Annotated in this window: 94 protein-coding genes (2 of these 94 cut by a window edge); 42 read left to right on the plus strand and 52 right to left on the minus strand. The window is 61.4% G+C overall.

Translation table 11 applies throughout. The features are described from left to right. The 10 genes from E4T63_RS03085 to cbiE form a co-directional block, all read right to left on the minus strand. On the minus strand, positions 1-228 hold the beginning of the coding sequence (locus E4T63_RS03085) for a TonB-dependent receptor (RefSeq protein ID WP_135294860.1). It extends 1,896 nt beyond the left edge of the window; 228 of the gene's 2,124 nt are visible here — the first part of the coding sequence; it begins with the start codon at positions 226-228; the stop codon falls past the left edge of the window. A gap of 219 nt (positions 229-447) precedes the next feature. Continuing rightward, complete coding sequence (locus E4T63_RS03095; protein ID WP_135294862.1) at positions 448-1,827, minus strand: PepSY-associated TM helix domain-containing protein; 1,380 nt, start codon at positions 1,825-1,827, stop codon at positions 448-450. 177 nt (positions 1,828-2,004) lie between these two features. Beyond that, complete coding sequence (locus E4T63_RS03105; protein ID WP_135294863.1) at positions 2,005-4,125, minus strand: TonB-dependent copper receptor; 2,121 nt, start codon at positions 4,123-4,125, stop codon at positions 2,005-2,007. Between the two features lie 85 nt (positions 4,126-4,210). Next, entirely contained in the window at positions 4,211-4,657 is a 447-nt protein-coding gene (locus E4T63_RS03110) for a DUF2946 domain-containing protein (protein WP_098967007.1), read from the minus strand. A gap of 21 nt (positions 4,658-4,678) precedes the next feature. Next, the gene (locus tag E4T63_RS03115) at positions 4,679-5,158 is read right to left on the minus strand and encodes a copper chaperone PCu(A)C (protein WP_098967008.1); all 480 of its coding nucleotides are present in this window, start codon (positions 5,156-5,158) and stop codon (positions 4,679-4,681) included. Positions 5,159-5,206: 48 nt separating this feature from the next. Further along, on the minus strand, positions 5,207-5,605 hold the full coding sequence (locus tag E4T63_RS03120) for a DUF2946 domain-containing protein (protein ID WP_098967010.1): 399 nt from the start codon (positions 5,603-5,605) through the stop codon (positions 5,207-5,209). A gap of 98 nt (positions 5,606-5,703) precedes the next feature. Continuing rightward, on the minus strand, positions 5,704-5,994 hold the full coding sequence (locus E4T63_RS03125) for an addiction module antidote protein (RefSeq protein WP_003221244.1): 291 nt from the start codon (positions 5,992-5,994) through the stop codon (positions 5,704-5,706). Positions 5,995-6,249: 255 nt separating this feature from the next. Next, complete coding sequence (locus E4T63_RS03130) at positions 6,250-6,978, minus strand: cobalt-precorrin-6A reductase (protein ID WP_135294864.1); 729 nt, start codon at positions 6,976-6,978, stop codon at positions 6,250-6,252. Next, positions 6,975-8,072, minus strand: coding sequence for a cobalt-precorrin-5B (C(1))-methyltransferase (locus tag E4T63_RS03135; protein ID WP_135294865.1), 1,098 nt, complete (start codon positions 8,070-8,072; stop codon positions 6,975-6,977). The genes E4T63_RS03130 and E4T63_RS03135 overlap by 4 nt, the downstream gene beginning before the upstream one ends. Continuing rightward, positions 8,065-9,276 carry a precorrin-6y C5,15-methyltransferase (decarboxylating) subunit CbiE gene (gene cbiE, locus E4T63_RS03140; RefSeq protein WP_135294866.1) on the minus strand — a complete coding sequence of 404 codons (1,212 nt, stop codon included), beginning with the start codon at positions 9,274-9,276 and terminating at the stop codon, positions 8,065-8,067. Before cbiE ends, E4T63_RS03135 begins: the two co-directional genes overlap by 8 nt. A 232-nt stretch (positions 9,277-9,508) precedes the next feature. On the opposite strand from cbiE, the gene E4T63_RS03145 reads away from it, so the two are divergent. The 7 genes from E4T63_RS03145 to E4T63_RS03175 all read left to right on the plus strand — a co-directional run bounded on the left by E4T63_RS03145 (position 9,509) and on the right by E4T63_RS03175 (position 29,168). Then, complete coding sequence (locus tag E4T63_RS03145; RefSeq protein ID WP_134785335.1) at positions 9,509-10,165, plus strand: hypothetical protein; 657 nt, start codon at positions 9,509-9,511, stop codon at positions 10,163-10,165. Positions 10,166-10,284: 119 nt separating this feature from the next. Then, complete coding sequence (gene cobG, locus E4T63_RS03150; RefSeq protein WP_280818688.1) at positions 10,285-11,583, plus strand: precorrin-3B synthase; 1,299 nt, start codon at positions 10,285-10,287, stop codon at positions 11,581-11,583. Continuing rightward, positions 11,576-12,202 carry a precorrin-8X methylmutase gene (locus E4T63_RS03155; protein WP_135294868.1) on the plus strand — a complete coding sequence of 209 codons (627 nt, stop codon included), beginning with the start codon at positions 11,576-11,578 and terminating at the stop codon, positions 12,200-12,202. Before cobG ends, E4T63_RS03155 begins: the two co-directional genes overlap by 8 nt. Then, the gene (locus E4T63_RS03160; RefSeq protein WP_372241200.1) at positions 12,199-12,933 is read left to right on the plus strand and encodes a precorrin-2 C(20)-methyltransferase; all 735 of its coding nucleotides are present in this window, start codon (positions 12,199-12,201) and stop codon (positions 12,931-12,933) included. Before E4T63_RS03155 ends, E4T63_RS03160 begins: the two co-directional genes overlap by 4 nt. Continuing rightward, positions 12,933-14,633, plus strand: coding sequence for a precorrin-3B C(17)-methyltransferase (gene cobJ, locus E4T63_RS03165; protein WP_135294869.1), 1,701 nt, complete (start codon positions 12,933-12,935; stop codon positions 14,631-14,633). Before E4T63_RS03160 ends, cobJ begins: the two co-directional genes overlap by 1 nt. A gap of 409 nt (positions 14,634-15,042) precedes the next feature. Then, positions 15,043-22,098 (plus strand): TcdA/TcdB pore-forming domain-containing protein, encoded by a 7,056-nt coding sequence (locus E4T63_RS03170; protein ID WP_135294870.1) that lies wholly within the window; start codon positions 15,043-15,045, stop codon positions 22,096-22,098. Between the two features lie 110 nt (positions 22,099-22,208). Then, positions 22,209-29,168 (plus strand): TcdA/TcdB pore-forming domain-containing protein, encoded by a 6,960-nt coding sequence (locus E4T63_RS03175; RefSeq protein ID WP_245223450.1) that lies wholly within the window; start codon positions 22,209-22,211, stop codon positions 29,166-29,168. 62 nt (positions 29,169-29,230) lie between these two features. On the opposite strand, the gene E4T63_RS03180 is transcribed toward E4T63_RS03175, so the two are convergent. After that, the gene (locus E4T63_RS03180) at positions 29,231-29,827 is read right to left on the minus strand and encodes a MarC family protein (RefSeq protein WP_027613585.1); all 597 of its coding nucleotides are present in this window, start codon (positions 29,825-29,827) and stop codon (positions 29,231-29,233) included. A gap of 256 nt (positions 29,828-30,083) precedes the next feature. Between E4T63_RS03180 and E4T63_RS03185 the strand changes: the two genes are divergently transcribed. Further along, positions 30,084-30,869, plus strand: coding sequence for a hypothetical protein (locus tag E4T63_RS03185; protein ID WP_098967026.1), 786 nt, complete (start codon positions 30,084-30,086; stop codon positions 30,867-30,869). Then, positions 30,850-31,644, plus strand: a complete 795-nt coding sequence (locus E4T63_RS03190; protein WP_240795623.1) for a hypothetical protein — start codon at positions 30,850-30,852, stop codon at positions 31,642-31,644. Before E4T63_RS03185 ends, E4T63_RS03190 begins: the two co-directional genes overlap by 20 nt. A 30-nt stretch (positions 31,645-31,674) precedes the next feature. Here E4T63_RS03190 and E4T63_RS03195 read toward each other — a convergent pair whose 3' ends face one another. From E4T63_RS03195 to gcbA, 12 genes are all read right to left on the minus strand, one after another. Beyond that, on the minus strand, positions 31,675-34,449 hold the full coding sequence (locus tag E4T63_RS03195) for a hybrid sensor histidine kinase/response regulator (protein WP_135294872.1): 2,775 nt from the start codon (positions 34,447-34,449) through the stop codon (positions 31,675-31,677). 99 nt (positions 34,450-34,548) lie between these two features. Next, the gene (purD, locus tag E4T63_RS03200) at positions 34,549-35,844 is read right to left on the minus strand and encodes a phosphoribosylamine--glycine ligase (protein ID WP_027613589.1); all 1,296 of its coding nucleotides are present in this window, start codon (positions 35,842-35,844) and stop codon (positions 34,549-34,551) included. 149 nt (positions 35,845-35,993) lie between these two features. After that, entirely contained in the window at positions 35,994-37,601 is a 1,608-nt protein-coding gene (gene purH, locus E4T63_RS03205) for a bifunctional phosphoribosylaminoimidazolecarboxamide formyltransferase/IMP cyclohydrolase (protein WP_134785341.1), read from the minus strand. 82 nt (positions 37,602-37,683) lie between these two features. Further along, on the minus strand, positions 37,684-38,004 hold the full coding sequence (gene fis / locus E4T63_RS03210; protein ID WP_003221275.1) for a DNA-binding transcriptional regulator Fis: 321 nt from the start codon (positions 38,002-38,004) through the stop codon (positions 37,684-37,686). Next, positions 38,001-39,011 carry a tRNA dihydrouridine synthase DusB gene (dusB, locus tag E4T63_RS03215; RefSeq protein ID WP_007961945.1) on the minus strand — a complete coding sequence of 337 codons (1,011 nt, stop codon included), beginning with the start codon at positions 39,009-39,011 and terminating at the stop codon, positions 38,001-38,003. Before dusB ends, fis begins: the two co-directional genes overlap by 4 nt. A 185-nt stretch (positions 39,012-39,196) precedes the next feature. Beyond that, the gene (locus E4T63_RS03220) at positions 39,197-40,471 is read right to left on the minus strand and encodes a DUF3426 domain-containing protein (protein WP_134785343.1); all 1,275 of its coding nucleotides are present in this window, start codon (positions 40,469-40,471) and stop codon (positions 39,197-39,199) included. Positions 40,472-40,501: 30 nt separating this feature from the next. Next, on the minus strand, positions 40,502-41,380 hold the full coding sequence (gene prmA / locus E4T63_RS03225) for a 50S ribosomal protein L11 methyltransferase (protein ID WP_027613592.1): 879 nt from the start codon (positions 41,378-41,380) through the stop codon (positions 40,502-40,504). A 266-nt stretch (positions 41,381-41,646) separates the two neighbouring features. Beyond that, entirely contained in the window at positions 41,647-43,005 is a 1,359-nt protein-coding gene (gene accC, locus E4T63_RS03230; RefSeq protein WP_045122275.1) for an acetyl-CoA carboxylase biotin carboxylase subunit, read from the minus strand. Positions 43,006-43,022: 17 nt separating this feature from the next. Continuing rightward, positions 43,023-43,481 carry an acetyl-CoA carboxylase biotin carboxyl carrier protein gene (accB, locus tag E4T63_RS03235; protein WP_135294873.1) on the minus strand — a complete coding sequence of 153 codons (459 nt, stop codon included), beginning with the start codon at positions 43,479-43,481 and terminating at the stop codon, positions 43,023-43,025. A 48-nt stretch (positions 43,482-43,529) separates the two neighbouring features. Continuing rightward, positions 43,530-43,982: a type II 3-dehydroquinate dehydratase gene (gene aroQ, locus E4T63_RS03240; RefSeq protein ID WP_135294874.1), complete on the minus strand. Its 453-nt coding sequence runs from the start codon at positions 43,980-43,982 to the stop codon at positions 43,530-43,532. A 252-nt stretch (positions 43,983-44,234) separates the two neighbouring features. Continuing rightward, positions 44,235-46,181, minus strand: coding sequence for a methyl-accepting chemotaxis protein (locus tag E4T63_RS03245; RefSeq protein WP_135294875.1), 1,947 nt, complete (start codon positions 46,179-46,181; stop codon positions 44,235-44,237). A 51-nt stretch (positions 46,182-46,232) separates the two neighbouring features. After that, positions 46,233-47,903, minus strand: a complete 1,671-nt coding sequence (gene gcbA / locus E4T63_RS03250) for a diguanylate cyclase GcbA (RefSeq protein ID WP_027613596.1) — start codon at positions 47,901-47,903, stop codon at positions 46,233-46,235. A 426-nt stretch (positions 47,904-48,329) separates the two neighbouring features. Here gcbA and E4T63_RS03255 point away from each other — a divergent pair, with 426 nt between their 5' ends. From E4T63_RS03255 to E4T63_RS03285, 7 genes are all read left to right on the plus strand, one after another. Then, positions 48,330-49,397, plus strand: a complete 1,068-nt coding sequence (locus E4T63_RS03255) for a DUF2333 family protein (RefSeq protein ID WP_007963034.1) — start codon at positions 48,330-48,332, stop codon at positions 49,395-49,397. A 3-nt stretch (positions 49,398-49,400) separates the two neighbouring features. After that, the gene (locus tag E4T63_RS03260) at positions 49,401-49,958 is read left to right on the plus strand and encodes an NUDIX hydrolase (protein WP_135294876.1); all 558 of its coding nucleotides are present in this window, start codon (positions 49,401-49,403) and stop codon (positions 49,956-49,958) included. 188 nt (positions 49,959-50,146) lie between these two features. Then, a complete protein-coding gene (locus E4T63_RS03265) occupies positions 50,147-50,518 on the plus strand; it encodes a translation initiation factor Sui1 (protein WP_007914613.1) in 372 nt (123 codons plus the stop codon). 219 nt (positions 50,519-50,737) lie between these two features. Then, positions 50,738-52,651: an arginine decarboxylase gene (gene speA, locus E4T63_RS03270; protein ID WP_003221289.1), complete on the plus strand. Its 1,914-nt coding sequence runs from the start codon at positions 50,738-50,740 to the stop codon at positions 52,649-52,651. 230 nt (positions 52,652-52,881) lie between these two features. Beyond that, positions 52,882-54,219 (plus strand): contractile injection system protein, VgrG/Pvc8 family, encoded by a 1,338-nt coding sequence (locus E4T63_RS03275; protein ID WP_135294877.1) that lies wholly within the window; start codon positions 52,882-52,884, stop codon positions 54,217-54,219. Beyond that, positions 54,216-55,010, plus strand: a complete 795-nt coding sequence (locus E4T63_RS03280; protein WP_135294878.1) for a DUF4123 domain-containing protein — start codon at positions 54,216-54,218, stop codon at positions 55,008-55,010. Before E4T63_RS03275 ends, E4T63_RS03280 begins: the two co-directional genes overlap by 4 nt. 12 nt (positions 55,011-55,022) lie before the next feature. Further along, positions 55,023-55,898, plus strand: a complete 876-nt coding sequence (locus E4T63_RS03285) for an alpha/beta hydrolase (RefSeq protein ID WP_135294879.1) — start codon at positions 55,023-55,025, stop codon at positions 55,896-55,898. Here the strand turns inward: E4T63_RS03285 and E4T63_RS03290 are convergent. Next, positions 55,892-57,241: an MATE family efflux transporter gene (locus E4T63_RS03290; protein WP_135294880.1), complete on the minus strand. Its 1,350-nt coding sequence runs from the start codon at positions 57,239-57,241 to the stop codon at positions 55,892-55,894. The genes E4T63_RS03285 and E4T63_RS03290 overlap by 7 nt on opposite strands. Before the next feature lie 150 nt (positions 57,242-57,391). Beyond that, positions 57,392-57,685 (minus strand): hypothetical protein, encoded by a 294-nt coding sequence (locus E4T63_RS03295; protein ID WP_007963021.1) that lies wholly within the window; start codon positions 57,683-57,685, stop codon positions 57,392-57,394. 160 nt (positions 57,686-57,845) lie between these two features. Here E4T63_RS03295 and E4T63_RS03300 point away from each other — a divergent pair, with 160 nt between their 5' ends. From E4T63_RS03300 to E4T63_RS03320, 5 genes are all read left to right on the plus strand, one after another. After that, entirely contained in the window at positions 57,846-58,148 is a 303-nt protein-coding gene (locus E4T63_RS03300; protein WP_135294881.1) for a MazG-like family protein, read from the plus strand. Continuing rightward, the gene (locus E4T63_RS03305) at positions 58,148-58,897 is read left to right on the plus strand and encodes a methyltransferase (RefSeq protein WP_135294882.1); all 750 of its coding nucleotides are present in this window, start codon (positions 58,148-58,150) and stop codon (positions 58,895-58,897) included. Before E4T63_RS03300 ends, E4T63_RS03305 begins: the two co-directional genes overlap by 1 nt. 12 nt (positions 58,898-58,909) lie before the next feature. Then, positions 58,910-59,518 (plus strand): DUF4136 domain-containing protein, encoded by a 609-nt coding sequence (locus E4T63_RS03310; protein WP_135294883.1) that lies wholly within the window; start codon positions 58,910-58,912, stop codon positions 59,516-59,518. Between the two features lie 51 nt (positions 59,519-59,569). Next, complete coding sequence (locus E4T63_RS03315; protein ID WP_007963018.1) at positions 59,570-60,127, plus strand: DUF4136 domain-containing protein; 558 nt, start codon at positions 59,570-59,572, stop codon at positions 60,125-60,127. 253 nt (positions 60,128-60,380) lie between these two features. Continuing rightward, positions 60,381-62,384, plus strand: coding sequence for a pilus assembly protein TadG-related protein (locus E4T63_RS03320; protein ID WP_135294884.1), 2,004 nt, complete (start codon positions 60,381-60,383; stop codon positions 62,382-62,384). Here E4T63_RS03320 and E4T63_RS03325 read toward each other — a convergent pair. Both E4T63_RS03325 and E4T63_RS03330 read right to left on the minus strand, forming a co-directional pair. Beyond that, a complete protein-coding gene (locus E4T63_RS03325) occupies positions 62,381-65,128 on the minus strand; it encodes a PAS domain-containing sensor histidine kinase (RefSeq protein WP_135294885.1) in 2,748 nt (915 codons plus the stop codon). The two genes, E4T63_RS03320 and E4T63_RS03325, sit on opposite strands and share 4 nt — an antisense overlap. Next, a complete protein-coding gene (locus tag E4T63_RS03330) occupies positions 65,125-65,571 on the minus strand; it encodes a TadE/TadG family type IV pilus assembly protein (RefSeq protein WP_007963015.1) in 447 nt (148 codons plus the stop codon). Before E4T63_RS03330 ends, E4T63_RS03325 begins: the two co-directional genes overlap by 4 nt. 75 nt (positions 65,572-65,646) lie before the next feature. On the opposite strand from E4T63_RS03330, the gene E4T63_RS03335 reads away from it, so the two are divergent. Together E4T63_RS03335 and E4T63_RS03340 are read left to right on the plus strand one after the other, a co-directional pair. Then, on the plus strand, positions 65,647-66,117 hold the full coding sequence (locus E4T63_RS03335; protein ID WP_097089922.1) for a prepilin peptidase: 471 nt from the start codon (positions 65,647-65,649) through the stop codon (positions 66,115-66,117). A gap of 118 nt (positions 66,118-66,235) precedes the next feature. Further along, positions 66,236-67,021 carry a response regulator transcription factor gene (locus E4T63_RS03340; RefSeq protein WP_096794830.1) on the plus strand — a complete coding sequence of 262 codons (786 nt, stop codon included), beginning with the start codon at positions 66,236-66,238 and terminating at the stop codon, positions 67,019-67,021. 59 nt (positions 67,022-67,080) lie between these two features. Here E4T63_RS03340 and E4T63_RS03345 read toward each other — a convergent pair whose 3' ends face one another. From E4T63_RS03345 to E4T63_RS03355, 3 genes are all read right to left on the minus strand, one after another. After that, on the minus strand, positions 67,081-67,488 hold the full coding sequence (locus E4T63_RS03345; protein ID WP_025111740.1) for a response regulator: 408 nt from the start codon (positions 67,486-67,488) through the stop codon (positions 67,081-67,083). Positions 67,489-67,554: 66 nt separating this feature from the next. Further along, on the minus strand, positions 67,555-67,767 hold the full coding sequence (locus tag E4T63_RS03350; protein WP_096794831.1) for a Flp family type IVb pilin: 213 nt from the start codon (positions 67,765-67,767) through the stop codon (positions 67,555-67,557). A 117-nt stretch (positions 67,768-67,884) separates the two neighbouring features. Then, positions 67,885-68,091, minus strand: a complete 207-nt coding sequence (locus E4T63_RS03355) for a Flp family type IVb pilin (RefSeq protein WP_095138203.1) — start codon at positions 68,089-68,091, stop codon at positions 67,885-67,887. A gap of 336 nt (positions 68,092-68,427) precedes the next feature. Between E4T63_RS03355 and cpaB the strand changes: the two genes are divergently transcribed. From cpaB to E4T63_RS03400, 9 genes are all read left to right on the plus strand, one after another. Next, positions 68,428-69,363 carry a Flp pilus assembly protein CpaB gene (cpaB, locus tag E4T63_RS03360; protein ID WP_098967050.1) on the plus strand — a complete coding sequence of 312 codons (936 nt, stop codon included), beginning with the start codon at positions 68,428-68,430 and terminating at the stop codon, positions 69,361-69,363. Between the two features lie 20 nt (positions 69,364-69,383). Beyond that, complete coding sequence (locus tag E4T63_RS03365) at positions 69,384-70,607, plus strand: type II and III secretion system protein family protein (protein ID WP_098967052.1); 1,224 nt, start codon at positions 69,384-69,386, stop codon at positions 70,605-70,607. Beyond that, positions 70,604-71,794, plus strand: coding sequence for a pilus assembly protein (locus E4T63_RS03370; RefSeq protein WP_098967053.1), 1,191 nt, complete (start codon positions 70,604-70,606; stop codon positions 71,792-71,794). Before E4T63_RS03365 ends, E4T63_RS03370 begins: the two co-directional genes overlap by 4 nt. Next, positions 71,791-73,059, plus strand: coding sequence for a CpaF family protein (locus E4T63_RS03375; protein ID WP_098967055.1), 1,269 nt, complete (start codon positions 71,791-71,793; stop codon positions 73,057-73,059). Before E4T63_RS03370 ends, E4T63_RS03375 begins: the two co-directional genes overlap by 4 nt. Before the next feature lie 18 nt (positions 73,060-73,077). Continuing rightward, a complete protein-coding gene (locus E4T63_RS03380) occupies positions 73,078-73,962 on the plus strand; it encodes a type II secretion system F family protein (protein WP_097089927.1) in 885 nt (294 codons plus the stop codon). A 1-nt stretch (position 73,963) separates the two neighbouring features. Beyond that, the gene (locus tag E4T63_RS03385) at positions 73,964-74,848 is read left to right on the plus strand and encodes a type II secretion system F family protein (protein ID WP_007962993.1); all 885 of its coding nucleotides are present in this window, start codon (positions 73,964-73,966) and stop codon (positions 74,846-74,848) included. Positions 74,849-74,871: 23 nt separating this feature from the next. Further along, complete coding sequence (locus tag E4T63_RS03390; RefSeq protein ID WP_135294886.1) at positions 74,872-75,594, plus strand: tetratricopeptide repeat protein; 723 nt, start codon at positions 74,872-74,874, stop codon at positions 75,592-75,594. A 17-nt stretch (positions 75,595-75,611) separates the two neighbouring features. Beyond that, complete coding sequence (locus E4T63_RS03395; protein ID WP_134785360.1) at positions 75,612-75,884, plus strand: DUF3613 domain-containing protein; 273 nt, start codon at positions 75,612-75,614, stop codon at positions 75,882-75,884. A gap of 226 nt (positions 75,885-76,110) precedes the next feature. Beyond that, on the plus strand, positions 76,111-78,513 hold the full coding sequence (locus E4T63_RS03400) for an autotransporter outer membrane beta-barrel domain-containing protein (RefSeq protein ID WP_135294887.1): 2,403 nt from the start codon (positions 76,111-76,113) through the stop codon (positions 78,511-78,513). A 223-nt stretch (positions 78,514-78,736) separates the two neighbouring features. Here E4T63_RS03400 and E4T63_RS03405 read toward each other — a convergent pair whose 3' ends face one another. From E4T63_RS03405 to E4T63_RS03420, 4 genes are all read right to left on the minus strand, one after another. Further along, positions 78,737-80,407: a ShlB/FhaC/HecB family hemolysin secretion/activation protein gene (locus E4T63_RS03405; RefSeq protein ID WP_135294888.1), complete on the minus strand. Its 1,671-nt coding sequence runs from the start codon at positions 80,405-80,407 to the stop codon at positions 78,737-78,739. Between the two features lie 134 nt (positions 80,408-80,541). After that, positions 80,542-82,131 (minus strand): collagen-like triple helix repeat-containing protein, encoded by a 1,590-nt coding sequence (locus tag E4T63_RS03410; RefSeq protein ID WP_135294889.1) that lies wholly within the window; start codon positions 82,129-82,131, stop codon positions 80,542-80,544. A gap of 302 nt (positions 82,132-82,433) precedes the next feature. Next, positions 82,434-83,288, minus strand: a complete 855-nt coding sequence (locus E4T63_RS03415; protein ID WP_135294890.1) for a MaoC family dehydratase — start codon at positions 83,286-83,288, stop codon at positions 82,434-82,436. A gap of 2 nt (positions 83,289-83,290) precedes the next feature. After that, entirely contained in the window at positions 83,291-84,643 is a 1,353-nt protein-coding gene (locus tag E4T63_RS03420; protein WP_027613624.1) for a 3-oxoacyl-ACP reductase, read from the minus strand. Positions 84,644-84,972: 329 nt separating this feature from the next. Here E4T63_RS03420 and E4T63_RS03425 point away from each other — a divergent pair, with 329 nt between their 5' ends. The 3 genes from E4T63_RS03425 (at position 84,973) to E4T63_RS03440 (ending at position 88,903) form a co-directional block, all read left to right on the plus strand. Continuing rightward, on the plus strand, positions 84,973-86,250 hold the full coding sequence (locus E4T63_RS03425; RefSeq protein ID WP_047291079.1) for an acetyl-CoA C-acetyltransferase: 1,278 nt from the start codon (positions 84,973-84,975) through the stop codon (positions 86,248-86,250). A gap of 322 nt (positions 86,251-86,572) precedes the next feature. Then, positions 86,573-87,469 (plus strand): PA4780 family RIO1-like protein kinase, encoded by an 897-nt coding sequence (locus tag E4T63_RS03430; RefSeq protein WP_135294891.1) that lies wholly within the window; start codon positions 86,573-86,575, stop codon positions 87,467-87,469. Positions 87,470-87,760: 291 nt separating this feature from the next. Next, a complete protein-coding gene (locus E4T63_RS03440) occupies positions 87,761-88,903 on the plus strand; it encodes an MFS transporter (protein WP_245223452.1) in 1,143 nt (380 codons plus the stop codon). On the opposite strand, the gene cueR is transcribed toward E4T63_RS03440, so the two are convergent. The 3 genes from cueR to E4T63_RS03460 form a co-directional block, all read right to left on the minus strand. Further along, positions 88,857-89,270, minus strand: a complete 414-nt coding sequence (gene cueR, locus E4T63_RS03445; RefSeq protein ID WP_007962968.1) for a Cu(I)-responsive transcriptional regulator — start codon at positions 89,268-89,270, stop codon at positions 88,857-88,859. The two genes, E4T63_RS03440 and cueR, sit on opposite strands and share 47 nt — an antisense overlap. Further along, positions 89,267-91,660, minus strand: a complete 2,394-nt coding sequence (locus tag E4T63_RS03450; protein ID WP_135294894.1) for a heavy metal translocating P-type ATPase — start codon at positions 91,658-91,660, stop codon at positions 89,267-89,269. Before E4T63_RS03450 ends, cueR begins: the two co-directional genes overlap by 4 nt. 194 nt (positions 91,661-91,854) lie before the next feature. Next, on the minus strand, positions 91,855-92,238 hold the full coding sequence (locus E4T63_RS03460; protein ID WP_103484571.1) for a hypothetical protein: 384 nt from the start codon (positions 92,236-92,238) through the stop codon (positions 91,855-91,857). A gap of 148 nt (positions 92,239-92,386) precedes the next feature. Here E4T63_RS03460 and E4T63_RS03465 point away from each other — a divergent pair, with 148 nt between their 5' ends. After that, a complete protein-coding gene (locus E4T63_RS03465; protein ID WP_096794848.1) occupies positions 92,387-92,587 on the plus strand; it encodes a heavy-metal-associated domain-containing protein in 201 nt (66 codons plus the stop codon). 233 nt (positions 92,588-92,820) lie between these two features. After that, entirely contained in the window at positions 92,821-94,023 is a 1,203-nt protein-coding gene (locus E4T63_RS03470) for a multidrug effflux MFS transporter (RefSeq protein ID WP_135294895.1), read from the plus strand. Between the two features lie 5 nt (positions 94,024-94,028). Here E4T63_RS03470 and E4T63_RS28455 read toward each other — a convergent pair whose 3' ends face one another. From E4T63_RS28455 to E4T63_RS03480, 3 genes are all read right to left on the minus strand, one after another. After that, entirely contained in the window at positions 94,029-94,202 is a 174-nt protein-coding gene (locus E4T63_RS28455; protein ID WP_166496092.1) for a hypothetical protein, read from the minus strand. A 153-nt stretch (positions 94,203-94,355) separates the two neighbouring features. Beyond that, on the minus strand, positions 94,356-95,369 hold the full coding sequence (locus tag E4T63_RS03475; protein ID WP_135294896.1) for a zinc-binding alcohol dehydrogenase family protein: 1,014 nt from the start codon (positions 95,367-95,369) through the stop codon (positions 94,356-94,358). Positions 95,370-95,401: 32 nt separating this feature from the next. Beyond that, a complete protein-coding gene (locus E4T63_RS03480) occupies positions 95,402-95,695 on the minus strand; it encodes a putative quinol monooxygenase (protein ID WP_135294897.1) in 294 nt (97 codons plus the stop codon). 118 nt (positions 95,696-95,813) lie between these two features. Between E4T63_RS03480 and E4T63_RS03485 the strand changes: the two genes are divergently transcribed. The 3 genes from E4T63_RS03485 to E4T63_RS03495 all read left to right on the plus strand — a co-directional run bounded on the left by E4T63_RS03485 (position 95,814) and on the right by E4T63_RS03495 (position 99,299). Further along, positions 95,814-96,743, plus strand: a complete 930-nt coding sequence (locus E4T63_RS03485; protein WP_027613634.1) for a LysR family transcriptional regulator — start codon at positions 95,814-95,816, stop codon at positions 96,741-96,743. 315 nt (positions 96,744-97,058) lie between these two features. Next, positions 97,059-97,790 (plus strand): ArsR/SmtB family transcription factor, encoded by a 732-nt coding sequence (locus E4T63_RS03490; protein WP_097089938.1) that lies wholly within the window; start codon positions 97,059-97,061, stop codon positions 97,788-97,790. A gap of 126 nt (positions 97,791-97,916) precedes the next feature. Beyond that, positions 97,917-99,299, plus strand: coding sequence for an MFS transporter (locus E4T63_RS03495; RefSeq protein ID WP_135294898.1), 1,383 nt, complete (start codon positions 97,917-97,919; stop codon positions 99,297-99,299). Between the two features lie 118 nt (positions 99,300-99,417). Here the strand turns inward: E4T63_RS03495 and E4T63_RS03505 are convergent, their stop codons facing one another. From E4T63_RS03505 to E4T63_RS03520, 3 genes are all read right to left on the minus strand, one after another. Further along, positions 99,418-100,371 carry an adenosine deaminase gene (locus E4T63_RS03505; protein ID WP_003221371.1) on the minus strand — a complete coding sequence of 318 codons (954 nt, stop codon included), beginning with the start codon at positions 100,369-100,371 and terminating at the stop codon, positions 99,418-99,420. Between the two features lie 82 nt (positions 100,372-100,453). Continuing rightward, positions 100,454-101,419: a 2-oxoglutarate and iron-dependent oxygenase domain-containing protein gene (locus tag E4T63_RS03510; RefSeq protein WP_135294899.1), complete on the minus strand. Its 966-nt coding sequence runs from the start codon at positions 101,417-101,419 to the stop codon at positions 100,454-100,456. Positions 101,420-101,563: 144 nt separating this feature from the next. Then, the gene (locus E4T63_RS03520; RefSeq protein ID WP_098967079.1) at positions 101,564-102,637 is read right to left on the minus strand and encodes a BMP family ABC transporter substrate-binding protein; all 1,074 of its coding nucleotides are present in this window, start codon (positions 102,635-102,637) and stop codon (positions 101,564-101,566) included. 287 nt (positions 102,638-102,924) lie between these two features. Between E4T63_RS03520 and E4T63_RS03525 the strand changes: the two genes are divergently transcribed. Next, the gene (locus tag E4T63_RS03525; RefSeq protein ID WP_098967080.1) at positions 102,925-104,016 is read left to right on the plus strand and encodes a calcium:proton antiporter; all 1,092 of its coding nucleotides are present in this window, start codon (positions 102,925-102,927) and stop codon (positions 104,014-104,016) included. Positions 104,017-104,139: 123 nt separating this feature from the next. On the opposite strand, the gene E4T63_RS03535 is transcribed toward E4T63_RS03525, so the two are convergent. From E4T63_RS03535 to E4T63_RS03580, 9 genes are all read right to left on the minus strand, one after another. Continuing rightward, complete coding sequence (locus tag E4T63_RS03535) at positions 104,140-105,498, minus strand: 8-oxoguanine deaminase (RefSeq protein WP_003221377.1); 1,359 nt, start codon at positions 105,496-105,498, stop codon at positions 104,140-104,142. 259 nt (positions 105,499-105,757) lie between these two features. Beyond that, positions 105,758-106,444, minus strand: coding sequence for an SDR family oxidoreductase (locus tag E4T63_RS03540; RefSeq protein WP_095138233.1), 687 nt, complete (start codon positions 106,442-106,444; stop codon positions 105,758-105,760). Between the two features lie 248 nt (positions 106,445-106,692). Next, positions 106,693-107,619, minus strand: coding sequence for an ABC transporter permease (locus E4T63_RS03550; RefSeq protein ID WP_003221385.1), 927 nt, complete (start codon positions 107,617-107,619; stop codon positions 106,693-106,695). Further along, positions 107,619-108,725 (minus strand): ABC transporter permease, encoded by a 1,107-nt coding sequence (locus tag E4T63_RS03555; protein ID WP_135294900.1) that lies wholly within the window; start codon positions 108,723-108,725, stop codon positions 107,619-107,621. The genes E4T63_RS03550 and E4T63_RS03555 overlap by 1 nt, the downstream gene beginning before the upstream one ends. A gap of 15 nt (positions 108,726-108,740) precedes the next feature. Continuing rightward, positions 108,741-110,288, minus strand: coding sequence for an ABC transporter ATP-binding protein (locus E4T63_RS03560; protein WP_135294901.1), 1,548 nt, complete (start codon positions 110,286-110,288; stop codon positions 108,741-108,743). A gap of 606 nt (positions 110,289-110,894) precedes the next feature. Beyond that, positions 110,895-111,476: an IMPACT family protein gene (locus tag E4T63_RS03565; protein WP_135294902.1), complete on the minus strand. Its 582-nt coding sequence runs from the start codon at positions 111,474-111,476 to the stop codon at positions 110,895-110,897. Between the two features lie 7 nt (positions 111,477-111,483). Continuing rightward, positions 111,484-112,134, minus strand: coding sequence for a TetR/AcrR family transcriptional regulator (locus E4T63_RS03570; RefSeq protein ID WP_027613646.1), 651 nt, complete (start codon positions 112,132-112,134; stop codon positions 111,484-111,486). 87 nt (positions 112,135-112,221) lie between these two features. Continuing rightward, the gene (locus tag E4T63_RS03575) at positions 112,222-113,610 is read right to left on the minus strand and encodes a uracil-xanthine permease family protein (protein WP_135294903.1); all 1,389 of its coding nucleotides are present in this window, start codon (positions 113,608-113,610) and stop codon (positions 112,222-112,224) included. Positions 113,611-113,732: 122 nt separating this feature from the next. Then, the gene (locus tag E4T63_RS03580) at positions 113,733-114,653 is read right to left on the minus strand and encodes a LysR family transcriptional regulator (protein WP_007968115.1); all 921 of its coding nucleotides are present in this window, start codon (positions 114,651-114,653) and stop codon (positions 113,733-113,735) included. A gap of 138 nt (positions 114,654-114,791) precedes the next feature. Between E4T63_RS03580 and E4T63_RS03585 the strand changes: the two genes are divergently transcribed. Further along, positions 114,792-115,343: the 5' portion of an aspartate aminotransferase family protein gene (locus E4T63_RS03585; protein WP_095138240.1), read on the plus strand. It continues 798 nt past the right edge of the window; the window shows 552 of its 1,350 coding nt (coding positions 1-552); it begins with the start codon at positions 114,792-114,794; its stop codon lies off the right edge, out of view.

Consider the following 115,343-nt stretch of genomic DNA (forward strand, 5'->3'; position numbering starts at 1 on the left):
GCCACGGGCGCGAACCTGCTCGCCGCTAAGGCTTTCGACGCTGGCCGGAGTTTCCATGGCCGTCAGGTTCAGGCGCGAGCCGGCGGTGGTCGGCGTGGTCAGGCTGACACTTTCTTCGTCAACCGCAGGTGCGGAGATGGTGCCGGTGGGCAGCGTCAGCGGCTGGCCGTCGGCGTTGGCGTTGTTCAGGGCGAACAGGCAGAGGCTGGACAAGAGGTACTTGTTCATCGGGACGGTGAATCACTTCTTCAAAAGAAAGCCCGCAACTTGTGGTTGCGGGCAGAGCGGCAATTGTGGGAGCGGGCTTGCTCGCGAAGAGGGCGTGCCAGACACCCTGTTCGTTGCAAGACACTACGCCTTCGCGAGCAAGCCCGCTCCCACAGGAATCTGCCGGAGTTTAAGCCCCGGCAGTTTAAAGATCTGTCTGAAACGCGCATCTCGCCTGCTTCACGATGAAGTTGAGGCAGATTCAGCTTGGCGGCCCAGACGCGACAACAGCAGCCGATCCAGCAGCCAGACCAGCACCAGCGAAGCGCCCACCAGCGGAAAGATCACTGCCAGAGCGAGCATGATCGCCACGCCGGTTTTCCATTTCGGCAGGTCATGGCGCAGCGGCGGCACGCCGAATTTGCCCTGCGGACGACGCTTCCACCAGATCACCACACCGCTGACGGCGCTGAGCAGAATCATCAGGCAGATCAGCAGCACGACGATCTGGTTGAAGGTGCCGAACATCTTGCCTTCATGCAGCATCACGCCGATTTCAGTGGCCCGCGCGACTGCGCCGTACTGCTCGAAACGCACATCGGCGAGGACCTTGCCGGTGTACTGATCGACATGCAGGGTCGCGTCGTTGCGCGGGTCGTCGGCGAACACGGCGATGGTGAATACGCCGGTCGCGGTGGTTGGCAGGGTGATGCTGTAGCCGGGTTCGACCTTGCGTTCAATGGCGATGTTCTGCACCTCTTGCAGGCTGATCGCGGGGGCGGCGGGGCCGTGTTGCATGCCGCCGTGGGCCATGTGTTCGGCGTGGTCGCCGGACATCGGCATCGGCGTGTTTTCCATCGCCCACGGCACGGTCTGGCGCGCGGCGTTATTGAGGCTGCCGACCTCGACGTCGGAGGTCGGCACGTTGTTCCACATCGCCGCCGGGAACACGTTCCACACCTGCGCATATTGCTTGCCCCAGAAGCCGGTCCAGGTCATGCCGCTGAGCAGCATCACCAGCAGCAATGCCGCGCCCCAGAACCCGGTGACCGCGTGCAGATCACGCCACAACACCCGACCGCGACTGTTCAGGCGTGGCCACAGAATCCCGGCGGCCTGACCCCGCGGCCACCACAGAAACACCCCCGACACCACCAGCACCACGCCCCAACCGGCGGCGAGTTCGATCAGACGATCACCCACCGTGCCGATCATCAACTCGCCGTGAATGGCGCGGGCGATGGCTTGCAGATTTTTCTTCGCATCCTGCTCGCCGAGAATGTCGCCGTGGTACGGATCGATGAATACGTTGAGTTCATGACCCTCATTCTTGACGACAAACTGAGCGCTGCGCTCGGCGTTGGCCGGCGGCAGGTATTGGCTGATCTGGCCTTGTGGGTAAGCGCTCTTGACCCGTTGCAGCAGATCATCGGCCGGCACCATGTGATGCCCGGCGGGGACGTTGAGCAGGCTGCTGTACATCAGTGAATCGAGCTGCGGTTTGAACAGGTAAATGATGCCGGTCAGGGCCAGCATCACCATGAAGGGCGCAACGAATAGGCCGGCATAGAAATGCCAGCGCCAGGCCAGGTTGTAGAAGTTCGGTTTGGGCTTTTGCATCACGTTTGCTCCGCTTGGCTTGGATCTTTTCGTTGTTCTGTATGGGGAGTTTCACCACTGCACTCCTGTGGGAGCGGGCTTGCTCGCGAAAGCGTCGTGTCAGGCGCCACCCATGCTGGATGTACCGCCGTCTTCGCGAGCAAGCTCGCTCCCACAAGGGCAGGGCGTGCCGCTCGGTTAGAAACTCATATCAACCTTGGTCCAGAGCGTGCGCCCCGGCTCGTTGATCGCTTGCGGGTCGTTGGCCGGGTAGCCGAAACCGGCGTTGCCCGCCAGGTTCAAGTGCTCGGCGTAAGCCTTGCCGAACAGGTTGTCGACGCCGGTACTGACCTTCCAGTTTTTGTTGATCCGGTAGGCGCCGTTGAGCGAGAACACGCCAAAGCCGCCGCTCTTGTCGTAGTCCTTGCCGACCACGTTGCCCTTGTTCTGGTCGATGCGGTTTTGCGCCGCGACCACGCGCCACAGTGCCCCGGCGCTCCAGTTGTCTTCGCTGTAGGTCAGGCCGAAGCGCGCATCCAGCGGCGGCATTTGCGGCAGGGCTTTGCCATCGCTGCTGTTCTTGCCCCAGGCGTAAGCCAGGGTCGCGTCGGCTTTCCAGTTATCGGTGAGTTTGTAGGCGGCACCGAGCTCGCCACCCATGATCCGCGCGTCGATGTTTTCCGCGCGCGAAGTGCTCATGCCCATCATCGTCGGCGTGTAGTCGAACAGGATGTAGTCGCGCACTACGCCGATGTAGCCCGAGGCCCAGGCTTCGAGTTCGGCGGTCTTGTAGTTCACGCCGAAGTCGAACTGGGTGGTCTTCTCCGGTTTGATCGAGTCAAACGCATTCAGCGAGCCGGCCGGGCCGGACTTCGGCGAAAACAGCTCCCAATAATCCGGGAAGCGCTGCGCGTGACCGAGGCCGGCGTACAGCGTGGCCGGGCTGTCAGCGAGGTCATGCTCGTAACGCACGAAGCCGCTTGGCAAGGTGTCGGCGCGGGTCTCGTCGGCGGTCGGATTTGGCCGGCTCATCATTCCCGAACCAATGCGCTGCCGGTAATCCTTGGCCGAAGCACGGTCGACCCGGGCGCCGGTAATCAGCCGATCACGGTCGGCGGCGTACCAGGTCATTTCGCTGAACACGCCGTAGTTATGGAAATCGGCGTCCTTGGTGTACGGCTGATCCTTGTAGGTGTCGATGCCCATGCCACTGCGCTGGCGGTGTTCGTTGGTCTGCGCATCGAGACCGGTGATCAGTTGGATGTCGGCCCAGCGCCAGGTTGCCTTGATCCGCGCGCCGAGGGTGCGCCGGTCGACGTTGGACGCCATGGGCCCGGCCATCATCCCGGTGCCGGATGGCGTGCGCAGGGTGTAGTTGTCCATCACGTGGTCGGCGTAGTTGTAGTAGACCTGTGCTTCGAGTTTCTCCAGCACGTCGGTGATGTTGGATTTTTCGAAGCGCAGGCCGAGGCTTTCGCGCAGGAACTGCGAACCGTCCATGCCGCGCCCGGCGTAGCGCGCTTCGCCATCGCCCTTGCCGGCGGTGAGTTCGATCAGGGTGTCGGCGTCCGGGGTCCAGCCGACGGCGATGTCACCGTTCCATTTGTCGTAGCGCGAGGCAACGATGTCGTTGTTGCCGTCGCGATAGTCGTCGGAGTGCGCGGTATTGCCGATTACCCGTACGTAGCCCAATGGCCCGCCGGCAGCGGCGTCGACGACCTTGTCGAAGCGTCCGTTGGAGCCGGCCAGCACGCTGGCATTCACCCGCGTGCCGAGTTCGCCGAAGCTTTCCGGCTCACGATCGAACAGCACCGTACCGGCCGATGCACCCGGTCCCCAGAGCACGGTTTGCGGGCCCTTGATCACCGTGAGTTTGTCGTAGGTTTCCGGCGAGATGTACGAGGTCGGCGCGTCCATCCGCCCCGGGCAGGCGCCGAGCAGCATGCTGCCGTTGGTGAGAATGTTCAGGCGCGAACCGAACATCCCGCGCAGCACCGGATCACCGTTGGTGCCGCCATTGCGCACCAGGGCGAAGCCGGGAATGGTCTTCAGGTAATCGCCGCCGTCACTGGCCGGCACCGGTTGGCGCGGGTCCTTGGGGTTGGTGACGATGGTCAACGGCGAGCTGGGGGCGATCGCGGTGATCACCGTCGGACTCAGTTCTTCGTTGTGCCCGGCGTGGTCATCGGCCAACACCAGCGGCGACAGCAGGACGCCGCAAAGGACGGCGGTGGCGTGCGAGAAACCAATGCGCGATGCGTTCAGCGCGAAAGACGCCTGGGCAGAACCCGAGCGTGGAACAGCAGAAAACCTGGACATGACAATTTCCATCAAACAGTCGTAAACGACACGGCCGGCAGCCTGAAGCTGTCTTCTCAACCGTGTGCAATCAAAGGTGGGGTGTTTACGCCGTGATGGGCGGGGCGCGGGTGCGGGCGCCGGGGAAGAAGGTCTGCCGGGCATGGCCCAGACGCGGGGAGGGCGGGGTGAAGGTGTTGACGTGGGCAATGCTGAACGTGGCGAACGTGCCGCCACCGGTCAGCGCCGGGCAATTGAACAGCAGGCTGCAATAACCGCACTTTTCCCATAGGGCGTGGTGCGAGGACTGTGGCGGGCAGTGTTCGGCAGCCGGTTGTGCGCCGTGCGCGGCGTGATCCATGCCCGGCATGTCCATCGCCATGTCCATGCTCATCGGCATGGAAGTCGAGGCGTGCTGATCCATCGGCATCGACTGAGAAATCAGCGGGCCGATGAAGATCATCAACATGGCGAACAGGGCGATCCAGCTACCGCGGGTCAGAGTCTGGCTCTGGCGATGCAGGCGGAACGCCCCGGCGCGTTGCGGGCGCACGGGCGTGGTCAGCCGGATCGGTTACTGGGCGTGATCGTGTGCCTGGGTATCTTGCGGAGGTTTCTTCTGCACCGCGACTTCGACGGTGACGTTACCGGCCTTCTCGAAATGCAGGGTCAGCGGGAAGCGTTTGCCGTCGCTGAGCAGGCTGCGGTCTTTCGGGTTGAGCAGCATCACGTGATAGGCCATCGGCGCAAACGTCACCTTGCCGCCGGCCGGAATCACCACGTCGGGCACCTGCTGCATTTTCATCAGGTCGCCCTGCATCACATGCTCATGCAGTTGCGCTTCGGCGGTGATCGGCGAATCGACGCTGAGCAGGCGGTCGTCTGTCTTGCCGGGATTGCTGATCACGAAATAAGCGGCGACGGTCGGCGCGTTGGGCGGCAGCTCCTGCGACCACGGGTGAGCGATTTCCAGCTCGCCGGCCTTGTATTCGTGGGCATGGGCGAAGCACGCCGGCAGCAACAGCGCAGCGATGACGAAGAGTTTGTTCAACATGGCAGTTCTCCAGAACGATTTGATACGCAGGTCAATTGCGAGAACAAATCAAACCAGAGGCGAGGCGCGGGGATTAAGGCTCGGCCATTGCTGGCGCGGTGTCGGTGTTTGCAACGAGGGCGGCGCCACGCTGCGATTGCTTTCGTAGCGGGCGAAATACAGCTGCGGCGTATGGCCCGGCAACGCCACCAGCGGCGCTGAACCCGAGCAGCACCAGCAATGCTGCATGTTGGAATGGCTGTCGTTGGACGGGGCTTTCTGCTCCGAGGTACCGATGTTGATCGCCACCATTTTCGTCCCGCTGCCGGTGCAGAAACTGCTCCACAGCAACTGTTCGGCCGGTGAATTGGCCGCCTGCGCCATCGCCCCGGTCATCGGCATGGCGAGCATGTTGAACAGCACTGCGAAGCAGGCGATCCAGGCAAATGCAAGCCGGTGTCGGTTCATGGGACAGATCCGTTGGGTGGGCGATCAGGCGCGGGCTATTTAGCCTGATCAGGGCCGATAAGTAAAAAGGCGTCGTGCGGTTTGGTGTCGCAGATCAATCACACCGCGACGGCGTGCAATCTCAAACCCAAAGCCTTCATGACCTTCATGATAGTTGCGAATTCGGGGTTACCAGTGCTGCTCAGCGCTTTATAGAGACTTTCACGACCCAGGCCAGCATCACGTGCCACCTGTGTCATGCCCTGGGCTCGGGCTATGTCATTCAGTGCTGCACGGATGAGTACGCCATCGCCTTCATCATCATCAAAGCAAGCGTCCAGATAAGCCGCCATGTCCTCGGGGGTTTTAAGGTACTCGGCGGCGTCGAAACGGGTGAATTTTTCGGTCATCGCAATGTTCACCTATGGGCTCAAAAGCGGTGAGCATAAAACCGGGCATTTAGTGCAGACAGTCAGTGTTTCTTTAAAGGGTTGTACGTAGCGTCCGGTTTAGCTGTAGGGCGTTGGAGAGAGGATTACAGTACCGGCGCCTTCGCGAGCAAGCCCGCTCCCACAGGAGCCCTGGCATACACAAACTATGCGGTCGCCGCCGACCACTGTGGGAGCGCGCTTGCCCGCGAAGGCGCACTCGAGGTCTGCGCCTGGTTAAAGTCGGGTGAAGGCGGCAAGGGCCGCGAGGACTTCAGCCGTCGTCAGAAACTCCCGATCAACTCCCGGCAACACCGGCCGCTTCAGCACCATCACCGGCACGCCCAACTCCCGCGCCACTTCCAGCTTCGGCTCGGTCGCGGTGCTGCCGCTGTTCTTGCTGATCAGCACATCGATCTGCCGGCGTTCGAACAGTGCGCGTTCATCCTCCAGTAGAAACGGCCCACGGGCGCCGATGACTTCGCAGCGTTCGTTACCGGGATAAGCGTCGAGGGCGCGCAGGGTCCAATACTGGTTGGCAGGGATTTCGTCGAGGTGTTGCAGCGGTTCGCGGCCGAGGGTGAACAGCGGGCGGCGGAACGGTTTGAGGGCTTCGATCAGTTCGGCCCAGTCGCTGACTTCTCGCCAGTCGTCGCCCGGTTGCGGCTGCCACGCGGGGCGGCGCAAGGCCCAGCAGGGGATGCCGGCGAGTTGTGCGGCGATGGCGGCGTTGTGGCTGATTTGTGCGGCGTAGGGGTGAGTGGCGTCGAGCAGCAGGTCGATGCCTTCAGCGCGAATGAATTGCGCCAGACCTTCGGCCCCGCCGTAGCCGCCGACCCGCACCTGGCAGGTCAGGTCGGTCGGCACCCGGCCCACGCCGGCCAGACTGTAAATGTGTTCTGGCCCCAGCGTACGGGCGATGGCCAACGCCTCGGTGACGCCGCCAAGCAACAGAATGCGTTTCATGCAAAACCTCCGGCGTGGCCGACAATGCCGCCCTGGCGATCAATCGCAAACACCTCGACTTGCACCTGCGCCGGCACCACGCTGCAGGCGAAATTCAGCGCGTGGCGGCAGACCTCATCGCCGAGGGCAATGCCCGCCGCGCTGGCCATCGCCAAGGCCTGTTGACTGGTGTTGGCTTCACGAATGCTCTGCTGTAATGCCTGATCGGCACCAATCGCCGCCGCCCATTCAGCCAGTTGCGGCAGGTCGATGCTCGAATGCCTCGAGTGCAGATCCATGTGCCCGGCCGCCAGTTTGCTGATCTTGCCGAAGCCGCCGCACAGGCTGAGTTTATCCACCGGCACTTTGCGCAGATGCTTGAGCACCGCGCCGACAAAGTCGCCCATTTCGATCAGGGCGATTTCCGGCAGGTCGTAGACCCGGCGCATGGTGTCTTCGCTGGCGTTGCCGGTGCACGCGGCAATGTGCAGATAGCCATTGGTTTTGGCGACGTCGATGCCCTGATGGATCGAGGCGATGTACGCCGCGCAGGAAAACGGCCGGACGATGCCGCTGGTGCCGAGGATCGACAAACCACCAAGAATGCCCAGGCGCGGGTTCATGGTTTTCAGCGCCAGCGCTTCGCCGCCCTCGACATTGACGGTGATCTCGAAACCGCCGCCATAACCGCTTTCGGCGGCGAGCAGGCTCAGGTGATCGCTGATCATCTTGCGCGGCACCGGATTGATCGCCGGCTCACCGACGCCGAGCACTAGCCCTGGTCGGGTCACGGTGCCGACACCTGCGCCCGCGACAAAGCGAATCCCCGGCTCGGCCAGCAGCCGCACGTGCGAATAGAGCAGCGCACCGTGAGTTACGTCCGGGTCGTCGCCGGCGTCCTTGATCGTCCCGGCCTCGGCGCCGCCTTCGGTCAGGCGGCAGAACTCCAGGCGCATCTGCACTTGTTTGCCTTTGGGCAGGACGATCTGCACCGCATCCGCCGACGTACCGCCGAGCAGCAGGCGGGCGGCGGCGAGGCTGGTGGCGGTGGCGCAACTGCCGGTGGTCAGGCCGCTGCGCAGGGGCGCGGGTTGTTCGGCGGTTTCGTCACGCATCGAGGGGTTTGGCCAGGTCGAGCAAAGTGATCGGCAACGCCTGACGCCAGGTGTCGAACTCGCCCAGCGGTTGCGCCTGGGCAACGTGAATTCGGGTCAGTTCGCCGCCGTGGCGTTCGCGCCAGTGCATCAGAGTGACTTCACTTTGCAGGGTCACGGCGTTGGCCACCAGTCGACCACCGGGTTTGAGTTGTTCCCAGCAGGTTTCAAACACGCCTTCACGGGTCACGCCGCCGCCGATGAAGATCGCGTCGGGTCGCTCCAGCCCGGCAAGTGCCTGCGGCGCACGGCCACGCACCAGGTGCAGACCGGGTACGCCCAACGCGTCGCGATTGTGTTCGATCAAGGCCTGTCGGCCTTCGTCCGCCTCGATGGCAATCGCGCGGCAGCTCGGGTGCGCGCGCATCCATTCGATGCCGATCGAGCCGCAACCGCCGCCGACATCCCACAGCAGTTCGCCGGGGATCGGCGCGAGGCGGGCGAGGGTGATGGCGCGGACATCGCGTTTGGTCAGTTGGCCGTCGTGCTGGAATGCCGAATCGGGCAGTCCGGCAAGACGTGACAGGCGCGGTGCCTGCGCATCGGCCAGGCATTCGATGGCGATCACATTCAGATCGGCAATCGCCGGGTCATTCCAGTCATTGGCAGTACTTTCGAGGCGCCGTTCGGCATCGCCGCCCAAATGCTCAAGCACAGTCAGGCGGCTGCCGCCAAAACCGCGCTCGCGCAGCAGCGCCGCGACTGCCGCCGGACTGTGCCGGTCATTGCTCAACAGCAACAGGCGCACCCCGCTGAACAGCTGCGCATTGAGTGCCGCCAGTGGTCGCGCCACCAGCGAGAGGGTGACCACCTCCTGTAGCGGCCAGCCGAGCCGGGCGGCGGCCAGCGAACAGGAAGAGGGCGCGGGCAGGATCAGCATCTCTGCACTCGGCACATGGCGCGCAAGGCTGGCGCCGACGCCATAGAACATCGGATCACCGCTGGCCAGCACGCACACGGCTGCGCTGCGCTGCTCCAGTACCGGCGCGAGGGAAAACGGGCTCGGCCACAGTTCGCGTTCGCCGCGTATGCACACCGGCAGCAAGTCCAGTTGCCGCTGGCCGCCGATGATCCGCGAAGCAGCCAGCAGGGCGCGCCGAGCGTTTTTGCCCAGGCCCTTGAAGCCGTCTTCACCGATTCCCACAACCGTCAGCCAGGGTGTCATGCCGTTCCTTAATCCTGAGTAGATCTTCACGGGCGGCATGATAACGCGACTGCCGGCACCTGACGCAGGTCTGTCGTCGCGGCGTGTCGAGAGCAACGCGGAAACTTAATGTCGAGTAATAGTGATTTTTTCAACTTCCGTTTTTGTTAGTTTGATTCAAGTCAGTTCTTTTTAATAAGTCTGGCGCAATGAAACTATAAAATTAATACGTGCCAAGTTGGCAGGGAGCGATATGGATATCAATTCAGCTACAGGTTTAAGTCAGAGTAATGCAGTTGCCGTTAATAATATGTTGTTCACCGGACTGGAGGGGCGGGCAGAGGCCGATAACAGATTTGTGAGGAACTGCATTTATCTCGCCCAGATCGCGGCGGACAGCCGTTGTGACAGCAGCCTGCAGCCTGCAGAGTGGTTCGATTACTTTGCCGGGGGCCTTTGGTCATGTGGCTGGAACCTGGAAGAGAAGCCGGTGGTGCTAGTCCAGGAGGCGTTTTCCGGAAGTGTGCAGGAGGCGTGGCGGCGGTTGACAGCCCCCTTGCTCGCGCGCGGTCAATTAGAGCAGGTTGAAGCTGGGCTGGCAGCGCTGGAAAGAGATACAGCACTGCTGCAAAAGTTTACTGCTCTGAGTGGCAAAACCTTCACTTCGCATATTGTTCCGGTCAGTAAGAATGCCAGCGGCGAGTTGGTGGTGGTGCTCAGCCATATCCGCTTTTTCAAGTTGGTATTGAGTACCAACTACCTGTTCTGGCAGGTCCATCAACCGATGTCGCAACTGGACATCCGCGCCAGAAGAATGGTGATCAATCGCCGGGACATCGACAAAAACCGGGACGTTGTAGATCAGGCGATTCGCGAGAGCGTGGCCGACCTTGAGGAGGTCGAACTCTGAAAAGCCGCAGTTTCCGACCGGCAGGCATTTTCATGCGCTCGGGCAAAGCAGGCATAATGGCGACCTTTCGCCCACCACAGCGCTGCCCGTCAGCCGGTCATCCCTTGAACGAACGCTCAATGTCCACCGCTTTGCGCCCCTCGGCTTGTCCGGGGTTGCTGCGTATTGTCCAGGCGCTGGACGGCGGCATTTGCCGGATCAAGCTCAATGGCGGCTCGATCACTGCCAATCAGGCCGACGCGGTGGCTGATGCCGCCGAGCGTTTCGCCAGTGGCGCGATCGAGGCGACCAACCGCGCCAATCTGCAGATTCGCGGCATCGGCGAGCAGTCCGCGGCATTGATCGACGGTTTGCTGGCCGCCGGGTTGGGGCCGCAAACCGCAGCGGGCGACGATGTGCGCAACCTTATGCTCAGCCCGAGTGCCGGGATTGATCGGCAGTTGCTATTCGATACCCGGCCTTTGGCCGAACAGACTCTGGCGACATTGCAGACGCATCCGCGCTTTCACCAGTTGAGTGCCAAGTTCGCCGTGCAGCTGGACGGCGGTGAGGCGTTGGCGATGCTCGAGCATCCGCATGATCTGTGGCTGTCGGCGTTCGAACGTGACGGTGAAGTTTTGTTGGCGTTCGGTCTGGCCGGCTGCCCGACCGATCGTGCGGCCGGTGCCGTGAGCGTGGAAAACGGCCATGCGCTGGTGGTCGCGGTGCTGGAATTGTTCCTTGAGCTGGCTCGGCCGGAGCAGACGCGCATGCGCCACTTGCTCGATGAATGGCCGATGCTGGCGTTTGTCGAACAGTTGCGCGAACGCGTGGCGATCAGAGCCGCCATTGCCCGACAGCGGACGCCGCTGGCGGATGCGCTGCATATCGGTGTTCACGCGCAAAACGCTGACGACCGGGTATATGTCGGTGCGGTGCCGGCGCTCGGCCGTCTCGATCCGGCCATGCTGCGGGGCGTGGCCCGGCTGGCTCGCGAGTTCGGTGATGGCAGCCTGCGTTTCACCCCTTGGCAAAGTCTGCTGCTGCCGAATGTGAAGCCCGCCGACGCGGGGCGAGTCCTGCAACACCTGAGTCAATTGCACTGGTTGACCGACACCCGCGAGCCGCTGTCCCGGCTGATTGCCTGCACCGGCTCCAGTGGCTGCGGCAAAGGCCTGGCCGATACCAAACACGACGCGCGGCTGCTGGCGACGTTGTTGCCACAGGCGCAGCACGTGCACCTGTCCGGTTGCCCGCGCTCTTGTGCGGCGGCCCATTGCGCCCCGGCGACATTGCTGGCGGTCAGCCCCGGTCATTACGACCTTTATTTTCGCGATGCAGCGCTGCCGGGTTTCGGCACGCTGCACGCACGCAACCTTACTATTGAAGCGGCCGCGATCCTGCTCGACGCCCGCTCACGGAGCCCCCTTGATGCTTGATTACATCCGCGACGGTCAGGAGATCTATCGCAACTCCTTCGCGATCATTCGCAGCGAGGCCAATCTGGCGCGCATCCCGGCCGATCTGGAAAAACTCGCGGTGCGGGTGATCCACGCCTGCGGCATGGTCGAGGCGGTCGATGGTCTGCAGTTTTCCGAAGGTGCCGGCAAGGCCGGGCGCGATGCGCTGGCGGCCGGTGCGCCGATCCTGTGCGACGCGCGGATGGTCTCCGAAGGCGTGACCCGTGCCCGTCTGCCAGCCAACAACGAGGTGATCTGCACTTTGCGTGACGACAGCGTGCCGCAGCTGGCCCGTGAGCTGGGCAACACCCGCTCGGCGGCCGCGCTGGAACTGTGGCGTCCGCATCTGGAAGGCAGCGTAGTAGTGATCGGCAACGCGCCGACCGCGCTGTTCTATCTGCTGGAAATGCTCGACGCCGGGGCACCGAAACCGGCGCTGATCCTCGGCTTCCCGGTGGGTTTCGTCGGCGCTGCCGAATCGAAAGCGGCGCTGGCGGCTGACAGTCGCGGCGCACCGTTCGTGATCATGCAAGGCCGGCTCGGCGGCAGCGCCATGGCCGCCGCAGCAGTCAATGCCCTCGCCACGGAGATCGAATGATGCAGGCCAAAGGACGTTTGATCGGCCTCGGTGTGGGCCCCGGTGATCCGGAACTGATTACCGTCAAAGCCCTGCGCCTGCTGCGCGAGTCGCCAGTGGTGGCGTACTTCGTCGCCAAGGGCAAGAAAGGCAATGCGTTCGGCATTATCGAAGCGCACCTGCAGGACGCGCAGAATCTGTTGCCGCTGGTGTACCCGGTGACCACCGAAGTGCTGCCGGCGCCGCTGTCCTACGAGCAAGTGATCAGCGATTTCTATGATGATGCCGCCGAAGAAGTTGCGGCGCATCTGGACGCCGGGCGCGACGTTGCAGTGATCTGCGAAGGCGATCCGTTCTTCTACGGCTCCTACATGTATCTGCATGACCGGTTGTCCACGCGCTATGAAGCCGAAGTGGTACCGGGCGTGTGCTCGATGCTCGGCGGCGCCTCGGTGCTCGGCGCGCCGCTGGTGTATCGCAACCAGAGCCTGTCGGTGCTCTCCGGCGTGTTGCCGCATGAGGATCTGAAGCGACGTCTGGCCGACGCCGATGCGGCGGTGATCATGAAGCTGGGGCGCAACTTTCCCAAAGTTCGTACGGTACTCGAAGAACTCGGTCTGGCCGAGCGGGCGCTGTACGTCGAACGCGCGACCATGGCCAATCAGAAGATCGTGCCGCTGGATCAGGTCGAGCCGATGTCCTCGCCGTACTTCTCGCTGATCATCGTCCCGGGCGAACGGTGGCAAGGTTGATGACGCAATCCACACCGGCCATTGTCATCCTCGGACAAGGCGCGCTCGCTACCGCACGGCGGATCCAGCAGTTGTATCCGACGGCGCAGATCCATGGCCTCGCCGGACGCGTCGAAGGCGCCGACTGCAGCTATCAGGAATTCGGCGCGACCCTGCGTGAGTTGTATCAGCAAGACACGCCGATCATTGCCTTGTGCGCGGCTGGTATTGTCATTCGCACCCTGGCGCCGTTGTTGCTGGAAAAAGGTGCTGAACCGGCGGTGCTCGCCGTTGCTGAAGACGGCAGCGCCGTGGTGCCGCTGCTCGGTGGCCTCGGCGGAGTGAATGTCATGGCCCGGGAAATCGCTGCCGCATTGCAGGTCGCCGCGGCGATCACCACCAGTGGCGAATTGCGTTTTGGCACCTGCCTGCTCAATCCACCCAGCGGTTATGCGCTGGCTGATCTGGAACTGGGCAAGCGTTTCGTTTCCGATCTGCTGGCGGGGCACAGCGTGCGCATTGAAGGGGCGGCGCCGTGGCTGGATCAGGCGCAGTTGCCGCAAGACCCGCAGGCGCAGCGCTCGATTCATGTCGGCAGTGCCGAGCGTGTCGCGAGCGCCAACGAGTTGCTGATCTATCCCCGCAGTGTGGCGGTGGCGGTGAGTGCGCAGTTGGACGATCTGCCGCATGCCGTGCGCGCCGCGTTGCAGCAGGCCGGGGTTGCGCAGCAGTCGCTGGCCTGTCTGCTGGCGGCTGACACTGAAATGGCGTCGGCCAGACTGCGTGAAGCCGCCCTCGAACTGGGGGTGCCGCTTCGCTTTGTCGCGGCGCAGAAAGACCTCGGCGAGTTGGCTCGTCAGGCACTGCCGCAGGCCGCGATCAGCAATACCAACGGTCTGGCGATTGCGCGCGCCGAACAGCCGCTGGACGTCGCGCAGATCGGTCGTCAACGTGGGCGCCTGGCGGTGATCGGCCTTGGCCCCGGCGCTGCCGAGTTGATGGTGCCTGCGGTCAAGGCGGAACTGGCGCGGGCCACCGATGTGCTCGGCTACGAAACCTATGTGCGCATGGCCGGCCCGTTTCGCGATGATCAGGTGCAGCACTGCACCGACAATCGCGAAGAAATGCAGCGCGCCCGCCACGCCTTCCGGCTGGCGGCCGAGGGGCGTTCGGTCATCGTGGTCTCATCCGGCGACCCCGGCGTGTTCGCCATGGCCGCGGCGGTGCTCGAAGCGTTGCACGAGTCGACCGACCCGAAATGGCACAGCGTCGAGCTGGAAATCCTGCCGGGGGTGTCCGCCTCGCTTGCCACGGCTGCGCAAGCGGGTGCGCCGCTGGGGCATGATTTCTGCGTGATGTCGCTGTCGGACAACCTCAAGCCGTGGTCGATCATTGAAAAACGTCTGGATCTGGCGGCCGAGGCCGATCTGGCGCTGGCCTTCTACAACCCGATTTCCCGGGCACGCCCGTGGCAATTGGGGCGTGCGCTGGAAATCGTCGCGCAGCATCGCAGCGCGGCAACACCGGTGGTGCTGGGGCGCGACATCGGTCGCCCGGGGCAAACCCTGCGCGTGACGACACTGGGGCAACTGACCCCGGATCAGGTGGACATGCGCACCATGGTGCTGGTTGGCTCTTCAACGACTTGCACCTTCCCCAAGGCTGAAGGTGGCGAGTGGGTCTACACGCCGCGCTGGTACGGCGAAAAGCCCCAGTCCTGAGCCGTTGGCGAGGGAGCTTGCTGCCTCGCCAACCGCGATCTCCCGCACAGATTGTTTCCGGATCTGACCGCGTCATATTGTTCAACGCGACCTGTACGATCTGCTCCGCTTCTGTGTGAGAGCTTTCTCTTTGCTTACATTCTGTTCGACTTATCTTGAATACTGATAGACAGACCTGAAATTGCAGCCTTGATAATTTCGCGTTCTGCTCGGGTGCGTTTGATTTATATATTGATTGTAGAAATAACTTGTTGCCGTTACATGCGTTATCAGTTGTTTTTTAGTTGTTGATTTTGACATGTATTGAAAGTTTTGAAGTTTGAGCTCCGATTCGCCAGAAGTTAGTTTGGCCGCTATGCAAGTGCCAGCGGGCACTTTCGTTATTGGTCAGGGCAAAGGAGCAACTTTCATGCAGGACCGAAGAACTCAAGACGCCAGCGGGTTTGTCAAATTCATCAAACTGTTCAAACAAGCGGATCTGGAACAGGCCATGTCGGCGTACAGGGGCAGTGAATCCTATCAGTCAGTGTGGCGTTATTATTTTGCCTGTATCGGCTTGCTCGATTCTCCACGACTGATCGAGCCTTTGGCACTGCTCAAGCAGTCGATCGGCCAGTTGATCGGTTCGCCACATAAATACTCGCAATCCGATAGCCAGCCTGCACAGTTGTCGCGCATCTATAACAGCATCCAGGCTTTCGAGACCCGTGTGCAAAACAGCCTGGCGTACGCGAAGAGCACCCCGACTGCGGTGCCGAAGAATCTGCACTTTGTCTGGCTCGGTGGAGGACTGGGCGCGATACAGCGTGACTATCTCAACCTCTGGAAACAGGTGCTGAACGGGCAAGGTTACAGCCTCCATCTCTGGTACGACAGCGACGCATTGTTGGCCTGGCAAACCAACAGGCTGATCGTCGAGGCGGCCAAGGCTGACGCCCTGCAACAAGATGGCAGCGACAGTATTTCCAAAGACCAGTTGGGCACGCTGTACGAAGAACGGGCCATCGTCCTTAAACAACAGATGTCCATGCATATCGATGCCGCACTGGCGCGGGGACTTTCAGCTGATGAAGCACGCGTCGATCTGTTGGCCCGTGCCTATGGGCAGGACGCCGCGCAACTGGAGGCGCTGATCGAGCAAAACCGCCGCAGTCTGCTGGACCTCGCAGGAGACGACCTGCAGTTGCGCGACTTGAACGCCCTGGATACTCCGCTGCAATTACAGGATATCTACGAGCGTGAAATCCGGTTGCGCGGCAATCTGGCCGCTGCTTCCGATGTGGTGCGCGCCGAGGTCCTTTACGAAGAGGGCGGCGGATATGCCGATGTCGATAATCTGCCGCCACTGGTCAAGACTCTGGGAGGTGTTGACATCAGCGGGTTTGATCCCCGGTCACGCGTTGGCGTTCTGCAACTGCTGCTCGATCACAATCGGCACTGGATGCCTGCACGCGAGGCGCTGCGCCACCAGTACACTGATTATCTGGCAAGCATTCCCGAGCAACACCGCGCCGCGCTTGAGACGTTTGCCCGACAAAAACCGGCGCTGAATGAAGTGTTCCAGGCGCCGGCCGAGCTGCTCGTCCGCCCACAGGACTTGCGGGCAGTTGCTGTGCAGAGCTCGCTGAGCAATTCCTTCCTGATGGCCCATGCCCGATCGCCGATGCTCAAAAGCGTGATCGACCGGTTTCGCTTCAATTATGACTTCATCGACCTGACGGCTCGACTGGCGGCCAAGCGCGGTGTTGCGCTGAGCGATTTTTACGGCATGTCGACGCTTGCGCGCGAGGTATTCGAGCAAAACTGCGGCTCTATTGCCGCTCTGTCCTCGATCGAACACGCAACGGTGAACGAACTGATTCTGGCGGTCGCCGGATATTTCGAAGACGGTATCCGCCCACAGAGCGAATGGACAATTTTTCTGACTGGCCCGGCCGCGATGCGCGCTGGCATGCGCGATTACGAACAGCACAACTTCGTCCCGCGCGAAGATGAAACAGTGCGCGTCGAGACTGCCATCGAGCCGCTCTGGATGATCAACGACAAGACCGAGGAGGAGCAGGATCACTCGTGGAAAGACAACGCCAGCGATGATGAACAATGGGTTGTCGACGAACAGCAGCGTTGGCGGCAAGGACAGTTCAGTGCCCGCTACAGCGGTGATGTTGCTGCCCTGCTCAAACAGCAGACTGTGGTGTTCGAAGAGGGTTGGCCGCTCATCGAGGGACGCCCGGTGTTATTGACGGAGGTCTTGCAAGGGATGATCGACCGACTCGGTGCACCGTTTGTGGCGGCGATGAGGCAAGGTCATAACGGTCCGCTGGTTTTTCCCGAAGGACCGGGTCTGGGGTTCGACGATCGTCAGGCCATCAAGGCCCAACCCGTCACTCTGCAAGCTCCGGCGTCGCTCAGTGATGCGCGGATTCAGGGGCTGGCGCTGGATGAGTTGCTAAGCGGCATTGCCGAGGGTTCGCTGCAGTTCTTCCAGATCAGTCCCTTGCAAAGGGTAGTGTTGGGACAGATGCTCGGCGTACGCTCACTGGATAACTCAAGCTTCACGCAACTTGCCCCCGAGCTCGACAACCTCGCCAACAGTGTTGCCGAGGTAGGAGCATCGGTGCGTTATGCGGCTATTGAACGCCATCTGTATCAGCATCGGGCGCCGCAATTCATGGCCGGTCTCGCCAGCCATGTCGACCAGCCGATGGTCTCGTCGGACAGCGCGCTAACGTTGAAACGAGCTGCGCTGTCGCAGGCGCACACGCTGTTTCAATGGGGGCGTCATGTTGCCCATATCCAGACCATCGCCACCCGCGAACATCGTGAGCAGGTGATCCTGCGGCTGGGTCAGGTACTGGGGCAAATCGAGGCCAGTGACGTCAAACTGGTGCCGCAGGATCTGTTGCTCCAGGGGCCAGGGGATCCCGGTGGCCGCTGTTACCCGCTGGCGCTGATCATGAGCGCTGCTCTGGAGCACGGCGTGGCGGCGTCGCGACGCTTGCGCGAGCGATTCTTCCTGGCCACTGTCGAGCCGCAGCAGCGCGATTCAATTGTATTTCTGGAGGCGCTCGAGGAGTTGCGCGGCGTGCAGTTGCACGATATCGGCAAGCCGCTGGGGCGGGTCGATCTGCAGCAGCTCGGCACCACGCTGGAGGCGTTCGCCAGCTCGCGCACGCTGATGCTCAACTCGGATAACCACGCCATGCTGGTGGCGAAAATCTTCAATGGTGGGCACGCCACCTATCACTTCTATGATCCCAATTTCGGCGTGTTCGAGTTCAGCCAGCCTGACCAGTTTCAGCTGGCACTGACCGACCTTTTCCAGAAACAGGGCATGGCGAAATACTATGCGGCCTATGGCGACGACGCGCGCCCGACCTTTGATCTGATCGAGCTGCTGGGGCAAAAGATAGCGGCGCTGGATCTGTCCGGCGGTTTGCGCGTCGGGCAATTGCTGGAATCCGACAATGTGCTGCCGGAGCATACACAGCGACCGATCCGTCGGCGCCTGAACAGTGCTCGCGGCCATTCGCTGGTCAGTAATCCGCACCTGGGGCGCAGCCTGCGCGATCTGGACAGTCATTGGTGGGGACAGCAGATTGCCCAGGCGACTGACGCTCTACAGCACTTGCATGCTGCGGCAAAACCGCTGGTGCCGTTGTTCGAAACCCTGGAGATGACGCCCGCCGGCGAGTACCGGATCAACCTGGTCGATCCCTCGCAGGCCGAGCATGTGGTGCAGGTGGTAAGCACCGATCATCGTCTGCTGCGCATCAGAAATTTTCTGTCGGAGCAGTTTTCGGCACTGGGCACCCGAGCCTCGCCACAGATGGCAGAGGCGGGTGCCGTACACACGCTCAATACCGGCTTCACCATCCAGGCACTGATGAACGTCCTGCGTGGACGAGAGGGGGATGACCGCACCCTGACCACCGCCGTGCGCTTGCACGCTTACGTCAATTACGCGCAGCTGGTGCACGGCAATGTCACGGATGTCGCTGGCCTGATCAGTCTGGTAAAAACCGCGCTCAATGAAGAGAAGATCATCGCCCGCACCTGTGCGCCGGTGGTTGGCGAGGCGCTGGGACATGTCGCCAACGAAGGCGTGGGCGCGGTGCTGGGGCTGGCCAATGTCGGTTTCGACATCTATCAATTGGCGACGGCAGACAACGAGATCGAGCGCGCGCAATTCGGCACCCAACTGGCCTTCGACTCCGCCAGTCTGGCGTTGACCGCCGGTGGTCTGGGGGCTGCCACGGCGGGCGCGGCAACAGCGGCCGCCGTGCTCGGTGGAGCCGGGGTGATCCTGGGCGGACTGGCCGTGGGTGTGGCGGCCCTGGCCCAGGGGTTTGCCAGGATCGCTGAGCAGGCGCAGGAGGTCGGGCTGTTCTTCGATGAGCTGGAGCGGGCCTGTCGGGGTGTCGGTTATCGGTATGACGACGGACTCGGGGCGTGGGTCGCTCACCCTTCGCTGGTCGTCCAGAGCCTGGACTTCAATCGCACGATGCTGGTGCTCGACAGTCCGAAGGTGTATCGGCTGCGCGACCATTTCGGGGTGCCGGATTTCAATCCGGATGATCAACAAGCGCTCGATCTGCGGCGTGAACTGGGACTTCCCGGCTACATCCACTTCGATCCGCCGAGCACGCAACTGGTCGTCCTGCCGTGCACGCCGACCACGTTCTACGGTTACGAATACAAGGCGCTGCCTTTCTCGACGCTGCGTCACGACACCGGCTTCGATACCGCCCGCAAGCTGGAGAAGAAGGATGCGGCTGGCCAGTGGCGGTTTCTGTTTTCGTTCTACTCCTTTCCCGTGCACTACATCATCAACCGTCTCGCACCGTCGTATCGGCCAACCGTGATCGAGGTGCGGCTGGATGCCCACGAGCGTGCGCTGGCGGTGCCAATGATGCCGCAGGTCTGGCACGACAAGGTGTCGTACCGCATCGAAGGTGCGGGCGGCGCCTGCTCACTGATCCTCAATCGCGGGGTCAATCTCCAGTTGCAGTCCCCCAGCCTGCAGCAGTGCCGCTGGAATCTGGTAGCCGCCTGGGCCACTGAGAGGGATGTGCGGATCGACGTTGGCGGGGTTCTTTCGGTGGGTGGCGTGAAGGTGACGTTCGGCGGCAGAGGTCGGCATGAGGTCATGCTCCAACTGACCGGGCGGCAATCGTTCAAGGTTAACCGCAGTGAGGGACGACTGGACATTATCGAGCAGAGCGCGCCAGCCGGGGAGAATGAGCAGTCGCTGCTCACGCATTACCAGACACTGGCCCGGGAGCATCGGCTGGTGCTGCCTTACACGCCAGTTCATCACTTTCCGATCCCTTTCGAGCCCGAGAGCCAGCCGCGTCACACCACGGCCTGGTACGACGCTGCCGAGGATCGTTTTCTGTACATCCGCAGTGAAGAGGTACTGGCGGCCGATGAAATGCTGCTGGCGGCGGTGGTCGACGATTCTGCGTTTTTCTATGAGGTGCGCAACTACGACATCTGGCAGGTCGATGCCGTCAGCGGTTTGCTCAAGTGCCGCTACCGTCTGCTTGTCATGGAGGGGCAGTGCAGCGTTCGGCGTATTGAGGTCGATGCGCAGGGCGTGATTCATATCGAACAGCAATGGCTGGGTACCGATCGGCAAGTCACGCAATTCAACTACCTGATCCATGAGGGCCAACTGCAACTGGTGGCAGTTACCCGGGAGATTGACCGTGAGCTGGGCCAGAGAGTGTTCGCCAACCCGACCTTGACGGATTGGTCGGTAGTGCTTGGTCACTATTTCACGTTATCGCCGGTGCCCGAACGCGCAGGCGTCAGTACCGTCGACTGGCAACCGGCCGCCTACGTGTCGGTCTGCTGGGCGTTCGATCCGGGCAAACGTGACCTGGTCTGGATTCGCAGCCGTGACCTGTTGTGCATCCATCCGTTTACCTTCGGGCATGACCGCGGCTGGGTCGATTCGATCAAACAGCTTGGTGATCTGCTGCTTCTGCCGGTCAACGATGAGCACGAGCTGTTTTTCATCTACGACCGGCTGGCGCAAAAGCTGTGCAAGGTGCAACGCAGCGCGTCCGCTGGCAGCGAGCGCTGGCCGGCGCAGTGGACGCATCAATGGCTGCAGCCCGACGGGTTGAATGACGTGGTACCGGTGCAGGACGGGTATCTGGCCCTGACCGACGACGGTCTGTTCTTCAACCTGACCGCAGAGGGCGAAGTGCATCTGGGTGGCTTGAGTGAGCGCTGGCTCAGGGGGCGCGCACAGTGGTGGCAGGCACTCGAAACGCTGGCGGTGAAGTACCCGGTCAACAGTTTCGCTATTCTGGGTCTGCGCAACGCCGCCGGTGATCGCAGCCTGTGTGCCTGGTATGTGGATAACCGCTTGCTGCTGTGCGATCCGGGGCACGAACGGGAAATGCGCCTGCTCGGGGTCACACCGGACAACCAGGCGGTCTGGCTGTTCGATGTCGCCAGCGGTGAAATCTGCAGTCAGCGGTTCTTCGACAGCCGGCAACTCGAGCCAGCATTCGGCAGCGGCGCCCAGTTACTGGCGAGCGACTTGCTGCCGGCACCGCAGGCCGAGTGGGATGACTGGCGGTTCAGCGCCGTGCGCAATGACGGCTCCGGTCTGTACGGGACATCGGTCAACGGCGTGTCACTCAAGCTGCGATATCAGGAAGCTGAAAGGATCATCGGCGTCGATCATCACTGGGCCAGCGAGCACGCGGAACATTTGCCGGAGTCTCTGCAGGCATTGCTGGAGACCGCCGAGCATGGGCCCTACATCGCCGTGGAGTCTGGCGCGGGCAACCTGCAATGGTACGACGTGGCGAATGCACAACTGATTCGGGTAGCGGGCCAGAACCTGCCAGACGATTGCGAATTGCTCGGCACCCGCCATCGGCATGTGCTGTTGCACGAACTTCAGGCACACCGCGTACACGTCTACCCCGGTCAGCAGAGCATCGGCCCGTTCGAATACATGCGGCGTGACGCCGAGGTGTTGGTGGTCGAGGGCCAGAACAAGGTTGAAGACCTGTTGCCACTGATCGCTGATGACGTGAGCTGTCTGGTGTTGCGCCTGGGGCAGGGCGGTGTCACGTACCACCTGTCGAAGGCCTGCTGGCTGCGGCTGGACTCGGTGATTGTCGATTGCCGTCACCCGCTGGGCGAGGTCCCGGCGATTCCCGGCAAGCTGGTCTGGGCGCTGGGCGCACCGCAAACACTGCAACTGTCGTTTGTCGACGAGCACTTGCTGATTGTCGATCCGGATCGCCAGCACAGCCTGATCCTGCGGGATGTGTGCTCGGCGGATCCGGCGATGCGCGGTGACGTCTTCCTCGGGTTCGAGGGCGGGCGTTCCTATCCGGTATCGAGCCTGGTGCAGAGGCTGCGGGAAATCGTCGAAGTCGATGATGCCGACGGCAGTGCAACGCTGGCGCAGTTGCTGGGAGCGGTGCCGGCCTGACGAAAGTCTTCGTTGGGTTTTTTGAAGTTTGTTTTCTCTCTGTGTCGCGACGGTTCATGTCGTCGCGATGGGTTCGTTTGGCCAAAAAAAAGGAAATTGCATTGAGCACTATGGATGAAGTCACGATGGGCAGAGTGTTCGCCGATCTTATTGCGCGCACAGAACTTGAGTCCGTCAGCGGTAGCCTGGGGGAGACTCCTTTGCGCTACTACGACGGGGCCGCTGCGGCCACCAGTCTTCCGGAGCAACTGATAGCGATCAGGTTGCTCAAGGACGCGATTGAATCACCACAGCTGGACGCCGCGGATGCTCAGGTCAATAAACTGCGCCTGAAACTGGGCGACTACGACCGCCGCTTGAGTGCGACTGTGAAGATGCTCTCCGCTGGCAAACCGATACCGCGCATCATGCATTTTGTCTGGGTCGGTGGCAGTGAGGTCGGGCCGAATCAGCGCGACTACATGAACATCTGGCGCAAGGTACTGGCGTCGCAGGGATATGCATTCAATCTCTGGTATGACAGTGATGCGCTGCTGGCCTTTGAAATGAATCGGGTGATTCTCGACAGTGCCCGTGCGGACACGATGAAGGTATTAAAGGACGAAAAGGTAACCCCGACGGGACTGTCGAGAATGATCGAAGACCGCGCACGGGTACTCAAACAGCAGATGTTCGACTACCTGAATCATCCACGCTGGGCCGGACGCGCAGACGAGGCGCGGATCGACCTGATGGTGCGGGGTTATGGCAAGGAACGTGCGACGCTCGAAGCCTTCCGCCAGAAATGTCTGGATTCACATCAGGCCATGGTGGGTGAGGACTTGCGCCTGCGCGATGTTCGCCAGGAGTTTGCCAGCCACTCTCTGGCGGACGTCTACCAGCGCGAAGTTGCCATGCGCGGCAACTTTGCTGCAGCCAGTGACGTGGTGCGACTGCAGGCCGAGTTTCTCGAGGGCGGGCGTTACAGCGATATGGATTATTTGCCGCCGCTGATCGAGAGACCGGGCGGCGTGGACATCAGTGGTTTCAGCACAGACGCGAAGATCGGTGTCCTGCAGTTATTGCTCAACCATGACGATACCTTGATGCCGGGGCGCGATCGGCAACGTTATGCCGATAGAACCGGGCATATTCCCGCCGAGCATCTCGAGGCACTGAGCGCATTTGCCCGGAGCAGGCCGGGTGTGGAGCAGATTTTCGCTTCGCCGCAGCCGACGTCTTTATCCCAGGATGCCATCGGGCGCGGCGCGGCCTGGGGCAATCCGTCGTCGAAGGAAATGAATGCCTATGTTCTGGCTCATCCTGGCAGCAAGATGGTCAATGCGAGCATGCACTTCATCCGGGTGGCTTATGACTGCCTGTATGAGGTTGAGCGCCGCATGATACTCGCAGGCGTGACGCCAGCAGATGTGTCGTCAGTCGATGATATTGCAATCAAGGTCGTCTCTGAAGCACAGGCTGATGGGCGCTTGCCCAATACATCGCGTGAATATTCATCAGAGAAGCTCATACGCGCCATAGCTCAGTATTATCAGGACGGGATTCGTTTCGACGCCTTGGGCACCATCTACATGACCGGTCCGGGCGCACTTGAAGGCGGTGTAATCGGCTATGTCGAAAGAGAACTGCAGAGTGAACAGCTGAACAACATTCGCCATCATATGAAGCAGGTCGACGGCTTCAACGTCTTTACCGAAGAAGAAATGATCTCCGGCTGGGCAGTCAAGGATACCCCCGAAGACTGGCTGGCAAAAGAACATGAGAAGTGGAACTCGGGCAAGCTCAAGTCGCGCTACGCCGGCAATCTGTCCGATTTGCTCAAAGAGCGGACCCTCACGTTCAAACTGGGCTGGCCGGTCATAGAAGGAAAATCAGTGTTGCTGACTTCGGTCCTGCAGCAACTGCTGGATGATCTGGGTGAGCCGTTTGTACGGGCCATGAATGACCGCTTGACCGGTGATGTGACGTTCAACGTCCCCATCCGCCTCGATTTTGATGCTCGACAGCAGGTGCTGAACCAGACAGTCGACAAAGCTCCAACGTCCATGGGGGCCGAGTCACTGGGTAATCTCAACGAGGCCTTGGCGCGCATCGCTGCGGGCAAGTTGCCGCTGGAGCAGTTGAGCCCGTTGCATCGGGTGATGTTCGGCGGCCTGTTCGGTGCCGCAACACTGGATCAGGTCGGGTTCGCAGACGTCTGGGCAACCACCGTCGCCTTTGCCGAAGATACGCGAGACCGTGGCCTGATAGCGCGCTACGAAGTGATCGAACAGACACTGCTCAGTCGCGATCCTGCACCGGTCGAGGCACGAGTCAATGCATCGGAGCGTGAATCGCTCGGGCAGAACTCCAGAGTGTTGAAGGCGCAGGCATTTGCCGAACCGATCAGCGTACGGCAATGGCGCGAGTACGTGAGTCGGGTCGAAGTCGCCGCCATGAATGAGCGCCGGGCGTCGATCCTCTCTCGGGGCAAGGCGGTACGTGAGACCTTCGTCCAGGCAGGCGCCTACGCGGGCAGGCAATTGCCACAGGATTTGCTGCTGCGCGGTGCGGGGGATCCGGGCCGACGCTGCTATCCACTGGCGCTGGTGATGGCCGCCGCACTGGAGAAAGGCGCTTCGGCCGAGCGCGCGCTGATCGGCAAACTGGCGATTGCCAATCTCACTCCCGACGCACCGCAAGCCCATGCCCTGCTCAAGGTGCTGGACGAGTTGCGTGGGGTACCCATGGCGCGATTTGGCGAGAAGAGACCGGCGGCGAACCTGGCCACTGTGATGCAGACGCTGGAAGCAAAAACCGCTGCCGGCAGCCTGTTGCTCAACACCGACAATCATTCGATGCTGGTGAGCAAGGTTGTAGCGCAAGGCGAGACTTCCTATCGCTTCTACGATCCCAACTTCGGGCTGTATGCGTTCGCCCGGATCGAGGATCTGCAACAAGGCGTCCAGCGCTTCATGCAGGAGGAAGTGATTGCCCGGCTTTATGGTCTGGAACAGGGGGCTGCCAGCGTTTTCGAGGTCATCGAACTCGACGGCGCAAGCATTGCCGGTAAATCGTTGCCTTCGGAAATTAGCGTTGCGCATTTGCTCAGCAGTGATCCGCTGGGTGGCGGGCGTGCCGTCGAACCCTGGAGTCAGCATGCCGCCTTGCGCGCGCGTTCCCTGTCAGAGAACGCGCGTCTGGGACAGGCGCTGAGCAGTGTGGACAGCCACAAGTGGGCGCGGACGATCGAAAGCGCGACCCTGCGGTTACAGGACCAGCATCAACTATCTCGTGACTTCGTTCCGGTGTTCGACTCCCTGAAGAGCACTGCGCAAGGGCGCAGCGAAATCACCATGGCCAGTGCCAGTGATCCGCAGCGCACACGCACAGTGCAGACCGATGACACGCGCCTGCAAGGGATCAAGTCTTACCTGAGCGATACGTTTGAAGCGTTGTCCGGCAGACGCGCGGGGGCGCCAGTGATCGATCCGACGGATGTCGGAGCGGTGCACACGCTCAATGCCGGATTTGCCATTCAAGCCCTGCTGCTCGGCTTGCAGAGCGCGGAGTCCGGGATGGGGTCGACCGCGTTGACGTCGGCAGTACGTATCCACGGTTACCTGGCCTACGCGCAGATGGCTCACGGGCTGGTGGTCGACGCAGTACAACTGCTGAATCTGGTGCGTCATGCCTTTACCGACGGACTGCGGGTGGCCAAAACCACCTCGTCGATTGTCAGTAATGCACTGGGCAACGTCTTGAACGAGGGTGTCGGAACCGTTTTGCAGCTGGCCAGCATCGGCTTTGACATTTATCTGTTGGTCAATGCACAAAACGATATCCAGCGTGCGGTCTATGCCACGCAGCTGGCCTTCGATTCAGCTGGGCTGGTGCTGGGTGTTGGCGCTTTGGGCGCCGGTGTTGCCGGTGCGGGCACGGCGGCGGCCTTCCTCGGCGGCGCCGGGGTGATTCTGGGCGGGCTGGCGGTGGGCATCGGCGCCCTGGTCGAGGGGTTCAGCGCCAGGGCAGAACGTGGAAGACGGATCGGCCGGTATCTGAATGATGTGCATTCGGCCTATCGACCGCAAAGCCATTCGGTGCAAGGCGATACCTACATTGCCAATCCTTGTGCGGTCTATACCGGGCTTGATTTGCGCAAAGGGCTCATTACCTTCGGCGGCCACAAAATTTTCGCCGCGGAAGATTACTCCTTTCTGCATAAGCCGAGGATCGTCGGGGATCGCAGCAAGGCATTCAGCATTCGAGAGGCCCTCGACCTTCGCGACTCGATTTCCTTCGATACGGCGCCGGGCGTTGAAAGCGTCGTGCTGCCGAGTGTGCCGGAGTGCTTCCTGGGCTTCGTCCATGAAGGTCTGCCTTTTGCGACAACGCTCACAGAAAACATGGAAACGGCTTTGGCACTGGAAAAATACAAGCTGGCAGGCAAGCGGCAATTCTGGTTCAGCTTTTACCAGGCACCGACCGAGTACATCATGGAAAAAATGGTGCCCAACTACGAGGAAACCCGCGTCAGTGTTGCGATTGGCCCTGATCAGCGTTTTCTGCACGTCCCCCCATTGCCGCAGGAGGTGCACGGTTACCTTTGCTATGACATCGATGCCACTGGCGGGCACTGCTCGATCACCCTGACCGAGGGCGTCAAGTCGTTGCGGCTGCAGGTTTCCTCCGATGATCCAATGACGTGGTCATTGCGTGCCCCATGGGTGAGTGCGGCGGCGGTGAAGCTGGAACAGGATACTTTTCAGTTGGGCTCGATGCGGGTGCAGGTGCCCGCCAGGAGTGTCGTTTACCTGCAACTTGCGGAGGGCTTCTATCAGGTTGGCTGGGCAACGGGAGCGCTGCTCTTTGCTGAACTCGACGCGCTCAACGATGCCGACGGCCCGGCTACACGCAAGCATTTGCGCGAACTCGCCCGCGCTCATCGTCTGGCCGATGGCCCGACGGTCATCCGCAACTATCACGATGCCCTGACTGGTGTTCGTACCACGGCCTGGTACGACCACACCGAAGATGCCATGCACTTGGTGCGCGGACTGGACCCACAGTATGCGGCGCAGATCTGTATCGGCCCGAAGATCGGCGAGGAGATGTTTTATTACTGCCCGGCGCAGGGAATCATCTGGCGTACGGATCTGGTCACCGGGCAGATCAAACGCACTTACCGGGTGATGAAAATACATTCATCAAAAAACCCCTGCATTGTTTCGATTCAGGCGACGCCAGAGGGTTTGCTGCAGGTGGTCCAGCGCTTTGAAGACATGTGGAAAAGCTTCTACAAGCTGACTTACCTGCTCGGCGAAGACTACCTCGCCCTTACTGCGATCTCCGATATGAATTCAGACCATCCGTGGATCATTCGCGAAGGACGCGACAATGTTTCGGATTTCCTCCGACGGCACGACTACCCATACCATGAGGTACTTGATGACCAGAGAGTGGAATTCACACTGGGCGCAATGATTACGATCGACACCTTCGACGAGAATTTGCGTAAAGCCACCCGAGCCTGGGTGCGCAGTGAAGATGAGCGCGTCATTCGGCCTGTGCTGCGCAATACGGAAGGTACACCTGACTTTCTCGATTGGGTGCTGCTTGATCCGCTTCAATCAAGCGGCGATACAGTGTTGTTTCATCATCTTGGCCATCGCCTTGTTTATCGACAGCACATCGGCGCAGCGGATCAGATGCCCGAGATGTTTGCACAAAGTGTCTTGCACCTTGAGGTGCAGCATGTGCACCGCCAGGGCGGACAATACGTCATCCTCACTGACGAAGGCATGCTGTTCCAGATGAATGACGACGGCCAGACGCGGCTGGTGGGACTCAATCACGCATGGCTGTCGGCCCGCCAGCAGCGCACTGGGCAAGGGTTCAAGTGGTGGGAAGCGGTCGGGACCAGCATTCAGAACGAGTCCGCCGATGGCGTGGAAGTCGGGGGTATCCGCGACGCAACGGGCAAGACATCGCTGTATGTCATCTATCTGGATCAGCAATTTCTGATTGCCGACACGGCGGGCAAAGCCATGCGCGTGTTGAGGCTGACGCCAGATAAAAAAGCGGCGTGGATGATGGACTGGGCATCCGGACGAATCTATCGTCAGCCCTTCATGGCGCCTGAAAGCCTGGCGGCGGCATTCGGTTCGGGGACACGTCTGCTGCAGGCGCACTTGCTGGCCCCGATGCAGCGAGTCATGCCGCGGGACACTTTTGCCTGGGCCGTGCCCCATGGAGCCGGCCTGCACGTCCGCCGGCATGACCACGTGCTGTTCGACCTGGCCGATGGCGAGCCACCGCGTATCGTCGGTGTGGAAGTCGAATTCTTCAATGGCCTGGCGTCTCGTCAGGCGCGGGAGCAAAAGCTGGCGCGACTGCTTGCCGGTCAGCGTAGCGGTCCTTACCTCTTTGCGGGCAGGAGCGATAATCTTTGCAGCTGGTATGACGTCGCAGCCGGCCGTCTGCTCAGTGTCTCGGTGTCAGGACGTGAATGGCCACAATATCTGGGCGTGGCGAACGATCAGACCCTGGTGCTGCATGACCCTGTAACGGGCCGACTGTTCAGCAATGCCAGTGAAGGCATTGAACCCATCGATATATGGATGACTGTGGAAGCGGTCAGCCGGATTGCAGATACGCTGGTTATCGACGGTATTGGCTCATCGGGCAGGATTGTAGCGATTCCGGATGGCGTCGATACACTGGTACTCAAGTTTGCGAAATCTGCAGATTACCTTTCACTGGCCCGACAGACTTGGGATCGGCTTGATTGCCTGATTGTCGACGCCGAGGAAGCAGGCATTCATCTGGCGTTGACACTGGAGCCGATGCAGCGATGGCTGGTCTCGAGGTCCGACGGCCATTTGCTGCTGACGGATCCCGATTCGGGAAGCAGCATCATTTTGCGCAATGCCACGAGCCTTGATGCGGCACGGCAACAGCAGGTGACATTCGGGATTGCGTTACCTGACGAAATCTCGGTGACCGTTAGCCTGGAGGAGCTGATGAGTGCGATGGCCACGGAACCCCTGCTGGAACTCGGCGCGCTGATCGGGCTGTCCATCGACCAGTAAGCCATTGCGAGCTGGCAGATCAGACCGGGCTGCGGAGATTTTCCTCCGCAGCCCTTTTTCGTTCAGGACACCAGATAGCCCTTGATCCCGGTAAAGATGATCTGCGCCGCCAGTGCGCAGACAAAAAGGCCCATCAGCCGGCTGACGATCTGCAGGCCCTGATCGCCGAGCACCCGTTCGATGTGATTGGACAGATACAGCACCACCCCTACGGTGAAACTGGCCAGGGTGATGCTCATGATCGCGGTCAGTTTGTCGTCCCAGTGCGGCTGACTGACGCCCATCACCAGCAGGGCGCCAATGGTGCCCGGGCCGACGGTCAGCGGAATGGTCAGCGGGACGATCGTCACGTCCTGTTGCACGTTATCACTCTGCACGACCGGCTTGCCCTGAGCCATGCCCAATGCCGAGATGAACAGCACGCTGCCGGCACCGATGCGGAATGCGTCCGCAGTGATCCCGAATACATCGAAAATCACCCGCCCGAACAGATAAAGCAAGACGCTGGAGATCAGCGTGGCGATCGCCACTTTCCAGGCCAGGCGCCGCTGTTCCTTGCGCGAGTAGCCACGAGTCAGGCTGATGAAGCAGGACAACACGAAGAACGGGCTGTAGAGCACCAGCATCTTCAGGTAAACGCTGAATAACACGTGGAGCATGAGGGCGACTCGCATCCGGAGAGTGATGACGGCGAGTCTATCAGTCGGTTAGTTGCTTGTGTGTGCAGAAGATTCTGCGCGAGGCAGTCGGTTTTTCGTTTTTTGTTTGATAGTTGTTTTGTGTGATGTTGTTAGTTGCATCTTGTTTGCTGGATAAGATGTTACAGATTTGAGTTTGTAGTGCTGGGCTTGTTTGTTTATTGTTTTCTTGCAAGTTCAAGAGGGGCTTGTCTACTAATTAATAAGGACTTTTATTGTGCATAGTCAAATCGTTAATGAGCTTTATATCTCTTCCTGTATTAACGCGATTGAAGCCTGTGATGTGGGTGCGCCGGTTATTCGCTCTCGTGGCCTGTTGGCTGTAGGGGACGAAATCGAGGCACCGTCGAAAGGCTCTGTTGTCGGCGAAGTCACAATGGGTTTTTCTGGCAAACTTTCGGATCAGAACAAGTCGGATGCCCAGAACGCTCTTCTGTTCGCCACACGTGCAGCGAACAAGCTATACCCCGAAGAGCATCAGGGCCGAGATTGGTATAAGCGGTTCCGTGAGGTGATGACCCTCGCTGGCTGGACGCCTGTCGATCAGTACTACAATGACCTCAGTATCGAAGGCACGAGTGTGCGGATGGACAAGCTGGTACTGGAGATTCTGGGTTCCGTGCTGGCTAATGTTGCACTGCCAGGACCAACCAGCGTTCTGATGCTGAAGGTCGCGGGTGATGCAATCTCGGCCCTGCAAAAACGGGACACTGCTGCGTTGACCGCTTATGAGCGAAATTTGCTGGACCACGGCGTGGGCGGCATCTCCACCGGAGCGTGTGTCGAACTCGACGGTGAGGCAATCATGGCGCTGGGAACGGTGCGTTTTCTGCGCAAGAACACCTCTACCAAAGTGATGTTCGTGGATGTCGATGTTCGTAATGTAAGTTTGTATCGAGCTCAAACTTTCTTTGCCAAAAACACCGACGTCGCCAACGCAGTGCGTGAGACGATCAAGAAAAAGCTGGTGGGTATCGATCAGATTGAAGATATTGATATCTGATAAATCGAAAAAAGCAGTCGAAGGTCGACTGCTTTTTTTTGGGGGCGATTATATGAATTGCAAATATTCCGTTTTGATCGTTGCGGGTGCCGTTGTACTGATTCCGCCGGCAGACAAACCGGAACGCTATCAGGATTTAATAAACTCTCTGTTGTTGGCGCAACTGGCGGCCAACAAGAAACTTGAGAAAGATCCGGGTATTGGCTGGTATGACGTCTACATGGAATTTCTGGACAAATACTGGCTGCGACATTTCAGAGCACGGTTGGATCTGTCCGTCGCACAGGGTAACAGCGTGTCTGTCGTTGACTGGGTGGTCGCTCCTGAGTTCGGGGGTGCTGTGGAGCAATGTGACGTTGCGAACGCAGTCATGCGTCGACTGGCAGCACTTTCCGCAAGCGAGCCGGCACTAGAGCTGCTGCGTGGTTACATGCAGAAAGGCGCCAGCGATGCATCGACGGATCAGTCAGATGTTTCCAGAATCATACGGCTGTTGGTGGTCGTGGCGCACTCGCCGATGTCGATGAGCAGCGTCTACATCGAATTTGCGACTGCACGGATTCTCGCTGACAACCCTTTGGCCGAGCTATTCCAGGCTGAGGATATTCGCGGCAGTGTTTGCAGACGCTCTGCCAGTGCCAATTTGTCCGAAACGCTCTATGGGCCGGTTCGCGCAGCCATCGCCCTGAAAGTCCAGGACAGGCTTGAAGCTAACGTGGCGTTGTTGAGGCTGATTGAAGACGTTCCAGCCGAAGAGAACGGCGCAGCCGATTGAGTCACGCTCGAACTGGCGTGGTACCCCTGCTTAAAAGGTCGACGCCGTACGGTTCTGCTGATCGCGCTGGGCTACCCAGTGTTCGATCAGCTCGCGCAGTTGCGACAGCTCCACCGGTTTGGCCATGTGGCCATCCATCCCGGCCTGACGCGCACGTTCCTTGTGTTCGGCGAGGATGTGCGCGGTCAGCGCGACGATCGGCGTGCGTATACGCTGATTGCTGACCTCCCACGCCCGTAGCTGCTGGGTCGCCGAGAAGCCATCGAGGATCGGCATTTCGCAGTCCATCAGCACCAGATCGTAACGCTGGGCCTTCATCGCCTGCAGGGCCTCTTCGCCGTTGCTGGCGGTGTCCGGTTGCAGGTTGAGTTTACCGAGCATGCCGCGAATCACTTTGGTCGAAATCGTGTTGTCTTCGGCGACCAGAATGCGGAAATCGCTCGGCACCTTGGCCGCCGTCGCGGGAGTGACCACTTGCGGCTGGAACACTACCTGACCTTTATTGCGCTGGTTCAACTCGTCGGCCAGCGTGGTCTTGAGCGTATAGCCGGCCACCGGTTTGGCGAGGATGCGTTTGATCCCGGAGTTGCGCGCGATGATCTTGCTCGGCGCGTTACTGATGCCGGTGAGCATGATCAACAGGATGTCGTGATTGAGGCTCGGGTCTTCCTTGATCTTGGCCGCCAGTTGCATGCCGGTCATGCCGGGCATGTTCTGGTCCAGCAGCACCACATCGAAGTAGTCGCGCAGGTGCGCCTTGGTGCGCAGCAGCGCCAGCGCTTCCTTGCCCGATGGCACGGCGCTGACGTTCAGGCCCCAGGCGCTGCATTGCTGCACCAGGACCTTGCGGCAGGTGTCGTTGTCGTCCACCACCAGCACGCGTGCGCCTTGCAACGGGCCGTCGAGGTCGGAGGTCGGGTGTTCGAGGCGATCCGGGTCCAGCGGCAAGGTCAGCCACAAGGTGCTGCCCTGACTGGTGCCGCTCTTGATCCCGAACTCGCCGTGCATCAGGCGGATCAGTTGCCGCGCAATCACCAGCCCGAGGTTGCCACCCAGACGATTGGCCGAGAGGAAGTGTTTGCTGTGCAGTTCGGCGTGCATCAGCGCATCGCGCTCCTCCGGTTCCATCGGCTGACCACTGTCCTGCACGGCGATGCGCAGGCGCGGTTTGACGCTGCGCTCGTCGAGGGCGACGACGATCAGCACTTCGCCTTCGTCGGTTTTCTTCAGGGCGTTTTCCAGCAGGCTCAGCAGGGTCTGGCGCAAGCGGGTCGGGTCGCCGCTGATCACGCGCGGCACTTGCGGCTGGATGAAGCTGATCAGCTCGACGTTCTGCTGTTCGGCCTTGGCCCGGTAGATGCTCAGGCAGTCGTCGATCAGCGCGTTGAGGTCGAACTGCACATCGTCCAGTTCGATCTGTCCGGATTCGAGCTTGGAAATGTCGAGAATCTCGTTGATCAACGTCAGCAGTTCGTTGCCGGCACTGTGGATGGTTTGCACGTAATCGCGTTGCTTGACCGACAGTGGCGTGCCCAGCAGCAGCTCGGTCATGCCCAGCACGCCGTTCATCGGGGTGCGGATTTCGTGGCTGATCTTGGCGAGGAATTCGGCTTTGGCGTTGATCTCGGCATTGCTCGCGGCAAGATCGCGGCTGATGCTGAACCGGCTTTCGGTGATGCTGCGCTGGCGTTCACCCAAGGCGATGCTCATCAGCAAGCCACTGATGCAGATGAAACCCATCAGGGTCATGATCAGGCCTTGCGGCGCCACCAGGGTCAGCCCCAGCAGGGCCGGCAAAATAATCAGCGTACCGATGTTGAACACCACCATCCCGGCAACGAACAGCCGCGCCGGGCGATAACCTTTTTGCCAGTGATAGAAGCCGACCAGCAACATGCTCAGACCGGCCAGCGCCACCAGCGCGTAGGTGATGATGTTCAGCGGCAGGGTGTTGACGAACAACAGCAGCAGGCTGCAGATCACAATGAACAGAATGTCGCCCAGCAACAGTTTGTTCAGCGGGTGCGGGCCGAGCGGGGCGAAGAAGCGCAGGGCGAACATCAGCCCGGCCGGGGCGGTCAGCAGCAACGCCAGATAGGCGCCCGGGGTCTGGATCGCGTGCCAGTTCGGCAACCACGGGCCGGCGAGGTTGAGCAACAGCAACAGACTCAGGCCCAGCAGTCCTTCGCAGACCGCCAGCCACAGGCTGCTGCGCGAGCGGGAGTAGGCGTAGCGCACGATGTTGTGCAGCAGCAACATGCCGAGGCAGCCGAACAGCAGACCGAAGATCAGCGTCTGGTTCTGGTTGGCGGCACTCATCACCGCCGATTGCAGGGTGATGTGCGGGCGCAGCTGATGGTCGGAAACCATCCGCAGATAAACGTCGAGGGACTTGTCGCTTTGCGGCAGCGGCAGCAGGAAGTCGCTGCTCGGCAGTGGCCGCTCGACCTGCGGCTGATGGGTGCCGGAAGTGCGTTGCTCGATCAGCTTGTCGCCGTCCAGCACGTAGAGGCTGAGGTTGGACAGGTCGGGAGCGAAGATCCGCAGCACCTGCTCGTGCTTGCCCGGCGCCAGTTTGAAGCGCAGCCAGAGTGCACCATCGGGCTCGGCCGCCGTGAGGCGATCAAGTTCGATGGGACTGAATTGATTGGTGTAGCGCGCCGAGCGGATGTCGCTCAGTTGCAGATTACCCTGATCGTCAAGCAATACCGACCAGCCACTGCCTTGCGCGGCCAGAGCCGGAAGCATGCAGAGCAAGGTCAGCAACGTGACGGTGAAACTTATGGCAATCCTGAGCCAGCGCACGGCGAAATCCCTTCGTAGGTTGATGCCAGAATATAACGATGCGCGGCGGCGGAACAGCCCGGCGAGGGACTGCATCCCGCGCCGGACGTGAAGGACAGTTTATTCCTGGGTTTCGCCACGTTCACGGGCAATGGCGCGGTAGCCAATGTCCTTGCGGTAGAAGCAGCCTTCCCAGTCGATGGCAGCGGCCAGCTTGTAGGCTTGCTGCTGCGCTTCGCTGACACTGGCGCCCATGGCGGTGGCGCAGAGTACGCGACCACCGGCCGTCACCACGTTGCCATCCTTCAGCGCCGTACCGGCGTGGAAGACTTTGCCTTCCAGGCCTGCGGCTGTGTCCAGACCGTTGATCACCGCGCCCTTGGCGTAGTCGCCCGGGTAGCCGCCGGCGGCCAGCACGATGCCAACGCTCGGACGTGGATCCCACTGTGCTTCAACCTTGTCCAGCGCTTGCGCCAGAGCGGCTTCGACCAGCAGCACCAGGCTCGACTGCAGACGCAGCATCACCGGTTGGGTTTCCGGGTCACCGAAGCGGCAGTTGAATTCGATGACTTTCGGGTTGCCGGCCTTGTCGATCATCAGACCGGCGTACAGGAAACCGGTGTAGACGTTGCCTTCTTCGGCCATGCCGCGCACGGTCGGCCAGATCACCTGATCCATCACGCGCTGGTGCACGTCGGCGGTGACCACCGGGGCAGGGGAGTAGGCACCCATGCCGCCGGTGTTCGGGCCGCTGTCGCCGTCGCCAACACGTTTGTGGTCCTGGCTGGTGGCCATCGGCAGGACGTTCTTGCCGTCGACCATGACGATGAACGAGGCTTCTTCGCCGTCGAGGAATTCTTCGATCACCACGCGCGAACCGGCGTCGCCGAAGGCGTTGCCGGCGAGCATGTCGCGCACGGCGTCTTCGGCTTCGGCCAGGGTCATGGCAACGATCACGCCTTTACCGGCGGCCAGGCCATCGGCCTTGATCACGATCGGTGCGCCTTTTTCACGCAGGTAAGCCAGGGCCGGCTCGATCTCGGTGAAGTTCTGGTAGTCGGCGGTCGGGATCTTGTGGCGCGCGAGGAAATCCTTGGTGAAGGCTTTCGAGCCTTCCAGCTGTGCAGCGCCGGCGGTCGGGCCGAAGCAGTCCAGGCCACGGGAGCGGAACAGATCGACCACGCCGGCCACCAGCGGCACTTCCGGGCCGACGATGGTAAGGGAAACGTTTTTCTCGGCGAAGTCGGCCAGTTGCTCAAGGGCCAGCACGTCGATGGCGACGTTCTCGCACTTGGCTTCAATCGCGGTACCGGCGTTGCCCGGCGCGACGAAAACCTTCTGCACGCGCGGATCCTGAGCCACTTTCCAGGCCAGGGCGTGTTCACGGCCACCGCTGCCAATGATCAAAACATTCATTTCAAAAACCTCAAAAATCTGTCAGGCGCTGCTGGAGCGCTTTATGTGGGAGCGGGCTTGCTCGCGAAAGCGGTGTGTCAGGCAAAACGGCTGTTGCTGACAGATTGCATTCGCGAGCAAGCCCGCTCCCACATTTGGATCGAGTTGTATCAGTGACGGAAGTGGCGCATGCCGGTGAACACCATGGCGATACCGGCTTCGTCAGCGGCAGCGATCACTTCAGCATCACGCATCGAGCCGCCTGGCTGGATCACTGCAGTGATGCCAACCTTGGCCGCGTTGTCCAGACCGTCGCGGAACGGGAAGAACGCGTCCGAGGCCATCACCGAACCGGCCACTTGCAGACCGGCGTGCTCAGCCTTGATCGCGGCGATACGCGCGGAGTTTACGCGGCTCATCTGGCCGGCGCCGACACCGATGGTCTGACGGTTCTTGGCGTAGACGATGGCGTTGGACTTGACGTACTTGGCGACTTTCCAGGCGAAGATCAGGTCGTGGATTTCCTGTTCGGTCGGTGCGCGCTTGGTCACCACTTTCAGGTCGTCGGCGCCGATCATGCCGATGTCGCGGCTCTGCACCAGCAGGCCACCGTTGACGCGCTTGTAGTCCCAGGCCGGAACGCGATCCGCCGACCACTCGCCACAGGCCAGCAGGCGCACGTTGGCTTTGGCGGCGACGATGGCGCGAGCTTCTGCGCTGACGCTTGGCGCGATGATCACTTCCACGAACTGACGCTCGACGATCGCCTTGGCAGTCTCGGCATCCAGTTCACGGTTGAACGCGATGATGCCGCCGAAGGCCGACTCGGTGTCGGTGGCGTAGGCCAGTTCGTAGGCCTGACGGATACCGCCTTCGGCATCCGGGCTCACCGCCACGCCGCACGGGTTGGCGTGCTTGACGATCACGCAGGCCGGCTTGACGAAGCTCTTCACGCATTCCAGCGCGGCGTCGGTGTCGGCCACGTTGTTGTACGACAGCTCTTTGCCTTGCAGTTGGGTCGCGGTGGCGATACCGACTTCGGCAGGCTTGGCTTCCACGTAGAACGCCGCGCTCTGGTGCGGGTTCTCGCCGTAGCGCATTTCCTGGGCCTTGATGAACTGGCTGTTGAAGGTGCGCGGGAATTCGCTGCGACCTTCGGTGCTCAGTACGTCGGCAGCCTGATTCACGGTGCCCATGTAGTTGGCGATCATGCCGTCGTAGGCAGCGGTGTGTTCGAAGGCCTTGAGCATCAGGTCGAAACGCTGAGCGTAGGTCAGGCCGCCGGCCTTGAGGTTTTGCAGAACGTTGGCGTAATCGCTGGCATTCACCACGATCGCCACGTCTTTATGGTTTTTCGCTGCCGAACGGACCATGGTCGGGCCGCCGATGTCGATGTTCTCGATAGCGGTCGGCAGGTCGCAGCCTGGCTTGTTGATGGTGGCTTCGAACGGGTACAGGTTGACTGCAACCAGGTCGATCGGCTTGATGCCGTGCTCGTTCATGATCGCGTCGTCGATACCGCGACGACCGAGGATTCCGCCGTGGATTTTCGGGTGCAGGGTTTTCACCCGACCGTCCATCATCTCCGCGAAACCGGTGTAATCCGCGACTTCCACTGCGGCAACACCGTTGTCGCGCAGCAGCTTGAACGTCCCGCCGGTGGAGAGGATCTCGACGCCGAGGGCTTCAAGCTCCTTGGCGAATTCGAGGATCCCGGTCTTGTCGGAAACGCTGATCAAGGCGCGGCGGATCGGCAGGCGGGTAGTCTGGTCGGTCATCTCAATTTCCATCAAAAGCAAAGGAAGTCAGCAAAAAAGGCGACCGGTTTTACGCGGGCGCCTTTCTGGTTTGATTGAATGCTTACAGCAGATCGTACTGCTTGAGTTTCTTGCGCAGCGTGCCGCGGTTGAGTCCGAGCAGCTCGCTGGCCTTGGTCTGGTTGCCCTTGACGTAGTTCATCACGCTTTCGAGCAGGGGAGCCTCGACTTCGGAGAGCACCAGGTTGTACACATCCGTGACGGACGCGCCCTCAAGGTGGGCGAAATAATTGTGCAGCGCCTTCTCGACACTCCCGCGAAGGGTCTGACCTTCTTCGCTCGGGGTATTGAGGTGCTGTTTCAAATTCACGTTGTCGCTCACGGGTGCTGTTCCACTCACTAAAGTCTCGGTCATCATCGTCATGCGGCCACCCCTTCTTCGTCCCCTGTCAGGCTCTTGTAACGCTCGGCGAAAAACTCCCGAACGTTGGCGCATTGTGTTTCCGTACCATCCAAACGATTGAAGTGGGCGCGAAACTCCCTGGCGCCCGGCAAGGTTGCGAGATACCAGCCCACATGCTTGCGGGCAATACGGACGCCCATCACATCCCCATAGAAGGCGTGAAGTGCGGCCAGATGCTCCAGCAGGATGCGTTCCACTTCGCTCAGCTCCGGCGCCGGCAATTTCTCGCCGGTACGCAGGAAGTGTTCGATCTCGCGAAAAATCCATGGCCGCCCCTGGGCAGCCCGGCCTATCAGCAGGCCATCGGCACCGGTCGCGTCAAGCACGTAACGGGCCTTTTCCGGCGAATCGATATCGCCATTGGCAAACACCGGGATCGACACCGCCTGCTTGATCGCGGCAATCGTGTCGTACTCGGCTTCGCCGGTGTACAGATCGGCGCGCGTGCGGCCATGCACGGCCAGCGCGGTGATCCCGGCCTGCTCGGCGATCTTCGCCACAGTCAGGCCGTTCTTGTTGTCGCGATCCCATCCGGTGCGGATCTTCAGGGTCACCGGCACATCCACTGCAGCGACGACGGCCTGCAGGATCTCGGTCACCAGTGCTTCGTCTTTCAATAACGCGGAGCCGGCGGCCTTGTTGCAGACCTTCTTTGCCGGGCAACCCATGTTGATATCAATAATCTGTGCGCCCAGTTCGACGTTGGCCCGTGCCGCGTCCGCCAGCATCTGCGCATCGCCACCGGCAATCTGCACCGAGCGTGGCTCGGGATCGCCTTCGTGGATCATGCGCATGCGCGACTTGCGGGTATTCCACAGGCTCATGTCACTGGTGACCATTTCCGAGACTACAAGCCCTGCGCCCAAACGCTTGCACAGCTGACGAAAGGGCTGGTCGGTGACGCCCGCCATCGGGGCGAGAATCAAACCGTTCTGCAATGTATATGGGCCGATGCGTACCGCCGACATAGGACTTCCCTGAAGTGGGGCCGGATCATGAGAGTTCGAAAAAGGGTTGGCATGATACCCGCTCTCGATGACTGGATAAAGGCTGAATTGAACAAAATCTGAACAGTTATTCTGTTATTACCAGCGGTTTGGTAAGCGCGGGCGAAGTCAGAAAACTGCCGTCAAACCTGAAGCGATGAAGCGATTCACTCGGGCGAGTGGAAACTCAGGCTGTAATTCACCGCTTTGGGGCCTGGATCAAGGATATCCAGCGCGATGTGGATTGGCGTTTGCGGCGGCATTTCCGCCATGCCCTCAAGGTCGCCGTTGAGGTATTCGCCGGGTTTGAAGCGACGACTGGCGATCAGATGACCGTTGAGGTCAGCGAAGCGTAGCTCCAGCAACGGAAATGGCTGGGAGAACGTCGCCCGGTTGTAGATGATCGCATCCACCACCAGCGCCCCGCTGAATTCCGGATGGCTGCGCACCACCAGATTGCTGCTTTTGATTTTGCCGATGTCGACCTTGGACGGCACCGTGCAGCCGATCTGCGGGCAGAACTGCTGAAACCATGGGCGGTACTGATCCTGCCGCGCCAGTTCATCGAAATGATAGGCGATGTACTGGCCGGCCAGACCGGCGGCGGCGAGCAGCACCAGCAAAGCCCAGAGCAGACGCCGGCCCCAGGGCGAACGGCGTTTCTGCCAGTCCAGTTGCAGTGGGTCGTCGGTCAGGTCCTGCAACACTTCGGCGCGTTGACGTTTTTTGCGCAGCGGTTCGACCGATGGCAAGTCGTCATCGTCCGGCTCGACGTTGGCCGACAGGCGTTCACGACGGGCATTCGGATCGATCGGGTCGTGCAGGCGCAGTTGCGGGATCGGCGGTTCATCGTCCAGATCCACCGGCTCCAGCGACAGGGAAGGCTCGGTGCGCGCGGTGTTTAGCGGTTCCGGTTCGACGGCATCTGGCTCGACGTCATCTTCGGGCTCGGGCAGACGTTCATCGTCGCGTGCGCTGAACAGGCTGTCGCGCCACTCCGTTTCATCGGCTTCAGGGCTGTCGCGGCGGGCGCTCAGGGACTCTTCGCGCTGACGACCGAATTCGGTGGTCGGCTGGATTTCCCGTTGTTCGAGGCGGGCGAGTTCTTCGTCCAGATCGAGGCTGTCCAGGTCCAGCTCGCTGGCGCTCCATTGCTTTTGGCTGATGGCGCGCGGCGCGGGCGGTTCGTCATTGACGGGTGCTTCGACCACTGGCGGCGGCTCGCTGACCACCGCCTGAGACGGTGCTGGCTGGACAATGGACGGCGCCACCGGAGTGACCGCTTCCTTGCCGGCGTGTTGTTCCAGCAGCTGTTTGGCGGCGTTGAACACTTGCAGGCAGGAGCCACAGCGAACCACCCCGCGGGCCACGCTCAATTGAGCATGGCTGACGCGGAAGCTGGTTTGGCAATGCGGGCACTGGGTGACGAAGCTGTCGGTCATGCGGCGATCCGGTTTATGCAGGCGGTCATTCTAGCGCCGACGGCCGGTGATACGCACCCAGCCATCGCGATTGGCGATCGGGTCCAGATCAAAGTCCTGCGCATAGGCGGCAGCGACTTCTTCACCTTGTTCGGCGAGGATGCCTGACAGTGCCAGACGACCGCCGGTTTTCACCAGGCCGGACAGCTGCGGCGCCAGGGAAACCAGCGGGCCGGCCAGAATGTTGGCCACCAGCACGTCGGCTTTGACCTGCGGCAAATCTTCCGGCAGGTACAGCGGGAACAGCTCGTCGGCAATATTGTTGCGCCCGGCGTTGTCGCGCGAGGCTTCCAGCGCCTGCACGTCGATGTCGGTGCCGACGGCTTCTTTCGCGCCGAGCAGCAGGGCGGCGATCGCCAGAATTCCCGAGCCGCAGCCGAAGTCCAGGACGTTGCAGTCTTTCAGGTCCTGACCGTCGAGCCATTCCAGGCACAGGGCGGTGGTCGGGTGGGTGCCGGTGCCGAACGCCAGGCCCGGATCCAGCAACAGATTGACCGCGTCAGGCTCGGGCGCGGCGTGCCAGCTCGGCACGATCCACAGGCGCTGACCGAAACGCATTGGCTGGAAGCCGTCCATCCAGCTGCGTTCCCAGTCCTGGTCTTCGATGACTTCGCTGTGATGCTCGGGCAGCGGACTGCCGGTCAGCAGTTCCAGATGCGCGAGCACCGGCGCAGGCTCGGTGCCGCCCTCGAACAGGGCCAGCAGGTGCGTGTGCGCCCACAGTGGGGTGGTGTTGAGTTCCGGCTCGAAGATCGGCTGATCTTCGGCGTCCATGAAGGTCACCGAAACGGCGCCGACTTCAAGGAAAGCGTCTTCGTAGGTTTCGGCTTGTTCCGGGCTGATGGCGAGACGTACTTGCAGCCAAGGCATGGCGGGCACCTTTGAAAAAATATGATTGCAGCCTAGCGGCCAGCGAGAAGCGCGCAAGTTTACGCGAGCGCAGGCGGTTTGTGGGAGAGACTTGAAACGCCATTCCCTTGTAGGAGTGAGCCTGCTCGCGATGGCGATGGTGCTGTCGACACATATGCTGGATGTGCCGGCCTCATCGCGAGCAGGCTCACTCCTACAGGGGTTTATGTAATCTGTAGAAACAACAAAGCCGCCCGAAGGCGGCCTTGTCTGTGCGGACTTGAAGCTTAGTGCTTCTCGCCAGCCAGCTTGTGCTCGAGGTAGTGAATGTTCACGCCCCCTTTGCAGAAGCCTTCGTCGCGGGTCAGATCACGGTGCAGCGGGATGTTGGTCTTGATCCCGTCAACCACGATCTCGTCCAGGGCATTACGCATGCGCGCCATGGCTTCGTCGCGGGTGGCGCCGTAAGTGATCAGCTTGCCGATCAGCGAGTCGTAGTTCGGCGGAACTGCATAACCGCTGTACAGGTGCGAATCGACGCGAACGCCGTTGCCGCCTGGGGCGTGGAAATGCTTGACCGTGCCCGGGCTCGGCATGAAGGTTTTCGGGTCTTCAGCGTTGATCCGGCACTCCAGCGAGTGACCGCGGATCACCACGTCATCCTGCGTGAACGACAGCTTGTTGCCAGCGGCGATGCTGAGCATCTCCTTGACGATGTCGATACCGGTGACCATTTCCGAAACCGGGTGCTCCACCTGAACACGGGTGTTCATTTCGATGAAGTAGAAACGACCGTTCTCGTACAGGAACTCGAAGGTACCAGCGCCACGGTAGCCGATGTCGATGCACGCCTTGACGCAGCGAGCCAGAACTTCCTGACGCGCCTGCTCGTCGATGCCCGGTGCCGGCGCTTCTTCGAGAACCTTCTGGTGACGGCGTTGCAGCGAGCAATCGCGGTCGCCCAGATGGATGGCGTGACCCTGGCCGTCGGACAGTACCTGAACTTCGACGTGACGCGGGTTGGTCAGGAATTTTTCCAGATAGACCATCGGGTTGCCGAACGCCGCGCCAGCTTCGGAGCGGGTCAGTTTCGCCGAGGCGATCAGGTCTTCTTCCTTGTGCACCACGCGCATGCCGCGACCACCACCGCCGCCTGCGGCCTTGATGATCACCGGGTAGCCGACTTCACGACCGATGCGCAGCGCCGTTTCTTCGTCTTCCGGCAGCGGGCCGTCGGAACCTGGAACGGTAGGCACGCCTGCTTCGATCATCGCGTGCTTGGCCGATACCTTGTCGCCCATCAGGCGAATGGTGTCGGCTTTCGGGCCGATGAAGGCGAAGCCGGAGTTCTCGACCTGCTCGGCAAAATCGGCGTTTTCCGCGAGGAAACCGTAGCCTGGGTGAATGGCGGTAGCGCCAGTCACTTCTGCGGCAGCGATGATGGCCGGGATGTGCAGGTAGGACTGAGCGGCAGAAGCCGGGCCGATGCAGACGGACTCGTCTGCCAGACCCAGGTGCATCAGCTCTTTGTCGGCCTTGGAGTAAACGGCGACGGTCTTGATGCCCATCTCTTTGCAGGCACGCAGAATCCGCAGGGCGATCTCACCGCGGTTAGCGATCAGAACTTTTTCCAACTTCGCAGTCATCAAAGGCTCTCCGCAGTTCAAACGATGGTGAACAGCGGTTGGTCGTACTCAACCGGCTGGCCGTCTTCGACGAGGATGGATTCGATCACACCGCTGGTTTCAGCTTCGATGTGGTTCATCATCTTCATGGCTTCGACGATGCACAGGGTGTCGCCTTTCTTCACGGTCTGGCCGACTTCAACGAAGGCTGGCGAGGTTGGCGAAGATTTACGGTAGAAGGTGCCTACCATTGGCGAGCGGGCCACGGTGCCGTTCAGTGCCGGAGCAGCAGCAGCCGGAGCGGCAGCAGCTACTGGAGCAGCGGCGGCAGGCGCAGCGGCCGGAGCCTGCATCGGCGCCGGAGCGTAGTACTGCTGAGCCGGGGTCTTGCTGTGACGGCTGATGCGTACGGACTCTTCGCCTTCCTTGATCTCGAGCTCGTCGATGCCGGACTCTTCCAGCAATTCGATCAGTTTCTTAACTTTACGGATATCCATGAATCATCAACTCCCAAGGGTCGGTCAGGGGCGTTTAACGCTTGTGGTTCAAGTCGTTGCCTGTGTTTCAAGCTGTTCTAGTGCGGCCTCCAGGGCCAGTCGGTAACCGCTGGCGCCAAGGCCGCAGATCACTCCCACCGCTACATCGGAGAAGTAAGAGTGATGGCGGAAAGGTTCGCGCTTGTGCACGTTGGACAAATGCACTTCGATGAATGGGATGCTCACTCCCAGCAGCGCGTCACGTAATGCGACACTTGTGTGTGTAAATGCTGCTGGATTGATCAGAATGAAATCGACACCCTCACCGCGAGCGGCGTGGATGCGGTCGATCAATTCGTACTCGGCATTGCTTTGCAGGTGCAGCAGATGATGGCCGGCTTCACGGGCGCGGCGCTCCAGATCCTGATTGATCTGCGCCAGGGTCGTTGAACCGTAAGTGTCGGGTTCACGGGTGCCGAGCAGGTTCAGGTTGGGGCCGTGCAGCACCAGTAGCGTCGCCATCTGCGTGTTCCTTGTTATGAATGAGCAGTCGTCAGAACCCGGCGACTATGCCGCAAAGGCTTTGTGACTGTCCAGTTCTCTGCAATAGCCAGCACGATGACCGATGTTTGCGCGAAATTTATGACTGAGTGATTTGATTCGGTCATTCCGCAAGATTTGCGCTGATGCGAATGACGCTATCGCGAGCAGGCTCACTCCTACAGTTGGAATGCGTTCCCTTGTAGGAGTGAGCCTGCTCGCGATAGCGGCCTATCAGACGCGGAATGCCTGAACGGCGGTATGCAATTGCCCACCCAACTCCAGCAGATTCTCACCCTGCTCACGCCCGCGGCCGATGCGCAGCAGGTTATCCCCGCCCAATTGATGGATCCGCTCGCTGTGATCACGAATCTCGCTGACCGCGCCGCTCTGCTGGGCGGTGATGTCGGCGATGCGGATCGCCGTGTCGGAAATGGTCTGGATCGCGCCAACGATCTTGTCCAGCGCGCCGTCCGCCGCTTGTGCCTGACTGGCCGTGGCTTCGGCGTGTTCGACCTGTGCGCGCATGCCTTCGACCGATTGTCGGGCAGCAGTTTGCAGGCCGGCGATCAGCGTCTGAATCTCCGCCGTGGCGCCCGCCGTGCGTTGCGCCAGTGAGCGCACTTCCTCGGCCACCACCGCAAAACCACGGCCCATTTCCCCGGCCCGCGCCGCTTCGATCGCCGCATTCAGCGCCAGCAGGTTGGTCTGGTCGGCGATCGAGCGGATCACCGTCAGCACGCCGCCGATGGTCGCCGACTCTTCGGCCAGGTGCTCGATCATCTGCGCGTTGCCTTGCACCTCGCCGATCAGCGCATGCAGGCCGGTGAGGCTCTGGCCGATCACGGCTTGTCCGTGCTCGACGGCAAGACCCGCATGGCGACTGGCATCGGCGGCCTGTCGTGCATCCCCAGCGACTTGCTGAATCGTCGCTTCCAACTCACCCAGCGAATCGCGGATCAGCGCGGTGTCGCCCGCCTGATGCTCGGCGCCGCTGTGCAGGTCGTTGCTCAGTTCGGCCAGCGTACGGCTGCTGCCGGCCACCTGTTCGGCATTGCCGCGAATCGTCCCGACCAGATCCACCAGATACGCGCGCAGGCGATTCAGTGACGCTTCGATGTCATGCAGTTCGCGGTTGGTTTTGCCCAACTGAATGTCGCGACTGAAATCGCCTTCGGCCCAGGTCGACAGGGCCGGCGCGAGGTTGGTCAGAGTGCGCGACAGGCGCCGCTGCAAGGTGTCGATCAGCAGCGCGATCAGCAGAATCAGGCCGATCATCACGCCCTGCATCAGGCGCACTTCGCCCTGAATCTGCCCGTGCTGGGCGCGTACCACCGGTTCGAGTCCGGCGATGGCTTGCTGCACGGCGGCGATCTTCAAATGGGTCGCGGTGCTCAGATCGGTGCGTTTCTGGATCTGCTCGCGGGTACGCGCCAGCTCCGCCGGGTAGCGACCGAGCAGGCTGTTGAGTTCGCGCTTGAGGCCGACACCGGCGTCTTCGGCGGCGGTTTTTTCTGTGCTTTCGATGCCCATCATCGCGGCGAAATCATCACTGCCGGATTCGTTCCTGGCGACCACGCCGAGCAGGGGCAGGGCGTCGATGGCCTGAGCCTGGGTGCGGATGTTGTCGACTTCGCGCTCGACGTCGGCCGCGAGTTCACTGCGGCCGCTGCTGACCAGTTTGTCGCGGGCCAGCGACAGCTTGCCCAGGTGCTGCGAGGCGATGAGCAGCGGTGTCAGGTACGTCGCGTTGCCATTGGCGTAGGTGCTGAGTTGATCGAGGCTGGCGCTCAGTTCGCGTTCGGCCTGCAACAACAGCGCCTGCGGATCACCGGCCAGTTTGCCGGCCGCGAGCAGGTCGGTTTTGCTGAATTCTTCGAGGCTCGACAGACTCGGGCGCAGGGTCTCGGCCAGTGCCGGCGGCAGTTCGCCGAGCTCCTTCTGCAGGCCGTCGATGGCTTGGCTGGCGCTGCTCAGGCGCAGGGCGTCGCCGCTGGCGAGGTAGTCCTCGACATTGCGCGCCACGTCATTCTGAAATTGCTGCGACAGGCCGAGGTAGCGCTCCATCAACAGATACGGACGCTCCAGGGCTTTTTGCGACCACCACAGCGTTGCGCCGAGCGCCACGCCAACGGCGACCAGCAGCAGAGTGTTGAGATTGGTGAGCAACTTCAGGCGCATGACGGCTACCAACGGCAGAAATGGTAAGCGCCTGAATTTATTGCGGTTCTGTTACAGGGTTATGACCGAATCGGTGGATTCCGATGAAAAGGTGGCACTTTGCTTTGAGTCGCGCGCGGTCTGCACTCGATTGCGTCCGGCACCTTTGGCGCGGTACAGCGCTTCGTCGGCCTGGCTGGCCATCATCAGGCTGTCGGAATCCTCGTGCATTTCCACCACGCCGGCGCTGAAGGTGCACCACAAATCGTGCGGTTGCGCCGGGTAGTGGATTTCGGCGAAGCGCTGGCGGATCTCGTCGAGCACTTTGTGCGCCGCTTCTATATCCGTGTCGGGCATGACGATGGCGAATTCTTCGCCACCGTACCGGCCGATGAAGTCGGTCTTGCGCAGGCGTTGCTTGAGGAACAGCGCCAGGCTCTTGATCACTCGGTCGCCCATCGGATGGCCGTGACTGTCATTGACTCGCTTGAAGTGGTCGATGTCGAGCATGGCAAAGCTCAGCGGCTTGTTCTCGCGACGGGCGCGGAACGAGCAGTCTTCGAGCAATTGCAGGATGTGCGTGTGGTTGTACAGGCCGGTGAGGCTGTCGCGGACCATGCGTGCCTTGAGATTGCGCGCGCGGGCGGCGCGGTTGCGCACAGTCGTAATCAGATGCCGAGGCTTGATCGGTTTGGTCAGGAAGTCGTCGCCGCCCTCGCTCATGGCGTCGAGCTGTTTATCCAGATCGTCCTCGGCCGAAAGATAAATGATCGGCACACTGACGTAGCGGTCGTTGTGGCGGATGACCTTGGCCAGTTCGGTGCCGGTGCAGGCCGGCATGTACATGTCGAGGATGATCAGATCCGGCTGGAAGTCCGCCAGTTCGGCCATCGCCTGGATCGGTTCGATCAGGGTGCGCGTGACGATTCCGGCGCTGTTGAGCAGGCGCTCGGTGTGCAAGGCCTGGGCGCGGGAGTCGTCGATGATCAGCACTTTATAAGGTTCATACTGGGCGACGCAGGTCAGGACTTCGATCTTCTCCAGCAGGCTCGACGCTTCGAGGGTGCCGGTGAGGAATTCCTGGCCGCCGGCGCGCACGGCGGCGAGGCGGGTCGGGGTGTCGGTTTCGTGCAGGCTGAAAAACAGCAGCGGCAGCGGTTCTTCCAGGCCGACCTGGGCTTCGGCAGCCAGCTGCAAGCCGACGCCTGCGCCGCTGAAGTCCACGTCCATGACGATCGCGGCGGGCAAGCGCTCGACCATCGAGGAGCGAAACGCCGCGACACTGTCCAGCGCCTGCGCGGTCAGGCCGAAAAACTCCAGCTGCTTGGCCAGCCGCTCGGCGCGGTCGTGATCCTGCAACATGACGTAGATCGGTTTGCGCAGCGGCGGCAGGAAGGTTTGGTCGAGTTGATCGCCATGGCGCAGACCGGTGCGCGACAGACGCTGCATCAAACGATTGAGATCGGTGATCAGACCGCTGCTCAGGCGTCCGCGATTGGCGTCCACCGCTTCCAGCGACTGGCCGATATGACGCGCGAGTTGCGTATGCTCGGGCTGCTCGAAGCGCTCGGCAAAACGCAGCAGGCGCAGATTGGCCTCGCTCAGTTCGGCGAGGTCGGCGGTGGACCACTCACTGCGTTGCAGGCGCTGCCATATCTCAAGAATCTGACGTGCCTGATGAATTACCCGCTGGGCAAAGTGGTGCTTGAGGCGCTCACGGCTGGGGTCTTCTGGCTCGGTCATATCCTGACTACTAGTTAGGGCGCATGCTGAGATCGACTGGTGGCTCTATGCTAGCACCTCTTTTCCCTTATATGAGTGTCGTGCATCAATAATCTGCGGTGCTGCACAATTCAGTTTCTGACCGGGCGGTTTCGGATTGAACCTGTTCGTCGGTGAGCCTCCCGTAAACCGGGAGTATGGCGCTGATCGACGGGTCAAAACGCTTGTGTGCATAACGCTGCGCTGTAGACAGGCGCTGATCTGCCATGGCCTGTTCCGGGGCGTCTTTGGTGATAGTGCATCAGGGAAACCCCTAGAGAGTTCGCGGGGCGATGTCGCGCGTTCCGTGGATTTTCTGCTTCTCTTCAATGGCGGGTGCCGGCCTTGGCACGTTGTTGTATGGTTGTGGTCGAACCGTTGAACCCAAGTGATTGAAAGGATATCGCCATGCTGGACTGGAAGAACCGCGCGGGCAGCGCGCCTGAACGTGCCGCTGAGCCGAAGTCGGCCACCCGCAGCTATGTGGGCGGGCTGTTGTTCAGCCGCGCGCTGGCCACGCTGATCGGCATTTATCTGCTGGTGACCATCGGCCTGGGCTGGTACTGGAGCCAGGAGCCGGCGCTGTTTCCGGTGGCACAAAACGCCCAGGCGGCTGCCGAGAAAGAAGGCAAGCAGATGGTCGTCGGCTACACCACGGTCGAAACCCTCAAGACCGTTGCCGGTACGTTGCTGAACAAACCTGGCGGCTACATTTCCAACGACCGTTTTCCGCCTGGCCTGTGGATGGACAACACACCGAGCTGGGAATACGGCGTGCTGGTGCAGGTGCGTGACCTGACTCGTGCCCTGCGTAAGGACTTTGCCCGTTCGCAGTCGCAGTCGGCCGAAGATGCCGATCTGGCCAAGGCCGAACCGCGTTTCAACTTCGACAACAAGAGCTGGATCCTGCCGTCGAGCGAATCGGAATACCAGGAAGGCATCAACTCCCTGAGCCGTTACCAGGCGCGTCTGTCTGATCCAACGCAGAAAAACGCCTTGTTCTACGCCCGCGCCGACAACCTCAACAACTGGCTGGGCGATGTCGGCACCCGTCTGGGTTCGCTGTCGCAACGCCTGTCCGCCAGTGTCGGCCGGGTGAAACTCAACACCGCGCTGAAAACCGAAGTGCCGGCGGTTGGTGAAGTACCGCAGGTTGACGAGGAAGTCGTCGAAACCCCGTGGATGCAGATCGACAATGTGTTCTATGAAGCGCGTGGTCAGGCCTGGGCGCTGTCGCACCTGTTGCGCGCCATCGAAGTGGACTTTGCCGATGTGCTGGCGAAAAAGAACGCCACGGTCAGCGTGCGTCAGATCATCCGTGAACTGGAAGCATCGCAGGAGCCGGTCTGGAGCCCGATGATCCTCAATGGCAGCGGCTTCGGCGTGCTGGCCAACCACTCGCTGGTCATGGCCAACTACATTTCCCGGGCCAACGCTGCAGTGATCGATCTGCGTCAATTGCTCAATCAGGGCTGAGTCATGGTCGATAGCGCCAAAGAGGCGGCGCACCGCGCCGCCTCCGATGCCGAACAGATCGCCTGGGTCGACGAGCAGGACAACCTGCTCGGCGCCCTGGTGCGGGCCGATCTGCGTGAGCGCGGGCTGATCGGGCGCGGCACCTACATCATGTTGTTCAATTCCGCTGGTGAGCTCTGCGTACACCGGCGCACCCTGAGCAAGGCGATCTATCCCGGTTACTGGGATGTGGCAGCCGGCGGCATGGTGCAGGCCGATGAGACCTACGCCGAATCGGCGGCCCGCGAGCTGGAAGAGGAATTGGGCGTGAGCGGGGTGGAGCTGACCGCCCACGATCATTTTTTCTTCGAGGACACCGGCAATCGCCTGTGGTGCTCGGCATTTTCCGCGGTGTGGGACGGCCCGTTGAAACTGCAGCCTGAAGAAGTGCTGGAAGCACGCTTTATTCCGGTCGATCAGGTAATGCTGGAAATCCAGCAAAAGCCTTACTGCCCGGACTCTCTGGCCGCGTTGAAGCGCTATCTGAAGGCTCAACAAAGCGGCGTCGCAAAGAACACATAAATTGGCGCCGATTGGCTCTTAGCAATTGCGCTTTTTGCCGTTACACTGCGCGACCTTTTCAAGCTGCACCGACCTGCTTTTGTTCAAGCGCACGGTGCAGTAGCGCTGCCCCTGCCTGAGTGGGGCTTCGCGGTCGATGACCTTGCCCAAGGTTGCGATCAGTCTTTGTCCTCCCAAGAGGATTGCCGGTGGCCAAAAAAGCCGCATCCTTCGCCGCCCTTGGTGGCCTGGTATTTTCCACCGACGCAGGTCGTCATTGCCCGGAATGCAGTAAGCCGGTGGACGCCTGTATCTGCAAACAAACCGTGATCCCGGCCGGGGACGGCATTGCCCGCGTGCGTCGCGAGAGCAAGGGCCGTGGCGGCAAGACGGTGACCACCATTACCGGCGTGCCATTGGCCGAAGACGCCCTCAAGGAGCTGGCGACAACGTTGAAGAAACGTTGCGGCACCGGTGGGGCGTTGAAGGACGGAATCATCGAAATCCAGGGCGATCATGTCGAGCTACTCTTGGCTGAGCTGATCAAACACGGTTTCAAAGCGAAGAAGTCCGGCGGCTAGCAGCCTCTGTGAAATCCATCTGCGGCTTGATCCGGCACTGAAGCAGTTCAGATCCGGCGTCGTCTCCATGGTTTTCACAGAGCCTGTTCATGACCGGTTTCTAAACTACACGCGGTCAGCGCGGTCTACCGCCGCGCTGACGAACCGTCATTTTCATTCTTTAGACTGCGCCGGCCTGCAATCAGGCGACGCACTATGACTTCTTTATAGGGGACTTCGATGTCCGTACGACGCACACGTAAAGACGATGGCAGCCAATGGACAGTTGCGGACAGCCGCAGTGTTTACGGGATTCGCCATTGGGGGGCCGGGTATTTCGCGATCAATGACGCCGGTCGCGTCGAAGTTCGTCCGAACGGCCCGAGCAGCTCGCCTATCGACCTGTTCGAACAAGTCGACCAACTGCGCAAGAGCGGCTTGTCCCTGCCGTTGCTGGTACGTTTCCCCGACATCCTGCAAGACCGTGTCCGTCAACTGACCGGTGCTTTCGACTCGAACATCGAGCGCCTGGAATACCAGAGCAAGTACACCGCGCTGTACCCGATCAAGGTCAACCAGCAAGAGGCGGTGATCGAGAACATCATCGCCACCCAGAACGTTTCCATCGGTCTGGAAGCCGGCTCCAAGCCTGAGCTGCTGGCGGTGCTGGCACTGGCGCCGAAGGGCGGCACCATCGTCTGCAACGGTTACAAGGACCGCGAGTTCATCCGTCTGGCGCTGATGGGGCAGAAGCTCGGCCACAACGTGTTCATCGTCATCGAGAAAGAATCCGAAGTCGGCCTGGTGATCGAAGAAGCCGCCTCGCTCAAGGTCAAGCCACAGGTCGGCCTGCGCGTGCGCCTGTCGTCGCTGGCATCGTCGAAGTGGGCGGACACCGGTGGCGAGAAATCCAAGTTCGGTCTGTCGGCGGCGCAACTGCTGTCGGTGGTCGAGCGCTTCCGCGCTGCCGGCCTGGATCAGGGCATTCGTCTGCTGCACTTCCACATGGGTTCGCAGATCGCCAACCTGGCTGACTACCAGCACGGTTTCAAGGAAGCGATCCGTTACTACGGCGAGCTGCGCAACCTTGGCCTGCCGGTCGATCACATCGACGTCGGCGGCGGTCTGGGTGTCGACTACGACGGTACTCACTCGCGCAACGCCAGTTCGATCAACTACGACATGGACGACTACGCCGGTGTCGTGGTCGGCATGCTCAAGGAGTTCTGCGACGCGCAGAGCCTGCCGCATCCGCACATCTTCTCCGAAAGCGGCCGCTCGCTGACCGCGCACCACGCGATGCTGGTGGTGCAGGTGACCGACGTCGAGAAACACAACGACGAAATCCCGCTGATCGAAAACAAGGAAAACCTGCCGGAAACCGTGCAGTGGCTGGTGGACCTGCTCGGCCCGACCGATATCGAGATGGTCACCGAGACTTACTGGCGCGCCACGCACTACATGAGCGACGTGGCTTCGCAGTACGCCGACGGCAAACTGACCCTGGCGGAAAAGGCCCTGGCCGAGCAGTGCTACTTCGCTGTGTGCCGTCGCCTGCACAACTCGCTCAAGGCACGTCAGCGTTCGCACCGCCAGGTGCTCGACGAACTCAACGACAAGCTGGCCGACAAGTACATCTGCAACTTCTCGGTGTTCCAGAGCCTGCCGGACACCTGGGCGATCGATCAGGTACTGCCGATCATCCCGCTGCATCGTCTGGATGAAGAGCCGCTGCGTCGCGCCGTGCTGCAAGACCTGACCTGCGACTCCGACGGCAAGATCAACCAGTACGTCGACGAGCAGAGCATCGAGACCAGCCTGCCGGTGCACGGTCTGAACGAAGGTGAAGACTATCTGCTCGGCGTGTTCCTGGTCGGCGCCTATCAGGAAATCCTCGGCGACATGCACAACCTGTTCGGTGACACCGACTCGGTGAACATCTACCAGAACGCCGATGGCAGCGTGTACCACGCCGGTATCGAGACCCACGACACCATCGAAGACATGTTGCGTTACGTGCACTTGTCGCCGGAAGAACTGATGACCCACTACCGCGACAAGTGCGCCAGTGCCCGCATCAGTGCCAGCGAGCGTACGCAGTTCCTCGATGCCTTGCGTCTGGGCCTGACCCGTTCCTCCTACCTGTCTTCCTGAGTCAGGTCTGTTGCACCGGGTTGTCTGAAATTTTCCCTCAAGCTGTGGAAAATTCGGATGACCCGGTGGGACATTTCCCAAATCCCCTGCGAAATAATTGCCTGCCACAGCCGGAGAAGTGATCCGGTCTGCTTTTCGCGTAGGTCATTTCCTAAGTTGTACTTCAGCTCTCTACTCGGCCATGGCTCTCGGCGAGAATCCCCGGCCGCCCCTCCTGTAGAGATCCGCCCATGTTCGAATCAGTCAACGAGCCGTCGTTTCGTCTCGATGTAACGGGGCTGCCCGAGCCCTTCGAGGTGCTGGCCTTTACCGGAAGTGAGGGCATCAGCGAACCCTTCGCCTTTGATATCGATCTGTTGATCAATGATCCGCAACTGGACCTGGCCGGCCTGCTTTTCCGCTCGGCGTTCCTGCAGTTCGGTCCCGGACACAATGGCCTGAGCGGGCAATTGCAGAGTGTCGTTCAGCATGAGCACGATCAGGGTGCCCGATTGTGTCGAGTGACACTGGGACCGAAGCTGAGTTGTCTGGCGCTGCGTTTCAGTCAGCGGATCTTCAGCAGTCAGTGCGTGCCGAAGATCCTCGCGCAGGTGCTCAAGGAGCATGGGATCGTTGGTGCGCAACGGCGTTTTGATTTGCAGTGCGAATACCCGGTGCACACTTTCTGCACCCAGTGCCGGGAGTCGGACCTGCAATTCGTGCAGCGGCTGTGCGCGCAGGCGCGGATCCACTACTACTTCGAGCACCGGCCGGACGGACACTGTCTGGTCTTTGTCGATGATCCAGGGCGTTTTCCCGTGGCCGGCGCGGCGTCTGTGGACGATGGCGCGAGCACCCCGGCGGTAAGACGCTGGCAGATGCAGGTGGACGCCAGCGATGTGGACGCGGGTTCGGCGCAGGCCGGCAAAGCTTATGGCCACAGCGATCTGCCGACCTTGCGCGCCGCGCAGTGGCTGGCGTTGACCGCGCATCCGTTTGCCGAATGCAACCGCCGCTGGTTGCTGAGCCGGATCGAGCATCGTGCCGATCCTGCCAGCGAGCCGTCTTACAGCAACCGGATCGTCGCCGCTGCCCAGGCGCAACTGCCGACATTGACGAGCACCTGTGCCAGGCCGCGCATGCACAGTCTGCAACGTGCATGGGTAGTGACGGTCGATGAACCGCAGCCCGACGATCAGCGGCCGGTGGCGGTGCAGTTCGACTGGCTTTATCAGGGCGAAGGCGCTGCCGCCAGCCACTGTTGGCTGCCGCTCGCAGCAGCGTTGAGCGACGCCTCACTGACATCGTTGCGTGAAGGCGTTGAAGTGGTGGTGAGTTTTCATGAAGGCGATCCGGATCAGCCGGTGATCAGTGGTGTGCTGCAGGAGCCGGCGGTGGTCGAAGACTGCGAAGCGCCATTGGCGCTGCCGGACGTGCTGCCGAGCGCGGGCCTGGCGCAATGGCTCAAGTCTGCCGAACCGCTGTTGCTGTTGTGTCTGATGCCCGGCGGCGGCAGTTACAACCACTGCACGGCGTCGATCTGCAGTTGCCGATTGGTCGCGTCGCTGGATCAGGACGGCGCCGCTTGAGCGGCGTCGGCTTTGCCCCGCAGGTACAGTGGCTGTTGCTTGATGGCGCCGATGCGCAGCAGGCGTTGGCGACATTGCGCCAGGGGTTCGCCAGCGTACGTTGCACGCGGCTGTTCCAGGGCACCGAGTTTCAAGCGGTAAGCGAGCACGGTCCGCTGCTGGTCGACCTGCATGACTGCCCGGCACTGGCGGCGCTGTGTCAGCATGATCCGCAGACCTGGCGCGGGTTGTTGTTCGCCAGTGATGCCTCGCAGGCAGTAATGCTGAGCCACCTGCGACGGATGCTGACGGTCTCGTTCGGGCTCAATCACCGTGCCTTGCTCGGTTATTACAACCGCCAGACGGCAAGTTATTTCTTCGACGCCTGTGACGCCGCCGACTTGAGCCGCTGGCTCGGGCCGATCCGCCTGCTGCGCTGGTTTGGCGGCACCTGGGCCGACCTCGCCATCGGTAGTCAGGGCTGGCAGCAACTGCGCAACCCGCAGTGGGCGGTCGAGCCGCTGGGGATCGACGAAAGCCTCACCCATCGTCAGCGCGAACGTTTGCAAAGCTGCCTTCTGGAACAACACATCTGGCGCTGGTGCCAATCAATGGGAACCGACTACGCGCGCATGGCCTCCCATGTGCAGGAGGGGCTGAGCCTGGGTTTCAGCGACCGTACGGTGCTGGATGGCTGGTTGTGGCTACGCTTGCAGCATCCCCGAGCGGTATTGCCAGACGTGCCGGACGGGCTGAGCCAGCAGGAACGGCTCGAGCATGTGCGGCGACAGTGGCAGAACGATCAATCTTGAGGTGCGACATCCATGACAAATCCTCTGTGGCAGCGGTTCGGCGCAGTCCTCGGCGGGTTTCTGCTGCTGGTGCTGACGGGATGTTCCCCGGTCAAGGTGCTCAATGCGCTGACCCCCGACGACACGTTCCACAAAACCGCCGGGATTGCCTATGGCGATGATCCTCGACAGAAGCTCGACGTCTACGTGCCGCGCCAGCCGCTGGAGGACGCGCCGGTGGTGGTGTTCTTCTACGGCGGCAGCTGGAACAGCGGTGATCGTGGCGATTACGCGTTTGTCGGCGAGGCGCTGGCGTCGCGGGGAATTGTCGCGGTGCTGGCGGATTATCGGCTCTACCCGCAGGTGCGCTATCCGTTGTTTCTTGAAGACTCGGCGCGGGCGGTGGCCTGGACCCGGGCGCATATCCGCGAGTTCTCCGGCAACCCGCAACGCCTGTACCTGATGGGCCACAGTTCCGGCGCTTACAACGCGGCGATGCTGGCGCTGGATCCTGGTCTGCTCGGTGCGGTGGGCATGACGCCCAAAGACCTCAGCGGCTGGATCGGCCTGGCCGGGCCGTATGATTTTCTGCCCATCAAGAATCCGCAGGTGCGTCCGGTATTCTTCTGGCCGGACTCACCGCCGCAATCGCAGCCGATCAACCACGTCAGGGCGGGCGAGCCTCCGGCACTGCTGATCGCCGCGACCAAGGACAATCTGGTCAACCCGACGCGCAACACCGCCGGCCTCGCGAAAAAACTGCGTGAGGTCGGCGTGCCGGTGCAGGATCTGTATTACTCGCGCCCCAATCATGTGACGCTGGTGGCGACCCTGTCGCGGCCACTTCGGCGACTGGCGCCGGTGCTCGATCAGGTCGTCGCGTTCGTCAAACACACACCGGCTCAGTGAGCGGCACCGCTGAACCAGCCGTCGTTGCGCCGCAGCCACAGGGCCAGTGCGCCGAGGGTCAGGCTGCGCAAGACCATAAACAGCAAGAACGTTATCCACAGCCCATGATTGCCCAGCCCTTGCAGTGCCCAGGCGAATGGCAGCAGCAGGGCGATGGTCAGCAGCATGCCGTTGCGCATTTCCCGGGCGCGGGTGGCGCCGATGAACAGACCGTCGAGCAGGTAGCTCCAGACCGCAATCAGCGGCAACACCGCCAGATACGGCAGGTAGATGAACGCGGTGTCGCGCACGCTCTGGATGTCGGTCTGCATCTCGATGAACAAGTGCCCGCCCAACAGAAACAGCGCGGCGAAACCGAGGCTGGCCAGCAGCGACCAGCCGCCGGCCACCACCAGTGAGCGGCGCAGGGCGAGGCGGTCGCGGGCGCCGATGGCGTGGCCGCACAAGGCTTCGACCGCATGGGCCAGACCGTCCAGCGCATGCGCGGTCAACAGCAAACCGTTGAGCAGCAGAGCATTGGCCGCCACCGTGGCATCGCCGAGCCGCGCGCCTTGCACGGTGATCAGGAAAAACACCGATTGCAGCGCCAGGCTGCGGATGAAGATGTCCCGGTTGACCGCCAGCAGCGGGCGCCAGCTCTGCCACACCTTCAAGGCCGTCCAGGCGATGTGCCCGGGATAGGCGCGCAATGCGCCGCGGGTCAGCCACAGGCCGAGCAGGGCGCCGCTCCACTCGGCAATCACCGAGGCCCGGGCTGAACCGACCACCCCCCATTCCAGGCCAATCACGAACCACAGGTTGAGAGCGATGTTGATCAGGTTGGTGCTCAGCAGAATTGCCAGAGGCGCCCGAGCGTTCTGGGTGCCGAGGAACCAGCCGACCAGGGCGTAACTGGCCAGCGCTGCCGGCAGCCCGAATAACCGGGTGTGGAAGAACTCGCGGGTCAGTTGATCGAGTTCGACCGACGGCTGCATGAAGTGCAGGGCCACACCGCTCAACGGCACGCCGAGAGCGCCGAGCACGATTGCCAGTCCCAGCGCCAGCAGCAAACCCTGCAACAGAATCTGCCGTAACGCCGCGCCATCGCTGCGCCCGGCGGCCTGAGCGGCAAACCCCGTAGTGCCCATGCGCAGAAAGCCCATGGCCCAGGCGAGAAACGTGTAGAGGCTGGCGCCGACCGCCACTGCGCCCAACTGATGGGCGTGGGGCAGGTGGCCGATGACGGTGCTGTCAACCAGCGCCACCAGCGGCACGGAAATATTGGAAAGAATCATCGGCGCGGCGAGCGCCCAGACCTTGCGGTGAGTCGGGCGGTCGCGCCAGTCGGCAATCAGGTTGGACATGCGGGCTCCTTGGGGGAGCGGGGATTGTAGCGATTCATGCGATCTATTGTGGGAGCGAGCTTGCTCGCGAAGGCAGTGTGTCAGTCAAAACAGCTTTTACTGATTTGACGCTTTCGCGAGCAAGCCCGCTCCCACAGGGGAAGAGTGGTGTCAGTGGATAATCCAGCTCAACAACCACAACCCCAACAGCAGCCAGATGATCCCGGCAATGATCGACGCATTCATGAACGCGCGAATCGCCGACCACAGCAGCATCAGGCCGACGATCAGCGCGAGGATGCTGATGATCGAAGTGTCCATGCCCAGCGTCTTCGCCAGGCCATCGACAAAGTTGCCGCCGGCGTTGCTCAGAATGTTGAACAGGCCGCTGAGGCCGTCGACGATGAAACGGATGATCGAACCGAGTGCCTGGCCGAGCCATTCGAAAAAGCTTTCTACCTGCATGTGTGCATCCTGATGAAAGAGCTGAGCCTTGGGCCACCGCGCGGGTGGCCGAGTTCCCTGCAACTATAGAGGGTTTGCCTCAATCCTGTGTGGGAGCGAGCCATGGCCGCTTGCGTTCAGCCGACATCCCCCCGAAGCTATACGCCTTCAGGAGAGCCCGATGAACCTTGTTGAACTGACCGAACGCCTGCACGCCATTCGCGACCGCAATGACTGGCGGCAATTTCACAGCCCGAAAAACCTCGCCATGGCTGCCAGTGTGGAAATGTCCGAGCTGGTGGAGATCTTCCAGTGGTTGACCGAAGACCAGTCACGCCAGTTGCCGGCGGACAAACTGGCGCATGCCGGGCAGGAAGTCGGCGATATCGTCCTGTATCTGTTGCTGCTGTGCAGCGAGTTGGGGCTGGACATGAATGAAGTGGTGCGCAGCAAGCTCGCCGACAGCGAACGGCGGTTCAACTGATGAGCGACCGGCATTTCGATCAGTTGGCGACCCGGTTCGCCGAAAAAATCTACGGTGGCGCCAAAGGCGCGATTCGCCTCGCGGTGTTGCAGGCCGACCTGGCCGAAGCATTGCCGGACCGACCGCTGCGCGTGCTGGACATCGGCGGCGGTCTGGGCCACATGTCGCTGTGGCTGGCCGAACGCGGCCATGAAGTGACCTTCACCGAGCCGGCTGAACCGATGCTCGAAGGTGCCCGCCAGCGCTTCGCCGAAGCCGGGCAGAGCGCAACGTTCATTCAGGCGCCGTGGCAGGAGCTGCTCGGTCAGCTCACCGAGCCCTACGATCTGGTGATCTGCCACGCCGTGCTCGAATGGCTCGCCGAGCCACACGCAATCCTGCCGGTGTTGCATCAGTTGACCAAACCCGGTGGCTGGCTGTCGCTGGCGTTCTACAACCGTGACGCGCTGATCTACCGCAACCTGCTCAAAGGCCATTTCAAGAAAATGCGCAAAAACACCATGGCCGGTGAAAAGCAGAGCCTGACCCCGCAGCAACCGCTCGACCCGCGGGAACTGGCAACGCAACTCGCAGGCTTGTGGCAGGTCGAAACCCAGAGCGGGATCCGGGTTTTCCACGACTACATGCCGGTGGAATTCCAGGCCCGCGCCGAACTGGTGGACTTGCTGGAGATGGAACTTGCGCACCGTCGTCACCCAAGCTTCGCCGGGCTTGGGCGTTACTTGCACTGGATCTGCCGGCCGATCTGATCGGAGCACTACATGAAAGCTCAACTCGGGTTATTGCTGATCTGTCTGGGGTTGGCCGCCTGCCAGGGCAGCAACCCGTATGTCGCGCAGTCGCGGCCGTTGCCGCCGGCGCCGCCGCAAGCGGCCAACACCTTCGATCGCAGCGCCTACCCGGCGCCACCGCGTGATTACGGGCGCTATCGCAGTTGGGCCTGGCTCAACGGGCAATTGCCGCCGGGCACGGCCTGGGCCGATTCGGCGCAAGTGGCTGAAGCCGTCAGCAACGCGCTGGACCAACGCGGGTTGCGTCCGTTGCACGACAACCGTCCGGCCGATTTGCTGGTCAGCGCCAATCTGCGTCTGGAAACCCGCTTGCGGCAGGTCCAGGACGATTACGGTTACGGCGGATACAGTGGCTATGATCGCTACGGGCGCGGTTACGGCATGTACAACACTGTGCCGATTGTTCGTACTTATCAGGAGCAGGTCGTGGTGGTGCAGGTCAATCTGTTCGACGCCGGCACCGGTCAACCGGTGTGGAGCGCGAGTGCCGAAACTGCCAATCAGGGTAGCCAGCTCGTGCGCACCGACGCCATTCGCGAGGCTCTGGAAAAAGCCCTGTCGGCGTATCCGCCGAGCTAGACTTCAGGTGAGAACGCTTCGCAGGTTCAGGCCTTCAACCGGAGAACAACCATGTTCCGTCGTCTCGCTTTACTGGCCATGGCCGCGCTGCTCAGTGCTTGCGCCGCCAATCAGGTCAACCATGACTTCGACGCCAGCCGCGACTTCGCCGCTTATCGCAGCTGGAGCTGGAAAGAACCGGCGCTGCAATATCGCCCGGATGATCCACGGATCAAGAGTGACCTGACCGAGCAACGCATCCGCCAGGCCGTCAGCGATCAACTTGATCAACGCGGTTTGCGCCCCGCCGCTGCGGGAGCCAAGGGCGACCTGAGCGTGCAGACCTACCTGATTGTCGAGGATCGCCAGCAACAAGTCACCACCAACTACGGCGGCGGTTGGGGTGGCCCGTGGAACGGGTATTGGGGCGCGCCGATGTACAACGAAACCCGCAACATCACCTACAAGGTGGCAACGATCCAGATCGACCTGCTCGACGGCAAGGACGGCAAACTGGTGTGGCGCGGCAGCGATGAACAGATGCTCAGCAGCACGCCCAATCCGCAGGATCGCAGCAACGCAGTGCGCGAAACCGTCAGCCGGATATTGGCCAACTATCCACCGCGCTAGTTCGCTGTAAAAAAAAAGGGAGCCCAAGAGGCTCCCATTTTTTGCCCCACCACAAATCTCCCTGTGGGAGCGGGCTTGCTCGCGAAGACGGCGTGTCAGCCACATCCATGTTGAATGACACAGCGCATTCGCGAGAAGACGAGGTCTGCAGGGTTTTGTGCAGCACCAAATGGCGCGTTGCCACTAGCGCCGTCTACACTCAAATCCACCATCGGAGGTAGCGCTCGGCAACGCGCCGGCAAAGGAGTGCGCCATGTCGCCTCGTCCGCAGTTCAACGGCCCGGCCCGGCAACGCGGGGCGATCGGGTTGATGGCGGCTGCCACCCTCAGTCTGGCGCTGGTGTTGATGCTGTTGGTGGTCGACACCGGTCGGTTGTACATGGAGCAGCGCAAGTTGCAGCGGGTGGTCGACAGTGCGGCGCTGGAAGCGGTCAGTCGCGGCGGCAATTGTCAGTCAGGCCTCAGTGCAGCCACTTATGCCGGGCAAAGCGCAGTGCGCAATGGCTACATCATCGATAGCAACAACACCCTCGCGACGACCTGCGGCAGTGTGCAGACCGCGGCCAGCGGCCTGCGTGCGTTCACCGTCGATGCAACCCGGTCGAGCGCAATCAAAGTGGACGCCAGCCGCACGGTGACCACCAGTTTTGCCGGCGGCGTACAGGCCTTGTTCAGCGGCTCGGCGGTCAGCCTGAACACCACGCTCAACGCCTCGGCCGTCGCCGCGCAGCCGACCCCGACGGTTGCGCAACTGAACATCCGCAGTACGCTGGCGAGCATCAACACCGCCCAGTCGAACATTCTCAATCCGCTGTTCTCCGGGCTGCTCGGCGGCAACGTCAACCTCACGGCACTGGGTTGGGACGGTCTGCTCAACACCGACATCAACCTGCTCAGTTACCTCAATCAACTGGCGATCAACCTCAACGTCGCCGCCGGCAACTACACGCAACTGCTCAACACCCAGGCCACGGTCACCCAACTGATTCAGGCGGCCGCGACGGTGGTGCAGCTCAATGGCGCGACCGCGACGGTGATCACTGCGCTGGGTCAGCTGCAGGTTGCGGCGATCAATGCTGCGCCGGTCAAACTCGGCGACATCCTGCAGTTGCAGACCGGCACCACCGCCGCCGGGCTGGATGCCAACCTGCAACTGCTGCAACTGATTCAGGGTGTGGTGCAACTGGCCAACAGCAAAAGCGCGGTGGCCGCGACCTTGCCGATCAGCGTGCTGGGGCTGGCGAATGTCACGGTGCGGGTCAAGGTGATCGAGCCGCCGCAGTTTTCGGCGATTGGTGATCCAGCGCGGGCCAAGGCCAATCCGTTGGGGCCGGACCGGATTTATGTGCGCACGGCGCAGATTCGCACGATGCTCTCGGTCAATCTGCCGGTGTTGTCGGGGGTGACCGGGCTGCTCAATGCGGTGCTGGGATTGGTCGGCACACTGACCCCGACCCTCAACGCGCTGCTGAGTCTGAATCTGGTGGCGACCCTCAATTCAGTCGGTTGTCTGCTCGGCGCCGGTTGCCAACAGCTTGATCCGCAGTTGCTGCCATCGCCGGAAATCGACATCGCCCTGGATGCCGGTGGCGCTATCAGCTACGTCACCGATTACAGCTGTCCGATCGGCCCGGGAACCTCGGGCACCAAAAGCCTGACCGCCCACACGATCACCTCGATCGCTGACCTCAAGGTCGGCAAGATTGACCCGACCAATGCTTTTTCCTCGCTCGCCGAGCCGACGGTTACACCGTTGCCACTGGTCGATCTCGGCACTGTGACCTGCCACAAGATTCTCGGCATCGGCAGTTGCGACGAGAACACCCACGTCCAGTACGGGGCGGGCGGGATCGCGATCATGGTCAATACCAGCGTCGCGCAAAGCTCTCAGGATTTGCTGTATTCCAGCAGCACGCCATTCGCCACGCCGGCCAACCTCAAACTGCCGCCGAGTGTGATTTCAGCGGCGCCGTCGAGCAACATCGTCAGCAGCCTGGCGAACACTTTGGCAGGGATCAATCTGATCGTGTACAAGCCGCAGGGCGGCAACCCACTAGGGGCTATCGTCACCGGTGTGGCCAGCCTGATCAGCGATGTCACGGCCATTCTGCAACCGCTGATTACCAACCTGCTCAGCCCATTGCTCGACCCGCTGCTGAACAACTTGCTTAAAAGCCTAGGCATCAACCTGATGGACGTCGACGTCGGTGCCAACATGACCTGCGGCCAGACCGGCAAGGCCTATCTGGTGATCTAGGCGTCCGGTGCAATCGGCAACTCGATGCAGAAACGTGCGCCCTCCAGCGAGTTGCGCACGCTCAAATGCCCGCCCATGTTTTCGATGATGCCGTAGCTCACCGACAGCCCCAGCCCGGTGCCGACGCCCACCGGTTTGGTGGTGAAGAACGGTTCGAAAATCCGCTCCAGCAAACGCGGCTCGATGCCGCCGCCGTTGTCCTCGACCCACAGCCGAACCTTGTGCTCGTCGCGCTCGGCATAAATCGAGATCCATGGCTTGAACGATGAGTCTTTCTCGCGTTTGCCGAGCAGCGCATCGCGGGCGTTGACCATCAGGTTGATCAGCACCTGCTCCAACTGATCGACGTAACCGCGCACCTGCACGCTGAAAGCGGTTTCGCTGATCCGCAGGTCGACGCCTTTGCCGCGCATGCCTTCGGCCAGCAACGACAAGGTGCCTTCGATGGCCGAGGCCGGGTTGAACAGTTGTTGCTCGATCTCCGAACGACGGCCGAACACGCGCATGTGATCGACCACTTTCGCGGCGCGCTGCACCTGGGCGTCGATGCGATTGAGTTTGTCGGTCAGATAGTCGATCTGCACATCACCGTTACCCAGGCGCTTGAGCACGTTGACGATGGCCATGCGCATCACGTTCAGCGGCTGATTGATTTCATGGGCCAGACCAGTGGCCATTTCGCCGAGGGTGGCCATTTTTGCGCTTTGCGTGAGTTGCTGCTGCGAGCGTCGCACCTCGGTGTTATCGCGGCCCACGGCCTGCACTTCAAGCAGGCGCCCGTGTTCATCGAACACCCCGCGATCGGACCACACCCACCATGCATGTTCGCGCCCGGGTAATTGCAGGCTGATTTCGGCAGTGCTCACTGGTAGCTCCGGGGTCAGCAGTGCCAGACGCTGGATGAAGGCGGCGCGTTGTTCGTCGGACATCCAGCTGCCCAGATCTACCCCCGGCAATTGCTCCGGGGTGCATTCCAGATAAGTCGCCAGCGGCCGATTGCCGAAGGTCAGCGTCAGGTCCGGGCGATAACGGCAGATCATCGCCGGAGAGTCTTCCACCAGAATCCGGTAACGCTCTTCGCTGTGTCTGACCTGTTCGGCGGCGAGGGTCGCTTCGGTGACGTCCAGCCACAGCCCGACGGCTTCGACCGGCAGACCAAGATCATTGCGCAGCAGTTTGGCTTCGTCGAGCAGCCAGTGGTAGTCGCCGCGTGCGTCGCGCAAGCGAAAACGCGCACGCGCCGAGCCTTCGCGCAACAGTTGCCGGGTGCGAGCGAAATACAGCTCGCGGTCTTCGGGGTGAATCAGTTGCACCCAGTCGGCGGCGCAGCCCTCGGCCGGCGTCCAGCCCAGCAGCGGCTGCAGGCTGGCGCTGAAAAAGTCCGCAAGCAACGCACCTTCGACGTAGCGCTGCACATAAATCACTGCCGGCGAACTGGCGATCAGATTATCCAGCCGCGCATGGGCGGCTTCGGCGCGTTGCTGCTGGTTGCGCGTGTCGCTGATGTCGAGCATGAATCCCACCAGTCGCCGCTGTTCACCGGTGCCGGCGACCTGGCCCTGAACGCGATACCACAGGGGCGTTTGTCCGGGGCTGCTGCGGTGCAGGCGCACGCACAGGGTCAGGGGCTCGCCGTGCAATTGCAGGGCGTGCAGGCGGCTGCGCAGTTCTTCGCGATCGGCCGGATGAATCAGTGCCAGCCAGTCTTGCAGCGAGATGCGAGCACGGTCCGCCGGCAACACATCGAGCAGCGTAGGCGCCAGCAGCATGTCGTCGCCAAGCATTTCCCACCAACCGGTGCCGAGCAGGGTCTGCAGCGATTCCAGGCGTTCGGTGTAGTGATGATGTTGCTGTTCTCGCAGGCGGCTGAGCAGCGGGCCGGCCAGTGCGCTGGTCAGGGCCATCCAGTCGCGGTCGTTCAGGTGCGGGGCGGCAATGTCCACGGTGTAGAAGCCGCAGAGCAGCCACGCCACCACCCCTCGATCATCGCTGTAGGGCACGGCGAACCCGTCGGCGTTGCCGAACGTGGCCTCCACCCGCGCGTGGTCGTACAAGCCATGATGGGCGCCGAGGCGTTGCGGCGCGCTGCCGTTGAGGCTGTCGAGCGGCGTGCCCAGACGTTGGCCGTCCTGCCACAGCAACGGCGCGTCGTGGGCGCGATATTGCTCGTAGATCTGCCAGCCCTGCTCCTGTTCGTCGAGCAGGGCGAGAGCCAGACACGGGATATGCCAGCGCTGGGCGATGGCCTGCAGTTGCTCGCTGAGCACCAGCGGCAAACGCGTCAGGCTACAGACGCGCAGGTGTTCGCTGATCTGTCCGGCAAGTGCCTGACTGGCTTCACGGTTGCGCGACTGCTGGCGCTCCAGCAGCAGGTCGCCGATGTCCATCAGTTGCAGCATCCAGCCGTCGGCCGAAGGCTGTACCCAACCGCGCAGGTGCAGGGTCTGATCGCTGAGGCCGGGAAAATCCAGATCGAGTATTTGCCCTTGCCAGTCCTGCGGGCGGCCTTCAATTGCCAACGTACTGTGCGCGAGTAAATAAGCCGACAACGGCAGCGGCGAGTCGTGGAGTGGCTGTTGCGCGAGTTGGTGGCGCAACGGCCCGGCGATCTGCAATACGCCGCCGTCGTGGTTCAGTTGCAGGTGCAGGCCCAGCGGCGGTGCGCCGAGATGATCGGGCAGTTCGTTGGCCGGCGGTGGCGCGCGCTTGAGCAGGCGTCCGAACAGATTGTCGCCGGCGGTCAAAATTTCAGGCTCGACGCGGCGGAGAGGGTGGCGGGCAGACTCGGCACTGCACCCACGCCCGGCAGCACCAGAAATGGAATGACCTGATTGAGCTTGCTGGTGGGGTAATCGACTCTGACCGTCAGCGTACCTTGAGTGGCGTCATACACCGCCGAGGTATCGACGCCGACCACCAGGTTCAGCGCGGATGGCACCCACTGCAACTGTTGGGTCAACGCGGTGTTGGCAGTGCTCACCACCACGGAAGCATAACCGGGAGTGTTGGGGTCGACTGCGACGCTGCGGCGCACCGCTTCAGATGTCGCCTCGTTGAAAGTCTGCATCAATACAAACGGCAGGCTGTAACTGACCAGCGCGTAGAACACGGCGAAAAAAATCACGAATACCAAGGCGAATTCGATCGCCACTGCGCCTGCCTGTGATTTTGCGAAGCCGGTTTTCATGAGTGCGTCTACCCTGACTTTCACTGCGTAGTATCAGCATAGAATCATTCAGCAAAATCGGATGGATTTAACCGGATGCAGAGTTTAGTTCTCCTGATCTGGCTGGCCCTGTGCGCCGCCCAGGATGCCCGGCAACGGCGTATCGCCAATGTGCTGACGTTCGGTGCAGGAGCGCTGGCGCTGATCCATTTGCTGGCGACTGGCACCACCTGGTTCGGAGCCGATGCGCAGCAGGGATGGTGGGCCGCCGCGATCGCCCTGATGTTGACTGTTCCTGGGTATTTCATGGGCCGGATGGGCGCAGGCGATGTGAAATTAATGACAGCCATGGGCCTTGCGACGAACGGTTTATTCATTCTTTGTGCGTTTATCGGCGCTGGTATCGCCAGTCTGCTGTGGCTGCTCGTTGCGCCAAGAGTCTGGCTTCATATGAGTCAATGGCTTAGAGAACGTCTTCGATATTTAGAGCCAGGAGCGTCAAAAAAGCTGCCATTTGCACCGTTCGTGCTGGCAGGTGTATTGGCTTCGATACATTGGATCCATTAGTCGCCAGATGCCACTAGTCCTATGTACATAGTCGGAAAGTGCGTCTACTTTCAAATGAGGTGGTTACATCGCCAAAGTGCAGAAAAAGTCAGCTTTGGCCCGAGCAATGGAGTGGTTCGTGAACAAGCTTACGTCGGCGGTAAAAGTGCTCGTGGTCGATGATCAACCGTTGATCGTCGAAGAATTGTGCGAGTTTCTCGAAAGCAGCGGGTACCGCTGTGTGCCGTGTGAATCCAGCACTCAGGCGATCGAGCGTTTCAGTGAAGACGCCGAAATCGGTCTGGTGCTGAGCGACCTGCATATGCCGGACATGGATGGCATCCAACTGGTGCAGGAGCTGCAACGCATCAGCGGCAAACACCGGGTGTTCGAAGCGATCATGCTCACGGGGCGCGCCGACAAACAGGACGTGATCAAGGCCCTGCGTGCCGGGATTGCCGACTACTACCAGAAGCCGATCCAGCTGGATGAACTGCTCGAAGGCGTGAAACGTCAGGAAGCGGCCCTGCAAGAGCGGCACAAGAATGTCCAGTTGGGACACCTGAACCAGAAGCTGCAGTTTCTCTCGGAATCCATCGACGATCTCTACCAGGATCTGGACAAGGTCCGGCGCAATCCGGCGGCGGTGGTCAAAGACATGCTCGGCGGCGACGGCGCCGAAGCCGAGCAGGAGATTCCGGCGATCTTCAATCAGCTGTCACCACGGCAACTGGATGTGGCGCGGCTGGTGGGCAAAGGGCAGACCAACTATCAGATCGCCTGCGAGTTGGGCATCACCGAAAACACCGTGAAATTGTATGTCTCGCAGGTCTTGCGCCTGACCCATATGCACAACCGCACCCAGTTGGCATTGGCGCTATCGCCCAGTGCCTCGGCCGCCCGTCAGCGTGTGACCGCACACTGATCCCGCTTGCCTGCCCTTCGCGGGCAGGCAGTCAATTCTGCCAAAAATACCTTGAGCGATTATCCGGCTTGCGTCTTGGGTTTGGGGAACAGATTGTCCAGGGTTTCCAACAGGCGCACGTGGTAGATCGGCTTGCGAAACAGATCCAGCACCTGCAGACGCAGCATGTCGCTGACGTCCTCCATGTCGGCATGTCCGGAGGTCACGATCACTGGAAGATGCTGGCGTGAAGTGTGCTCGCGCAGGCGTTTGATCAGCGACATGCCGGACTCCTCCGGCATGCGCAGATCGGTGATCACCAGCGCGATATCCGGATGGCGGGTGAGGTGATGCAGGGCGAGTTTCACCGAGGTGGCGGTGTGGCAGACAAAGCCCTCGCCCTCCAGTAACTCGGCCAGCTCAAGCAACGCGTCCTCTTCGTCGTCAACCAGAAGCAACTGTTGGCGGGGGAGCGAGGAGGCAGTCATGGGCAGTCCCTGAAAAGCTGGAAGTGAGATCGAGTGTAGCGCGACATTCGCCGGACGCGACTCACATCAGGGGGTTTGTACCGGAGCGGTTTGTGCAGTGCCGCCAAGGGATACCAGCACGCTGTTGAAAATCGCCAGCACCTTGGCACCAACCGGTGTCACGAACACCACGACCACTACCGCCACCATTGCCACCACAATCGCGTACTCGATGGCCGACGCGCCTTCAGTACTGGTCAGAAAGGCCCGCGCACGCATCAACAGATATTCAACCACCATGAGCATTCTCCTTTGCGTCAGCCCTTGGCCGCACGCTGGAAATTCACTTGCCTCGTCAACGCCCGGACGCGCGATTGCTCACCCGCGCGGGCATTGAAAGGGGGCGAGCGGGGGGGATCAAGGCGTAGGCCGGACCTGCGCCGTTCCGCCGAGACTGGTCAGAACTGAGTTGAAAATCGCCAGTACCTTGTTGCCGACAGGTGTCACGAACACCACGACGACCACGGCCACCATTGCCACCACGATTGCGTACTCGATTGCCGACGCCCCTTCCTCGCTTTTGAGAAACAGACGGGCCCTGGCTAGCAGATATTCGAGAATCATACGTCCACTCCTTTGCGCCTCTGGCGCCGATCCAACGCTACAGCGGCATGCTTTCACCGTGCTATCAGAGCATTGTCAACAAACCCCTGCTCAACAACTGTAAGAACGGATTAATCACAAAGGATTAACCAGAACGTTAGTCGAGCCAAACCCTACAGTTAATTGGCCAGGACTCATACTTTAGTGAGTTATTTTCCTGTCAGAAATGGCGTTTTGGCTCGGATCAGCTAGCTTGGAAATAGCGAAATCGTTGCATGTTCATAGCTGCCTGATCGCGAAAAATTCTCTCGGCAGGAAGTACAGGCTGTCGGTGCAGTGAGGAAAGGGAGAGCCGTCATGAACAGTCGCGTCACCATGGGTCTTGCAGCCGTTCTGCTGCTGGGGGCAATCGTCGTCGGCTACTGGGGCCTGATGCTCAGTCGGCAACCGGCTCCCGTTGCCCAAGTGCCTGCCGCCCCGGCAGTCGCCATGGAAAAAACCGTGGCCGCCGCCGAAGATCAGACCCGCCAGCCAGTGGTCGTGCTGTTGCACGATGTGCCGCCGTTCACGCCGCTCACGGCTGCCGATGTGGCGGTGGAGAAACTGCGCAGTGCTCCAGCCGGCAGCCTTTCCAGTGTCGAGCAAGCGGTGGGTCGCACGCCGTGGCGGCACTTGAGCGCAGGCACCTGGCTCAACGACGAAAGCTTTCAGGCCGGTGGCTCACTGGCGCGGATGATTCACAGTGATGAGCGTGCGCTGACCGTGGCCGTGGACGAAGTGATCGGCGCCGCCGGGCAACTGATTCCCGGCGACTACGTTGATGTGCTGCTCTACCTGCGTCAGGACGCAAGCAATCTGCAGCAGTCGGCGCAGATCGTGGTTCCAGCCATGCGCGTGCTCGGTGTCGGTGAGCAATACGGTCTGACCAATGACGGCCAACCCGCCAACCCGGCCTTGAGCGCCGACGAAAAACTCAAACAGGATCAACGCCGGATCGCTGCACGCACCGTGGTGCTGGCGGTGCCCGAACAATTGCTCAGCCGGATGATGCTCGCCACTCAGGTCGGCACGTTGCGCCTGGCCGTGCGCAGCAGCGAAGAACAGCGTCTGGCCAGGTACTGGGCCGGTGAAACCCGGTCACCGGTGCACGTGGATAATGCCAACAGCCAACTCTTCCAGTTCACGCAACTGGCCCTCGGTGCCGCGCCAAAAGCGCCGGCCGCTGGCGGCCATGGCGGTGCGCGGCCGATGGAAGTGATCCGCGGCAATCAGCTTTCCCAACAAGCCCCATGACTGAGCAAGGATCCACGTGCATGCAGAGTCGATTCAGGCCGCTATTAACACCTGTCGTCCGGGCCTTGATACTGATGGGACTGTCGATCAACGCCGCCGTCGCGGCCACCGGCAATTGCTCGGCACTCGGCCGTATGCCGCCGGTGATCGAGATCGGCGAAGGCTTCCAGCAGGACATCCAGTCGCCCGTGGCAATCACCCGCGTGGCCATCGGCGACCCGAAGATCGCTGATGTGCACGACACCGGCAGCGCCTCGTTTCTACTCACCGGCGTGGCCCCCGGCGCCACCAGCCTGATGGTCTGGACGTCGTGCTCCAGTGAGCCGCGCCAGAGCATGGTGTTCGTCAAGGGCAGTGCCACTGCCGCACTGACCAGCGCCAGCAGAATGCCTTCCGATGATCCGATGCTGCCCTCGCAAGTGCAGACCGACATTCGTTTCGTCGAAGTCAGCCGCACCAAACTCAAGGAAGCCACCGCTTCGCTAATCGGTACACGGGGCAATTTCCTGTTTGGTTCGCCCGGTACGTTGCCGCCAATCGATGGCGTGCCGACGCCGAGACTGCCGGTGGATAACGGCCTGTTCAATTTTTCGTGGATCGGCGGCAAGACCATGGCGATCATCAACGCGCTGGAAACCAGCGGTTTCGCCTACACCCTCGCGCGCCCCAGCCTGGTGGCGTTGAGCGGGCAGAGCGCAAGTTTTCTGGCCGGTGGTGAAATCCCGATTCCGGTGCCCAGCGCCGGCAGCGACAACGTGTCGATCGAGTACAAGGAGTTCGGTATCCGCCTGACCCTGACCCCGACCGTGATCAGCCACGACCGCATCGCGCTGAAAGTCGCACCGGAAGTCAGCGAACTGGATTTGAGCAACGCTGTGCAGATAGCCGGCACCACCGTGCCGGCCCTGACCATCCGCCGTACCGACACCAGCGTCTCGCTGGCTGATGGCGAAAGCTTCGTGATCAGCGGCCTGATCAGCACCACCAACAGTTCGCAGGTGAACAAGTTTCCGGGGCTGGGTGATATTCCGGTGCTCGGCGCCTTTTTCAAAGGCTCGCAGATCAGACGCGAAGAGCGCGAACTGCTGATGATTGTCACCCCGCACCTGGTGCAGCCAATGGCGGCGGACGCGAAACTGCCATCGCTGCCGGGGGAAAAACTGCGCAACTACGATCCGAATTTCTACCGCATGTTCTTCCTCGAAAACGGCAACTTCGACAAACGCAGTGGGCTGTCCCAATGAACCAGAACCTCAGCCAGACCTTTCTGGCGATCACCCGTAACAGCACCGATCTGGAGTGGCTGCAAGGCGCACTCGCGCCGCTGGGCCAAGTGGTGAGCGCCGGGGCCGGGAGCCTGGACGAGTTGCTGGCGCTGGTCGATGTCACCTTCGCCAGCCTGGTGTTCGTCGGCCTCGATCGCGACCATGTGGTGGCGCAGAGTGCGTTGATCGAAGGCGCGCTGGAAGCCAAACCGATGCTTGCCATCGTTGCGCTCGGCGACGGCATGGACAACCAACTGGTGCTCAACGCCATGCGTGCCGGCGCCCGGGATTTCGTCGCCTACGGTTCGCGGGCCAGTGAGGTCGCGGGGCTGGTGCGGCGCCTGAACAAACGTCTGCCCCCCGTGGCGGCCAACACCCAGCTTGGCGGCCTTACGGTGTTGTACGGCACGCAGAGCTATTCGGATGGCGCGCTGCTGGCCAACCATATGGCGCAGGTGGTGCAAAAGAGCGGACAGCAGACCTTGCTGCTGGATCTGGGCCTGCCGCGCGGTGACAGCCTGGCGCTGCTCGGGCTCGAGAGCTCGTTCCACTTCGGCGATGCCTTGCGTCACTTGCGCAGGCTCGACGCGACCCTGATCGACAGTGCCTTCACCAGCGCTGAAGCGGGGCTGCGGATTCTGGCGTATGCCAGCAGCGACGAGCCGCTGGAAAACACCAGTGCCGCCGAGCTGTACATGTTGCTCAGCGCCTTGCGCCAACACTTCCAGCACATCGTCGTGAACCTTACCGGGCAATCCGACAGTGAAGCCTTGCGCACCTTTGTCAGCCACTGCGACAAGCTGATCTGGTACACCGATCAGAACGTGCTCAATTGCCGGCGCAACCTCGCTGTACTCAACTTGTGGCGCGAGAAGGGCATGAAGCTCGACCACGCGCGTTTACTGGTGGACGGCTATCTGGGCAGCGTGGCCCCGGATGCTGAAACCCTGGGCAAAACCTTCAACCTCGAAGTGATCGCGGTATTGGCGGCCAATGCCGAAGTGCGCCTGAACGCCAAGAATCAGGGCGTCAGCCTGTTCGAACTGGCCCCGCGGGAAAAACTCACGCAAAGCCTGCGTGCTCTCGGTGAGCGTCTGGCCAAGCGCTCCGAAGGCCTGGCCAAACCCAAAGTCACCTGGTTCGACCGCTTGCGAGGCACCTCATGAGCGCGGAAAAACTGTTCGGCGCGGTGCAGCGCGGCGCGACCGGCAATACCGATCACGAAGGCCTGAAACTGGTCCTGCACCGCTACATCATCGACGCCATCGAAGAGTCGGGGAAAAACCTGCTGGAGGGCTCGCGCCAATTGCTGGCGCAGTTTGTCACTGACAAGGTCGCCGAATACATCGCCCGCCTGCACCTGGCGATTTCCCGTTACGAGATGGAGCGGCTGGCCGAAGAAATCGTCGATGAACTCACCGGTTTCGGTCCGCTGGAAGTACTGCTGCGCGATCAGTCAGTGACCGAGATTCTGGTCAACGGTCCGCACCGGGTATTCATCGAACGCGATGGCGTGCTGCATCAAAGTGACCTGCGTTTTATCGACGCGCACCACGTCGAGCGGGTCATGCAACGGATTCTCGCGCCACTCGGGCGGCGTCTCGACGAGTCTTCGCCGATGGTCGATGCACGTCTGCCGGACGGCAGCCGGGTCAACGCGATCATCCCGCCGATCGCGCTCGACGGCCCCTGCCTGTCGATTCGAAAGTTTCGCAAGGACATGCTCAAAAGCAGTGATCTGATGGCGATGCAGACCATCGATCTGGCGATTTTCGAGTTCCTTCAGGAGGCGGTCGGCAAGCGTTGTAACGTGCTGATCAGCGGCGGTACCGGCACCGGCAAAACCACGCTGCTGAACATCCTCAGCCAATTGATCAACCCCCACGAACGTCTGGTGACCATCGAAGACGTCGCCGAATTGCAGCTCAGCCACCCGCATGTTGTGCGCCTGGAAACCCGTCCGCCGAATGCCGAGGGCCACGGCGAAGTCAAGGCCAGCGACCTGATCCGCAACGCCCTGCGCATGCGCCCCGACCGGATCATCCTTGGCGAGATTCGTGGAGTCGAGGTGGTCGATGTGCTGACCGCGATGAACACCGGTCACGACGGCTCGATGAGCACCGTACACGCCAACAATGCCCAGGATGCGTTGCTGCGGTTGGAGACGCTGGTGGGGCTGACCGGTCGCTCGATCGCCGAGCGCACCTTGCGCCAGATGATCTGCGCCGCCCTCGATGTGATCATCCAGCTGACTCGCATGCCCGACGGCCGCCGCTGTGTCAGCGAGGTGGTGGAAGTGGTCGGCATCCGTGAAGACGTCTACGTCACCAACACCTTGTTTCGCCTTGATCGGCGCACTGGTTTCGGCTTCCTGCGCGAAGCGGTCAATCCGGCGGGCGACAAGTTGCGCCACGAGACCCACCTGGGCTGACCGCATGGGACTTGCATCATGATCGGACCGGCCATTCTCATCCTTCTGTGTCTGATCCTGCTCGGGCTATCGATCTGGCTGTTCGTGCACGGTATCCACAAGACCAGCAACGAACGGGTTCTCAATCGTCTCGCGGCGGGGCAGCCGCAACTGGCCGCGCAGAAGCCGACCTGGGTCGGGCTTGAACGGATGTTTTTGCGCGCCGGGCTTGGCCGTCCCAGCGAGCGTTTCGGGCTGTGGATGACCCTGTGGGGCGTGGCGATTGTCCTGGGTTATCTATTGGCGGACTGGATCGGTTTGCTGGCGATGCTGCTGGCGCCGCCGCTGATCCTGCGCCTGTACATTTCCTGGCTGTATCACCGGCGGATCAAACGCATGATCGAGCAGTTGCCGCAGCTGCTCGACTACACCGTGCGCAGTCTCAAGTCCGGCCGCACCTTGAGCGACGCCGTCATGGGCGGCATCGAATCGAGCGAGGATCCGCTGAAAAAAGCCATGGGCCGGGTGCAGCGCAACGTGCAACTGGGGGTCAATCTGCCGGATGCGGTCAGCGATTTCGCCGAACTCTACGAACAGGACGAACTGCGCATGTTTGCCCTCGGCCTCAAGGTCAATCATCGCTACGGCGGCAATGCCAGCGAGCTGTTGGAGAACCTGATCAAGCTGATCCGCGAACGTGACCAGGGCGCCCGGCAACTGCGCGCACTGACTGGCGAAACACGCATGACCGCGTGGGTGCTGGGTTCGCTGCCGGTGATTCTGGTGAGCTACTTCATGCTGACCAACCCCGGCTACATGCTCGGCATGTGGCACGACTCCGGTGGTCGGACCATGTTGATCATCGCCGTGGTGTTGCAAGTGACCGGTTGCCTGGCGCTGTGGCGCATGTTGCGGAGTATTTGAAATGGTCTATCTCGCCGCTCTGATGCTGCTGCTCGGCGCGCTGTTGCTGGTGGTCAATCACCTGCTGACCGAGCGCCGCCGGGTGCGCCAGGTCAACCAGCGTTTGCAGGGGCATCTGGTGCGCGAGAACCGTTTCGGTAACTGGCTGCGGGCTCTGGGTAACAGCAGGTTCGGTCAGCGCTCGGTGAGCATCGACAGCGAAACCCAGACCCTGCTCAGTCGCCTCGGCTGGCGCCGCGCCAGTGAGCGCTCGCTGTTCGCCGCCTGCCAGATCGGCACGCCGCTGCTGGCGCTTGGGTTGGCGATCTTTCTCCAGGAAGTATTTTTTCCGCACGCCGCCAACCGCTGGATCGTGCCGATGCTCGCCACCGGCGCCGGTTACCTGTTGCCCAAGCGGCTGCTGGCTTACGCCGCCGGGCGTCGGCAGAAAACCATCGCCGTGGAAATCTCCACGTTCATTCCGCTGCTGCGCATCCTCTTCGAGTCGGGCATGGCGGTTGAACAAGCCTTGCGCGTGCTCAGCACCGAAGGGCAGAAACTGCTGCCGGAACTGACCCGCGAACTGCGCCTGATTCTGGCCCGGGTCGACTCGGGACTGGAGCTGGGACAGGAGTTGAACAAGACCTCGGTGATGCTGGCGGTCGATGAGTTCACCGACACCTGCGTGATCCTGCAGCAACTGATTCAGCAGGGTGGCGGGGCAATGAAATCGCTGCTGGCGCTCAAACAATTACTCGACGACCGCCGCCTCACCCGACTGCAGGAATACATCTCGAAGATGTCGGCGAAGATGTCGGTGGTGATGATGCTGTTTCTGTTTCCTGCCTTGCTGATCGTACTGGCCGGCCCGGGGTTCACCGCAATTACCCGGGCGTTTGCAAACTGACGTTGGCTCATGGAGAGCGTTTGATGAAAGCACTGATTGTCTTGGCAAGTTTGTTGTTGCTCGGTGGTTGCGCCACCGACGGTCAGGCGCCGTGGTCGGCGATGCTCGCACCGACCAGTTGCAGCAAACTCGATTCCGAACAGGAACTGGCGCTGAACCTGGCGGACGATCTGGCCAACGACGGCAAACTGCACGCCAGCCTGGCCAACCTGCAAAGCCTGCCCGACAAACTGGTCGAGGTCCGCCTGCGCAAGGCCAGGGTGTATCGCTTGCTCGGGCGCAATGAAGCCGAGCCGCTGTATCGCGGGCTACTCGGTACTTGCCTCACGGCGGACGCCGAACACGGCCTGGGGCAGATCTATGCCGCCCGTGGCGACAATGGCCAGGCTCAGGCGCACTTGCAACGCGCGGTGCGTCTGGCGCCGACCAATGAAAAAATCCGCAACGACCTCGGCGTGGTCTACCTCAACCAGTTGCGTCTTGAAGATGCGCGTTTCGAGTTCCTGACGGCCATCGAACTCAAGCAGAACGATCAACTGGCCACGCTGAATTTGGTGAGCTTGCTGCTGTACCAGAACAACTGGCAGCAAGCAGCCGAAATCGTCAGCCGCGCGCACCTGACGCCGGAGCAGTTCGCCGACGCCCAGGCCCGCGCGGAAAAACTCAAGGTGCCGGCCAAGGCCCCGACCGCGGTTGGTAATCAAGTAGCGGTGGTGGCTGACCCACAACCGTCGACGCTCAAGTGACACTCCGGGAGATGACCATGAACACCTTGCACAGTGTTTATTGCCTGGCCCTGCTCAGCCTGCCGTTCGCCGCCCAGGCGATCGACGCCGGCCCGGCCTCGGCGCAGCAACAGGAAACCGAAGGCTGGCTGGTGCTGCAAAGTCGCAACCAGGCAGCCTCGCCCAAGCCGCAAACCGCCACGGCGGCGGAGCGGGAGCTGGCGCTGCAACGCTGGTTGAAGAAATACAAATACGAGATTCCGGATTTTTACGACCCGGATGCGGGCGGCAAGATCGAGACCAAGAACTAGGTTGATCGCAACGCTCAAGCGCGCAGGAGATGCGGCCTGAGCGGATACTGGATGGATTGTCTTGAAAATTGACGCCATCACTTTGACTTTTTTGTGGTATCAAAATGATGGCTCATGTACATTCCCCGCGCCCGAACCAGGACGACTTGGTGGGACGGTAGGGATGCCTGAATCATGTAACGAACCCTGCTGAAACTGTTTCTCATGTTTTGGAAGGGAATCTCGCGTGACTATCGTATGCCTGCGCCGCTCTGTCCTGGCGCTCTCCATCTCCGCCGCCGCCGCTTTGCACACCACTATGGCTATCGCCGCCGGCGCGAGCCTGAACCACGACCTGAGTGGCGGCCCGCTGACCAGTAATCTGCAGAACTGGGGGCTGATCACTCTGAGCGGTAACGGCAATATCGCTCCTGTTTCCCAGGTGAGTACGACCTACGGCGCACAGCTCTCGGGGGTGACGGCGGATCAACTGCGCAACACCGGCAATATCCGGGTTGACGGCGCCAGGTTCGGCACCGGGATCAGTCTGGGGACCGCTGGAGTGGTACCGACCAAAATCGCCGGCGCGCTGCTCAACGAAGGCTCTATTTCAGTTCACGGTCTGGCCGACGCTGGCACCTCCAGCGGTATTTCCGATCTCGGCAGCACGCTGGGCGATTCGTTGGTCAACAGTGGCAGCATCGACGTCAGCGGCCAGACCGCCAGTGGCCTGCTGCTGGTGCACACCAGCATGACCGGGCTCAGCAACCGAGGCACCATCAACGCAAGCGGTACCGATGCATTGGGCGTATTGCTCGATGGCGCGACGCTGAGCCAGTCGGTCAACAACACCGGGACTATCCGTGCGACCGGTGCCAATGCCCAGGCATTGGTGTTCGAGGGGGTCAAGTTCAGCGCTCCGGCGAGCGCCAATTCCACCGCGCTGTGGAACGGCGGAACCATCTCCGGCGAGGACATCGGTGTGCATGTCAGCGGCCAGGCCAGTGGCGCCCTGCCTTTCAGCATCTATCAAATGAACGGGTTGATCGAGGGTGGCAAGGCGGCGATCCAGGTCGATGACGGCGCGAGCTACTTTTATTTCTATGGCGGCGCGGTGAAGGGTGACCTGCTCGGCCTGTCTGGAGTACTGGTCGACGGTGATGCGACTTTCGACGGTTCGACCATCCGCTCCGGCTACGTCACTATCGAAGAGGGCACGCTGACCCTGATGAAGCCGCACACCACCTTCATCGGCGACTTCGATATGGAAGAGTCGAACTCGGTGCTGGAGATGTACCTGGGCAATGACACCAACCCGGCGCTGCCTGTGCTGAAAGTCACCGGCACCACCGATATCGCTCCGGGCGCGCAACTGCGTCTGCTGGCGCGCTCCAGTGATTTTCGCGTGAGCCCCGGTGGAACGCGTTACACCCTGATCAGCTCGGGGAATCTGGTCGGTGGCAACAACCTGACCGTGACCTCGACCTCCGCGCTGCTGGATGTGAAGAGTTTCGGTGTGGTCGGTAATGACATCACCAGTGTGGTGACGACCAAGTCGAGCGAGGTGCTGGCCGAGAACACCCTGGCAGTCGGCGGCAGTGATAACGCGGCGACGGCGGTCGGGCATGTGCCAGGACTGCTGGCACGCCTCGATGAACAGGATCCGGTGTTCCAGGCATTCGCCAACGCTGGCACCGATGCCGAACTGGCGCGCCTGAGTGAAACCCTCAGCCCGGATGTCAGCCGTGGTGTACTGCACGCGGCGACCAACAGTCAGACGCTGGTCTCGGGCGTGATCAATGATCGCTCCAGTCGCGCACGCTCAGCCACCGGCGCCCCGGAAAAAGGCGTATGGCTGCAAGCCTTGAGCAGCGATGCCAATCAGGACGAGCGTCGCGGTGTCGCCGGTTATGACGCCGACAGCCACGGGATCGCGGTCGGTGCCGATGGTCAGTTGAATGCCGATACCACACTGGGTCTGGCTTACAGCTACCTCGATACCGATGTGAAATCCGATCTCGGCAACAAGACCAAGGTCACCGGGCATGCGCTGACGCTGTACAGCAACTGGGTGCATGACAACTGGTTCGTCGACTCGTCGCTGATGTACGGCTGGAACGATAACGAATCCAAACGTTATATCGCTGGCACTCAGGCCAAGGCTGATTACGACAGTGATGTATTCGGCGTGAGCGCACTGGCCGGGTACAGCCTGCGGCTGATGCCTGATGTGGTGCTGGAGCCTCAGGTCGGCGCGCGCTATGCCAATGTCGGCATGGATGCGTATCGCGAGAAGGGCAGCTCGGCGTCGCTGAATGTCGGCAGTCAGCGTTATGAAGTCGGTGAGATGGGCGTCGGTGCACGTCTGGCGGCGGCATTCGATGTCGGCAGCGGCAGCCTGGAACCGGAAGCGAAGCTGATGGCCTGGCATGACTTCATCGGTGACAAGGTCAGCACCACATCGGCCTTCGTGCTGGGGGGCGAGTCGTCCGTCAGCCGCGGTACCACTCCGGTGCGTGACAGCTATGAACTGGGCCTGGGCGCCAACTACCGCATGGGCGCGTGGAGCGTCGGTGGCTCTTACAACTATCTGACCTCCAGCGGTTTCGACTCCGACAGTTTCACCGCGAAGGTGCGTTACGCGTTCTGATCCACATCGGGTAAAACCTGTGGGAGCGAGCCTGCTCGCGAAGGCGTAGTGTCAGTCGGCAAAAATGCTGACTGATCCACCGCTTTCGCGAGCAAGCCCGCTCCCACAGGGATGTGCGCTGCAATGTGAGAGCAAGCCCGCTCCCACAGGGATGTGCATTCCAATGTGGGAGCGGGCTTGCTCGCGAAAGCGGTCTGCCTGCTCAGTTGTTTGATCTGACACCCTACAGTTGATAGCTGAAACTGATGCTGTAACGCGCCCGACGATTGAACGTATCCAGCGCTTCATCGGACATCGGCTTGGCGGCCTCCAACGCAATGTTGTAGTACTTGGCATCGCCGAAACGCAGGCCTACTGCTGCCGATGACAGGTCATTGCTCTGCACCGCCAGCTTGTTGAACCAGGTTTTCGAACGGTCCAGCACCACGTACGGCTGCAGGATGCGCACCCAGTTGCCGTCGCGATTGAAGCTGTAGTTGACCTCGTAAGCCGCGCCCCAGCCCTTGTCGCCCGATGCCTGATCGTCCGGGTAGCCACGGCCGAAATTCTGCCCGCCGAACACCGCGCGTTCGCTGTCAGGCAGGGTGTCATCACTCCAGTACAGCGCGGCCGACAGCACGCCTTGCCAGTTGTCGAAGAACTTGTCGCTTTGCACCCCGGAGAGGCGCAGGCGCAGGAAGTTCAGGTCCAGCGCCGGGTTGTTGGAATGCGCGCCCATGCTGTCCAGACCTTGATACACACCGCCGCTGAGAATCCGCAATTGCCGGGCATCGCTCTTGCGCCAGTCACCCTCGAATGCGAGGGCGCGCACGTTGGTGCGCTCTTCGATGCTGATCGGATAGCCGACCACGTTGTAGCGGTTTTTATCATCCACTGCATAGAGCCGCGCTCCCGCGTTAAGCAGCTCGTTGGAGGCGGCAATGAACGGGTGGCTGACGCCTATAGAGTAACGATCGTCCTCCTTGTGCGGCTTGAGTTCGAAGCCGTCGCTGGTGAGCACATTGGTGCCCGGATCGGCCCGGTAGCGTGAGGCAAACAGGCTCAGTTGCGTGCCTTCACTGTTGAGAAACTGGTTGTAGTCCACACGGTAGTAGCGCTCGTGATCGTCGCCCGGGGGAAACAGCCCGCTCAGGGTCAGCTGCTCGCCCATGGCCGTCTGCGAGTTGCTGCTGACCCCCAGCAATGCCTGCGTGCCGTTGCGGTTGTCTTCGGTGGTGCTCATGGTGCTGGTGAACGGTTTGCGGCTGGCCTGGGCCACCAGCGTCGTTGCGCCGTCGGTGGTGCCCGGCGGCGGCACTTGCGCCTGGATAGTCACGCCGGGGATGCGGGTCATCAGGGTGGTGTAGCGTTCGAAGGTCTTGCGGGTCAGCGGGCGTTCGGCCTGGATTTTTGCTGCCAGTTCGTCGAGCAGGCCTTTGACCCGGCCGACATCGCCCTGCACCTGCACATCGCGCACATAACCTTCGACCAGCACCACTCGGGCTACGCCGTCGTCGAAACGCTGTTGCGGCAGGAAGGCATAGGACAGCAGATAGCCGTCCTTCTGGTAGCGCCGCGTGATGTCGCGTGTGGCTTCGATCAGGTCGGCGAGGCTGGTCTGATGGCCGATCAGGGGTTTGTAGACTTCGGCCAGCTCATTGAGCGGGTAAATCGTGCCGCCTTCGATCTGCACGGTTTTCAGGTTGATTTTGGTCTCCATCAACAGCGGCTGCGCCGTGGCCGCGCCGGGGTCGGGTACTTGCAGGGGCGTGGCGGCGGGGCGATAAGCATCTGCCGGCAGGTTCGGCACGGGCAGGTTACGCGTGGTTTCGTTGCTGTTGAGAAAACTGGGCAGGGTGTCGGCGAGGGCGGCGGAACTGAGACTGAGGAACAGCAGGGATGCCATTACGCGCATAGGACACTCCATGGTCAGATCACAGCGCTGGGATGAATTTTTCCTAAGAAAAAAGCGGAAGACTCGTGGGAATCTTCCGCCCTCAACCAAGCGTAGGCGCTGTAGGTGCGGCCGTCGAATCGGCCAGGTGCAATTTAGCGTTTGTTGCCTCCAAGAGCGCCGGTCAGACCACCGAGTACACCGCCCAGGCCTCCGGTTGCGGTGCCTCCAGTGGCGGTGCCGCCGCTGACCAGTCCGCCGACCGCACCGACGGTAGCGCCGACGTTGCTGACCACACCACCCACGGCGGTAGTGACCGGGTTGTTGGTGGCGGCGATGGTGTTGCCGATGCCGCTGACGGCGCCGCCAACCTGGCCGGTGAGACCGGCGACCGGAGCGCCCAGACCTGTCGCGGCGCCGACTTGTTGAGTGACGCTGGTGACCGCACTGGTGACTGGGTTAAGCCCGGCACCCACGGTGGCGCCGACGGTGGCCAGTGGCGAGGTGGTGGCGGTGATCGGCGTGCCCGAGCCGCCGAGTACGGTGTTGAGCGAAGCGATGGTGTTGCCCAGTCCGCCAGCCGTGACGCCGCCGGCGCTGACCACGCCGTTGGTGCTGCCGGCGTTCAGACCGGCACCGACGTTGACCACGGCGCCGCCAACCGTTTGCAGCAAGCCGGTACCGCCCAGACCGCCGCCGAGACCACCGCCCAATCCGCCACCGGTGCTGGTGCCGTTATCCACCAGCCCCCCGGCCTTGCCGACAGTGGTGCCGACATTGGTCAAGGCGCCGCCGACGGTGTTGGTCAACGCGTTGCCACTGCCAGCACCGGTGACTTGACCACCCAGGCCTTTGACGGCGCCGCCGACCTGGCCGAGGACACCATTGAGCGGAGCGCCGAGGCCGGTTGCATCGCCGACTTTGTCGGTGGTGCTTTCAACCATGGCAATCACTGGCACCAGACCGTTGCCGACACTTTTGGTCACTGAACCGAGTGGGCCGGTGGTGGTGGCCAGGCTCAGGGTGTCGCCGAGCATGGTGACTTTTTCACCGACGCCATCGAGCACCGGTGCCACTTTGGTCACCACGCCGCCGACAACCGGGACGCTGCCGGTGGCGGTCGCCAGTTTGCTGCTCAGATCCGAGACGCCAGTACCGACATCTGACACCACGCCGCCGACCGAGGCTGCGGTGACGCCCAGACCGTTGTCGACCGTGCCCAGTTTGCCGATGCCGTTGGCCACGCCATCACCCAGGGTGGTGACCACATTGCCTGTGGTTTTGACTGCGCTTTGCACAACGCCGCCCACGACTGGAACGGTGCTCAAGGAGTCGCCGACCTGACCGACACCACTGCCGACGCCCGCGACGGTGTTGCCGACATCCTGCACCAGGGTGGTAGTCACCAGCGGGGTGGTAGTCGGGTTGGTCGGGTTGGTTGGATCCGTAGGGTCTGTCGGATTGGTAGGATTGGTCGGGTTCGTCGGATTGGTCGGGTTGGTCGTGCCGGTACCGCCAGTGCCACCGGTACCACCTGTGCCAGCGGTATCGGTGCCGCCAGTACCGCCAGTGCCACTGCTACCGCCAGTGCCACTAGTGCCACCAGTGCCCGACGTCGCGCTGTCTGGCGAAGAGCTGCCGGAGCTGCTGTGATGGCCGCCACCGCCGCTGCTGCAGCCAGCGAGGCCAAGGGAGAGGATCAATGCCAGAGCTGTTGCCGATTTGCACCACACTTGAGTTTTCATGATTGAGATTCCTTGCACCTGTAACAACATTCGTCGTTTTCGATGGCTCACCGATCTGTCGCCGGTGATGCCTCGTCCGTGGTGCCAATCTCGATCGCGCGGTGCTTTTCCACCATTCTCAAGTTGGTATTAACGCCTTTATATATAAGGCGCCGCGCCGTGCCTAAGGACTAATACCCAGGATATAGACGCATAAAAAAAGGCCTTGAAAATCAAGGCCTGGAGTTTTTCAGAGTGCGGCGCCAAACGCGGAAAAACTTAAGTGATATATACACAATTTACAGGCTTGCCCGGGCGGATACTCAGGCAACCGGTTGCCACTGACCGACCATGTGTTCCAGATCGCCGTTGCCGATCAGGCGCAACTCGCCGCTGGATCCCGGCGCACTCGCCAGCAATGAGACCTCGCTGGGCAAGCGCACCGGTTTGCGAAAGTGCACGGCGATTTCAAGGTTGGCCTTGGGTAGATGACCAGCCAGTGCGGCGAGGGTTCGTGCCTTGTTCCACAGACCGTGAGCAATCGCCGTGGGAAAACCGAACAGTTTGGCGCTGGCCGCGCTCAAGTGAATCGGGTTGTAGTCGCCCGAGACTTTGGCGTATTGCCGACCGATGTCGGCCGGGGCTTTCCATTGCGCGACTTGCGTCAACACCTGGGACGGTTCCCAGTGTTGCTCGACAGGTTCGCCGTCGAGTTTCACGCCGCGACAGAGCATCTGGCTTTCCGCCTCCCACAGCGGCCCGAGTTGATCATCGAGGCTGGTAAAAACCTCGAAGGTCGCGCCTTTGGGATGCGGCTGCAGGTTATGCACGCGGACGCTGATTTGTGCTCGGCTGATCCCGCCCATCGGCCGCAACACGCGAATGCGGTTGCTCAGGTGAATCAGCCCCAGCAGCGGGAATGGAAACTCCTTCGCCGTGAGCAATTGCATCTGCAGGGCGAACGCGAGGATGTGTGGATAAGTTGGCGGCAGCAGGCCGTCATCGGTAAAGCCGCAGACCTTGCGATAGGCCGCCAGTTTTTGCGGGTCGACATCGACCCAGCAGCGCAAGCCGCTTTCTGGCAGTCGGGTGCCGGTGATCTTGCGCCGTGTCGCGGCCCGCGCGTACAGGCCGGGCAGGCTCGGTTCACGGTCGAGGGTTTGCCATTCAATGCTCATGCCTATGCCCCCAGAACACTTTGTCCACAGACCCGCAGCGCCTGGCCGGTAAATGCGCCGGTGCCCGGTTGCGCCAGCCACGCGACGGCTTCGGCGACGTCTTGCGGCAAGCCGCCCTGGCCCAGCGAACTCATGCGCCGTCCGGCCTCACGCAGGCCGAACGGGATGTGCGCGGTCATCTGGGTTTCGATGAAGCCCGGGGCCACGGCGTTGATGCTGATGCCGCGTTCGTGCAGCGTTGGCGCCCAGGCCTGAGCCAGGCCGATCAGGCCGGCCTTGCTCGCGGCGTAGTTGGTCTGCCCGCGATTGCCGGCGATGCCGCTGATCGAGGCCAGCAGAATCACCCGCGCATTGTCGTGCAGGGTGCCGCTGTCGAGCAGCGCCTTGGTCAGCACTTGCGGGGCATTGAGGTTGACCGCCAGCACCGCGTCCCAGAATTCCGGGGTCATGTTGGCCAGGGTCTTGTCGCGGGTGATCCCGGCGTTGTGCACCAGAATGTCGAGGCCGTCCGGCAGTTGTTCGATCAGGTGCGCGGCGGCATCTTCGGCGCAGATATCAAGGGTGATCGCCCGGCCGCCAAGACGTGCGGCGAGGGCTTCCAGATCAGTCTTGGCCGGGGGGACGTCGAGCAGAATCACCTCGGCGCCATCGCGGGCGAGGGTCTCGGCAATCGAGGCGCCGATCCCGCGTGCCGCGCCGGTGACCAGCGCCTTGCGTCCGGCCAATGGCCGGGTCCAATCGGTGACCGGCGTGGCGCACGGGCTCAGGCGAATCACCTGCCCGGAAACAAAGGCACTTTTCGGTGACAGGAAAAACCGCAACGGCCCCTCAAGCTGATCTTCAGCGCCGTCACCGACATAGATCAGTTGCAGCGTGCCGCCGCTACGCAGCTCCTTGGCCAGCGAACGCGAAAAGCCTTCGAGCGCTCGCTGTGCACTGGACGCAAACGGATCGCGCAGGGTTTCCGGGGCGCGGCCCAGGATCACCAGGTGCGCGCTGCTGTCGAGGTTTTTCATCAACGGCTGGAAGAACTCGCGCAGCTGTTTGAGCTGGTCGGTGTGCTGCAGGTCGCTGGCGTCGAACACCACGGCCTTGAGTTTCGGCCCGTGCCCGGGAATCCACGCGGTGGCCAGCGACGGTTCAGTGCCGTAGCTGTAGATCGCATCGGTCAGGCGGTTGGCGAACGCATTGACCCGCTCGGCCAGCGGCCCGCCGCCGATCAGCAGCGCACCGTCCACCGGCCGCAGGCGTCCGGCCTGCCAGCGTTCCAGCCGCACCGGCGACGGCAGGCCCAAAGCCCCGACCAGACGGTGGCCGATGGATGAGTTGGCGAAGTCGATATAGCGGTCAGACATGGAACGCTCTCCAAAAGTTGGGGTTCAAAGTGTGGACTACCAACGGCAATCAATCGTTCGATCCACGCAATAAGGCCTACGCTAGAACAGCAGAGTAGTTGGCCGCCGATGGTTGTGTGGCCAAACACAAATTCAGAAACAACGTTGAACCTTGTAGGAGTGACCTGTGGCGAGGGGATTCATCCCCGATCGGCTGCGAAGCAGTCGCAATGTATAGCGATTGCAATGAGGGGGCCGCTGCGCGACCCATCGGGGATGAATCCCCTCACCACAGGCTCACTCCTACAAAGGATTCAGGTGAATTCGATCATTTGGAAAAGGAGCTTTTCATGAGTCAGCTGCGCCGCGTCGCCATCATCGGTGGTAACCGTATTCCTTTCGCCCGCTCCAACGGGCCGTACGCCACTGCCAGCAATCAGGTGATGCTCACTGCTGCCCTGGAAGGCCTGATCGAACGCTACAACCTGCACGGCCAGCGCATCGGCGAAGTGGTGGCCGGTGCGGTGCTTAAATTGTCACGGGATATGAATTTGACCCGCGAGTGCGTTCTCGGCTCGCGGCTGTCGCCGGCCACCCCGGCCTATGACATCCAGCAAGCCTGCGGCACCGGGCTGGAGGCAGCGCTGCTGGTGGCCAACAAAATCGCCCTCGGCCAGATCGATTGCGGCATTGCCGGTGGCGTCGACACCACCTCGGACGCGCCGATCAGCGTCAGCGAAGGCTTGCGCAAAATCCTTCTGCAGGCCAACCGCGCCAAGACCACCGGCGACAAGCTGAAAACCTTTCTGCAACTGCGTCCGCGGCACCTGATCCCGGAATTCCCGCGTAACGGCGAGCCGCGCACCGGCCTGTCGATGGGCCAGCACTGCGAACTGATGGCGCAGACCTGGAACATCCCCCGTGAGGAGCAGGATCAACTGGCCCTCGAAAGCCATCACAAACTCGCCGCGTCCTACAGTGAAGGCTGGCACAACGATCTGATGACGCCTTTCCTCGGCCTGACCCGCGACAACAACCTGCGCCCGGACCTGACCCTGGAAAAACTCGCCACGCTCAAACCCGCTTTCGAAAAAAGCGCGAAGGGCACGCTGACGGCAGGCAACTCCACGCCACTCACCGACGGCGCCTCAGTGGTGCTGCTGGGCAGCGAGGAATGGGCGAAAGAACGTGGTCTGCCGATCCTCGCCTACCTGCGCGATGGCGAGGCGGCGGCGGTGGATTTCGTCAACGGCGCCGAAGGCCTGTTGATGGCGCCGGTATATGCAGTGCCGCGCCTGCTGGCGCGTAATGGGTTGACCCTGCAAGACTTCGATTACTACGAAATTCACGAAGCGTTTGCCGCGCAGGTGCTGTGCACGCTCAAGGCCTGGGAAGACCCCGAATACTGCAAGACGCGTTTGGGGCTGGACGCACCGCTGGGTTCGATCGACCGCAGCCGGCTGAATGTGAAAGGCAGCTCGTTGGCGGCGGGGCATCCGTTTGCCGCGACCGGCGGGCGGATTGTCGCCAACCTGGCAAAACTGCTGGATGCGGCGGGCAAGGGTAGGGGGCTGATTTCGATCTGCGCCGCTGGCGGCCAGGGTGTCACCGCGATCATCGAACGTTGAGCACAATCCCCTGTGGGAGCGGGCTTGCTCGCGAAGGGGCCGTGTCAGGCGCCGTCATTGTGTCTGACAGACCGCTTTCGCGAGCAAGCCCGCTCCCACAGGGGAAATGAATGCCAATGTCAGATTCTGTCGCAAATGCCCTTGACGGCCGATAGCTACAAGTAAGGTGGGCTCGGCTATGATCGGCAAAGCTCGATTATTTCGGCACAGTGTGTGCATCCACAGGGTTCACAGGTCGGCAACCCCTCCCCGTAGCGCGAGGATTGCCGTATAACGAGTGACATTCGCGTGTTTGGTAATAAAGGACCCACAATAAAAGCTGATGAAGACTCCAAAACGCATTGAACCCCTGATCGAAGACGGTCTGGTCGACGAAGTGCTGCGCCCACTCATGAGTGGTAAAGAAGCAGCTGTTTATGTGGTGCGCTGCGGTAACCAGTTACGTTGCGCGAAGGTTTACAAGGAGGCGAACAAACGCAGTTTCCGCCAGGCAGCCGAGTATCAGGAAGGCCGCAAGGTGCGTAACAGCCGGCAGGCCCGGGCGATGGCCAAGGGTTCGAAATTCGGTCGCAAAGAGACCGAAGACGCCTGGCAGAACGCCGAAGTCGCGGCGCTGTTCCGTCTGGCCGGTGCCGGCGTGCGAGTGCCCAAGCCGTACGACTTTCTGGATGGCGTGCTGCTGATGGAGCTGGTGGCCGACGAATATGGCGATGCCGCCCCGCGTCTGAACGATGTGGTGCTGGAGCCGGATCAGGCCCGCGAGTATCACGCGTTCCTGATCTCGCAGATCGTGCTGATGTTGTGTACCGGTCTGGTGCACGGTGACCTCTCGGAGTTCAACGTGCTGCTGACCCCGGCCGGCCCGGTGATCATCGACCTGCCGCAGGCGGTGGATGCCGCTGGTAACAACCACGCGTTCAGCATGCTCGAGCGCGATGTGGGCAACATGGCGTCGTACTTCGGGCGCTTTGCCCCGGAGCTGAAGCAGACCCGCTACGCGAAAGAAATGTGGGCGCTGTACGAAGCCGGCACCTTGCACCCCAACAGCGTGCTGACCGGTGAGTTCGACGATCCGGAAGATCTGGCTGACGTTGGCGGTGTGTTGCGCGAGATCGAAGCGGCGCGGCTCGACGAAGAGCGCAAGCAGGCGATCCGTGCGGCGGATGACGAGCCCAAAGGCAAGTCCGACGAACCGCCTCCGCCACCGTGGATGCAGTAAGCGCATGAACAGAAACCCGGCTTCGGCCGGGTTTTTTGTGCCTGCCACATTTCCAGAACCACCGCAGATCCCCCTGTGGGAGCGGGCTTGCTCGCGAAGGGGCCGTATCAGCCGCCATCCTTGTTGGCTGACACACCGCCTTCGCGGGCAAGCCCGCTCCCACAGGGATTTGTGGTGTTCTTGAAATGTGTGTGGGAATCTTGTCAGCCCTCGCACACTCAAGGATTGAATGTGAACGCCCGCCTCATCATCACCGCCCGGCTGATCTCCGATTTCGGCGCCTTCCTCAACATGGTCGCGCTGGCGACTTACGTTTACCTGCTAAGCAACAGCGCCATGAGCGTCGGGGTGTTCCTCGCCAGTCGGGTTGGCGGGGGGATTTTTGCCAGTCTGATCGGTACGCGCTTCTATCGGCGCTGGAGTGGCCGGGTGCCGTTGATCGCTTTCGATCTGCTGCGCGCGGCGTTGCTTGGCCTGCTGTTGATCCTGCCGCTGAGCCAGCAGGCGTTGCTGTTGCCGGTGATCGCTTTCGGCCTGGGTTTTGGCAATTCGATGTTCGCCATCGGCCTCAACAGCCAGTTGCCGAGGCTGATCGACCCGGCGCAGCTACTGAAAACCAACGCCTGGATCACCTCGGCGTCGTCGGCGGCGATGGTCGGCGGCAGCCTGGTGTCCGGCTTGCTGGTGGCGGCATTTGGTTTCGAAACGGTGTTTGCGCTCAACGCGCTGACCTATGTGCTGGCGGCGTTGTTGATTGCGCCGTTGCGCTTCGCCGTTGCAGAAGTCCGCGAACAATCAACCAGCGAACGCGGCGAATGGTCAGCTCTGAAACAAGGCCTGCGCACTGCTCCGGTGGTTGCGGCGATGCTCGCCGTGACCATGGCCGACACCTTGGGCAGCGCCGCGCACAACGTCGGATTCCCGATCATCTCCAAACTGCTGACCCCTGATTCGGCCAGCACCACGCTGGGTCTGATGTTGGCGGTATGGGCCAGCGGCAAACTGCTCGGCGCACGGATTGCCAGTCGCCTCAAAGACACGGATAACCGTGATCTGGAGCGACGGTATTTCCTCGGCGTGGCATTGATGTCCTGCGGTTTTATCCTGATGTTCCAGCAGCACAGCCTTTACGGTCTGCTGCTGTTTTCCCTGCCGGCGGGGCTGGGGGACGGTTTCTCCGAAGTCAGCCTGATGTCGCGTCTGCAGCGTGAACCGGAGCATTTGCGCCTGCCGATTTTCAGTTTCCTGACCTTGCTGCAAATGACCGGGTTCGGCGTCGGCATGCTGGTTGCCGCGCCGTTTTACGGCTGGTGGACACCGGGTACCGTGGTCATGCTGTTCCACGGCATCCCGCTCGGTACGCTGTTGACCGTGAAGCTGCTGGCGCTCAGGCGCGGGCGGGTTGCGCGCAGCAGCCCGACGCCAGTTCCTTGAGGATCGGGCAGTCGGGGCGATGGTCGCCATTACAGTGCTCGACCAGGTCCTGCAGGGTGTCGCGCAACTCGCCGAGCTCGCGGATCTTCTGGTTCAGCTCGTCGATGTGCTGACGCGCCAGCGCTTTCACATCGGCACTGGCACGCTGGCGATCCTGCCACAGGGTCAGCAGCTTGCCGACTTCCTCAAGGGAAAAGCCCAGGTCCCGCGAACGCTTGATGAACGCCAGGGTGTGCAGGTCATCGTCGCTGTAGACCCGGTAGCCGCTGTCGGTGCGATGGGCAGCCTTGAGCAGGCCGATCGACTCGTAATAGCGGATCATCTTTGCGCTCAGGCCACTGTGCCGGGCCGCTTGGCCGATGTTCATCGGTGCTCCTCCAGATCCTTCGGTTTCCAGGTTTTCAACAGTAGCGCATTGCTCACCACGCTGACGCTCGACAGCGCCATCGCCGCACCGGCCAGCACCGGATTGAGGAAGCCGAGCGCTGCCAGCGGAATGCCGATCAGGTTGTAGACGAAGGCCCAGAACAGGTTCTGGCGGATCTTCGCGTAAGTCTTGCGGCTGATCTCCAGCGCTGCCGGCACCAGCCGTGGATCGCCGCGCATCAAGGTGATGCCGGCGGCGTGCATCGCTACGTCGGTACCGCCGCCCATGGCAATGCCAATGTCGGCCGCCGCCAGTGCAGGGGCGTCGTTGATGCCGTCGCCGACCATCGCCACCACCCCGGTTTTCTTCAGTTCGGCGACGGTCGCGGCTTTGTCGGCGGGGAGCACTTCGGCGTGAACATTTTCAATGCCCAGCGCCTCGGCCACCACGCGCGCGCTGCCACGGTTGTCGCCAGTCAGCAGATGACTGTGGATCCCTCGGGCGGCCAATTGCTGCACCGCTTGCAGTGCGCCGGGCTTGAGCGTGTCGCCGAAGGCGAACAGTCCGAGCACTTGCGGTTCCGGGCTTTGCTCGATCAGCCACGACAGGGTTCGGCCTTGGCTTTCCCAGGCCTTGGCGGACTCGGCGAGATTGCCCGCGCTCAGGCCGCTTTCTTCCAGCAAGCGCCGATTGCCCAGCGCCAGACGACGACCGCCAAGATTGCCGGCGATGCCACGCCCGGTCAGGGATTGGCTGTCGCTGACGTCCGGCACGTTCAGGCCACGTTCGGCGGCCGCGTCCAGCACGGCTTTGGCCAGCGGATGTTCGCTGCCGCGTTGCAGGGCGCCGGCCGTTGTCAGCAATGTATTCTCATCACCATCCACCGCGCTGAAATGGGCGATACGCGGGGTGCCGGAAGTCAGCGTGCCGGTCTTGTCGAAGACCACGTTGTCGACTGCATGGGCACGTTCCAGCGCTTCGGCGTCCTTGATCAGAATGCCGTGACGCGCAGCCACACCCGTGCCGGCCATGATCGCCGTCGGCGTGGCGAGACCGAGGGCACACGGACAGGCAATCACCAGCACAGCGACCGCGTTGATCAATGCGGTTTCCATAGGCGCGCCGTACAGCCACCAGCCGATCAGGGTGGCGAGGGCGATCAGCAACACGGTGGGCACGAACACTTGGCTGACCTTATCCACCAGTTTCTGGATCGGTGCTTTTGCCGCCTGAGCGTCCTCGACCAGACGGATTATCCGCGCTAATACACTTTCCGCACCGAGGGCGGTGGTGCGCACCAGCAGGCGACCTTCACCGTTGATCGCACCACCGGTGACCTTGTCGCCCGGCTGTTTTGGCACTGGCAGGCTTTCGCCGCTGATCAGCGCTTCGTCGGCGTGGCTTTGGCCTTCAAGTACTTCGCCGTCTACCGGGAAGCGTTCACCGGGTTTGACCAAGACCTGGTCGTTCAGACGCAGGGCGCTGATCGCCACGTCCTGCTCGCGACCGTCAATGACCTGAATCGCCCGTTCCGGACGCAAGGCTTCGAGGGCGCGGATGGCGCTGGCGGTCTGGCGTTTGGCGCGGCTTTCCAGGTATTTGCCGAGGAGCACCAGGGCGATCACCACCGCCGAGGCTTCGAAATACAGATGCGGCATGCGCCCGGCGGCGGTGGCCCATTCGTACAGGCTCAAGCCATAACCGGCGCTGGTGCCGAGGGCCACCAGCAAGTCCATGTTACCGGCGCCGGCGCGCACGGCTTTCCACGCGGCGACATAAAAACGAGCGCCGAAAATGAATTGCACCGGGGTGGCGAGGGCGAATTGCGCCCAGGCCGGAAGCATCCATTGAATGCCGAACGGTTGCAGCAGCATCGGCAACACCAGCGGCAACGCCAGGACGATCGCGCAGATCAGCGCCCAGCGCTCATGTTGCAGGCGCTGTTGCTGGTTATCGGTGGCCGGATGTTCGGCTTGCCAGACGCTGGCCGAGTAGCCGGCCTTGCTCACAGCATCGAGCAGCGACTGAATGTCGACCTGACCGAGCCATTCGAGGTGCGCGCGTTCGTTGGCGAGGTTGACGCTGACGCTCTTCACCCCGGGGACTTTGTTCAGGGCGCGCTCGACGCGACCGACGCACGAGGCGCAGGTCATGCCGTCGATGCTCAACTCCACCGTCTGCTGCGGCACGCTGTAACCGGCGCGTTCAACCGCCTCCATCAACGCCGGCAAGCTGTCACCAGGCGCCTGGACGCGGGCCTGTTCGGTGGCGAGATTGACGCTGACGGCACTGGCGCCGTTGACTTTGCGCAACGCCCGCTCGACACGCCCGGCGCAACTGGCGCAGGTCATGCCGGCAATCGGCAGATCGAAAGTGATGGAATCGGACATCGGTCTTACTCCCTGTAGAAGATGCCTACAAGGATCAACCTTGCCACGCGGGCAAGGTCAAGCGCCAATATTTGACTCACTACAAAACCAGTGTGGGAGCGGGCTTGCTCGCGAAGGTGGAGTGTCAGTCAACATCATCGCTGAATGACACACTGCTTTCGCGAGCAAGCCCGCTCCCACATTTGGAGTTTCGCTTAGTATTCGAGGGCGGCAGGTCGCAGGTACAAGCCTTTGGCATTTGCCGCGATCCGGTACTTCACCACATCGCCGGCCTTGAGCGAGATCTCCTGCGCCGGCGGTGCCAGCATGCCTGCCTGGCAACCCGGCACCTGGCCAGGCAATTGTTTCAGACGGATGGAAATCGTCCCGTGGGGCAGGTTGAACGAAGTGGTTTGTTCCTGCAGCAGGCGCCCAGCGAGTTGATCATTGACGTACACGCCAATCTCGCAGGGAGTCGGCACTTCCAGGCGCTCGCGCGAGATGATCAGAACGGCGTAGTCCTCACCGGTCGCGTTGGCCTGGGGCAGGGCGGCAAAGAGGCTGAGCAAGCCAAACAGGCTGAAAGCTGACCAGCGCATGGCTGAATCTCCTGAATTTGAGTCATTGATGCACGCAGCTTGGCTGAGCGCGACGCCGATTGCCAGCCCGGCAGTTTTCTGCAGAACTTGACCTTGCCATGGTGGCAAGCTCGACACTGCGGGCAACCTCACTCAAAGGAGTCCATCCATGCAAGTGTTCAACGTTCAAGGCATGTCCTGCGGCCACTGTGTCAAAGCCATCACCAACGCCGTGCAGGCGAAGGATCCGGCGGCCAGCGTGCGGGTCGATCTGGCGGCTAAAGAAGTTGGTGTCGAGAGTTCGCTGAGTGCCGAGCAGGTGATCGAGGTGATCAGCGAAGAGGGCTACCCGGTAAAACTCGCCGGATAACGATAAATCCCTGTGGCGAGGGAGCTTGCTCCCGCCGGGTCGCGAAGCGGCCCTTTTTTTCAATTGAAAAACACTGGGCCTGCTGCTCAGTTCAGCGGGAGCAAGCTCCCTCGCCACAGGTTTCAGGTGTAGGTCATCTGATTTCTAATAGTTAGCGAGCTATCGGAATGTTCAAGGTGTCTCAGCGCGGCTAGACTGTCGGGCTGCCGACTTCTATCCCACCTGGATGCCTGATGAACTTCCGTACCATTCTGATTCTCGGTGCCCTGAGCGCCTTCGGTCCGCTGGCGATCGACTTCTATTTGCCGGCGTTCCCGTCGATGGCGCTGGCCTTTGGCACTGATGAAAAGCATGTGCAACTGACCCTGGCGGCCTATTTCGCCGGTCTGTCGATCGGGCAGTTGCTGTATGGCCCGGTGGCCGACCGGTTTGGTCGGCGCCTGCCACTGCTGGTCGGTGTCGGCCTGTTCACCCTGGCCTCGCTGGCCTGTGCCTACGCACCGAATCTGGAATGGCTGATCGGCGCGCGTTTCGTTCAGGCGCTGGGCGGCTGCGCGGGGATGGTGATTTCCCGGGCGGTGGTCAGTGACAAGTGCGATGCGGTCGGTTCGGCGAAAGTCTTTTCGCAACTGATGCTGGTGATGGGATTGGCGCCGATTCTCGCGCCGCTGCTCGGCGGTCTGCTGGTCAACACCACGGGCTGGCAGTCGATCTTCCTCGCACTGACTGGCTTCAGCGCAGTGGCCGGCCTGGCTGTAGCGCTGGGTCTGCCGGAAAGTCTGCCGGACTACGTGCCGCGCCAGCCGTTGTCCGGTGCGTTGCGCCAATACGGCCGGTTGTTTGGCGACCGGGTGTTTCTCGGGCACGCCCTGACCGGTGGGATCGCGGTCGCCGGGATGTTTTCCTATATCGCCGGTTCGCCGTTCGTCTTCATCAAGCTCTACGGCGTACCCGCCGAGCACTTCGGCTGGCTGTTCGGCACCAATGCGGCGGGGTTCATTCTGGTGGCCCAGGTCAATGCGCGGCTGTTGGCCAAGCGCGGTCCGGCGTTCCTGCTGGCACGGGCGGTGTGGGTGTATCTGCTGGCCGGGGTTTCTTTGCTCGCGGTCAGCTCGCTGCACACCGAAGCGTTGTGGCCGCTGTTGATCCCGTTGTTCGTGTGTATCGCCAGCCTCGGCTGCATCCTGCCCAACGCAGCGGCGTGTGCAATGAACGGCCAGGGTGCGCGTGCCGGTAGTGCGTCGGCATTGATGGGCTGCCTGCAGTTCAGCGTGGCTTCCGGCGCGGCTTCGCTGGTGGGCGTTCTGCACGATGGCAGCGCCATGCCGATGGCCATGGTCATCAGCCTGTGCGGGTTGCTGGTGGTGAGCGTCGCGATGTACACCCGGCATTTGCAGAATGCCCGGGCGTTGGCGCAAGCACAGGCCGAAGCCTGACTGCCTCAGCCGACGGCGCGTTGCTGTCCGGGGTCGGGAATCCGATGGGGCGCGTGCAGGCGCGCTTCGAGGGTGCGGGTGAAGGCGAGCGCCTCGGCTTCACTGCGAAAGGTCACGGCGTGCTGGTCCAGGCGAACCTGCCATTGGGACTTTGCCACTTCTTTTATCAGGATCTTCATTACTGACCTCCCTTGTGTAAAAGATGCATCGCAGAGGCTTCGAGTGTAGACCTGAATACGATCGGATTTGTGACAACAATCAAGCATCTGACTGACGGCAAAAAATAGCGCCAGCCCTTGAAAGGACTGGCGCTGATTATGACGTCCGGGTTTTCAGAAACTTTCTAAAACAATTTTGCCCTTGGCCTTGCCGCTTTCCAGCAGCTCATGCGCCCGGCGCAGGTTCGCCGCGTTGATCGTGCCGAAATGCTCGCCGACCGTGGTCTTCAACGTCCCCGCATCAATCAGATCGGCCACGCGGTTGAGCAGCTTGTGCTGCTCGATCATGTCCGGTGTTTCGAACAGCGAGCGGGTGTACATGAACTCCCAGTGCAGCGACAGGCTCTTGCGCTTGAGCTGGCTCACGTCCAGCGACTTCGGATCGTCGATCAGCGCGAGTTTGCCTTGCGGGGCCAACGCCTCGACCAGTTGCTCCAGGTGCAGATCGGTCTGGGTCAGGCTGGCGACGTGGGTCACGTGATCGATGCCGGCGCGTTTCAGTTCCTCGCTCAACGGCTGGCTGTGGTCGATCACCAGGTCGGCACCCAGCTCGGTCACCCAGTCGCGAGTCTGTGCACGGGACGCGGTGCCGATGACCTTCAGGCCGGTCAACTGGCTGGCCAGTTGGGTGAGGATCGAACCGACGCCGCCAGCGGCGCCGACGATCAGCAGGCTTTGACCTTCATCGGTCTTGCCCTCACGGATCTGCAGGCGTTCGAACAGCAGCTCCCACGCGGTGATCGCGGTCAGCGGCAGTGCGGCAGCTTCGGCGAAGCCGAGGGATTTGGGCATGTGGCCAACAATGCGCTCATCGACCACGTGCAGCTCGCTGTTGCCACCGGCACGGGCGATGGAACCGGCGTAAAACACTTTGTCGCCGGCCTTGAACAGCGTCACTTCACTGCCGACGGCTTTGACCACACCGGCGACGTCCCAGCCCAGTACTTTTGCTGCGCCGTTTTCCGGCGCCACGTTCTGCCGCACCTTGGTGTCGACCGGGTTGACCGAGATGGCTTTGACTTCCACCAGCAGGTCGCGCGGGCCGGCGACAGGCTCCGGCAGTTCGATGTCTTGCAGGGATTTTTCGTCGCTGATCGGCAGGGAGGCGTAATAGGCGATGGCTTTCATGACTTGCTCCGTAACGGTAATAGAAGAAGGGCTCAGGCGATGGTGCCCAGGCGTTTCAATTGGAAGTGTTCGATGCAGTGGCCGGCTGCGGCCTGGAAGTTCTGAAAATGCGCGCTGGCGTTGTGCGCCTGCAGAATTTCCTCGCTGGCCCAGTGTTCGATCACATAAAAGGTCAGCGGATCGGCCAGGTCGCGGTGCAGGTCGTACTGGCTGCAGCCTTCTTCGGCGCGACTCGGCTCAACCAGTGCGCGCAGGGCGTTTTCGAGGGTGTCCTGCTGGCCGGGTTTGGCGATCAGGGTGGCGATGGCGGTGAATGCTTGGGACATGTGCGGCTCCAGTCGCGGGATAAATTTGCTTGAACCCATCATTGGCTATTTCTCGGCGCGATAAAACCGGCTAAAAGAGCAGTCTCTTTCAATGTTTTTTTGATAATCGAGGCTGAGAATGCTGCGTTTCGACGATTTGCAGTTGTTCGTTCGCGCGGCGGATCTGGGCAGTCTGTCGGCAGCGGCGCGGGTGATGGACATGTCCGCGGCAGTGGCCAGCGCCGCGCTCAAACGCATCGAACAGCAACTGGGCGTGCGTTTGCTGGCGCGCTCGACCCGCAGCCTGCGTCTGACCGCCGAGGGCGAAGGCTTCCTCGAATACGCGCGGGCCGCGTTGAGTTCGCTGGACGAAGGCCGGCGATTTCTCTCCAGCGCGCAGGATCAGGTCAGCGGCATCCTGCAGTTGTCGGCGCCTTCGGATTTCGGGCGCAACCTGTTGTTGCCATGGCTCGACGAGTTTCAGCGCGAGCATCCGAAGCTGACCGTGCGCCTGCTGCTCGGTGACCGGATCGCCGACCTGTTCCGCCAGCCGGTGGACATCGCCCTGCGTTATGGCGAACCCGAGGATTCGAGCCTGGTGGCCCTGCCCATCGCTCCGGACAATCGCCGCGTGCTCTGCGCATCGCCGGCGTACCTGGCGCGCCACGGCGAACCGCGTCAGCTCGAACAACTGGCGCAGCACAATTGCCTGCTGTACATGCTCGGCAGCCGCGTGCACGACCATTGGAGTTTTCATGACGGCAAACGTGAAGTCGGGCTGACGGTCAGTGGTGATCGCTTCAGTGATGACGCCGACGTCGTCCGGTTGTGGGCGGTGGCGGGGGCGGGCATCGCCTACAAATCGTGGCTCGATGTCGGCACGGATGTGCTCGCCGGGCGCCTCAAAGTGTTGCTGCCAGAGCTGCTCTGTGAGCGTGCTCCGCTGAATCTGTTGTGCGCCCATCGCGCACAATTGAGTAAGCCGGTGAACCTTTTGAGGGAGATGCTCGCCAGCCGATGCGCCGAATTGAGTAGTCAATTTCCCCATTTCCCGAAAGTTGATCATTAGTCGCAGGCAATTAGCGAAATTTCACTCAGGAACTATCACCATTCGTGTCAGCCACGGCGCAGGAAGCAGCGTGCATCCCGCTTATACTAGCGACCGCCTCAAACCTGCACCGATAACCGGTCAGGACTGAATCCGGCCGGTTTTTCAGAGCCGGGCGAGCGCTGCACAAACGCCGCGGACACTCCATTGACGGGTGCCGCAGCACCGGCCTGGCTTGCTCCGGTTCATGGCGTTTTACCCGTCTTGGCCGATGACCCATTACTGGTCAAGATGTCTTCGAGCAGTAGACGATACGATTCAACAGGGAGTGAATACATGGAACATGCACCTTGCATCAGCCAGATCGCCACGCTGCTGGCCGACCCCAAGCGCAGTGCGATGATGTGGGCGTTGATGGATGGCTCGGCACGCCAGACCGAAGAGCTGGCGCTGCTGGCAGGGTTGTCGCCATCTTCGGCCAGTGCGCATCTGGGGCGTTTGTCCGCCGGGGGCCTGTTGAAAGTCGAGGTCCGTGGGCGCAAGCGCTTTTTCCGTCTGGCAGCCCCGGAGATCGCGGCGGCCATCGAAGCGCTGGCCAGTGCCACGATCGCCAGCGCACCGCGGGAAATTCCTCACGTATTCAAACGCTCGGCACCGAGCGCCAATCCCCGGACTGCGCCGTCTTCACTGCTGCGTGCGCGCTTTTGCGATGATCATTTGGGTGGCACGCTGGCCGCCGATCTGTATCAGCGTCTGCTCGATGCCGGCTGGCTCGAACAGATCGAGCAGCGGGTCGTGGTGACCCTCAAAGGCTCGACGCAACTGGCCAACCGCGGTGTGTTCATCCAGGCCCTCGCTCATCGCAAGGCTCAGGTGGCGTGCGCCTGTCCGGACTGGAGTGAACGTCGCCCGCACCTGGGCGGTTCACTCGGCGCGGCGGTGCTGCAACTGTTCATGCAGTCCGGCTGGCTGGTGCTGCCCAAGGACTCCCGAGCCTTGCAAGTGACCCCGGCCGGGCAGCGGGAAATCCAGCGGTTCGCCAAGGAAACCGAGCTGGAATTGGCGTAATAGAGCGTTCGCCGGCCGACTCTTCGACGCTGGCGTCGCCTGTGACTGCGAACAGGTCGTATCCAGAAAAAGCGCTGAGGCGTTATCGCGCACACTCGATCCGCACACATTGCGGAGGGGATGGGCATGGATACGCGAAACTTCAGCGCGGCAGAACGCCTGGAACGGCTGCCACTCAGCGGTTATCACCGGGTTATTTTCATCATCATTGCCCTGGCGTTCTTTTTCGACTCCATGGACCTGGCCATGATGACGTTCCTGCTCGGCTCGATCAAAACCGAGTTCGGCTTGAGCAGTGCACAGGCTGGCCTGCTCGCCAGTTCGAGCTTTTTCGGCATGGTGCTGGGGGCGTCCCTGTCGGGCATGCTCGCCGACCGCTTCGGGCGCAAACCGGTGTTTCAGTGGAGCATCGTGTTGTGGGGCGTGGCCAGTTATCTGTGTTCGACCGCGCAAACGGTCGAGAGCCTGACGCTGTTCCGGATCCTGCTGGGGATCGGCATGGGCATGGAGTTTCCGATTGCACAATCGATGCTTTCGGAGTTGATCCCGGCGCAGCGGCGCGGGCGCTACATTGCATTGATGGACGGTTTCTGGCCGCTGGGTTTCGTCGCCGCCGGGGTGCTGTCGTACTTTCTGCTGCCGCTGATTGGCTGGCGCGACATCTTCCTGGTGTTGGCGGTGCCGGCGGTGTTTGTGCTGGCGATCCGTTTCTTTATCCCCGAATCACCGCGCTGGCTGGAGCAAGCCGGACGCCATGAGGCGGCGGACAAGGTCCTGAGCGCAATAGAAACGCGCGTGCGCACGTCGCTCGGGGGGGCGACGCTGCCGGAGCCGGTGCGCCTGCCAAGAACAGTGACGCCGCCGGGCAACTTCTTCTCGGCGCTCAAGCAGATCTGGTCGCCGCAATATCGCCAGCGCACCACGATGATCTGGAGCCTGTGGTTTTTCGCCTTGCTCGGTTTCTACGGGCTGACATCGTGGCTCAGTGCGTTGTTGCAACAGTCGGGTTTCGCCGTGACCCAGTCGGTGTATTACACCGTGCTGATTTCTCTGGGCGGGATTCCCGGGTTTCTGATGGCAGCGTGGCTGGTGGAACGCTGGGGGCGCAAACCGGTGTGCATCGTGACGTTGCTCGGCGGCGGGGTGATGGCGTTTCTCTACGGGCAGAGTGCGGTGTTCGGCGGCAACGTCGCGTTGCTGATCAGCTCGGGGCTGCTGATGCAGTTTTTCCTGTTCGGCATGTGGGCGGTGCTCTACACCTATACGCCGGAGTTGTACCCGACTTCGGCGCGGGCCACAGGCTCGGGCTTTGCCTCGGCGATTGGCCGTGTCGGCTCGTTGCTCGGGCCGCTGGTGACCGGGCTGGTGTTCCCGATTACCGGGCAGGGCGGGGTGTTTGCGCTGGGCGCGCTGTGCTTTGCGATTGCGGCGGGGGTGGTATGGCTGTTCGGGATGGAGACGCGGGGCAAGACGCTGGAAGAGCTGACTGAAGCAGAGATCGCTGGTTGAACACAGCACCCTGTGGGAGCGGGCTTGCTCGCGAAGGCGGTGTGTCATTCAACCAATATGTCGACTGACACACCGCTTTCGCGAGCAAGCCCGCTCCCACAGGGGATTTGCTTTGTACTTACGGTTTTACCAGACGCGCATCCAGGCTGTTCTGCGCCAGGCGCTTGGCCTGATCCTGGGTCATGCCCAGGTGTTCATGCAGCGCATGGAAGTTCTCGGTGACGTAGCCGCCGAAGTACGCCGGGTCATCGGAGTTGACGGTGACCTTCACTCCACGCTCTAGCATGTCGAGGATGTTGTGCTGCGACATGTGATCGAACACGCAGAGCTTGGTGTTCGACAGCGGGCACACAGTCAACGGGATCTGCTCGTCGATGATCCGCTGCATCAGGCGCTCGTCTTCGATGGCGCGTACGCCATGGTCGATGCGCTGGATTTTCAGCAGGTCGATGGCTTCCCAGATGTACTCTGGCGGACCTTCTTCACCGGCATGGGCGACGGTCAGGAAACCCTCGTGGCGGGCGCGGTCGAACACACGCTGGAACTTGCTTGGCGGGTGACCCATCTCGGAGCTGTCGAGACCGACGGCGACAAACGCATCACGGAACGGCAGCGCCTGATCGAGGGTTTTCTGTGCTTCGTCTTCGCTCAGGTGGCGCAGGAAGCTCAGGATCAAACCGCTGGTGATGCCCAGTTGCTGTTCGCCATCCTTGAGTGCCGCAGCGATGCCGTTGAGCACCACTTCGAACGGGATGCCCCGGTCGGTGTGGGTCTGCGGGTCGAAGAACGGTTCGGTGTGAATCACGTTCTGCGCTTTGCAGCGCAGCAGGTAGGCCCAGGTCAGGTCGTAGAAGTCCTGCGAGGTGCGCAGCACGTCGGCGCCCTGGTAATACAGGTCGAGGAATTCCTGCAGGTTGTTGAAGGCGTAGGCCTTGCGCAGGGTTTCGACATCGCTCCACGGCAGGGCGATCTTGTTGCGTTCGGCCAGGGCGAACAGCAACTCAGGCTCCAGCGAGCCTTCCAGATGCAGGTGCAGTTCGGCCTTGGGCAGGGCGTTGAGCCAATCGTACATATTCTTTTCTCATCAGGTGCAGATGGCGGCCATTCTACAGATGCGCGCCGAAACAATTGGCAAAACCTGACCAAGCGATCCATCACACCGCTTGCGGCTCGCGCCGATAGGCGTAGGTATCGGCGAAGCGCGACAGCAGGAATTCGGCGCAGGTGGTGGTCGGATATTTCGCCGGATGCTGTGCGTCCTGGCAACCGGGCAGGCATTCGATACGGGTGTCCGGGTGCGGCTCGGCGAAGAACGGCATCGAATAGCGATCCACCCCCAGCGGGCTGATCACCCGATGCGGGGTCGAGCGATAACGGTCATTGCTCCAGCGCGCCATCATGTCGCCGAGGTTGACTACGAAGGTGCCGTCAATCGGTGGCGCGTCGATCCATTCACCGTTGATGTTCTTCACTTGCAGGCCGCCGGCGCTGTCCTGGTAGAGCAGGGTGATGCAGCCGTAATCGGTGTGCGCTCCGGCGCCTTGCTGTTCGGCGCTGCTGGCGGTGTGGCGTGGTGGGTAGTGGATCATCCGCAGTACGCTGACCGGCTCAACGAAGCGCGAATCGAAGAAGTCGCGTTCGATGCCCAGCGCAATCGTCATCGCCCGCAGCAAGGTTTGCGCGACGGCCTGCATGTCGAGGTAGTGCTGCTCCATCAGCGCTTCCCAGCCTGCTTGTGCCGGATGACGATTCGGCCCGCGCAGCGGTTTTTCCGCGAGCACGTCGGGATGATCCGCCGGCAAGTGCAGGCCCATGTCGAAGGTTTCCTTGAGGTCGCTGGGTTTGTCCGGGTCGAGCTGTTCGGTGGCGATAGCGCCATAGCCGCGATGGTGGCGGGTCTGGGTGATGTCGATCCTGAGTTTTTCTTCGGTCGGTTGCGCAAAAAAACGCTGGGCGTGGTCGAGCAGCGAGTCGATGCGCTGTGCGGAAATCGGGTGGCCCTTGATGTAGAAAAAGCCCCATTCGCGGCAGGCCTGGTCGATCTGTGCGGCGACGGCGGGCCAGGCGTTTTGGTCGTCGTTATAGAGCGGGCTGATGTCGATGATCGGGAGCTGATCCATACACAATCCTTGAGAACACTGAAGATCCAAATGTGGGAGCGGGCTTGCTCGCGAAGGGGCCGTGTCAGTCGGCACATGCGTTGGCTGATACACCGCTTTCGCGAGCAAGCCCGCTCCCACAGGGGAATGGTGGTGGGGCCGGAATTACTTCGGCATCTCGGCCTTCATCCCTTCCACGTAATAGTTCATCGACGCCAATTCGGCATTGGTTGCGCTCACCCCAGCAGGGATCTTCTCCACGCCGGCCTGATCCTTGATCGGCCCGGTGAACGGTTGCAACTTACCGCTCTTGATGTCGGCAATGATCTGCTCGGCCTCGGCTTTCACTGGTGCCGGTACCAGATCACTGATCGGCAGTTCAACCGTGCCTTCCTTCAGCCCGCCCCAGTAGTCCTGGGATTTCCAGTTGTGGTCGATCACGCTTTGCGTGGCCTGAATGTAGTGCGGTGCCCAGTCGTTGACGATCGAAGTCAGCACCGCTTTCGGGCCGAAGTGCGCCATGTCCGAGGCGTAACCCACGGCGTACACGCCACGCCGTTCGGCGGCCTGGATCGGCGCCGGGCTGTCGGTGTGCTGGAACACCACGTCCACGCCCTGATCGATCAGCGCGTTGGCGGCGTCGGCTTCCTTGCCCGGGTCAAACCACGAGTTGACCCACACCACTTTGATCTCGGTGCCGGGGTTGTACTTGTTCAGCGCCAGCTGGATGGCGTTGATATCGCGGATCACTTCCGGAATCGGGAACGAGGCGACGTAGCCGATCTTCTTGCTCTTGGTCATCTTCGCCGCGAGAAAACCGCCGACATAACGACCCTCGTAGGTGCGCGCGAGATAGGTGCCGAGGTTCTTGTCCTGCTTGTAGCCGGTGGCGTGTTCGAAGGTGACCTTGGGAAACTGTTTGGCGACTTTCAGCGTCGGGTTCATGTAGCCGAACGAGGTGGTGAAGATCAGGTCGTAGTTGTCCTTGGCCATGTTGCGGATCACCCGCTCGGCGTCGGCGCCCTCGGCCACGTTCTCGACGTAATTGGTGCTGATCTGCGCGCCGAATTTCTCCGCCAGTGCCTTGCGCCCCTGTTCATGCTGATACGTCCAGCCGTGGTCGCCGATCGGGCCGATGTAGACGAAACCGACCTTCAGTGGATCGGCAGCGCTGGCGCTCAGACTGATCCCCAGACCGATGGCGGCGCACAGCAGTTTGTGCAGCGGACGTATTTGCATGAATTGGAGCTCCATTTTGTTGTGTGTGGTCAGGGGCAATGCAAATTGCTGACCAACAGGACAACAAACAATCCGAAACCGAGGCGCGGCCTTCGCGAGCAAGCCCGCTCCCACATTGGAATGCGATTCCCTGTGGGAGCGGGCTTGCTCGCGAAGAGGCCGGCAGGAACGATAAAAGTGCATGCCTGAAACCCGCTGCAATCGGTTGGTGCGCTAAGGTGTAACGAAACGTTAGCGCCGCGCCGCAGTCAGTAGCTCATTCGAATCTCTCGGCAAAAAGGCCCGCCATGCTCACGATCCTCAAGCAAGAAAGCTTTCTGCTGCTGGCGGTGATTGCCGCGTGCATCGCCTATCCGCTGGAACACTGGATGCTCCACAGCGGCCAGATCGTCGCGCTGGTCTGCGGTCTGGTGCTGATCGCCTTCATCGTCGCCGCGTCGATGCGCGTTGCCCATCATGCCGAACTGCTCGCAGAAAAAGTCGGCGACCCCTACGGCACGATGATCCTGACCCTCGCTGCGGTGCTGGTGGAAGTGGTGATCCTGGCGATCATGATGAGCAACGAGGCGTCCGCCACGCTGGTGCGGGACACGATCTATTCGGCGGTGATGCTCGACATCAACGGCATCCTCGGCCTCGCCGCGTTGATGGGCGGGCTCAAGCACGGCGAGCAGTCGTACAACGATGATTCGGCACGCAGCTACAGCGTGATGATCCTCACCGCCATGGGCGTATCGATGGTGGTGCCGGAGTTTATTCCGGCGGCCAACTGGAAGATTTATTCAGCGTTCACCATCGGTGCGATGGTGGTGCTTTACGCGTTGTTCCTGCGCATGCAGGTCGGGCCGCACAGTTATTTTTTCAGCTACAGCTATCCGGACAAACGCCGCAAGAAAGAGCCGGTGGAAGATGAACCGAAACCGCTGAGCCTGACCTGGTCGATCGGCATTCTGGTGTTCGGCGTGGTGGTGATCGGCGCACTGGCCGAAGTGATGTCCAAGACCCTCGATCTGGGCCTGGAAGGTACCGGTGCACCGCCGGTGATCACGGCGATTCTGGTGGCGGCGATTTCCGCGGCGCCGGAGATCCTGACGGCGTTGCGTGCCGCGTTGGCCAACCGCATGCAATCGGTGGTGAACATTGCGATGGGCGCGTCACTGTCGACGGTGATCCTCACCGTGCCGGTGATGGAAGCGATGGCGCTGTACACCGGTCAGCCGTTTCAAATGGCGATGACCCCGGTGCAGACGGTGATGATCTTCATCACGCTGATTGTCAGTGCGATCAACCTGAATGACGGCGAGACCAATGCCATCGAAGGCATGACTCACTTTGTGCTGTTTGCGACGTTTATCATGCTGTCGCTGCTCGGTCTCTGAACCCGACGCAAAACAACTGTGGGAGCGAGCTTGCTCGCGAAAGCGGAGTATCAGTCAACTCAAGTACTGACTGACACGACGCCTTCGCGAGCAAGCTCGCTCCCACAGGGATTGGTGATCGGATCAGGTGCCGGCGATCAACTGGCGAGCCGCCTGGCTGTGATCGGCGATCAGACCCTTCAGATCCAGCCCTTCAACCTGGCCGTCCACCACGCGCCACTTGCCGCCAATCATCACCCGATCCGCACGATCGGCACCGCACAACAGCAGCGCCGAAATCGGATCATGGCTGCCCGAGAAACGCAGCTCATCGAGCTTGAACAACGCCAGATCCGCCTGCTTGCCCACCGCCAGCTCGCCAATGTCGGTACGCCCCAACAGGCTCGCCGAGCCTTTGGTTGCCCAGCCGAGCACGCGTTCCGGGGTGATTTTTTCCGCACCATAACGCAGGCGCTGGATGTACAACGCCTGCCGCGCTTCGAGAATCATGTTCGACGCGTCGTTCGAGGCCGAACCATCCACGCCGAGACCGAACAGCGCGCCGGCATCGGTCAGATCGATGCTCGGGCAGATGCCGGAGGCCAGACGCATGTTCGAACTCGGGCAATGGCAGATACCGGTGCCGGCCTGGCCGAGGCGAGCGATTTCATCCGGGTTGAAGTGGATGCCATGGGCCAGCCAGGTGCGCGGGCCGAGCCAGCCGACGCTGTCCAGATAATCCACGGTGCGCAGGCCGAAACGCTGCAGGCAGAAATCCTCTTCGTCGAGGGTTTCCGCCAAGTGCGTGTGCAGACGCACGTCGAGTTTATTCGCCAGTTCGGCGCTGGCCGACATGATTTCCGGGGTCACCGAAAAGGGCGAGCAAGGCGCCAAAGCGATCTGGATCTGCGCACCATCGCCGCGCTCGTGGTACTCGTGAATCAGGCGCTGACTGTCGTCGAGAATCACCTGACCTTCCTGCACGGTCTGCTGCGGCGGCAGGCCGCCGTCCTTCTCGCCGAGGCTCATCGAGCCGCGAGTGAGCATGGCGCGCATGCCCAGTTCCCGCACGGTTTCGACTTGCACGTCTATGGCGTTTTCCAGACCGTCCGGGAACAGGTAATGGTGGTCGGCGGCGGTGGTGCAACCTGACAGCAGCAGTTCAGCCAAAGCCACTTTCGTCGCGAGGGCGAGTTTTTCCGGGGTCAGCCGTGCCCACACCGGGTACAGGGTTTTCAGCCACGGGAACAGCGGCTGATTGACCACCGGCGCCCAGGCGCGAGTCAGGGTTTGATAGAAGTGGTGATGGGTGTTGATCAGGCCCGGCAGGATCACATGCTCGCGGGCATCGAACACTTCGTTGCACGGCGCGGACGGTTGCTGACCGGCTGCCAGCACTTCGACGATCACGCCGTCTTGCAGCACCAGACCGCCACGGGCATCGAGCGCGTTGGCCGTGAAAATGGCGAGGGGATTTTTTAACCAGGTACGGGTCGCAGGCATTGTGGCCGGCTCCTCTGAAAGTGGGGTTCAGGGTTGCCAGCTCAGTGTTGCCCTGTCTGCTGATCCAGGGTCGCCGCGTTGGACGAGGTGCGGAGTTTCAAACAAATCGCCGGATCGGGCAAGCCCAACCCGACAGGACACCGCCATCCCCTTGTAGGAGTGAGCCTGCTCGCGATAGCGGTCTTTCATTCAATATCATCGGTGACGGACACACTGCGATCGCGAGCAGGCTCACTCCTACAAGGAAGATCTGTGGTGCTTACCAGGGAATGGTTTCACCCTTGTAGTTGATGAAGTGATGCCCGCCCTTGCCGGTATACGCATTCACCTGATCAATCAGCCCGCGAGTGCTGGTCTCCACATCCAGGTCAGCCCCTTCGCCGCCCATATCCGTCTTCACCCAGCCCGGGTGCAGCGACAACACGGTGAGTTTCTGCTCGCCCAACTGGGTGACAAAACTGTTGGTCATCGAGTTCAGCGCGGCCTTGCTGGCCTTGTACAGCGCCAGCTCCGGGGCGTCGGGTACGGTGACGCTGCCCAGGCCGGAACTCATGAACGCCAGCACGCCGCTGCCGTCGCGGATCTGCCCGACGAAGCGTTGCGCCAGGTTGATCGGCGCCACGGCGTTGGTGAAAAACAGTTGCCCGACTTCGGCCAGTGTCGCGCCACCCGGGGTTTGCACTTCAGGGCCTTTGACCCCGGCGTTGACGAACAGCAGGTCGAAGGTCTCGCCCTTGAGCTGCTGGCTCAGGGCAATCACCGCTTGCTGGTCGTCCATGTCGAGTTTCTCGATCCGCACCTTGCCCAGCGCTTGCAGCGCCTCGGCCTTTTGCGGATTGCGCACGGTGGCGGTCACTTGCCAGCCATCGGCCAGCAGGGTTTTCACCAACCCGAGGCCCAAGCCACGGGAGGCGCCGATGATCAGTGCGTTTTTTGCCTGGGACATGACTCGGTTCCTTGAAGATTACGGTTCACGGATTCAATGGACACGCCTGACCCAGCCGTAGTTGCAGTACTCGTCGCAACACATCGAGCCGGGTCTCAAAAGAGCTGTTGATCCCGAAGCATACTCCAGGCTCTAGCGTGGTTGCTTCTCGAATTCGCAGGCCGCTCAGCGGTGTTCGCAAATCATGTACACAACATGGACACTGTGGGAGCTGGCTTGCCAGCGATGAGGCCCGTGGCATCACCACCCTAATGCCCGGCCTGCCACGGCTGCCCCAACGACACCGGCGCATACAACCGGGTACGAACGGCATCCCGTGACAACAGCACCAACACCACAATCGTCGCCACATACGGCAGCATCGCCAGCAGACTCGACGGAATCGCCAGCCCCAAGCCCTGCGCCACCAGATGCAGGATGCTGGCGAGGCCAAACAGATAAGCCCCGAGCAACAAGCGCCACACCCGCCAACTGGCAAACACCACCAGCGCCAGGGCAATCCAGCCGCGTCCGGCGGTCATGTTCTCGGCCCACATCGGCGTGTACGCCAGCGACAGATACGCCCCGGCCAAACCGGCCATCGCCCCGCCGAACAGCACCGCCAGCGTGCGCACGGTCAGCACCGGCAGGCCCATCGCACTGGCCGCGTCCGGGTTCTCACCAACGGCCTGAATGATCAGCCCGACACGGCTTTTGATGATCACCCAAGCCACCAGCGCAAACAGCGCGAACGACAGGTACACCAGCAAGTCCTGAGCAAACAGCATGCGCCCGATCAGCGGAATCTCACTCAAGTACGGAATCGCCAACGGCTCGAATCCGGCCAACGGCTTGCCGACCCACGCCGCGCCGACAAAGGTCGACAGGCCCACACCGAAGATCGTCAGCGCCAGCCCGGTCGCCACCTGATTGGCGTTGAACACCAGCGCCACCAGGGCAAACAGCGAAGACAAGAGCATCCCCGCGAGCATCGCCAGCAACACGCCGAGCCACAGGTTGCCGCTGTTGAGGGCGACGATAAAACCGATCACCGCGCCAAACAGCATCATTCCTTCCTGGCCGAGATTGAGCACGCCGCTCTTCTCGCAGATCAACTCACCCAGCGCCACCAACAACAGCGGCGTGCCGCAGCGCACCATGGCGTAGAAAATATTGCTCAGCAGATCGATATCCATCACAGCGCCCCGGCGGTTACGGCGGTGGTCGACGTGCGCCGTGCCCAGCGCAGTTTCAGGCGTGGCCGATAGAGAATCAGCACGTCGCAGGCCAGCAGGAAAAACAGCATCATTCCCTGGAATAGTTGGGTGATCGCTTGCGGCAGATTCAGGGTCATCTGCGCGCTCTCGCCGCCGATGTACAGCAGCGCCATCAACAGGCTTGAGAACAGAATCCCGATCGGGTTCAACCGTCCGAGAAACGCCACGGTGATTGCTGCATAGCCATAGCCCGGCGAGACTTGCGGCACCAATTGCCCGATCGGCCCGGTCACTTCGCAAACCCCGGCCAGCCCGGCCAAACCACCGCTGATCAACAGCGCGAGCCAGATCAGATGCTTCTCGCGAAAGCCGACAAAACCTGCGGCACGTTTATCCAGACCTAGCACTTTGATCTGGAAACCGACAAAGCTTTTCTGCAACAACACCCACACCGCAACCAGTGCGAGCAAAGCGAAATACACCCCGGCGTGCACCCGGCCATCCTCCATCAGCAGCGGCAGGCGACTGGCGTCGCCGAACATCGCCGACTCGGGAAAGTTGTAGCCGGCCGGATCCTTCAGCGGCCCGTGCACGCAGAACAGCAACAGGTTCAGCGCGATGTAATTGAGCATGATGCTGGTGAGGATTTCGTTGGCGTTGAAGCGCGTGCGCAGCCATGCCGTCAGCCCGGCCCAAGCGGCCCCGGCGAAAGTGCCGGTGAGCAGAATCAGCACCAGCGCCCAACGGCTTTGCAGGTCGATGATGTTCACCGCCAAGGCACTGCCGGCGAGTGCGCCGAGGAGCAATTGGCCTTCGGCGCCGATGTTCCAGATTCGCGCTTGATAAGCCACCGCCAGACCGAGTGCACAAAGCAGAATCGGCAGCGCCTTGACCAGCAGTTCGGAGACGCCATACAGATCGCTGACCGGTGCGATCAACAACGTGTGCAAGGTTTGCAGCGGGTCATGTCCCAGAGCGATGAACAACAGCGAGCCGCAACCGAGGGTCAGCAGTGCTGCCAGCAACGGCGAGCACCACAACATCAGGCGCGATTGTTGGCCACGGGGTTCGAGGGAAAGCAGCATGTTGGGAAAACTCCGTCAGGCCGTGGCCGATGAATGCGTGGGGTTGATGTGCCCGGCCATCCAGCTGCCGACATCGCTCAGCAGGGTGTCGGTGGTGTTCTGCAGCGGCGACAGACGCCCGGCGCACAGGGCGCCGAGGCGGTCGCTGATCTGGAACAGTTCGTCGAGGTCTTCGGAGATCACCAGGATCGCCGCGCCGGCATCGCGCAGGGCAATCAGCGCGCGGTGAATGGTCGCCGCCGCGCCCACGTCGACGCCCCAAGTCGGGTGCGCGGCGATCAGCAGTTTCGGTTGCTGGAGAATTTCCCGGCCGAGAATGAATTTCTGCAGATTGCCGCCGGACAGGCTGCGCGCGGCCGCGTGAGTGCCCGGGGTTTTCACCCCGAAGCGCTGAATGATCTGTTGGGCGAGGGCTTCGACTTTACTGCGCTCGATCAAACCGTTGCGCACCAGCCCCTGTTGAAAGGCCGTGAGCAAGGCGTTGTCGGCAAGGCTCAGTTCCGGCACTGCGCCGTGGCCCAGGCGTTCTGCCGGGACGAACGCCAGACCGAGTTGGCGCCGCGCATCCGGACGCAAATCGGCGACCGCTTGCCCGGCGAAACAAATGGTTGTCGCGCTGTCGCGGGGCAGGGTTTGTTCACCGCTGAGCAGGGCGAGCAACTCATCCTGGCCATTGCCCGCGACCCCGGCGATACCGACGATTTCGCCGCCGCGCACTTGCAGGTTGATGTCGCTCAACGAGCAGCCGAAGGGATCGGGGTTGTGCCAGCTCAAGCCGTTGACCTGTAGAAAGTCCGCGCCGCCACTGACCTTCGGATATTCGCCGATCAACGCCGCCGCTTCGCCGACCATCATCTGCGCCAATTGCTGATCCGAGCATTCGGCCGGCCGGCAATGCCCGGCGACCCGCCCGCCGCGCAAAACCGTGGCGTTATGGCACAGGGCGCGCACTTCCGCGAGCTTGTGGCTGATAAACAGAATGCTGCAGCCCTCTGCGGCGAGGCGGCGCAGGGTGATGAACAGTTCGTCGGCCTCTTGTGGCGTCAGCACCGACGTCGGCTCGTCGAGGATCAGCAGGCGAATGTCCTGCATCAGGCAGCGAATGATCTCCACTCGTTGCCGCTCGCCAATCGACAGGCTGTGGACAAGTCGCTCCGGCTCCAGCGCCATGCCGTAGCGGCGCGACACTTCGCGAATTTTCGGCTCAAGCTGTTTCGGCGTACCGGCCTCGGCGCCCATTGCCAGAGCAATGTTCTGCGCGACGCTGAGGGTTTCGAACAGCGAGAAATGCTGGAACACCATGCCGATCCCCAACTGCCGGGCCTGCGCCGGGTTGCGGATATTCACCCGCTGGCCCTGCCAGAGCATTTCGCCGATATCGGCCTGGGTGACGCCATAGATGATCTTCATCAGCGTGCTTTTACCCGCGCCGTTCTCACCGAGCAGTGCGTGGATTTCTCCCGGCGCGATGCTCAGGTCGATGGCGTCATTGGCCAGACAACCGGGGTAGCGTTTGCTGATCTGGCGCAGTTGCAGGCGCGGCGTTGAATCTGGGCTTGGCATGACAGGCTCGACTGACTTGGAGTTGTGCCTGTGGATAAAGCAATTTCCTGGCCATTGAGTCAGGAACGCCCGCCGTAACTGTTGCCGCGTGCCGGCGGCAGAGCGTCGCGCTGAAAAACGCAGGAGGAGCCGGCACCAATTCAGCGCAAAGCTGTTGATCCGGCTCCATTTTTGCACCGTGACGAACTGGTTAAAAAACGAGCAGCCGGGTCGAAGCTATACAGAACCTGCGACTGCGCCAGCCATGAACGGCTTATCCACAGGTTGTTCCACAGTATTTGTGCGCAATTGGAAATCCTTGGCATAAGCGCTGGGATGCTATCTCCCAATGGTGATAAAAAGCGCTAACTATCTGTTTTTACGTGGGATTTATCTTTTTTCATGCGCAGTGGACGAAAAGTGAGCAAATCGCGCAAAGCCACGTGACAGAAGGGTTACAGCCATATGTGCTCAGGTTATCCACAGTCGGGTGCACAGCAGATGTGGGCAAGTTGCTGGAATAAAGAAATCCGTCGATGCCCTAAAAGATCGCAGCCTTCGGCGGCTCTTACTGGGAAACACTAAGTCCTGTGCAGGAGCTGCCGAAGGCTGTGATCTTTTGCTCTTCTAACGCTGCAGCACAATCCGCCCACGGCTCAAATCCGCCAGTTGCGTTTGCAACAACTCGATCTGCGCCTCACCCACTGCCAACTGCAACTCAACACCATTGGCAGTGAAGTTTTCTTCGACGACCAACCCACCCAGGTCCGCCACCCGCAGCTTCACCAACGCCAACTCGGCAAAGCCGCAGGCACAACTGAGCGGCACACGGCTGATCAACTCGACTTTTGCCGCCGTTTGCAGGCACTTGTTCGCGCCGCCGCCATAGGCTCGGGCCAAACCGCCGGTGCCCAGTTGAATGCCGCCATACCAGCGGATCACCAGCACCGCGACCTGATCGCAATCCTGCGCTTCGATGGCCGCCAGAATCGGCCGTCCGGCGGTGCCGCCGGGTTCGCCGTCGTCGTTGCTGCGGTATTGCGCACCGAGTTTCCACGCCCAGCAGTTGTGCGAGGCATTCAAGTCGCTGTGTTGTTCGAAGAACGCCTGCGCGTCGGCGGGGCTGCCGATCGGCGCGGCGACGGTGATGAAGCGGCTTTTGCGAATCTCTTCGCGGTACTCGCAAAAACCGCTGAGGGTGAAAGGCATAAACGTCTTAAATAGTCGGGGTGAGGCCGCAGCCTTTGAGAATGATGCGGATCAGGTTGTTGCCGGCGTCTTCCATGTCCTGCTTGGTCAGTTTGCTGCGACCGCTGACGCGGCAGATCTGCGTGGCGAAGTCGGCGTAATGCTGGGTGCTGCCCCACAGCAGGAAAATCAGGTGCACCGGATCCACCGGGTCCATCTTGCCGGCATCGATCCAGGCCTGGAACACGGCTGCGCGGCCCTGGAACCAGGCGCGGTAATCCTGGTTGAAATACTCGGTCAGGCATTCGCCACCGCTGATCACTTCCATCGCAAAGATCCGCGAGGCTTGCGGTTGGCGGCGGGAGAATTCCATCTTGGCGCGAATGTAGCGGGTCAGCGCTTCGGCCGGATCATCCTCGGCGGTCAGGGTGTTGAAGGTGCTGTCCCACAGCTCGATGATGTTGCTCAGCACCGCCACGTATAACCCAAGCTTGTTGGTGAAGTAGTAATGCAGGTTCGCCTTGGGCAACCCGGCATTCTGCGCGATGGTGTTCATGCTGGTGCCTTTGTAACCGTGACGGGCGAACTCGTCTTCGGCGGCTTTGAGGATGGTCTCTTCGTTCTTCTGACGAATGCGGCTGGCGGGTTTGCCGCCGTGAGCAGGGACTTCAAAGGTCATAGGCACTTCCGGTTTGTCTGTGGGTGCAACCAGTTGCGTTGATAACGCACCCACAGGCATCCGACAAGTCCTGATGCAATAAAACCGTTACGCCTGTTCGATCTTGTTCAGCGCTGCGGCGGATTCGACGCGGGTGGTTTTCGCCTCCGGCAGCAACAGGCACAGGATGATCGCGGTCAGACCACCGCTGGTGATCGCCGAATCGAACAGGTTTTGCACCAGTTTCGGCAACAGATGCAGAAGGTTCGGTTGCGCGGCAATGCCCAGGCCGACGCCGAGCGAGGTGGCGATGATCAGCATGCTGCGTCGGTCCAGCGGCGACTGCGCGAGGATCCGCACCCCGGCCGCCGCCACGCTGCCGAACATCACCAACGTGGCGCCGCCAAGCACCGGTTTGGGGATCTGCTGCAGCACCGCGCCGATCATGGGGAACAGGCCAAGACAAAACAGAATCGCGCCGATGTACAGCCCGACGTAGCGGCTGGCCACGCCAGTCAACTGGATCACGCCGTTGTTCTGCGCAAACGTGGTGTTGGGGAAGGCGCTGAAGGTGGCGGCGATCATGCAGCTCACGCCGTCACCGAGCACACCACCACGCAAACGACTTATATAAGAGGGGCCGCTGATCGGCTGGCGGGCGAGCATGCAGTTGGCCGTGAGGTCGCCGACGGTTTCGATGGTGCTGATCAGATAAATCAGCGCGACGGGCAGGAAAGCGGTCCAGTCGAAGCTGAAACCGAACTTGAACGGTGTGGGAAGACTGACCAAGGGCAAGTCAGGCAATGCCTGCGGAACCAGTTTCCCGCTGAACCACGCGGCCAGACTGCCGAGCAGCAGTCCGATAATGATGCCCGACAGCCGCACCCACGGCGTGTTCGAGCGGTTGAGCAGGATGATCGTCAGCAACACGAACACCCCCAGCGCCAGATTGCCCGGCGCGCCGAAGTCCGGCGCATTGAATCCACCGCCCAGATCGGTGATGCCGACCTTGATCAGACTGACGCCGATCAGAGTAATAACAATCCCGGTCACCAGCGGCGTAACAACCCGGCGTAATTGACCGATGAAACGGCTGAGGACGATCTGCACCACGGCGCCGAAAAAGCATACGCCGAAGATCATCGCCAGAATGTCTTCCGGGCTGCCGCCACGCTGCTTGACCAGAAACCCGGCCGACAGCACCGCGCCGAGGAAGGCGAAACTGGTGCCCTGCAAACAGATCATCCCGGCGCCGATGCCGAACGGCCGCCGCGCTTGAATAAAGGTGCCGACCCCGGAAACCATCAGCGCCATGCTGATCAGGTACGGCAAGTGTGCGGTCAGACCGAGGGCCGAGCCGATCACCAGCGGTGGGGTGATGATGCCGACGAAACTGGCGAGAACGTGTTGCAGGGCGGCGAGGATTGCGGCGGGTGGTTTTGGGCGGTCGTCGAGGCCGTAGATCAGGTCGCTGGACGGTTCAGAATCTGGCTGCATGGCTTAAGGCTTCTTGTTGAAGGATCGGGGTTGATCCTGCTTTGCAAAAAGCTGTCCACTTGCTCAGGTTATTCAGTGATTTTGTGGTTGAAAACCTGATCTGTCGGGCCTTGCAGGATTTTTCAACGCGTCGCCGCCAGACTCTCCAGAAAACTTTCCAGCACCAAATGAGGGCGCCGCCCCTTGCGCGTGACCGATGCCAGACTCAAATCATAAAAACGTGTCGTCGATTTCAGCGCACGCAAGCGACCTTGCTGCACCCACAGGCTGGCGTAATGATCCGGCAGATAACCGATATAACGCCCGGTCAAAATCAGAAACGCCATGCCCTCACGGTCGGACGCACTGGCGGTGCAATTGAGCGCCTGGTAATGCGCCTGAATCTCCGCCGGCAAACGAAAGGTCGGGGCAATCGCATCCTGGCTATTAAGGCGCTCGTCATCCAGCTGCTTGTCATCCACATAAAACAGCGGATGACCCACCGCGCAATAAAGCAGTGAGCGTTCGCTGTACAACGGCTGATATTCCAGCCCCGACAGTGCGCTGGCCTGCGGCACCACGCCGACATGCAGGCGACCGTCGAGCACGCCTTGTTCGACCTCGTTGGGAGCGATCATGCGAATCTGGATCTGCACGTCCGGCCCGCGTTCCTTCAACTGTGCGAGGGCATGGGTGATGCGCATGTGGGGCAGGGTGACGAGGTTGTCGGTCAGGCCAATGATCAACTCGCCACGCAGGTGTTGGTGCAGGCCGTTGACCTCGGTGCGGAAACTTTCCAGCGCACTTAACAGTTGCAGCGCTGACTGATAAACCTCGCGGCCCTCTTCGGTCAGCGAGAACCCGGCGCGGCCGCGTTGGCACAAACGCAGGCCAAGGCGCTGTTCGAGATCGCTCATCTGCTGGCTGATCGCCGAGCGCCCGATGCCGAGCACGGTTTCCGCCGCCGAGAAGCCGCCGCACTCCACCACGCTGCGGAAAATCCGCAGCAGGCGAATATCAAAATCACTGACCTGGGCCAGCGGATCGGGGCGGCGACTGCTCATGCTGTTGTTCTCATTGTTTAGCAGGCTTCTAACTGAAGGTTAGAAAAGTTGGATTTCACCGACTTTATCCGCATGGCAATTTAGCTGCAACAACGCTTTTTATCTCCCTGATGCTTATGCCCTGCGAGGTTTTGCCCGATGAACATGCCTGAAAACGCGCCGTCGCCACTGGCCAGCCAACTGAAGCTGGACGCGCACTGGATGCCGTACACCGCCAACCGCAACTTCCAGCGCGATCCGCGTCTGATTGTGGGTGCCGAAGGCAGCTGGCTGTTCGATGACAAGGGCCGCAAGATCTACGATTCGCTGTCCGGTCTGTGGACCTGCGGCGCCGGGCACACCCGCAAGGAAATCCAGGAAGCGGTATCCAAACAACTGGGCACCCTCGATTACTCGCCAGGCTTCCAGTACGGCCATCCGCTGTCGTTCCAGTTGGCGGAAAAGATCACTGAGCTGACTCCGGGCAACCTGAACCACGTGTTCTTCACCGACTCCGGTTCCGAGTGCGCCGACACTGCGGTGAAGATGGTTCGTGCCTACTGGCGTCTGAAAGGTCAGTCAACCAAGACCAAAATGATCGGCCGTGCCCGTGGCTACCACGGTGTGAACATCGCCGGCACCAGCCTTGGCGGCGTCAACGGCAACCGTAAGCTGTTCGGTCAGGCGATGATGGATGTCGATCACCTGCCG

The organism is Pseudomonas fluorescens (assembly GCF_004683905.1).
GTDB classification, from domain to species: Bacteria; Pseudomonadota; Gammaproteobacteria; order Pseudomonadales; family Pseudomonadaceae; genus Aquipseudomonas; species Aquipseudomonas putida_A.

Coding starts and splice junctions, on each gene's coding strand:
- E4T63_RS03130 (WP_135294864.1), bottom strand. CDS start 6,978: ATGAAACGCATTCTGTTGCTTGGCGGCGTCACCGAGGCGTTGGCCATC.
- E4T63_RS03375 (WP_098967055.1), top strand. CDS start 71,791: ATGAGCGCGGAAAAACTGTTCGGCGCGGTGCAGCGCGGCGCGACCGGC.
- E4T63_RS03170 (WP_135294870.1), top strand. CDS start 15,043: ATGCAGGACCGAAGAACTCAAGACGCCAGCGGGTTTGTCAAATTCATC.
- accC (WP_045122275.1), bottom strand. CDS start 43,005: ATGACTGCGAAGTTGGAAAAAGTTCTGATCGCTAACCGCGGTGAGATC.
- E4T63_RS03160 (WP_372241200.1), top strand. CDS start 12,199: ATGATGCAGGCCAAAGGACGTTTGATCGGCCTCGGTGTGGGCCCCGGT.
- E4T63_RS03305 (WP_135294882.1), top strand. CDS start 58,148: ATGAGCGACCGGCATTTCGATCAGTTGGCGACCCGGTTCGCCGAAAAA.
- E4T63_RS03415 (WP_135294890.1), bottom strand. CDS start 83,288: ATGAGCATTGAATGGCAAACCCTCGACCGTGAACCGAGCCTGCCCGGC.
- E4T63_RS03480 (WP_135294897.1), bottom strand. CDS start 95,695: ATGTCCCAAGCATTCACCGCCATCGCCACCCTGATCGCCAAACCCGGC.
- E4T63_RS03245 (WP_135294875.1), bottom strand. CDS start 46,181: ATGCGCCTGAAGTTGCTCACCAATCTCAACACTCTGCTGCTGGTCGCC.
- dusB (WP_007961945.1), bottom strand. CDS start 39,011: ATGTCGGCGGTACGCATCGGCCCATATACATTGCAGAACGGTTTGATT.
- E4T63_RS03300 (WP_135294881.1), top strand. CDS start 57,846: ATGAACCTTGTTGAACTGACCGAACGCCTGCACGCCATTCGCGACCGC.
- E4T63_RS03370 (WP_098967053.1), top strand. CDS start 70,604: ATGAACCAGAACCTCAGCCAGACCTTTCTGGCGATCACCCGTAACAGC.
- purD (WP_027613589.1), bottom strand. CDS start 35,844: ATGAATGTTTTGATCATTGGCAGCGGTGGCCGTGAACACGCCCTGGCC.
- E4T63_RS03470 (WP_135294895.1), top strand. CDS start 92,821: ATGAACTTCCGTACCATTCTGATTCTCGGTGCCCTGAGCGCCTTCGGT.
- E4T63_RS03180 (WP_027613585.1), bottom strand. CDS start 29,827: ATGCTCCACGTGTTATTCAGCGTTTACCTGAAGATGCTGGTGCTCTAC.
- E4T63_RS03255 (WP_007963034.1), top strand. CDS start 48,330: ATGCTGGACTGGAAGAACCGCGCGGGCAGCGCGCCTGAACGTGCCGCT.
- E4T63_RS03490 (WP_097089938.1), top strand. CDS start 97,059: ATGGAACATGCACCTTGCATCAGCCAGATCGCCACGCTGCTGGCCGAC.
- E4T63_RS03135 (WP_135294865.1), bottom strand. CDS start 8,072: ATGCGTGACGAAACCGCCGAACAACCCGCGCCCCTGCGCAGCGGCCTG.
- E4T63_RS03105 (WP_135294863.1), bottom strand. CDS start 4,125: ATGTCCAGGTTTTCTGCTGTTCCACGCTCGGGTTCTGCCCAGGCGTCT.
- speA (WP_003221289.1), top strand. CDS start 50,738: ATGTCCGTACGACGCACACGTAAAGACGATGGCAGCCAATGGACAGTT.
- cpaB (WP_098967050.1), top strand. CDS start 68,428: ATGAACAGTCGCGTCACCATGGGTCTTGCAGCCGTTCTGCTGCTGGGG.
- E4T63_RS03535 (WP_003221377.1), bottom strand. CDS start 105,498: ATGCCTGCGACCCGTACCTGGTTAAAAAATCCCCTCGCCATTTTCACG.
- E4T63_RS03275 (WP_135294877.1), top strand. CDS start 52,882: ATGTTCGAATCAGTCAACGAGCCGTCGTTTCGTCTCGATGTAACGGGG.
- E4T63_RS03330 (WP_007963015.1), bottom strand. CDS start 65,571: ATGAAAACCGGCTTCGCAAAATCACAGGCAGGCGCAGTGGCGATCGAA.
- E4T63_RS03525 (WP_098967080.1), top strand. CDS start 102,925: ATGCTCACGATCCTCAAGCAAGAAAGCTTTCTGCTGCTGGCGGTGATT.
- cobJ (WP_135294869.1), top strand. CDS start 12,933: ATGACGCAATCCACACCGGCCATTGTCATCCTCGGACAAGGCGCGCTC.
- E4T63_RS03570 (WP_027613646.1), bottom strand. CDS start 112,134: ATGACCTTTGAAGTCCCTGCTCACGGCGGCAAACCCGCCAGCCGCATT.
- E4T63_RS03380 (WP_097089927.1), top strand. CDS start 73,078: ATGATCGGACCGGCCATTCTCATCCTTCTGTGTCTGATCCTGCTCGGG.
- E4T63_RS03410 (WP_135294889.1), bottom strand. CDS start 82,131: ATGAAAACTCAAGTGTGGTGCAAATCGGCAACAGCTCTGGCATTGATC.
- E4T63_RS03320 (WP_135294884.1), top strand. CDS start 60,381: ATGTCGCCTCGTCCGCAGTTCAACGGCCCGGCCCGGCAACGCGGGGCG.
- E4T63_RS03115 (WP_098967008.1), bottom strand. CDS start 5,158: ATGTTGAACAAACTCTTCGTCATCGCTGCGCTGTTGCTGCCGGCGTGC.
- E4T63_RS03395 (WP_134785360.1), top strand. CDS start 75,612: ATGAACACCTTGCACAGTGTTTATTGCCTGGCCCTGCTCAGCCTGCCG.
- E4T63_RS03345 (WP_025111740.1), bottom strand. CDS start 67,488: ATGACTGCCTCCTCGCTCCCCCGCCAACAGTTGCTTCTGGTTGACGAC.
- E4T63_RS03555 (WP_135294900.1), bottom strand. CDS start 108,725: ATGCTGCTTTCCCTCGAACCCCGTGGCCAACAATCGCGCCTGATGTTG.
- E4T63_RS03155 (WP_135294868.1), top strand. CDS start 11,576: ATGCTTGATTACATCCGCGACGGTCAGGAGATCTATCGCAACTCCTTC.
- E4T63_RS03495 (WP_135294898.1), top strand. CDS start 97,917: ATGGATACGCGAAACTTCAGCGCGGCAGAACGCCTGGAACGGCTGCCA.
- E4T63_RS03460 (WP_103484571.1), bottom strand. CDS start 92,238: ATGCGCTGGTCAGCTTTCAGCCTGTTTGGCTTGCTCAGCCTCTTTGCC.
- E4T63_RS03560 (WP_135294901.1), bottom strand. CDS start 110,288: ATGCCAAGCCCAGATTCAACGCCGCGCCTGCAACTGCGCCAGATCAGC.
- E4T63_RS03510 (WP_135294899.1), bottom strand. CDS start 101,419: ATGGATCAGCTCCCGATCATCGACATCAGCCCGCTCTATAACGACGAC.
- E4T63_RS03475 (WP_135294896.1), bottom strand. CDS start 95,369: ATGAAAGCCATCGCCTATTACGCCTCCCTGCCGATCAGCGACGAAAAA.
- cbiE (WP_135294866.1), bottom strand. CDS start 9,276: ATGACACCCTGGCTGACGGTTGTGGGAATCGGTGAAGACGGCTTCAAG.
- E4T63_RS03425 (WP_047291079.1), top strand. CDS start 84,973: ATGAGTCAGCTGCGCCGCGTCGCCATCATCGGTGGTAACCGTATTCCT.
- accB (WP_135294873.1), bottom strand. CDS start 43,481: ATGGATATCCGTAAAGTTAAGAAACTGATCGAATTGCTGGAAGAGTCC.
- E4T63_RS03520 (WP_098967079.1), bottom strand. CDS start 102,637: ATGCAAATACGTCCGCTGCACAAACTGCTGTGCGCCGCCATCGGTCTG.
- E4T63_RS03405 (WP_135294888.1), bottom strand. CDS start 80,407: ATGCGCGTAATGGCATCCCTGCTGTTCCTCAGTCTCAGTTCCGCCGCC.
- E4T63_RS03420 (WP_027613624.1), bottom strand. CDS start 84,643: ATGTCTGACCGCTATATCGACTTCGCCAACTCATCCATCGGCCACCGT.
- E4T63_RS03575 (WP_135294903.1), bottom strand. CDS start 113,610: ATGCAGCCAGATTCTGAACCGTCCAGCGACCTGATCTACGGCCTCGAC.
- E4T63_RS28455 (WP_166496092.1), bottom strand. CDS start 94,202: ATGAAGATCCTGATAAAAGAAGTGGCAAAGTCCCAATGGCAGGTTCGC.
- E4T63_RS03550 (WP_003221385.1), bottom strand. CDS start 107,619: ATGGATATCGATCTGCTGAGCAATATTTTCTACGCCATGGTGCGCTGC.
- E4T63_RS03430 (WP_135294891.1), top strand. CDS start 86,573: ATGAAGACTCCAAAACGCATTGAACCCCTGATCGAAGACGGTCTGGTC.
- gcbA (WP_027613596.1), bottom strand. CDS start 47,903: ATGACCGAGCCAGAAGACCCCAGCCGTGAGCGCCTCAAGCACCACTTT.
- cobG (WP_280818688.1), top strand. CDS start 10,285: ATGTCCACCGCTTTGCGCCCCTCGGCTTGTCCGGGGTTGCTGCGTATT.
- E4T63_RS03175 (WP_245223450.1), top strand. CDS start 22,209: ATGGATGAAGTCACGATGGGCAGAGTGTTCGCCGATCTTATTGCGCGC.
- E4T63_RS03465 (WP_096794848.1), top strand. CDS start 92,387: ATGCAAGTGTTCAACGTTCAAGGCATGTCCTGCGGCCACTGTGTCAAA.
- E4T63_RS03485 (WP_027613634.1), top strand. CDS start 95,814: ATGCTGCGTTTCGACGATTTGCAGTTGTTCGTTCGCGCGGCGGATCTG.
- E4T63_RS03095 (WP_135294862.1), bottom strand. CDS start 1,827: ATGCAAAAGCCCAAACCGAACTTCTACAACCTGGCCTGGCGCTGGCAT.
- E4T63_RS03120 (WP_098967010.1), bottom strand. CDS start 5,605: ATGAACCGACACCGGCTTGCATTTGCCTGGATCGCCTGCTTCGCAGTG.
- E4T63_RS03580 (WP_007968115.1), bottom strand. CDS start 114,653: ATGAGCAGTCGCCGCCCCGATCCGCTGGCCCAGGTCAGTGATTTTGAT.
- E4T63_RS03315 (WP_007963018.1), top strand. CDS start 59,570: ATGTTCCGTCGTCTCGCTTTACTGGCCATGGCCGCGCTGCTCAGTGCT.
- E4T63_RS03295 (WP_007963021.1), bottom strand. CDS start 57,685: ATGCAGGTAGAAAGCTTTTTCGAATGGCTCGGCCAGGCACTCGGTTCG.
- E4T63_RS03390 (WP_135294886.1), top strand. CDS start 74,872: ATGAAAGCACTGATTGTCTTGGCAAGTTTGTTGTTGCTCGGTGGTTGC.
- E4T63_RS03505 (WP_003221371.1), bottom strand. CDS start 100,371: ATGTACGATTGGCTCAACGCCCTGCCCAAGGCCGAACTGCACCTGCAT.
- E4T63_RS03310 (WP_135294883.1), top strand. CDS start 58,910: ATGAAAGCTCAACTCGGGTTATTGCTGATCTGTCTGGGGTTGGCCGCC.
- E4T63_RS03145 (WP_134785335.1), top strand. CDS start 9,509: ATGGATATCAATTCAGCTACAGGTTTAAGTCAGAGTAATGCAGTTGCC.
- E4T63_RS03335 (WP_097089922.1), top strand. CDS start 65,647: ATGCAGAGTTTAGTTCTCCTGATCTGGCTGGCCCTGTGCGCCGCCCAG.
- E4T63_RS03355 (WP_095138203.1), bottom strand. CDS start 68,091: ATGATTCTCGAATATCTGCTAGCCAGGGCCCGTCTGTTTCTCAAAAGC.
- cueR (WP_007962968.1), bottom strand. CDS start 89,270: ATGAACATCGGCCAAGCGGCCCGGCACAGTGGCCTGAGCGCAAAGATG.
- E4T63_RS03450 (WP_135294894.1), bottom strand. CDS start 91,660: ATGTCCGATTCCATCACTTTCGATCTGCCGATTGCCGGCATGACCTGC.
- E4T63_RS03285 (WP_135294879.1), top strand. CDS start 55,023: ATGACAAATCCTCTGTGGCAGCGGTTCGGCGCAGTCCTCGGCGGGTTT.
- E4T63_RS03125 (WP_003221244.1), bottom strand. CDS start 5,994: ATGACCGAAAAATTCACCCGTTTCGACGCCGCCGAGTACCTTAAAACC.
- E4T63_RS03290 (WP_135294880.1), bottom strand. CDS start 57,241: ATGTCCAACCTGATTGCCGACTGGCGCGACCGCCCGACTCACCGCAAG.
- E4T63_RS03440 (WP_245223452.1), top strand. CDS start 87,761: ATGGTCGCGCTGGCGACTTACGTTTACCTGCTAAGCAACAGCGCCATG.
- E4T63_RS03350 (WP_096794831.1), bottom strand. CDS start 67,767: ATGGTGGTTGAATATCTGTTGATGCGTGCGCGGGCCTTTCTGACCAGT.
- purH (WP_134785341.1), bottom strand. CDS start 37,601: ATGACCGACCAGACTACCCGCCTGCCGATCCGCCGCGCCTTGATCAGC.
- E4T63_RS03365 (WP_098967052.1), top strand. CDS start 69,384: ATGCAGAGTCGATTCAGGCCGCTATTAACACCTGTCGTCCGGGCCTTG.
- E4T63_RS03565 (WP_135294902.1), bottom strand. CDS start 111,476: ATGCCTTTCACCCTCAGCGGTTTTTGCGAGTACCGCGAAGAGATTCGC.
- prmA (WP_027613592.1), bottom strand. CDS start 41,380: ATGCCTTGGCTGCAAGTACGTCTCGCCATCAGCCCGGAACAAGCCGAA.
- E4T63_RS03540 (WP_095138233.1), bottom strand. CDS start 106,444: ATGTCCCAGGCAAAAAACGCACTGATCATCGGCGCCTCCCGTGGCTTG.
- E4T63_RS03260 (WP_135294876.1), top strand. CDS start 49,401: ATGGTCGATAGCGCCAAAGAGGCGGCGCACCGCGCCGCCTCCGATGCC.
- fis (WP_003221275.1), bottom strand. CDS start 38,004: ATGACGATGATGACCGAGACTTTAGTGAGTGGAACAGCACCCGTGAGC.
- E4T63_RS03220 (WP_134785343.1), bottom strand. CDS start 40,471: ATGACCGACAGCTTCGTCACCCAGTGCCCGCATTGCCAAACCAGCTTC.
- aroQ (WP_135294874.1), bottom strand. CDS start 43,982: ATGGCGACGCTACTGGTGCTGCACGGCCCCAACCTGAACCTGCTCGGC.
- E4T63_RS03385 (WP_007962993.1), top strand. CDS start 73,964: ATGGTCTATCTCGCCGCTCTGATGCTGCTGCTCGGCGCGCTGTTGCTG.